110 protein-coding genes (2 of these 110 only partly in view) are annotated in these 113,698 nt (G+C 61.4%); 51 read left to right on the top strand and 59 right to left on the bottom strand.

What is annotated here, in order from left to right; translation table 11 throughout:
* The 5 genes from B8991_RS06805 to B8991_RS06785 form a co-directional block, all read right to left on the bottom strand.
* Positions 1-1,951 carry the 5' portion of a M3 family metallopeptidase gene (locus B8991_RS06805; RefSeq protein ID WP_084351707.1) on the bottom strand. The gene continues 62 nt to the left of window position 1, outside the view, so 1,951 of the gene's 2,013 nt are visible here — the first part of the coding sequence; the start codon lies at positions 1,949-1,951; its stop codon lies off the left edge, out of view.
* A gap of 64 nt (positions 1,952-2,015) precedes the next feature.
* Positions 2,016-3,059, bottom strand: coding sequence for a HesA/MoeB/ThiF family protein (locus B8991_RS06800; protein WP_084351705.1), 1,044 nt, complete (start codon positions 3,057-3,059; stop codon positions 2,016-2,018).
* A complete protein-coding gene (gene dut / locus B8991_RS06795) occupies positions 3,059-3,538 on the bottom strand; it encodes a dUTP diphosphatase (protein WP_235866567.1) in 480 nt (159 codons plus the stop codon). Before dut ends, B8991_RS06800 begins: the two co-directional genes overlap by 1 nt.
* A 19-nt stretch (positions 3,539-3,557) precedes the next feature.
* Positions 3,558-4,757, bottom strand: coding sequence for a bifunctional phosphopantothenoylcysteine decarboxylase/phosphopantothenate--cysteine ligase CoaBC (coaBC, locus tag B8991_RS06790; protein ID WP_084351703.1), 1,200 nt, complete (start codon positions 4,755-4,757; stop codon positions 3,558-3,560).
* A 213-nt stretch (positions 4,758-4,970) separates the two neighbouring features.
* Positions 4,971-5,849, bottom strand: coding sequence for an RNA polymerase factor sigma-32 (locus B8991_RS06785; protein ID WP_084352213.1), 879 nt, complete (start codon positions 5,847-5,849; stop codon positions 4,971-4,973).
* Positions 5,850-6,265: 416 nt separating this feature from the next.
* On the opposite strand from B8991_RS06785, the gene B8991_RS06780 reads away from it, so the two are divergent.
* Positions 6,266-7,780 (top strand): YifB family Mg chelatase-like AAA ATPase, encoded by a 1,515-nt coding sequence (locus B8991_RS06780; protein WP_084351701.1) that lies wholly within the window; start codon positions 6,266-6,268, stop codon positions 7,778-7,780.
* On the opposite strand, the gene B8991_RS06775 is transcribed toward B8991_RS06780, so the two are convergent.
* The 4 genes from B8991_RS06775 to rsmI form a co-directional block, all read right to left on the bottom strand.
* On the bottom strand, positions 7,746-8,660 hold the full coding sequence (locus B8991_RS06775) for an alpha/beta hydrolase (protein ID WP_084351699.1): 915 nt from the start codon (positions 8,658-8,660) through the stop codon (positions 7,746-7,748). The genes B8991_RS06780 and B8991_RS06775 overlap by 35 nt on opposite strands.
* Positions 8,657-9,592, bottom strand: a complete 936-nt coding sequence (gene gshB, locus B8991_RS06770) for a glutathione synthase (protein ID WP_084351697.1) — start codon at positions 9,590-9,592, stop codon at positions 8,657-8,659. Before gshB ends, B8991_RS06775 begins: the two co-directional genes overlap by 4 nt.
* Positions 9,593-9,668: 76 nt before the next feature.
* Entirely contained in the window at positions 9,669-10,022 is a 354-nt protein-coding gene (locus B8991_RS06765) for a YraN family protein (protein WP_235866566.1), read from the bottom strand.
* Positions 10,012-10,890 (bottom strand): 16S rRNA (cytidine(1402)-2'-O)-methyltransferase, encoded by an 879-nt coding sequence (gene rsmI, locus B8991_RS06760; RefSeq protein ID WP_084351693.1) that lies wholly within the window; start codon positions 10,888-10,890, stop codon positions 10,012-10,014. The genes B8991_RS06765 and rsmI overlap by 11 nt, the downstream gene beginning before the upstream one ends.
* A gap of 92 nt (positions 10,891-10,982) precedes the next feature.
* Here rsmI and B8991_RS06755 point away from each other — a divergent pair, with 92 nt between their 5' ends.
* From B8991_RS06755 to B8991_RS06740, 4 genes are all read left to right on the top strand, one after another.
* On the top strand, positions 10,983-12,164 hold the full coding sequence (locus B8991_RS06755; protein ID WP_084351691.1) for a penicillin-binding protein activator: 1,182 nt from the start codon (positions 10,983-10,985) through the stop codon (positions 12,162-12,164).
* Positions 12,124-14,937 carry a [protein-PII] uridylyltransferase gene (locus B8991_RS06750; protein WP_084351689.1) on the top strand — a complete coding sequence of 938 codons (2,814 nt, stop codon included), beginning with the start codon at positions 12,124-12,126 and terminating at the stop codon, positions 14,935-14,937. Before B8991_RS06755 ends, B8991_RS06750 begins: the two co-directional genes overlap by 41 nt.
* Positions 14,938-15,024: 87 nt before the next feature.
* Positions 15,025-16,569 (top strand): murein biosynthesis integral membrane protein MurJ, encoded by a 1,545-nt coding sequence (murJ, locus tag B8991_RS06745; RefSeq protein ID WP_084351687.1) that lies wholly within the window; start codon positions 15,025-15,027, stop codon positions 16,567-16,569.
* A 9-nt stretch (positions 16,570-16,578) separates the two neighbouring features.
* Positions 16,579-18,063, top strand: a complete 1,485-nt coding sequence (locus tag B8991_RS06740) for a phospholipase D family protein (RefSeq protein ID WP_084351685.1) — start codon at positions 16,579-16,581, stop codon at positions 18,061-18,063.
* Between the two features lie 22 nt (positions 18,064-18,085).
* Here B8991_RS06740 and B8991_RS06735 read toward each other — a convergent pair whose 3' ends face one another.
* Entirely contained in the window at positions 18,086-18,775 is a 690-nt protein-coding gene (locus B8991_RS06735) for a rhomboid family intramembrane serine protease (RefSeq protein ID WP_084351682.1), read from the bottom strand.
* A gap of 77 nt (positions 18,776-18,852) precedes the next feature.
* Between B8991_RS06735 and trpS the strand changes: the two genes are divergently transcribed.
* The 13 genes from trpS (at position 18,853) to B8991_RS06670 (ending at position 30,663) form a co-directional block, all read left to right on the top strand.
* Positions 18,853-19,899 (top strand): tryptophan--tRNA ligase, encoded by a 1,047-nt coding sequence (gene trpS / locus B8991_RS06730; protein ID WP_084351680.1) that lies wholly within the window; start codon positions 18,853-18,855, stop codon positions 19,897-19,899.
* Between the two features lie 299 nt (positions 19,900-20,198).
* Positions 20,199-21,065 (top strand): branched-chain amino acid aminotransferase, encoded by an 867-nt coding sequence (locus B8991_RS06725; protein ID WP_084351678.1) that lies wholly within the window; start codon positions 20,199-20,201, stop codon positions 21,063-21,065.
* Between the two features lie 108 nt (positions 21,066-21,173).
* Positions 21,174-21,629, top strand: coding sequence for a universal stress protein (locus tag B8991_RS06720; protein ID WP_084351676.1), 456 nt, complete (start codon positions 21,174-21,176; stop codon positions 21,627-21,629).
* Positions 21,630-21,814: 185 nt separating this feature from the next.
* On the top strand, positions 21,815-22,378 hold the full coding sequence (locus B8991_RS06715; RefSeq protein ID WP_084351674.1) for a NifU family protein: 564 nt from the start codon (positions 21,815-21,817) through the stop codon (positions 22,376-22,378).
* A 17-nt stretch (positions 22,379-22,395) separates the two neighbouring features.
* The gene (gene tsaB / locus B8991_RS06710) at positions 22,396-23,082 is read left to right on the top strand and encodes a tRNA (adenosine(37)-N6)-threonylcarbamoyltransferase complex dimerization subunit type 1 TsaB (RefSeq protein WP_143514519.1); all 687 of its coding nucleotides are present in this window, start codon (positions 22,396-22,398) and stop codon (positions 23,080-23,082) included.
* Positions 23,079-23,513, top strand: a complete 435-nt coding sequence (locus B8991_RS06705) for a GNAT family N-acetyltransferase (RefSeq protein WP_235866565.1) — start codon at positions 23,079-23,081, stop codon at positions 23,511-23,513. The genes tsaB and B8991_RS06705 overlap by 4 nt, the downstream gene beginning before the upstream one ends.
* 153 nt (positions 23,514-23,666) lie before the next feature.
* A complete protein-coding gene (locus B8991_RS06700) occupies positions 23,667-24,656 on the top strand; it encodes a BMP family lipoprotein (RefSeq protein ID WP_084352209.1) in 990 nt (329 codons plus the stop codon).
* A gap of 8 nt (positions 24,657-24,664) precedes the next feature.
* Complete coding sequence (locus B8991_RS06695; protein ID WP_235866564.1) at positions 24,665-26,362, top strand: ABC transporter ATP-binding protein; 1,698 nt, start codon at positions 24,665-24,667, stop codon at positions 26,360-26,362.
* A 38-nt stretch (positions 26,363-26,400) separates the two neighbouring features.
* Positions 26,401-27,495, top strand: coding sequence for an ABC transporter permease (locus B8991_RS06690; protein WP_084352206.1), 1,095 nt, complete (start codon positions 26,401-26,403; stop codon positions 27,493-27,495).
* A complete protein-coding gene (locus tag B8991_RS06685) occupies positions 27,495-28,460 on the top strand; it encodes an ABC transporter permease (protein WP_084351668.1) in 966 nt (321 codons plus the stop codon). Before B8991_RS06690 ends, B8991_RS06685 begins: the two co-directional genes overlap by 1 nt.
* A 99-nt stretch (positions 28,461-28,559) precedes the next feature.
* Positions 28,560-29,474: a sulfite exporter TauE/SafE family protein gene (locus tag B8991_RS06680; protein ID WP_084351666.1), complete on the top strand. Its 915-nt coding sequence runs from the start codon at positions 28,560-28,562 to the stop codon at positions 29,472-29,474.
* The gene (locus B8991_RS06675) at positions 29,471-30,232 is read left to right on the top strand and encodes a TIGR02186 family protein (RefSeq protein ID WP_143514506.1); all 762 of its coding nucleotides are present in this window, start codon (positions 29,471-29,473) and stop codon (positions 30,230-30,232) included. The genes B8991_RS06680 and B8991_RS06675 overlap by 4 nt, the downstream gene beginning before the upstream one ends.
* Positions 30,232-30,663, top strand: a complete 432-nt coding sequence (locus tag B8991_RS06670) for an acyl-CoA thioesterase (protein ID WP_084351664.1) — start codon at positions 30,232-30,234, stop codon at positions 30,661-30,663. The genes B8991_RS06675 and B8991_RS06670 overlap by 1 nt, the downstream gene beginning before the upstream one ends.
* 52 nt (positions 30,664-30,715) lie before the next feature.
* Here B8991_RS06670 and B8991_RS06665 read toward each other — a convergent pair whose 3' ends face one another.
* The 10 genes from B8991_RS06665 to B8991_RS06615 form a co-directional block, all read right to left on the bottom strand.
* On the bottom strand, positions 30,716-31,123 hold the full coding sequence (locus B8991_RS06665; protein ID WP_084351662.1) for a PaaI family thioesterase: 408 nt from the start codon (positions 31,121-31,123) through the stop codon (positions 30,716-30,718).
* A complete protein-coding gene (locus B8991_RS06660; RefSeq protein WP_084351660.1) occupies positions 31,120-32,136 on the bottom strand; it encodes a phosphotransferase family protein in 1,017 nt (338 codons plus the stop codon). The genes B8991_RS06665 and B8991_RS06660 overlap by 4 nt, the downstream gene beginning before the upstream one ends.
* A gap of 2 nt (positions 32,137-32,138) precedes the next feature.
* A complete protein-coding gene (locus tag B8991_RS06655) occupies positions 32,139-33,368 on the bottom strand; it encodes an acyl-CoA dehydrogenase family protein (protein ID WP_084351659.1) in 1,230 nt (409 codons plus the stop codon).
* 24 nt (positions 33,369-33,392) lie between these two features.
* Positions 33,393-33,860: a MaoC family dehydratase gene (locus B8991_RS06650; protein WP_084351657.1), complete on the bottom strand. Its 468-nt coding sequence runs from the start codon at positions 33,858-33,860 to the stop codon at positions 33,393-33,395.
* On the bottom strand, positions 33,850-35,481 hold the full coding sequence (locus B8991_RS06645; RefSeq protein WP_084351655.1) for a long-chain-fatty-acid--CoA ligase: 1,632 nt from the start codon (positions 35,479-35,481) through the stop codon (positions 33,850-33,852). The genes B8991_RS06650 and B8991_RS06645 overlap by 11 nt, the downstream gene beginning before the upstream one ends.
* 70 nt (positions 35,482-35,551) lie before the next feature.
* Positions 35,552-37,105 (bottom strand): ATP-dependent DNA helicase, encoded by a 1,554-nt coding sequence (locus B8991_RS06640; RefSeq protein ID WP_084351653.1) that lies wholly within the window; start codon positions 37,103-37,105, stop codon positions 35,552-35,554.
* Positions 37,106-37,144: 39 nt separating this feature from the next.
* Entirely contained in the window at positions 37,145-37,783 is a 639-nt protein-coding gene (locus tag B8991_RS06635; protein WP_084351651.1) for an acyl-homoserine-lactone synthase, read from the bottom strand.
* Between the two features lie 84 nt (positions 37,784-37,867).
* Complete coding sequence (locus B8991_RS06630; RefSeq protein ID WP_084351649.1) at positions 37,868-38,581, bottom strand: helix-turn-helix transcriptional regulator; 714 nt, start codon at positions 38,579-38,581, stop codon at positions 37,868-37,870.
* 374 nt (positions 38,582-38,955) lie between these two features.
* The gene (gene ccrA / locus B8991_RS06620) at positions 38,956-40,242 is read right to left on the bottom strand and encodes a crotonyl-CoA carboxylase/reductase (RefSeq protein ID WP_084352202.1); all 1,287 of its coding nucleotides are present in this window, start codon (positions 40,240-40,242) and stop codon (positions 38,956-38,958) included.
* Positions 40,243-40,377: 135 nt separating this feature from the next.
* Positions 40,378-41,751: a 1-acyl-sn-glycerol-3-phosphate acyltransferase gene (locus B8991_RS06615; RefSeq protein ID WP_084351645.1), complete on the bottom strand. Its 1,374-nt coding sequence runs from the start codon at positions 41,749-41,751 to the stop codon at positions 40,378-40,380.
* A 222-nt stretch (positions 41,752-41,973) separates the two neighbouring features.
* Here B8991_RS06615 and B8991_RS06610 point away from each other — a divergent pair, with 222 nt between their 5' ends.
* The 3 genes from B8991_RS06610 to deoD all read left to right on the top strand — a co-directional run bounded on the left by B8991_RS06610 (position 41,974) and on the right by deoD (position 45,170).
* Positions 41,974-43,950, top strand: a complete 1,977-nt coding sequence (locus B8991_RS06610) for a protein meaA (protein WP_084351643.1) — start codon at positions 41,974-41,976, stop codon at positions 43,948-43,950.
* A gap of 179 nt (positions 43,951-44,129) precedes the next feature.
* The gene (locus B8991_RS06605) at positions 44,130-44,444 is read left to right on the top strand and encodes an H-NS histone family protein (RefSeq protein ID WP_084351641.1); all 315 of its coding nucleotides are present in this window, start codon (positions 44,130-44,132) and stop codon (positions 44,442-44,444) included.
* Between the two features lie 21 nt (positions 44,445-44,465).
* Positions 44,466-45,170: a purine-nucleoside phosphorylase gene (gene deoD, locus B8991_RS06600; protein ID WP_084351639.1), complete on the top strand. Its 705-nt coding sequence runs from the start codon at positions 44,466-44,468 to the stop codon at positions 45,168-45,170.
* Positions 45,171-45,182: 12 nt separating this feature from the next.
* Here deoD and B8991_RS06595 read toward each other — a convergent pair whose 3' ends face one another.
* The 12 genes from B8991_RS06595 to B8991_RS06540 form a co-directional block, all read right to left on the bottom strand.
* On the bottom strand, positions 45,183-46,028 hold the full coding sequence (locus tag B8991_RS06595; protein WP_084352200.1) for an urea carboxylase-associated family protein: 846 nt from the start codon (positions 46,026-46,028) through the stop codon (positions 45,183-45,185).
* 167 nt (positions 46,029-46,195) lie between these two features.
* Positions 46,196-46,387, bottom strand: coding sequence for a hypothetical protein (locus B8991_RS06590; RefSeq protein ID WP_084351637.1), 192 nt, complete (start codon positions 46,385-46,387; stop codon positions 46,196-46,198).
* A 94-nt stretch (positions 46,388-46,481) separates the two neighbouring features.
* Positions 46,482-46,673: a hypothetical protein gene (locus tag B8991_RS06585; protein ID WP_084351635.1), complete on the bottom strand. Its 192-nt coding sequence runs from the start codon at positions 46,671-46,673 to the stop codon at positions 46,482-46,484.
* A gap of 261 nt (positions 46,674-46,934) precedes the next feature.
* Positions 46,935-47,714, bottom strand: coding sequence for a succinate dehydrogenase iron-sulfur subunit (locus tag B8991_RS06580; RefSeq protein WP_084351632.1), 780 nt, complete (start codon positions 47,712-47,714; stop codon positions 46,935-46,937).
* 108 nt (positions 47,715-47,822) lie between these two features.
* Positions 47,823-48,143: a succinate dehydrogenase gene (locus B8991_RS06575; protein WP_084351630.1), complete on the bottom strand. Its 321-nt coding sequence runs from the start codon at positions 48,141-48,143 to the stop codon at positions 47,823-47,825.
* Positions 48,143-49,951, bottom strand: coding sequence for a succinate dehydrogenase flavoprotein subunit (sdhA, locus tag B8991_RS06570; protein ID WP_084351628.1), 1,809 nt, complete (start codon positions 49,949-49,951; stop codon positions 48,143-48,145). The genes B8991_RS06575 and sdhA overlap by 1 nt, the downstream gene beginning before the upstream one ends.
* A 24-nt stretch (positions 49,952-49,975) precedes the next feature.
* The gene (sdhD, locus tag B8991_RS06565; protein WP_084351626.1) at positions 49,976-50,347 is read right to left on the bottom strand and encodes a succinate dehydrogenase, hydrophobic membrane anchor protein; all 372 of its coding nucleotides are present in this window, start codon (positions 50,345-50,347) and stop codon (positions 49,976-49,978) included.
* Positions 50,348-50,358: 11 nt separating this feature from the next.
* Entirely contained in the window at positions 50,359-50,748 is a 390-nt protein-coding gene (gene sdhC / locus B8991_RS06560) for a succinate dehydrogenase, cytochrome b556 subunit (RefSeq protein ID WP_084351624.1), read from the bottom strand.
* A 221-nt stretch (positions 50,749-50,969) separates the two neighbouring features.
* Entirely contained in the window at positions 50,970-52,001 is a 1,032-nt protein-coding gene (locus B8991_RS06555; protein ID WP_084351622.1) for a MaoC family dehydratase, read from the bottom strand.
* Positions 52,001-52,204, bottom strand: coding sequence for a DUF1737 domain-containing protein (locus tag B8991_RS06550; protein WP_084351620.1), 204 nt, complete (start codon positions 52,202-52,204; stop codon positions 52,001-52,003). The genes B8991_RS06555 and B8991_RS06550 overlap by 1 nt, the downstream gene beginning before the upstream one ends.
* Before the next feature lie 4 nt (positions 52,205-52,208).
* Complete coding sequence (locus B8991_RS06545; RefSeq protein WP_084351618.1) at positions 52,209-52,754, bottom strand: NnrU family protein; 546 nt, start codon at positions 52,752-52,754, stop codon at positions 52,209-52,211.
* 34 nt (positions 52,755-52,788) lie between these two features.
* On the bottom strand, positions 52,789-53,640 hold the full coding sequence (locus B8991_RS06540; protein WP_084351616.1) for an HpcH/HpaI aldolase/citrate lyase family protein: 852 nt from the start codon (positions 53,638-53,640) through the stop codon (positions 52,789-52,791).
* A gap of 373 nt (positions 53,641-54,013) precedes the next feature.
* Between B8991_RS06540 and mdh the strand changes: the two genes are divergently transcribed.
* The 9 genes from mdh (at position 54,014) to lpdA (ending at position 65,103) form a co-directional block, all read left to right on the top strand.
* Complete coding sequence (gene mdh, locus B8991_RS06535) at positions 54,014-54,976, top strand: malate dehydrogenase (RefSeq protein ID WP_084351614.1); 963 nt, start codon at positions 54,014-54,016, stop codon at positions 54,974-54,976.
* A gap of 683 nt (positions 54,977-55,659) precedes the next feature.
* Entirely contained in the window at positions 55,660-56,853 is a 1,194-nt protein-coding gene (gene sucC / locus B8991_RS06525) for an ADP-forming succinate--CoA ligase subunit beta (protein WP_084351610.1), read from the top strand.
* A 1-nt stretch (position 56,854) separates the two neighbouring features.
* Positions 56,855-57,133 (top strand): hypothetical protein, encoded by a 279-nt coding sequence (locus B8991_RS06520; protein ID WP_084351608.1) that lies wholly within the window; start codon positions 56,855-56,857, stop codon positions 57,131-57,133.
* 11 nt (positions 57,134-57,144) lie between these two features.
* Entirely contained in the window at positions 57,145-58,032 is an 888-nt protein-coding gene (sucD, locus tag B8991_RS06515) for a succinate--CoA ligase subunit alpha (protein WP_084351606.1), read from the top strand.
* A 174-nt stretch (positions 58,033-58,206) separates the two neighbouring features.
* Positions 58,207-61,170 (top strand): 2-oxoglutarate dehydrogenase E1 component, encoded by a 2,964-nt coding sequence (locus tag B8991_RS06510; RefSeq protein WP_084351604.1) that lies wholly within the window; start codon positions 58,207-58,209, stop codon positions 61,168-61,170.
* A gap of 3 nt (positions 61,171-61,173) precedes the next feature.
* On the top strand, positions 61,174-62,688 hold the full coding sequence (odhB, locus tag B8991_RS06505; protein ID WP_084351602.1) for a 2-oxoglutarate dehydrogenase complex dihydrolipoyllysine-residue succinyltransferase: 1,515 nt from the start codon (positions 61,174-61,176) through the stop codon (positions 62,686-62,688).
* Entirely contained in the window at positions 62,688-63,191 is a 504-nt protein-coding gene (locus B8991_RS06500) for a hypothetical protein (RefSeq protein ID WP_084351600.1), read from the top strand. The genes odhB and B8991_RS06500 overlap by 1 nt, the downstream gene beginning before the upstream one ends.
* A gap of 1 nt (position 63,192) precedes the next feature.
* Complete coding sequence (locus tag B8991_RS06495) at positions 63,193-63,582, top strand: MAPEG family protein (protein ID WP_084351598.1); 390 nt, start codon at positions 63,193-63,195, stop codon at positions 63,580-63,582.
* A 132-nt stretch (positions 63,583-63,714) separates the two neighbouring features.
* Positions 63,715-65,103 carry a dihydrolipoyl dehydrogenase gene (gene lpdA / locus B8991_RS06490; RefSeq protein ID WP_084351596.1) on the top strand — a complete coding sequence of 463 codons (1,389 nt, stop codon included), beginning with the start codon at positions 63,715-63,717 and terminating at the stop codon, positions 65,101-65,103.
* 148 nt (positions 65,104-65,251) lie between these two features.
* Here lpdA and B8991_RS06485 read toward each other — a convergent pair whose 3' ends face one another.
* Genes B8991_RS06485 through B8991_RS06475 form a run of 3 tightly spaced genes read right to left on the bottom strand, consistent with a single transcriptional unit; the run spans position 65,252 to position 67,585 of the window.
* Entirely contained in the window at positions 65,252-66,004 is a 753-nt protein-coding gene (locus B8991_RS06485) for a lysophospholipid acyltransferase family protein (protein ID WP_084351594.1), read from the bottom strand.
* A 1-nt stretch (position 66,005) separates the two neighbouring features.
* Entirely contained in the window at positions 66,006-66,893 is an 888-nt protein-coding gene (locus tag B8991_RS06480; RefSeq protein WP_235866563.1) for a cell division protein FtsX, read from the bottom strand.
* A gap of 14 nt (positions 66,894-66,907) precedes the next feature.
* The gene (locus B8991_RS06475) at positions 66,908-67,585 is read right to left on the bottom strand and encodes a cell division ATP-binding protein FtsE (protein WP_084351590.1); all 678 of its coding nucleotides are present in this window, start codon (positions 67,583-67,585) and stop codon (positions 66,908-66,910) included.
* A gap of 167 nt (positions 67,586-67,752) precedes the next feature.
* Between B8991_RS06475 and B8991_RS06470 the strand changes: the two genes are divergently transcribed.
* Complete coding sequence (locus B8991_RS06470) at positions 67,753-68,646, top strand: zinc-ribbon domain-containing protein (RefSeq protein WP_084352198.1); 894 nt, start codon at positions 67,753-67,755, stop codon at positions 68,644-68,646.
* A 44-nt stretch (positions 68,647-68,690) separates the two neighbouring features.
* Here B8991_RS06470 and B8991_RS06465 read toward each other — a convergent pair whose 3' ends face one another.
* Positions 68,691-69,962, bottom strand: a complete 1,272-nt coding sequence (locus tag B8991_RS06465; RefSeq protein ID WP_084351588.1) for a glycerate kinase type-2 family protein — start codon at positions 69,960-69,962, stop codon at positions 68,691-68,693.
* Positions 69,963-69,981: 19 nt separating this feature from the next.
* The gene (locus B8991_RS22230; protein WP_143514505.1) at positions 69,982-70,272 is read right to left on the bottom strand and encodes a hypothetical protein; all 291 of its coding nucleotides are present in this window, start codon (positions 70,270-70,272) and stop codon (positions 69,982-69,984) included.
* A gap of 154 nt (positions 70,273-70,426) precedes the next feature.
* Here B8991_RS22230 and B8991_RS06460 point away from each other — a divergent pair, with 154 nt between their 5' ends.
* Both B8991_RS06460 and pdxR read left to right on the top strand, forming a co-directional pair.
* Positions 70,427-71,806 (top strand): aminotransferase family protein, encoded by a 1,380-nt coding sequence (locus B8991_RS06460; RefSeq protein WP_084352197.1) that lies wholly within the window; start codon positions 70,427-70,429, stop codon positions 71,804-71,806.
* 99 nt (positions 71,807-71,905) lie between these two features.
* On the top strand, positions 71,906-73,360 hold the full coding sequence (gene pdxR, locus B8991_RS06455) for a MocR-like pyridoxine biosynthesis transcription factor PdxR (protein ID WP_084351586.1): 1,455 nt from the start codon (positions 71,906-71,908) through the stop codon (positions 73,358-73,360).
* Positions 73,361-73,453: 93 nt separating this feature from the next.
* Here the strand turns inward: pdxR and B8991_RS06450 are convergent, their stop codons facing one another.
* Positions 73,454-74,488 (bottom strand): NAD(P)/FAD-dependent oxidoreductase, encoded by a 1,035-nt coding sequence (locus B8991_RS06450; protein ID WP_143514504.1) that lies wholly within the window; start codon positions 74,486-74,488, stop codon positions 73,454-73,456.
* A gap of 53 nt (positions 74,489-74,541) precedes the next feature.
* Here B8991_RS06450 and mnmC2 point away from each other — a divergent pair, with 53 nt between their 5' ends.
* Positions 74,542-75,240 (top strand): tRNA (5-methylaminomethyl-2-thiouridine)(34)-methyltransferase MnmC2, encoded by a 699-nt coding sequence (gene mnmC2 / locus B8991_RS06445; protein WP_084351582.1) that lies wholly within the window; start codon positions 74,542-74,544, stop codon positions 75,238-75,240.
* Positions 75,237-76,103, top strand: coding sequence for a DMT family transporter (locus B8991_RS06440; RefSeq protein ID WP_084351580.1), 867 nt, complete (start codon positions 75,237-75,239; stop codon positions 76,101-76,103). Before mnmC2 ends, B8991_RS06440 begins: the two co-directional genes overlap by 4 nt.
* On the opposite strand, the gene B8991_RS06435 is transcribed toward B8991_RS06440, so the two are convergent.
* Entirely contained in the window at positions 76,068-78,029 is a 1,962-nt protein-coding gene (locus B8991_RS06435; protein ID WP_084351578.1) for a lytic transglycosylase domain-containing protein, read from the bottom strand. The genes B8991_RS06440 and B8991_RS06435 overlap by 36 nt on opposite strands.
* 142 nt (positions 78,030-78,171) lie before the next feature.
* Between B8991_RS06435 and dapA the strand changes: the two genes are divergently transcribed.
* A complete protein-coding gene (dapA, locus tag B8991_RS06430) occupies positions 78,172-79,047 on the top strand; it encodes a 4-hydroxy-tetrahydrodipicolinate synthase (RefSeq protein ID WP_084352195.1) in 876 nt (291 codons plus the stop codon).
* A gap of 102 nt (positions 79,048-79,149) precedes the next feature.
* Here dapA and B8991_RS06425 read toward each other — a convergent pair whose 3' ends face one another.
* The 7 genes from B8991_RS06425 to B8991_RS06395 form a co-directional block, all read right to left on the bottom strand.
* On the bottom strand, positions 79,150-80,463 hold the full coding sequence (locus tag B8991_RS06425) for a M16 family metallopeptidase (RefSeq protein WP_084351575.1): 1,314 nt from the start codon (positions 80,461-80,463) through the stop codon (positions 79,150-79,152).
* Positions 80,460-81,815, bottom strand: a complete 1,356-nt coding sequence (locus tag B8991_RS06420) for a M16 family metallopeptidase (protein WP_084351572.1) — start codon at positions 81,813-81,815, stop codon at positions 80,460-80,462. The genes B8991_RS06425 and B8991_RS06420 overlap by 4 nt, the downstream gene beginning before the upstream one ends.
* Before the next feature lie 88 nt (positions 81,816-81,903).
* A complete protein-coding gene (locus B8991_RS06415; protein ID WP_084351570.1) occupies positions 81,904-82,431 on the bottom strand; it encodes a DUF3035 domain-containing protein in 528 nt (175 codons plus the stop codon).
* 53 nt (positions 82,432-82,484) lie between these two features.
* On the bottom strand, positions 82,485-83,003 hold the full coding sequence (gene lspA, locus B8991_RS06410; RefSeq protein WP_084351568.1) for a signal peptidase II: 519 nt from the start codon (positions 83,001-83,003) through the stop codon (positions 82,485-82,487).
* Positions 83,004-83,043: 40 nt separating this feature from the next.
* Entirely contained in the window at positions 83,044-84,657 is a 1,614-nt protein-coding gene (gene purH, locus B8991_RS06405; RefSeq protein ID WP_084351566.1) for a bifunctional phosphoribosylaminoimidazolecarboxamide formyltransferase/IMP cyclohydrolase, read from the bottom strand.
* A gap of 23 nt (positions 84,658-84,680) precedes the next feature.
* A complete protein-coding gene (locus B8991_RS06400) occupies positions 84,681-86,429 on the bottom strand; it encodes a heparinase II/III family protein (protein WP_084351563.1) in 1,749 nt (582 codons plus the stop codon).
* 112 nt (positions 86,430-86,541) lie between these two features.
* Positions 86,542-87,810, bottom strand: a complete 1,269-nt coding sequence (locus B8991_RS06395) for an RsmB/NOP family class I SAM-dependent RNA methyltransferase (protein ID WP_084351560.1) — start codon at positions 87,808-87,810, stop codon at positions 86,542-86,544.
* 83 nt (positions 87,811-87,893) lie between these two features.
* Here B8991_RS06395 and B8991_RS06390 point away from each other — a divergent pair, with 83 nt between their 5' ends.
* The gene (locus B8991_RS06390) at positions 87,894-88,079 is read left to right on the top strand and encodes a DUF1674 domain-containing protein (protein ID WP_084351558.1); all 186 of its coding nucleotides are present in this window, start codon (positions 87,894-87,896) and stop codon (positions 88,077-88,079) included.
* A 196-nt stretch (positions 88,080-88,275) separates the two neighbouring features.
* On the opposite strand, the gene dapB is transcribed toward B8991_RS06390, so the two are convergent.
* Positions 88,276-89,091 (bottom strand): 4-hydroxy-tetrahydrodipicolinate reductase, encoded by an 816-nt coding sequence (dapB, locus tag B8991_RS06385; protein WP_084352193.1) that lies wholly within the window; start codon positions 89,089-89,091, stop codon positions 88,276-88,278.
* An 83-nt stretch (positions 89,092-89,174) separates the two neighbouring features.
* Between dapB and rbfA the strand changes: the two genes are divergently transcribed.
* The 6 genes from rbfA to rpsO all read left to right on the top strand — a co-directional run bounded on the left by rbfA (position 89,175) and on the right by rpsO (position 93,895).
* A complete protein-coding gene (rbfA, locus tag B8991_RS06380; protein WP_084352191.1) occupies positions 89,175-89,570 on the top strand; it encodes a 30S ribosome-binding factor RbfA in 396 nt (131 codons plus the stop codon).
* Positions 89,557-90,303 carry a phosphodiester glycosidase family protein gene (locus tag B8991_RS06375; protein WP_084351555.1) on the top strand — a complete coding sequence of 249 codons (747 nt, stop codon included), beginning with the start codon at positions 89,557-89,559 and terminating at the stop codon, positions 90,301-90,303. Before rbfA ends, B8991_RS06375 begins: the two co-directional genes overlap by 14 nt.
* 57 nt (positions 90,304-90,360) lie before the next feature.
* Positions 90,361-91,266, top strand: a complete 906-nt coding sequence (gene truB / locus B8991_RS06370; RefSeq protein WP_084351552.1) for a tRNA pseudouridine(55) synthase TruB — start codon at positions 90,361-90,363, stop codon at positions 91,264-91,266.
* A gap of 304 nt (positions 91,267-91,570) precedes the next feature.
* Positions 91,571-92,158 (top strand): DUF1643 domain-containing protein, encoded by a 588-nt coding sequence (locus B8991_RS06365; RefSeq protein ID WP_235866562.1) that lies wholly within the window; start codon positions 91,571-91,573, stop codon positions 92,156-92,158.
* 264 nt (positions 92,159-92,422) lie between these two features.
* Complete coding sequence (locus B8991_RS06360) at positions 92,423-93,451, top strand: calcium-binding protein (RefSeq protein WP_084351549.1); 1,029 nt, start codon at positions 92,423-92,425, stop codon at positions 93,449-93,451.
* A 174-nt stretch (positions 93,452-93,625) separates the two neighbouring features.
* On the top strand, positions 93,626-93,895 hold the full coding sequence (gene rpsO, locus B8991_RS06355) for a 30S ribosomal protein S15 (RefSeq protein WP_084351546.1): 270 nt from the start codon (positions 93,626-93,628) through the stop codon (positions 93,893-93,895).
* 171 nt (positions 93,896-94,066) lie between these two features.
* On the opposite strand, the gene B8991_RS06350 is transcribed toward rpsO, so the two are convergent.
* Positions 94,067-94,501 (bottom strand): universal stress protein, encoded by a 435-nt coding sequence (locus tag B8991_RS06350; protein WP_084351544.1) that lies wholly within the window; start codon positions 94,499-94,501, stop codon positions 94,067-94,069.
* Positions 94,502-94,883: 382 nt separating this feature from the next.
* On the opposite strand from B8991_RS06350, the gene pnp reads away from it, so the two are divergent.
* Positions 94,884-97,028: a polyribonucleotide nucleotidyltransferase gene (gene pnp / locus B8991_RS06345; protein WP_084351541.1), complete on the top strand. Its 2,145-nt coding sequence runs from the start codon at positions 94,884-94,886 to the stop codon at positions 97,026-97,028.
* 289 nt (positions 97,029-97,317) lie between these two features.
* On the opposite strand, the gene B8991_RS06340 is transcribed toward pnp, so the two are convergent.
* Both B8991_RS06340 and B8991_RS06335 read right to left on the bottom strand, forming a co-directional pair.
* A complete protein-coding gene (locus B8991_RS06340) occupies positions 97,318-98,358 on the bottom strand; it encodes a succinylglutamate desuccinylase/aspartoacylase family protein (protein ID WP_084351539.1) in 1,041 nt (346 codons plus the stop codon).
* 123 nt (positions 98,359-98,481) lie between these two features.
* Positions 98,482-99,135 (bottom strand): peroxiredoxin, encoded by a 654-nt coding sequence (locus B8991_RS06335; RefSeq protein WP_084351536.1) that lies wholly within the window; start codon positions 99,133-99,135, stop codon positions 98,482-98,484.
* A gap of 135 nt (positions 99,136-99,270) precedes the next feature.
* Here B8991_RS06335 and B8991_RS06330 point away from each other — a divergent pair, with 135 nt between their 5' ends.
* Positions 99,271-100,719, top strand: coding sequence for an aldehyde dehydrogenase family protein (locus B8991_RS06330; RefSeq protein ID WP_084351533.1), 1,449 nt, complete (start codon positions 99,271-99,273; stop codon positions 100,717-100,719).
* A gap of 91 nt (positions 100,720-100,810) precedes the next feature.
* Here the strand turns inward: B8991_RS06330 and B8991_RS06325 are convergent, their stop codons facing one another.
* On the bottom strand, positions 100,811-101,458 hold the full coding sequence (locus B8991_RS06325; RefSeq protein ID WP_084351530.1) for an RluA family pseudouridine synthase: 648 nt from the start codon (positions 101,456-101,458) through the stop codon (positions 100,811-100,813).
* 153 nt (positions 101,459-101,611) lie between these two features.
* On the bottom strand, positions 101,612-102,511 hold the full coding sequence (locus B8991_RS06320) for a homocysteine S-methyltransferase family protein (protein ID WP_084351528.1): 900 nt from the start codon (positions 102,509-102,511) through the stop codon (positions 101,612-101,614).
* Between the two features lie 190 nt (positions 102,512-102,701).
* Here B8991_RS06320 and B8991_RS06315 point away from each other — a divergent pair, with 190 nt between their 5' ends.
* The gene (locus B8991_RS06315) at positions 102,702-103,361 is read left to right on the top strand and encodes a histidine phosphatase family protein (protein ID WP_084351525.1); all 660 of its coding nucleotides are present in this window, start codon (positions 102,702-102,704) and stop codon (positions 103,359-103,361) included.
* A 134-nt stretch (positions 103,362-103,495) separates the two neighbouring features.
* Here the strand turns inward: B8991_RS06315 and B8991_RS06310 are convergent, their stop codons facing one another.
* Genes B8991_RS06310 through B8991_RS06300 form a run of 3 tightly spaced genes read right to left on the bottom strand, consistent with a single transcriptional unit; the run spans position 103,496 to position 105,784 of the window.
* Positions 103,496-104,620: a CaiB/BaiF CoA transferase family protein gene (locus B8991_RS06310; RefSeq protein WP_084351523.1), complete on the bottom strand. Its 1,125-nt coding sequence runs from the start codon at positions 104,618-104,620 to the stop codon at positions 103,496-103,498.
* On the bottom strand, positions 104,617-105,255 hold the full coding sequence (locus tag B8991_RS06305) for a DsbA family protein (protein WP_084351520.1): 639 nt from the start codon (positions 105,253-105,255) through the stop codon (positions 104,617-104,619). The genes B8991_RS06310 and B8991_RS06305 overlap by 4 nt, the downstream gene beginning before the upstream one ends.
* 22 nt (positions 105,256-105,277) lie before the next feature.
* Positions 105,278-105,784, bottom strand: coding sequence for a DUF721 domain-containing protein (locus B8991_RS06300; RefSeq protein WP_084351517.1), 507 nt, complete (start codon positions 105,782-105,784; stop codon positions 105,278-105,280).
* A gap of 91 nt (positions 105,785-105,875) precedes the next feature.
* Here B8991_RS06300 and mutY point away from each other — a divergent pair, with 91 nt between their 5' ends.
* Together mutY and B8991_RS06290 are read left to right on the top strand one after the other, a co-directional pair.
* Positions 105,876-106,922, top strand: coding sequence for an A/G-specific adenine glycosylase (gene mutY, locus B8991_RS06295; protein WP_084351514.1), 1,047 nt, complete (start codon positions 105,876-105,878; stop codon positions 106,920-106,922).
* 58 nt (positions 106,923-106,980) lie between these two features.
* Positions 106,981-108,129, top strand: a complete 1,149-nt coding sequence (locus B8991_RS06290; RefSeq protein WP_084351512.1) for an alkane 1-monooxygenase — start codon at positions 106,981-106,983, stop codon at positions 108,127-108,129.
* A 189-nt stretch (positions 108,130-108,318) separates the two neighbouring features.
* Here the strand turns inward: B8991_RS06290 and B8991_RS06285 are convergent, their stop codons facing one another.
* Both B8991_RS06285 and B8991_RS06280 read right to left on the bottom strand, forming a co-directional pair.
* Positions 108,319-108,606 (bottom strand): HU family DNA-binding protein, encoded by a 288-nt coding sequence (locus tag B8991_RS06285; protein ID WP_084351508.1) that lies wholly within the window; start codon positions 108,604-108,606, stop codon positions 108,319-108,321.
* Between the two features lie 132 nt (positions 108,607-108,738).
* Positions 108,739-110,223, bottom strand: a complete 1,485-nt coding sequence (locus tag B8991_RS06280) for an AMP nucleosidase (protein ID WP_084351505.1) — start codon at positions 110,221-110,223, stop codon at positions 108,739-108,741.
* 144 nt (positions 110,224-110,367) lie between these two features.
* Between B8991_RS06280 and B8991_RS06275 the strand changes: the two genes are divergently transcribed.
* The gene (locus B8991_RS06275) at positions 110,368-111,123 is read left to right on the top strand and encodes a class II aldolase and adducin N-terminal domain-containing protein (protein WP_084352187.1); all 756 of its coding nucleotides are present in this window, start codon (positions 110,368-110,370) and stop codon (positions 111,121-111,123) included.
* Here B8991_RS06275 and B8991_RS06270 read toward each other — a convergent pair.
* Entirely contained in the window at positions 111,120-111,602 is a 483-nt protein-coding gene (locus B8991_RS06270; protein WP_084351502.1) for a lytic transglycosylase domain-containing protein, read from the bottom strand. The two genes, B8991_RS06275 and B8991_RS06270, sit on opposite strands and share 4 nt — an antisense overlap.
* Before the next feature lie 203 nt (positions 111,603-111,805).
* Between B8991_RS06270 and B8991_RS06265 the strand changes: the two genes are divergently transcribed.
* Positions 111,806-112,672: an SDR family oxidoreductase gene (locus B8991_RS06265; RefSeq protein ID WP_084352185.1), complete on the top strand. Its 867-nt coding sequence runs from the start codon at positions 111,806-111,808 to the stop codon at positions 112,670-112,672.
* Positions 112,673-112,700: 28 nt separating this feature from the next.
* Positions 112,701-113,309 carry an exopolysaccharide biosynthesis protein gene (locus B8991_RS06260; protein WP_084351498.1) on the top strand — a complete coding sequence of 203 codons (609 nt, stop codon included), beginning with the start codon at positions 112,701-112,703 and terminating at the stop codon, positions 113,307-113,309.
* Positions 113,310-113,312: 3 nt separating this feature from the next.
* Here the strand turns inward: B8991_RS06260 and dxs are convergent, their stop codons facing one another.
* Positions 113,313-113,698, bottom strand: the final stretch of a protein-coding gene (gene dxs / locus B8991_RS06255; RefSeq protein WP_084351495.1) for a 1-deoxy-D-xylulose-5-phosphate synthase. It continues 1,543 nt past the right edge of the window; the window shows 386 of its 1,929 coding nt (coding positions 1,544-1,929); its start codon lies beyond the right edge, outside the window — the gene reads right to left on this strand; it ends in the stop codon at positions 113,313-113,315.

Here is a 113,698-nt window from a genome sequence, read left to right as displayed (position 1 = left end):
CCTTGTACAGGTCCTCTGCCTCGGCCGACCCACCAGCGGACAGGATATGCTTTTCCAGCCGCTGCGCCGTGTCCGCGTCAAACGCTCCGCCCGCCTCTTCAAAGGCGGCAAAGGCATCGGCATCCATGACCTCGGACCACATATAGCTGTAGTAACCGCTCGAATAGCCGTCCCCCGCAAAGACATGCGCGAAATGCGGTGTGGCGTGGCGCATCGCGATGGCGTGGGGCAGCCCCAGCCGCTCCAACGTCTCTGCCTGCGCCTGCATCGGATCAGCAGGGGCCGCGCCATCGTGGAAATCCAGATCGACCATCGCCGAGGCGACATATTCGACGGTCTGAAAACCCATATCATAGGTGGCAGCGCCAAGCACCTTGTCCAGCATGTCGCGCGGCATCGGTTCGCCCGTCTCGACATGGGTGGCAAAGCGTTCCAGCACCTCCGGCACCTCCAGCCAGTGTTCGTAAAGCTGGCTGGGCAGTTCGACAAAATCGCGCGCCACGGATGTGCCCGCGACAGAGCCGAATTCCACATCCGACAGGATCTGGTGCAACGCATGGCCAAATTCGTGAAACAAGGTGCGCGCATCGTCATAAGACAGCAGCGCCGGATCGGATTTGGCAAAGTTGCACACGTTGATCACAATCGGGCTGCGCGTCTCGGGCCGTTTGGCCTGCATCCGCATCGCGGAACACCACGCACCGGACCGCTTTGACGCCCGCGCGAAGTAATCCCCGATGAAAACGGCCATGTGTTTGCCATCCCGCGTGACCTCCCACGCCCGGCAGTCCGGATGGTAGAGCGGCACATCAAGCGCACGGAATTCCAGCGCGAACAGGCGGTTCGCGCAGTCAAAGGCTGCTTCGATCATCCGGTCGAGTTGCAGATAGGGTTTCAGCGCCGCCTCATCCAGTTCATGCTCGACCCGGCGGCGTTTCTCGGAATAGTACCGCCAATCCCACGGTGCCAGATCGCCATTCGTACCGTCCGCATGCATCATGTCCGACAGCACCTGCGCGTCAGCCTCGGCCCGCGCGCGGGCAGGCTCCCACACGGCCATCAGCAGGTCGCGCACCCGGTCCGGGCTGCCCGCCATTTCCGTTTCCAGCTTGTAGGCAGCGAAACTGTCATAGCCCAATAGCTTGGCGCGCTCTTCGCGCAGGGCAAGCACTTCGGCGGCAATCTCCCGGTTGTCGGTCTCGCCGCCATTGGCACCACGCGAAACCCAGGCCTGCCAGGCCTTCTCGCGCAGCTCCCTGCGTGGCGAGAATTGCAGGAAAGGCACGATCAGCGACCGGCTGAGCGTGATCACCGGGCCATCCGCACCTTGTTCTTCACCCGCTGCCCGCGCCGTCGCGCGCACAAAATCAGGCAAGCCTTCAAGATCATCCTCGGCCAATGTCATCGACCAACCGGCCTCATCCGCCAGCAGATTTTGCATAAAACTGGTGCCAAGATCGGCAATCCGCGCCTTGATCGCCTTCATGCGGTCTGCCTCATCGCCCTGCAGCGCGGCACCCGCACGGACAAAGCCGCGATGGGTCAGCATCAGAACGCGGGATTCTTCCGAAGATAAACTCAGCGTCTCGCGTACGTCCCAAAGCTGACAGATCCGATCAAACAGCGCCCGGTTTGCATAGATCGCCGAACTATGCGCGGACAGTTTGGGTGTAAATTCGCGCTGCAATTCCCGACGGCGCGGCGTGCTGTCCGCACCGGCAAGTGCAAAGAAAGGCGACAGGACCTTGTCCAACTCCTTCCCCGCGCCTTCCAGAGCCTCGATCGTGTTGGCGAATGTCGGCGCGTCGACGCTATCGGCAATCGCATGAATTTCGTCCATATGGCGGGCCAACGCGACATCCAGCGCGGGCGCGAAATCCTCGTCGTCAATCTGATCGAAGGGTGGCAGACCAAAGGGCGTGGTCCAGTCCTGCAAAAGCGGGTTTGTCATCAGGGTCTCCTTTGAGCGTCAAGCTATGTGCTTCGGCACCTGTCTTCCAGACCTGATTGACCGATCACCCCTGCCCGCAGACCGGACAATCGGCGCGACGCTTCAACGCGATCTTGCGCGTTTCTCCCCACAGCGCGTCGTATATCAGCATCTCGCCGGTCAACGCCTTGCCAGCCCCGGTGATCAGCTTCACCGCCTCCACCGCCATCATCGCGCCCACGACACCCGGCAACGGCCCAAGAACGCCCGCCTCGGCGCAGGACGGTGCCAGCCCCGGTGCTGCGGCCCGCGGAAAGATGCATTGATAGCAGGGCGCGCCAGAGGCCGGGTGAAAGACACTCAACTGCCCCTCCCACTGGCTCAGCGCGCCGGAGACCAGCGGCTTTCCCGCCGCCACACAGGCGCGGTTCACCAGATAGCGCGTTTCGGCATTGTCGGTGCCGTCAAGGATCACATCGTGATCGGCGATCAACGCCCCGGCGATGTCGTCGTCCAATCGGCGATTGTAGGGGCGGACCTGTACGGCAGGGTTTTGCGTCTGCATTGCCTCTTGCGCCGAAAACACCTTGGCCCTGCCAATATCCTTGTCGCGGTGAATGACCTGCCGTTGCAGATTGGCATTCTCGACGACATCATCGTCAATGACGCCAATGCTGCCGACACCCGCCGCCGCCAGATATTGCATCACGGGCGCGCCCAATCCGCCCGCTCCGACCACCAGCACACGCGCATCTTTCAGCTTGCGCTGCCCCGGCCCGCCAAGCTCCCGCAGGACGATGTGCCTCGCATAGCGTTCAAGTTCGGTCTCGGTGAACGCCCCGGCTCGTTCGGTCGCGCTGGTTGGCGCTTCGTTGCGCGCCCGCGCCCGCAGCAGGCCCAGCGCCCAACGATAGATCATCACGATCACGATGAAACCCGCCAGGATCAGCCAGCCCGAGGCGTCCTCTCCGGTTGCCATCCGAACCAGGTTGCCTGCGGGCAGCACAAAATGCGCCAGAATCACGGAAAGATAAAGCAGCCCGATCATTCCCCAGCGCAAGCGATATGGCGCGCCCATCGCGGCACCGCCCCCCCAAAGAACACCTGCGATCAGCAGTACCGGCAACATCAAGCGACTCCGGTAGAGCCGAAGCCGCCCGCGCCGCGCGACGTATCGTCCAGCGTCGCGACCTCTTCAAAAACAGCCCGCACCACCGGTGCCACGACCATCTGCGCGATCCGCATCCCATGCTCGATCACGAAAGGCTTGGCACCCGCATTCATCACGATCACGCCGAGCGGTCCGCGATAATCACTGTCAATCGTGCCGGGACTGTTGGGCAGCGTGATCCCGTGCTTCAGCGCCAACCCGGACCGAGGCCGGATTTGCACCTCGTACCCGTCCGGCACCGCCAGCCGAAGCCCGGTGGCCACCAGAACCCGGGCGCCCGCCTGCACTTCAATCGCGCTCCGGCCCGGCAGATTCGCGCGCAGGTCCGCCCCGGCCGCGCCGTCAGTCTCATAGCGCGGCAATCCAAGCGCCTTGTCCGCTCCCTCAACCCAACTGATCCGTAACGCCACACCGCTTTGCGCTTCTTCTTGGCTCAAATACTCAACTCCTGCCGTCTCACCCTGCACCCAAAGCCTCCGTGATGCGCGCCGCCAAACGCTGTGCCACTTCGGCCTTGCCCATGCGGGGCCACGGCTCCGCCCCGGTTTCCGAGATCAACACAACTGCGTTTTCACTGCCGCCCATGATCCCGGTCTCCGGACTGACATCATTGGCCAGAATCCAGTCACATCCCTTGCGGATCCGCTTGGCAGTGGCATGGGCCACCACGTCATCCGTCTCGGCGGCGAAGCCTACAACCAGACCCGGACGCCCCTCGGTCATCTGGGACACCTCGGCCAGAATGTCGGGGTTCTCGGCAAATTCCAGCACCGGCAACCCGGACGCGCCTTTTTTGATCTTCGAGGCGCTCTGCGTTGCCATCCGCCAATCGGCCACAGCGGCGGCAAATACCCCTGCATCAACCGGCAGAGCCGCCTGAACCGCATCGCGCATCTGACGTGCGGTTTCGACCTGCACCAGCGTCACGCCTTCCGGCGGCGGCACCTCTGCGGGACCGGTGACAAAGATAACTTCTGCCCCCAGACCGACAAGCGCACGGGCAATCGCCGTGCCCTGCGCACCGGATGACCTGTTGGCAATGTAACGCACCGGATCAATCGGCTCATGCGTCGGCCCTGAGGTGACCAGCACCCGACGCCCTCTCAAAGGCCCGGCCGTCAAGGCAGCGGCGCAAGCGGCGGCAATCTCTTCCGGTTCGGCCATGCGACCGGGACCGAATTCACCGCAGGCCATGTCGCCTTCATCCGGGCCGACCACCTGCACACCGTCGCCTTTCAACAGCACCAGGTTGCGCTGCGTCGCGGGGTGCAGCCACATCCGCACATTCATCGCGGGCGCGATCATCACCGGGGTATCGGTCGCCAGCAGCAGGGTCGAGGCCAGATCCCCTGCCAACCCCTGCGCCATCTTCGCCATAAGGTCCGCCGTTGCAGGTGCCACAAGCACCAGATCCGCCACGCGCGATAGCTGGATATGGCCCATCTCGGCCTCGTCGGTGAGATCGAACAGATCCCCGTAAACCTTCTCTCCGGCCAGTGCCGAGACGGTCAACGGTGTCACGAATTGCTCGGACGCGGTCGTCATAACAGGCGTGACCGCAGCCCCCTGCTGCCGCAAAAGACGGATCAGCGCAGGTATCTTGAAGGCCGCTATACCACCCCCGATGATAAGCAGAATGCGTTTTCCCGCCAGCATGTCGTCCCCTCGCCTGATTGCGCAACAGTGTTACGCAGCCGCGCAGGGAAACTCAATCGGTGCTGTCAATGCTCTGCAATTTGCTGCACGCAACGCAGGCGTTACCGCGCTCGGTCAAACTACGTCGTCCTGCGCCTCATCAAAATGCCACATCATAGCTTTCCGCACCTGCAAGGCCCGAGACAAGCCAAGCCGAAGAAGACAACCGGCCCGTCATCCAAGAAATTCAAACACTTCCTCAGATTGCGATTCGAGGTTCTTGCGCATCTTCAGAAACGCCGCAGCCTCAAGCTGGCGAACACGTTCTTTTGACAGCCCCATCTCTGTCCCAAGGCTTTCAAGCGTTCGCGGGCTGTCGCGCATCTTTCGTTCGCGCACGATAAAGCGTTCGCGCTCGTTGAGGTTCTCCAGCGCATGCATCAGCCATTCACGCAGCTGCGCATTATCTAACGAGTTTTCGACGATCTCTGCCGCCTGTGCGCCGTCATCCTCCAGCGCATCAATCCATTCGCGGCCATCCTCATCGACAGACTGCGTTGCATTCAGCGAAAAATCCGACCCCGACAGGCGGCCTTCCATCATCTCCACATCATGCAACGGCACGCCGACCTCGGTCGAGATCATCTGACGCAGTTCATGGCGCGGCAATTTGCGCCCCTCGGCGGCCGCTTCCCGCTCCAGTCGTGCCTGCACCCGGCGCATGTTGAAAAACAGCGATTTCTGGCTGGACGTGGATCCGGTGCGCACCATCGACCAGTTGCGCATCACATAATCCTGAATGCTCGCCTTGATCCACCAGACCGCGTAGGTCGAAAACCGCACACCGCGATCCGGGTCGAATTTGTCAGCAGCTTTCATCAAGCCCAGCCCGGCCTCTTGGATCAGGTCGTTCATCGGCGCGCCATAGCGTTTGAACTTCGATGCCATCGAAATCGCCAAGCGCATATAGGCGGTGATCAAACGGTGTAAGGCACGCTCGTCCCTGTTGTCGCGCCAAGCATAGGCCAAAGCCAGCTCTGTCTCTGCGTCGAGCAACTCTGCCTTCATGGCGCGGCGGGTCAAGGTGCGGTCGTTGAATGCGTCTAGTGCCATCATGCGCTCCCCAGTGATGGGTTTCGGGATCAACCGAATAATAATATTGATACGGCTTCACATCGAAAACAGATCACTGTTCATAGACTGGGTGCGCGAGGCACCATCTCAGAGAGATAAACGCAAGAAAGTTGCGTACGGTTCCCTCGTTGAGGAAAAACTAACCGTGCCAGAAGAGTTTTATCCGGACCGATGATGAAATTGCGCACCTTTTGGTGGGCCCATCCGACCCAGCCGCAGCGCGGGGTAGCGGCACGATTATCGACCAGAACGCCGCGCCAGCCAGCCGTAAAACAGCTATTCAACGCAGGACACCAGCCAAAAATGCATCGTATTCTGACATGGCTGCCCGCCGTTAACCATTCTGAAACCCGCCCCGGCATAGCGTTAACCAAATCTTGCCGGAACAGGACGGAATGGTCTCACACGCCTACACAGTCGCCTTCGAAGGGGTGGAGGCGCGCACCGTCGAGGTGCAATGCGCGGTGACACCGGGCCTGCCCGCGTTTTCCATCGTTGGTCTGCCCGACAAGGCCGTATCAGAGGCGCGCGACCGGGTGCGCACGGCGCTGGCGTCTATGGCGATTGCCCTGCCCTCCAAGCGCATCACCATCAACCTGTCGCCCGCCGACCTGCCAAAGGAAGGCTCGCATTTCGATTTGCCCATCGCTTTGGGCCTTTTGGCCGCGCTGGAGATCATTCCGCATGATGCCGTGGCCGGTATCGTCTCGCTGGGGGAATTGTCGCTCGACGGTACGCTGGTGCCAGTGTTGGGCGCGCTGCCCGCCGCAATGGCCGCCGCAGAGGATGGCCGCGCGCTGCTGTGCCCGCGCGCGTCCGGGACAGAGGCCGCGTGGGTTGGCAGTTGTCAGGTCATTGGTGCCAACTCGCTGTCAGACGTGGTGCGGCATTTCACCGGGCAGTCGCCCTTGCCGCCATCCGAGCCCGGCGAGGTGCAGCCCGCCCCTTCGGGCCGTGACCTCAGGGATGTGCGCGGGCAGGAGCGTGCGAAACGGGCACTGGAAATCGCCGCCGCAGGGCGTCACCACCTGATGTTCGTGGGCTCACCGGGATCCGGAAAATCAATGCTGGCCAGCCGTCTGCCCGGCATCCTGCCGCCGCTGAGTGCATCCGAGGCGTTGGAAACCTCGATGATCCATTCGCTCGCGGGATTGCTCGACGAAGGCGGGATTTCGCGGCACCGACCGTTTCGGGAACCCCATCACACCGCCTCTATGGCGGCGATTGTCGGCGGCGGTCGCAGCGCCAAACCCGGCGAGATCAGCCTGGCGCATAACGGCGTGCTGTTCATGGACGAGTTCCCGGAATTTCCGCGCAACGTGCTGGAAACGCTGCGCCAGCCCATCGAATCGGGCGAGGTGATGATTTCGCGCGCCAACGCCCATTTCCGCTATCCCTGCCGGTTCATGCTGATTGCGGCGGCCAATCCCTGTCGCTGCGGCTATCTCAGCGAACCGGACCGGTCCTGTGCGCGCGCGCCATCCTGCGGCGAGGATTACATGGGCCGCATTTCCGGCCCGCTGATGGACAGGTTCGACCTGCGGATCGAAGTACCGCCCGTTGGCTTCACCGATCTGGACCTGCCACCGTCCGGCGACAGCTCTGCCGAGGTTGCGGCGCGGGTTTCTATGGCGCGCGACGTGCAATCGTCGCGGTTCGACGGCCATGACGGCATGCGCACCAATGCCGACGCTTCAGGCGAGGTTCTGGAAGACATCGCCCGCCCCGATGCGGAAGGTAAAGAGCTGCTGGGCCGCGCCGCCGACCGCATGGGGCTGTCCGCGCGTGGCTATCACCGGGTGATGCGCGTGGCCCGCACGATCGCCGATCTGGACGGCTCAACCGATGTGCGCCGCCCGCATGTCGCCGAGGCGATCAGTTACCGGCTGACGGTCGCGCGAGACGCGTGATCCATTTGGCCAGCGTCCGCAACGTGGCATCCGCTTCGGGGATCAACCCGCGAAACAGGGGCCAGACATGCGGCAGGTCGCGCTCGATCAACATCTCCACCTCCACGCCCTGTGCGCGCAAGACCTCGGCCATGCGCCGGGTATCATCCAGCAGAATCTCGGTATCGCTTGCGGTCAGCCAGACCGGACAAGCCCCCGTGAAGTCGCCATGCAGCGGCGAGGCGCGCGGATCGTCCGGATCAGCGCCTTGCAGATACATGTCGGCCATTTCGTCCACACGCTCGGCGGGCAGGACGACATCGCTATCGGCATTTTCGCGAACAGACGCGCCAGCGTAGCGCAGATCGGTCAGCGGTGAAAAGGCAAAGCATCCCGCTGGCCGTGGTAGATCCTGACGGCAAATCTCGGCCAGAAGCGCGAGCGCCAGACCGCCGCCGGCACTGTCACCCCCAAGGATGATACGGTCCGGCAGCGTGCCGCCGCCAAGCAGGTCGGTATAGATGGCGGCCGCATCCTCGACCGGGGCGGGGAACGTATGTTCCGGCGCCAACCGATACTCGGGCAAACAGGTCCAGGCGCTGCACATCGACGAGATCCAGGCCAGCATCGCGCGATGCGTGCGCGGCGAACCGAAGACATAGCCGCCGCCGTGGAAGTAAAGGATCAGTAGATCGTCATCCGCCTCCGGTGCCGAAACCCACAGCACCGGCACCTCGGCAACAGAGCCGCGCTGGAAGGCGCTGCCTTTTGGCGCACGGAAGAAGAGTCGCGCCTTACGCTCAAAGCTGACGCGCAGGGCCTCTGGTGTTTTCGCGCGGGCAAGATGCCGTTTTTCGGTCAAACGCAGCCAGTGATTGAGCAGGGCACTGCGCAGGCTCATGCGCGGCGCGCCTCGATGGCCTCCCAGATCTTGGCCGCGATGTTGACGCCATCGAACCTCTCAAGCTCCTGAATGCCAGTGGGCGAGGTCACGTTGATCTCGGTCAGCCACTCGCCGATCACGTCGATGCCGACAAAAATCTGTCCCTTTTCGCGAAGGGTCGGGCCGATCCGGGCGCAGATTTCCAGATCACGCTCTGTCAGGGACACTTTTTCAGGCCGCCCGCCGACATGCATATTGGAACGGGTCTCGCCTTTGGCAGGTACGCGGTTGATCGCACCGACGGGTTCGCCATCCACAAGGATCACGCGCTTGTCGCCCTTGGACACATCGGGCAGAAATTTCTGCACAATCAGAGGCTCGCGGCTGAACCCGGTGAACAGCTCGTGCAAGGAGGACAGATTGCGGTCATTGGCATCCAGCCGGAACACGCCAGCGCCCCCATTGCCGTAAAGCGGCTTGAGGATGACGTCGCCGTGCTTGGCCTTGAACGCCTTGATCGTGGCAAGGTCGCGGGCAACCGTCGTTGGCGGCGTCAGGTCCGGAAAATCCAGCACGAGCAGTTTTTCGGGATAGTTGCGCACCCAGAACGGATCATTGACCACCAAGGTGGCAGGGTGAATCCGGTCCAGCAGGTGCGTCAGGGTGATATAATGCATGTCGAACGGCGGGTCTTGCCGCAGCCAGACGACATCGAAATCCGACAGATCGACTTCCTGCATCTCGCCCAGCGTGGCATGGGCACCCTGTTTGCGCTGAACTTGCAGCGATTGCCCGCGGGCGGTGATGCGCCCCTCCTGATAGGCCAACTGGTCGGGCAGGTAGTAAAACAGCTCATGCCCGCGCGCCTGAGCCTCTTCGGCAAGCCGGAAGGTGCTGTCTGCCTCGATATTGACCTGCTCGATGGGATCCATCTGAAACGCGATCTTCATGCTTGCCCCTTCGCTTGCGGATTTGGGAACTACATGCCGCAAGGCGCGGGGTTAGGCAATGGTGCTGCGATTGACGTCAGCGGCCGAAGGCATTCTCGATCACCTCTATCCGGCCAAAGGCATCCACCAATGCCACGTCCACACGACAGTCGGTCATCGCGCCGTTCGGGCAGGAGCCAAGATATGTTTCGGCAGCATCAAAGATGCGCTGCTGCTGCGCCGCGCTGATCCGCATGGCCGCGCGCGTGAAACTGCGGCTTTTCTTGACCTCGACGAAAACGACCATCCCGTCACGCTCAAGGATCAGGTCAATTTCGCCACCAGCGCCGCGCCAGCGAGCCCGGGCAACACGGTAGCCGCGCCGTTCATAGTCGCGCGCAACCGATTTTTCTGCGGCTTCTCCGGCAAGGTATGAAACCTCACCCGTCATCCTCCGGTTCATCACCCTGCCCCAGCTTCAGCGCCATCTGATAGACTTGCCGCCGGGGGGCGCCCGTGCCCTCGGCAACGATATCGGCAGCATCGCGCACCGACATCCGCTTCAGCGCGTCTTCTAGCATCTCGGTCATTACCGATTCGCTAACGGCCTTGATCTCGCCACGTCCGATCACGATCACGACCTCGCCCTTGATCGGACCGGAGGCGATGTTGGCGGCCAGTTCCGCAAGCGTGCCGCGCCTGCACTCCTCAAACCGCTTGGTCAATTCGCGACACATCGCGGCGGGACGGTCAGCACCGAGCATCTCTGCCGCGTCGGCCAGCATCGCGGCGGTGCGCTTGGGCGATTCGTAAAACACCAGCGTCGCTTGCACCCCCGCCAGCGCCTTGAGTGCGGATTTCCGCTGCCCCCGCGCATTGGGCAAAAATCCTGCAAACAGGAACCGGTCTGTGGGCAACCCGGCCATCGTCAGCGCCGCCAGAACCGCCGACGCGCCCGGCAGGGAGTGCACCGGCAAGCCTTCCTCGGCCGCGGCGCGCGACAAATCGAAACCCGGATCTGAAATCAGTGGTGTTCCTGCCTCGGACGCGTAGGCCACGGATTTTCCTGCCGCTATTTCCGCCATGATTCGTGGCCGCATCTTGCCGCCGTTGTGGTCGTGATAGGCCAGCAAAGGCCGCTCCCCCAGGCTGACGCCGTGAATCTCCATCAATTTGCGCAGGCTGCGGGTGTCTTCTGCGGCCAGCACATCGGCTGTCGCCAGCACGTCAAGAGCGCGCAGGGTGATGTCGCGCGCATTGCCGATCGGCGTGGCGACGAAGTAAAGGCCACCCGCCAATTTCTGCTCACCGGGATTCATCGCTGGACCCTCTCTTCGGGACGTTTATGATCTGTTATGTACAAACGCGGGCCCGGATCGGAAACCCGCATCATCGAGGGAGTCACCATTTCATGTTTGCCGTTTTCACCCCTATCCGCAAGGCGCTGGCAAAAATTGCCGCACTGGCATCTGTCATCGCGCTTGCCGGCTGCCTTCCCGAAGGTGGCGTTTCCATGTCGGGCGGTGGCGGTCAGAAAATCGATCCCAAGGCACCGATCCCGGTCGCGCTGCTGGTCCCCAAAAGCCATTCCAGCGCGGGCGCAGTGGGGCGCAGCCTGGAAAACGCGGCGCGACTCGCCATCGCGGACCTGAACGGCGTTCGGATTGACCTGCGGGTCTATGACACGGCAGGCGATCAAGCACAAAGCGCAGCACTTGCGCAACGCGCCGCCGACGAGGGTGCGAAGATCATCCTCGGACCGCTTTTTGCCGACAATGCCGTGGCCGCAAGCAACGCAGTGTCGGATGAAGGCATCAACGTGCTGGCCTTCTCCAACAACAGCTCGATCGCCGGGGGCAACCTGTTCATTCTGGGGCCAACTTTCGACGACAATGCGAACCGGTTGATGGGGTTTGCAGCGCGGCAAGGCAAACGCAGTGTCGTCATCGTGCATCCTGACAATACCGAAGGCACATTCGGGCGCAATGCCATCCAAAGGGCCGCGTCTCGCAACGGGGTGAATGTTGCTGCGGTCGAGAGCTTTCCTTTCTCGCAACAAGCCGTGGCCGCCGCCGCGCCGCGCATCGCGGGAACAGTCAATTCGACAGGCGCCGATTCGGTCTTCCTGACCTCGACGCCCGCGGGCGCGCTGCCGCTGCTGTTGCAATTGCTGCCCGAGGCCGGAGTCGCGCCAGCCAGCACCCAGTATCTGGGGCTTTCTCGCTGGGATGTGCCTGCGCAAACGCTGCAACTGCGCGGGGCGCAGGGCGGCTGGTTCGCCTTGCCCAACCAACAGACCGTGTCGGCATTCGAAGGCCGTTATGCCAGCGCATTCGGATCTGCACCGCACCAGCTGGGCGGGCTGGCCTATGATGGTATCGCGGCCATCGGCGCGCTGGCGTCGCGTGGCAAGAACAATGCCCTGACCCGAGGCGCGCTGACGCAATCGGCTGGCTTCCAGGGCACGTCCGGTGTATTTCGGCTGAAGGCGGATGGCACCAACGAACGTGGGCTTGCCGTCGCAACGGTGCGCAACAATCAATTGGTGATCCTTGACCCTGCCCCAAGAAGCTTCGGCGGTGCCGGTTTCTGAACAGAAACCCGTTACAAGCAACGGGATGCCGGAAAACCTGATTTGTCCGGCATCCGAGATCTGTGATCCGGATGTGCTGCGCGCTGAGCTGAGCGCAGCTCTGGACGGGGTCGAGGCTGGCCAACCGGCGCGTCCCGCCCTGGTCAAGGTTCTGGCCGAGACCCAAAAGCGCGGTCGTGCCGTGATCGCCGAGGCGTTTCGGGCCGATCCGTTCAAGGGACGTCCCACCACCCGCTCGTACACTTGGCTGACCGATTGCCTGATCCGTGAAATCTGGACGGTCGCGACAGAACGGCTTTACCCCAACCCCAACCCGACCGAAGGCGAACGGATCGCCGTCATGGCGGTTGGCGGCTACGGTCGCGGAGAGATGGCACCGCATTCCGATGTCGATCTGCTGTTTCTGACGCCCTACAAGATCACCCCCTGGGCCGAAAGCGTCATCGAGGCGATGCTGTACATCCTGTGGGACCTGCGCATGAAGGTGGGGCATTCCAGCCGCACGGTCGAGGATTGCCTGCGTCTGGGGGCCGAAGATTTCACCATCCGCACCGCCATGCTGGAACACCGTTTTCTGTGTGGCAACGCGGCCCTCGCGGACGAGCTGGACGCGCGTCTTTGGGACGAGCTGTTCAAAGGCACCGCCCGCGAGTTCGTCGAAGCCAAACTTGCCGAACGCGACGCGCGCCACGAAAAACAGGGCGGCCAGCGTTACATGGTCGAACCCAATGTCAAAGAGGGCAAGGGCGGGCTGCGGGACATCCAGTCGCTGTATTGGATCGCCAAATACGTCCACCGGGTCGACACCACCGAAGAACTGATCGGCAAGGGCGTATTCCGCCCCGAGGAATACCATAGTTTCATCGTCGCCGAACGGTTCCTGTGGGGGGTGCGCTGTCACCTGCATCTGATTGCAGGTCGCCCGATGGAGCAACTGACCTTCGACATGCAGGTCGAGGTAGCCGAAGCGATGGGCTATACCGACAAGGGCGGGCGGCGCGCCGTGGAATGGTTCATGCAAACCTATTTTCGCCACGCCACCACTGTTGGCGACATGACGCGGATCTTCCTGACATCGCTGGAGGCGGACCACACCAAAAGCGCACCGCTGCTGATGCGGATCTTCAACCGCCCGCCGCGCGTCAAGAAAGCCTATACCGTCGTGAACAACCGGCTGGCGCTGGTCGATGACGCGGCGTTTCTGTCCGACAAGCTGAACATGCTGCGGCTGTTCGAAGAAGCGCTGCGCACAGGTCTGTTGATCCATCCGGATGCGATGCGGCTCGTCGCGGCCAACCTGCATCTGATCGACGACGAGATGCGCAACGACAAGGAAGCGCGCCGCATCTTTCTTGATCTGCTGCTTAAACACGGCAATCCCGACCGCGCGTTGCGCCGGATGAACGAGCTGGGTTTTCTTGGAGCGTTCATCCCGGAATTCGAAACGATCGTCGCGATGATGCAGTTCAACATGTACCACCATTACACGGTGGACGAACACACGATCCAGTGCATCTGGAACCTGTCCGAGATCGAGCATGAAAACCTGATTGAGGAACTGCCGGTGGCATCCTCGATCCTGAAGGAGGGCATCAACCGCAAAGTGCTGTATGTGGCGCTGCTGCTGCATGACATCGGCAAGGGCCGGGACGAGGATCACGCCGTTCTGGGTGCCAAGATCGCCCGCAAGGTCGCGCCACGGCTGGGGTTGAAAAAGGCCGAATGCGCCACGGTTGAATGGCTGGTGCGCTATCATCTGCTGATGTCGGACATGGCGCAGAAACGCGACATCGCCGATCCGCGCACCGTGCGCGATTTTGCCAAGGCCGTTCAGACACGCGAGCGGCTGGATCTGCTTTGCGTGCTGACCGTCTGCGACATTCGCGGGGTCGGTCCGAACACCTGGAACAACTGGAAAGCCGCATTGTTGCGCGCGCTCTACCGGCAGACCCGCCGGGCGCTGGAGGATGGGCTGGAGATCCTCAACCGCGAAAATCGCGGGGTCGAGGCCAAGAAGGCGCTGCGCGACGCGCTCCATGATTGGAACAGCAAGGATTTGCGCATCGAAACCACTCGGCATTATCCGCCCTATTGGCAAGGTCTGCACCTCACCGCCCATGTGATTTTTGCGAAGCTTCTGAAAGACATCGACGACGACGAGATCCGCATCGACCTGCATCCCGATATTGACCGCGACGCCACCCGCGTCTGTTTCGCGCTGGTCGATCATCCCGGCATTTTCAGCCGCCTTGCCGGCGCTCTGGCTCTGGTTGGTGCCAATGTCGTGGACGCACGCACCTACACGTCGAAGGATGGCTATGCCACGGCGGTGTTCTGGATACAGGATGCCGATGGCCATCCTTTCGAGGAAGCGCGCCTGCCCCGTCTGCTCAAGACCATTCACCAAACGTTGCTGGGCGAAGTGGTGCCGCAGGACGCGATCAAAGACCGTGACAAGATGAAAAAGCGCGAACGTGCTTTCCGGGTGCCGACCTCGATCACCTTCGACAATGATGGCTCGGAAATTTACACCATCATCGAGGTGGACACCCGCGACCGTCCGGGCCTTCTGTATGACCTGACGCGCACGCTGGCGAACCAGAATATCTATATCGCCTCGGCGGTGATCGCGACCTATGGCGAACAGGTGGTGGACAGTTTTTACGTCAAGGATATGTTCGGGCTGAAATTTCGGTCCACGTCCAAGCAGAAATCCTTGGAGAAAAAGCTGCGCGAGGCCATTGCTGCCGGATCGGCGCGGGCGCGGTCCTGATCCGGTCCCGCTGCGCCCTCTTCCGCCGCTCTTGCCGATGATATAAGCCACCGCCAAGCTGACCGGACGCAAAAAGGCACCGCAAACATGAAACCCATCCGCCTGATGTCCGGTGTCCTGACCGTTGGCTTCTGGACCTTGATGAGCCGCATTCTGGGCGTGGTGCGCGAGGTGCTGATCCTTGGCCTGATCGGCCCCGGCCCGGTAATGGATGCCTTCGTCGCCGCCTTCCGCCTGCCCAACATGTTCCGCCGTTTCTTCGCCGAGGGTGCCTTCAACGCGGCTTTCGTGCCGATGTTTTCGAAAAAATACGAGGCTGGCGAGGATCCGTTGGGCTTTGCCCGCGACGCGATGAACGGCCTTGCTCTGGTGCTGCTGGCGCTGACCGCACTGGCGATGATCTTCATGCCCGCGCTGGTCTGGGCCACAGCGGGCGGGTTCGAGGGCAGCGAGCGCTTCGATCTGACCGTGGGCTTCGGACGCGTGGTGTTTCCCTATATCCTGTTCATCTCGCTGGCGGCGCTGTTTTCCGGCGCGTTGAACGCCACCGGGCATTTTGCGGCCGCCGCTGCGGCGCCCGTCTTGCTGAATATCTTCGTTATCGCCGCAATGGGATGGGCCGCGTTTATGGGCGGCGATGTGGTCATGGCGCTGATCTGGACAGTGCCGCTGGCCGGTGTGGCGCAACTGGTGCTGGTCTGGATCGCGGCCGAGCGCGCGGGCGTGCGCCTGCGTGTCGCCCGCCCCCGTTTCACACCCGATATGCGGCGCCTCATCGTGGTAGCCGTGCCCGCCGCGCTTGCCAGTGGTGTGATGCAGATCAACCTTCTGGTCGGGCAGCAGGTCGCAAGCCATTTCGAAAAGGCCGTGGGCTGGCTTTATGCCGCTGACCGTCTGTATCAACTGCCGTTGGGCGTGGTCGGTATCGCGGTGGGTATCGTGCTGCTGCCGGACCTGTCCCGCCGCCTGAAAGCCGAAGATGACACCGGCGCGCGCGAGGCGTTCTCGCGCGCTGGTGAGATCAGCATGGCGCTGACCATCCCGGCCTCGGTGGCACTGGTGGTGATCCCCCTGCCGCTGGTCTCGGTGCTGTTTCAACGCGGAGCCACAAGTGCAGACGACGCCGCCGCCATGGCGATTGCCGTGGCGATCTACGGGCTGGGCCTGCCGGCTTTCGTATTGCAAAAGCTGCTGCAACCGCTGTTCTTCGCACGCGAAGATACGCGTTCGCCCTTTCGCTACGCGGTCTGGGCAATGGCCGTGAACGCAGTGCTGGCAATCGGCCTTGCACAAGTCATCGGTTGGATCGCTCCGGCGATTGCCACGACGGTTGCGGGCTGGGTCATCGTCTTCCTGCTGGCGCGCGGCGGGCGGCGCATGGGCGATGTCGCCCGGTTCGACGCGCGTTTCCGCCGCCGGATCTGGCGGATTTGTCTGGCCGCTGTCGTCATGGGTGTCATACTTTGGGCAGCAATGCTGGTCATCGGGCCGTTTCTGGGCATGCCTGGCCTGCGCTACATCGCCCTGATCGCGCTGATTTGTGTGGGCATCGTCAGCTATTTTGCAACCGGACAGGCACTTGGTGCGTTCCGTCTTTCGGAATTCAAACTCGCGCTGCGGCGCCGCAGATAAGGAGACATCATGGCAGAAATCACACCGCTGATCACCGCCGCCGAAGGATTTCCGGCGCTGGAGCGGTTGGCCCTGTCCGCAGAGCAGGAATATGTCATGTCGTTTCGGATCTTCGATCCCGAAACCCGCACCCGCAGCCCCGAGGCCAAAAAGCTGGGCCTGAACACTTGGGGCGATATTCTCGAACATCTAGCGAGCAACGGGGTCGCTCTGCGCATCGTGCTGTCGGATTTCGACCCGATATTCACCGACGATCTGCATGAACAGGCATGGCAGGCCGCCCGGTTGCTGGAAAAGCGCCTGAAAGGCGATGTGCATCTGACCTGTGCCCCACATGGCCAGATGGCAGGCAAGCTTTGGCACCTTTTGATGCGGCGCGGCATCGCTGCCAAGCTGCGCGAATGGCGCGAGCGCCCGGCCGAGGACCTCACCCCGGTGGAGCAGGCAATCCTGGCCGCCACACCGCATTTGCGGCCTGTCACGATCCACCAGAAATTCGCGGTCGCCGACAGCGCCCGCGCGGTGATCGGCGGGCTGGACGTCAATGAACGCCGGTGGGATGACAAATCGCACGATCTTCCGTCCGATGAGACTTGGCACGACGTCAGCATGCGCATCACAGGACCGTTCTGCACCATCCTGCGCGCGCACTTTACCGACACCTGGAACGAGGCGCTGGCCTGCGGCGCGCCGGTTCTTCTGGGCGAAGAAGCCCCCGAAGAGGCCAAGGAACCGGCCTCCAGCGACAATATCCGGCTGGTGCGCACCCTGTCGCGGCCCTGTCAGGGGCCGACAGTGCTGGGTCCGTTGCCCAATGTGACCGAACACGAAGAAACGCTGGTTCAGCTTTTCGAGGATGCGCGCGATTACGTTTATATCGAGACGCAATTTTTCCGCCATGCCCCGATCGCCAAGGCACTGGCATCTGCCGGGAGCGCCCGTGACGACCTGCAATTGATCATTGTCATGCCGACAGAGCCGGACCGCATCCTGTTTGACGGCGATAGAAGCTGGAACGCCCGCCATGCCCAATCGCTGCAAATCTCGGCACTGGATCAGTTGCGCAAGGCGTTTGGCGACCGGCTGATGATGTTGTCTCCCGCCAAAACGGAAACAGCCCCCAAGGGCGCGGATGGGCGCATCAACGGGGCCGGGCCGATCTATGTGCATTCCAAGGTGTTACTGATTGACGACGCGGTGGGCATGGTCGGTTCGGCAAACCTAAACGGGCGCTCACTGCGCTGGGACACCGAAGCCTCGGTGCTGTTCCGCGATCCGCAGGCCGTGCGCCACACGCGGGAGCGGCTGGCCAATAAGTGGTTGGGCGATGGCCACGGGCTCGACACGACCTGCGCCGCAGACTGGCGCAGCTATGCCGAAAAAAACGCCAAGATTTCCCCCGAGGACCGGCGCGGCTTCCTGCTGCCCTATCCTTATGAACGCAACAAGCGCTTCGCACGTCTGATGCCGCTGTTCCCGGACGACATGTTCTAGGCCCGGTCAGTTTTCAGGTCGGTCAGTCCTGCTGGCGCAATTTGCTCAGGATGCGTGCCCAGCCTCCCGGCACCAGAAACACGATCAGCACGAACCCGGTGACAAAGCCGCCCAGATCCGCCACCCAATCGTTGCTTGCGCCGAACAGCAGGCCAAAGATCAACTGGATGCCAAGCAACACGCCGATCAGGTTGAAGGCGCGGATCTGGCTTGCCCCCATCATGCCCAGCCGCAGCCAAAGCAGATAGGTGAAGGCCCCGATCATGCCGTAGACCGGTGGAAACGCCCCGATCAGCGGTGTGCCTGCATTCAGGAACAGCGCATAGCACAGCGCGCCACCAATCCCTGACACCACGAAAATCACCAAAGTCCGAACGCTGCCGATCACCTCGCCCACCATCTTGCCAAGCGCCAGCAGCATGACGGCCGCGAACAATCCATGTGTGAAGGAGGCATGCACAAACGGATAGGTCACAAAGCGGATCAGATGCTGCACCGGATATTGCCCGGTGCCGATCATCCAATCCACCACCTCGCCCGAGAAAGCGAAACGCTGCATCGCGGCCAGCCGCCACCCCACTGCATCCGCGCCGCCGATCAACCCGCGCGCACCCAGCGAAAAGACCACCTCGATGCCGATGATGACCAAGGCCAGCGCCGCCACGACAGGCGGCAACGGGTTCAGGGGGCTGGTATCGTCGGGATGTGCCATCGCTTTGACCTTTGCTTGACGGGACTTGGCCCCGTGGGTAAGCCAGCCGGACAAATTAATCCAGACGGAGAATTGCCATGACCGAGGGGGTCCAAACTCCTCCCGCCGCCAATGCGGGTTTCACGCCGCGTGTGTTTTCGGGCATCCAGCCTTCCGGGCAATTGCACCTAGGCAATTACCTTGGCGCGCTAAAGCGCTTTGCCGATGCGCAGGAGCGTGGTGTTCAATCGATCTACTGCATGGTGGACCTGCACGCGATCACCGTCTGGCAAGACCCTGCGGATCTGCGCAATGCCACGCGCGAACTGGCGGCGGGCTTTATCGCCAGCGGCATTGATCCGGAAAAATCCATCCTGTTCAACCAAAGCCAGGTGCCCGAGCATGCCCAACTGGCCTGGATCTTCAATTGCGTCGCACGACTTGGTTGGATGAACCGCATGACCCAGTTCAAGGACAAGGCCGGCAAGAATGCCGAAAAGGCCAGTCTGGGGCTGTATGCCTATCCGGCGCTGATGGCGGCCGACATTCTGGTCTACCACGCGACGCATGTGCCGGTGGGCGAGGACCAGAAACAGCATGTCGAGCTGACCCGCGACATCGCCGCCAAGTTCAACCACGACTACGGCACCGATTTCTTCCCGATGCCGGAACCGGTGATCGAGGGTGCCGCGACCCGCGTCATGTCTCTGCGCGACGGGTCCAAGAAAATGTCGAAATCTGATCCGTCCGATGCCAGCCGGATCAACATGACCGACGATGCCGACACGATCGCGGCGAAGATCCGCAAGGCCAAGACCGATCCCGACGCGCTCCCCTCAGACGCGAAGGGGCTGGAAGGGCGGCCAGAGGCGCGCAACCTCGTCAACATCTACGCAGCCCTGTCGGATTCGACGGTGGACGCCGTGCTGCACGAGTTTGGCGGGCAACAATTCTCGGCCTTCAAACCGAAGCTATCCGAACTCGCGGTAGATCGTCTGGCCCCGATCTCGACGGAGATGGCACACCTGATGCAGCACACCGACGAAATTGACGCCATTCTTGGCCGGGGCGCCGCCCGCGCCCGGGAAATCGCAACGCCTGTCATCAAGCAGACCTACGAGATCGTCGGTCTGGTCGGTAGCTAACGCGCCCCGCAGCCTCTCCTGCGGCACTGTCGTCCGCCCAGCGCCAAACATTGCGGTAAACGCACCCCGCCCCGGCCCCCGAGCCGGGGCCTCGACCCATCCGCCACACTTGTTCGCCTGTCATACCAACGTCACATCGCCGTGACAGTTTGCGCATGTCCCAACCTGCGGTCGCACCCCCTCGCGCCGCTGCCTGTCTCCGGATGCTCTTTGATCGCTGCCTGATCGAAGAGCATCCGCTCTGGACCTCTGCCGACGCACACCATACGTTCTGGTCAAGACAGCAAAGGGCATTCAAAATGGCAACCGGCACGGATATCCGCACCTATTTCAACGGGCAGTGGCATGACGGCGACACCATGATCATGCGTGCCGCTGATCACGGTGCATGGCTTGGCTCGGGCGTATTCGACGGTGCCCGCATGGTGAACGGCCGCACCCCCGATCTGCGCGCCCATTGTGCCCGTGTGAACCGCTCGGCCAAGGCGCTGATGCTGCAACCCACCGTGACCACCGATGAGATGCTCGAAATCATCGCCGACGGGCTCGCCGCCTACACGCTGGATCAAGCCGTCTATATCCGCCCGATGTATTGGGGCATCGACGGCGACGCCACGGCCATTGTTCCCACACCGGACAAGACCGGCTTTGCGATCTGCCTTGAAGCCATCCCCATGGCTCCAGAAACAGCCTCTGTCACCCTGACCCGCACGCGATTTCGACGCCCGGTGCTGGAAGATGCGGTGGTCGACGCCAAGGCCGGCTGCCTCTACCCCAACAATGCGCGCATGCTGGCCGAAGCCCGCACCAAGGGCTTCAACAACGCTCTGGTCGCAGACGCGATCGGCAATGTCGCCGAAACCGCCACATCCAACGTTTTCATGACCCGCGACGGCGAGGTTTTCACTCCCGTTGCCAATGGCACCTTCCTTGCGGGAATCACGCGCGCCCGCCACCTTGCCAATATGCGCGCCGATGGCATGAAGGTGCATGAATGCGTGCTGAGCTTCGATGATTTCAACGACGCCGACGAGATCTTCCTGTCCGGCAACATGAACAAGATCACGCCGGTCACCGCCTTCGACGCGCGTCAATATCAGGTCGGTCCCGTCACCCGACGTGTCCGCGAATTGTATTGGGACTGGGCCGCTTTGAACCAGGAATAGACCACCACAAACCTGCAACAGACCGCCACCCAGCGCCTAAAACACCGCAATCGAAGAATTGCACATGGCTCCAGAAACCGCCATGATCGGCACCACAGGAGTCCACAAATGCGCAAGTTCCTCGTCGTCCTTGATGACAGTCGCGAATGCCTGAATGCCCTGCGTTTCGCCGCGATGCGCGCCTCCAATTCCGGCGGCGGCGTCGCGGTGCTGTCGGTGATCCCGCCGGATGAATTCAATCACTGGATCGGCGTTGGCGACATCATGCGTGAAGAGGCCCGCGAACGCATCGAGGCGCATTTCGAGGTTTTTGCGAAATGGATGCGCGACAAGCAGAATGTCGACCCGGAACTGGTGATTCGCGAAGGCGAGCCCGTCACCGAAATCATGGCGCAGATCAGCGAAGATCCTGAAATCGGCGTCCTGGTGCTAGGGGCCGGCAGCGGAAACAAGGGCCCCGGTCCGCTCGTCACCCAACTGACCCGAAACTCCGGCACCCTGCCGATTCCAATCACCATCGTGCCGGGCGATTTGTCCAAGGAACGGCTCGAAGCGATCACCTGATCTCCCTTCCCATTCTCATTGGCCAAAATACTCCGGGGAGCGCGAGGGGCTGGCCCCTCGCTTCACCACCCGCGCAGTCTATCCCCGTTCAGAAACGCGGGAACAGGTTTAGAATCGTTCCAAACCTTGACTCCGGGCGACGCCGGGCGCATATCCATGACAAGCCATAAAAAGGTGCATGTCCCATGTTCATTCAAACCGAATCCACTCCGAACCCCGCAACGTTGAAATTTCTGCCCGGCCAGACCGTGCTTGAGGTCGGAACAGCTGATTTTCCGAACGCGGATGGTGCCTCTGCCTCGCCTCTGGCACAGCGGATCTTTGCGGTGAACGGCGTCACAGGCGTGTTCTTCGGCACCGATTTTATCACCGTGACAAAGGGTGACGACACCGAATGGGACCATGTGAAACCAGCCCTGCTGGGTGCGATCATGGAACATTTCCAATCCGGTCAGCCGGTGATGGCCGGTGATGTGCAGGCGTCCTCCGGCCATGCCGAACACAGCGGCGAAGATTCCGAAATCGTCGGTCAGATCAAAGAGTTGCTGGACAGCCGTGTACGGCCTGCCGTGGCCCAGGATGGTGGCGACATCACCTTCCACGGCTTTGATCGCGGCGTTGTCTACCTGCATATGCAAGGTGCCTGCGCGGGTTGCCCGTCGTCCACGCTGACGCTGAAGATGGGGATCGAGAACCTCCTGCGCCATTATATCCCCGAAGTCACAGAAGTGCGCCCCGTCGCGGTCTGACCGCCAACGGCACGCACATCATGAACGTCCCGCTGATCCTCGGCTTTGACACGTCGGTCGCGCATTGCGCGGCCGCGTTGCGACACGGCGACAATATCCTGCTCAGCCGAACCGAAGGCATGACCCGGGGACAGGCCGAACGGCTGATGCCGCTGCTGGAGTACATGCTGACCGCAGAAGGTTTGGGATGGTGCGACCTCGATGCCCTCGCGGTTGGCATTGGGCCCGGCAATTTTACCGGCATCCGCATTTCCGTCTCTGCCGCACGCGGCCTTGCGCTGGCACTAGGCATCCCGGCAGTTGGCATTTCGGCATTCGAACTGCTCGCGGCCGAGGCCGAACCGGCAGAGCACCAGCTTGTTTCCCTGCCCGCCCCGCGCGGGTCGGTCTATGTTCAACTCTTCACAGGCGGGCGCGCCTCAGAACCACCCCGCCAGATTGACCCCAGCAACCCGCCAGCCGATCTGCTGCTTCCTTCGGGTTGTCAGGTGATCGGCGCGCAGGCCACACAGATCGCCAATGCGCTTGCCGGTGCTGCTTTGCCCGCCACCGTTGCGACCATCACCACACTGCCCGAAACCTTGACCCGCGTCGCACAGGACCGCTTGGCAGCGCCCGGCACATTGCCGCAGCCCGCGCCGCTTTATGTCCGCAGCGCCGATGCCGCACCGCCGCGCGATGCGCCGCCGGTCATTCTGCCATGACCATCGCGGTGATGTCGCCGGACGACATGGCCGCCCTTCAGGCCCGCGCCTACCAACATATGCCGCCCTGGTCCGCACTGGCCCTGGCCGAGATGATTGCCTCGGCGCATGCGCTTTGCGTCACTGATCCGCAGGGTTTTGCCCTTGGTCGCGTCGTGCTGGACGAGGCTGAACTGTTGGCGCTTGCAGTGAATCCCGACCACCAGCGCCACGGTATCGCCCGCACACTGATGAACCGGTTCGAGACGACAGCCCGCACGCGCGGTGCGGTCACCTGCTTTCTGGAAGTGGCGGAAACAAACGCCCCGGCCCGCGCCTTCTACGCTGCGCTTGGCTACAAGGGGATCGGCAAGCGCGGCGGGTATTACCGCCAAGCGGACGGCCCCGCCATCGATGCGTTGGTTATGTCGAAGGCGCTTACCTTGGATTAATTCACCTACGGTGCCAACGTGACGGCATCTAAGCGAAAAATGAGTTGACCCTGTCGGCCTGCCCATCCTTAATTGCGGCTGATCGGACACGATCCGAGAATTGACGGTGCGGCCATGCGTGGCCCCCGCATGACCAACACCTGGGAGCGATCCATGACCCTTATGCACAAATTCCTTGCCACAGCCGCCGTGCTGTCCCTCAGCGCCGGTGCCGCCGCGGCAGAGCCCGCGCTGATCTTCGACCTTGGCGGGAAATTCGACAAATCCTTCAACGAAGCAGCCTTTAGCGGCGCGAAACGCTGGGCAGACGAAACCGGCGGAACCTTCCGCGAAATCGAGCTTCAGTCCGAAGCGCAGCGTGAACAAGCCCTGCGCCGCTTTGCCGAAAATGGCAATGATCCGATCATCATGACCGGCTTTGCCTTTGGCAACGTGCTGGGCGAGGTTGCGCCCGACTACCCCGACACCAAATTCGCGATCATCGACATGGTTGTGGATGCGCCCAACGTGCGCTCTGTCGTGTTCAACGAACATGAAGGCAGCTACCTTGTCGGCATGATGGCCGCGATGGCATCGGAATCGGACACTGTCGGCTTTATCGGCGGCATGGACATTCCGCTGATCCGCAAATTCGCCTGCGGCTATGTGCAGGGTGTAAAAGCCGTGAAGCCAGAGGCAACGGTTATCCAGAACATGACCGGCACCACCCCTGCGGCGTGGAACGACCCGGTCAAAGGGTCCGAACTGACCAAATCGCAGATCAGCCAGGGCGCGGATGTGATCTATGCGGCCGCAGGCGGCACCGGCGTTGGTGTGCTACAGACAGCGGCGGACGAAGGCATCCTGTCCATCGGCGTCGACAGCAACCAGAATTACATGCATCCCGGCAAGATCCTGACATCCATGACAAAACGTGTCGACAACGCGGTCTATGACGCGATGGAAGCGGGCACAGACATCGAAACCGGCATTTACGTCATGGGCGTCGGCAATGAAGGTGTCGGATATGCGATGGATGAATTCAACGCAGATCTGGTCAGCGCCGATATGCAGGCTGCCGTGGACGACGCCGCAGCCAAGATCGGCTCGGGCGAGTTGATGGTTCACGACTACATGTCGGACAACGCCTGCCCGGTCGAGTAAGCCCGGTGGTGGACGTGACAACAGGGGGGCGGCCGGATCAGGCCGCTTCCACCGCGCCGGCGATCGAGCTTAAAGGCATCTCCAAAGCCTTTGGTCCGGTGCAGGCCAACAAGGATATTGCGATCCGCGTGATGCCGGGCACCATCCACGGCATCATCGGCGAAAACGGCGCTGGCAAATCCACGCTGATGTCGATCCTCTACGGCTTTTACAAGGCCGATGCGGGCGAGGTATTCATCCACGGTCGCAAGACCGAGATCCCCGATAGCCAGGCCGCTATTTCGGCGGGCATCGGCATGGTCTTCCAGCATTTCAAACTGGTCGAGAATTTCAGCGTTCTTGAGAATGTCATCCTGGGTGCCGAGGACGGCCCCTTGCTGCGTCCCAGCCTTGCCAAAGCGCGCGGCGTGCTGAAACAACTGGCCGCAGAATATGAGTTGAACGTCGATCCGGACGCGCTGATCCAGAACCTGAGCGTCGGGCATCAACAGCGGGTCGAAATCCTCAAATCCCTGTACCGTCAGGCCGATATTCTCATTCTGGACGAGCCCACGGGCGTGCTGACCCCGGCCGAGGCCGACCACCTGTTTCGTATCCTCGACAACCTGCGCCGCGAGGGCAAGACGATCATCCTGATCACCCATAAACTGCGCGAGATCATGGAGATCACCGACACGGTCAGCGTCATGCGACGCGGCGAGATGACGGCCACGGTCAAAACCGCCGAGACCGATCCCGCCGAACTGGCAGAGCTGATGGTCGGCCGCAAGGTGCTGCTGCGGGTCGACAAGACAGCCGCCACACCCGGCAAGAACGTGCTGGAGGTCCGCGACCTGCGCGTGAAAGACGACAAGGGCATTGTCCGGTTGAAAGGCATCGACCTTGACGTCCATGCCGGAGAGATCGTCGGCATTGCCGGCGTGTCGGGCAATGGTCAGTCAGAGCTGCTCGAAGTGCTGGGCGGCTATGCTGACGGGACGGGTCAGATCACACTGAACGGCCAGCCGCTTGACCTGACAGGCAAGCATTCCGACGGCCAGTCGCGCCGCGCACGGGGTATCGCCCATGTGCCAGAGGACCGCCAGCGCGAAGGCCTTATCATGAACTACTTTGCCTGGGAAAACGCGGCCTTCGGCTATCACCGCGATCCGAAATACCAATCCGGCCTGCTGATGAACCACCGCGCGATGATCGAGGATACGGAGCGCAAGATCGAGAAATTCGATGTCCGCCCCCCCAACGCGCATCTGACCGCCAAGAATTTCTCGGGCGGGAACCAGCAAAAGATCGTCGTGGCCCGCGAGATCGAGCGTGACCCGGATCTGCTGCTGGTCGGGCAGCCAACGCGCGGTGTGGACATTGGCGCGATCGAGTTTATCCACCAACAGATCGTGGCACTGCGCGATCAGGGCAAGGCCGTGCTTCTGGTCTCGGTCGAGCTGGACGAAATCCTGTCCTTGTCGGACCGCATCGTTGTGATGTTCGACGGCGAGATCATGGGCTACGGCCCCGCGGAAACCGCCAATCAAGTCGGCCTGGGCTGTCTTATGGCCGGTCTGGGCGGCACCGATACAGAGGCCATGCAAGGCTGGACGATCTCCGATGCCGCAAGCGCAGAACCAGTCGATCCAAGCAAATCGTTGATCGAAGCGGTGGACGAAAAGTTACACGAAAAAGAGGCTCGGGAGGCCAGAAAGAATGGCTGAACGCACGACATTTGATGCCGGGCTGGACGGTGGCGCGCATGGATAGGATGCCAGGCTGGGCCGATGCGATCCTCGTGCCCCTGATTTCGCTGTTGCTGGCGGCCTTCCTGTCGGCGCTGGTCATCATCGGGATCGGCGAAAGCCCCGTGGCCGCGTTCAAACTGATGGTCGAGGGCGCGCTGATGCGGTCAGCGGGCTGGGGCTATACGCTCTATTACGCCACGAATTTCATCTTCACCGGGCTGGCGGTTGCCGTGGCCTTTCACGCGCGGATGTTCAACATCGGCGGCGAGGGTCAGGCGATGATCGGCGGGCTTGGGGTGGCGCTGGTCTGCCTTTATATCCCTTGGCCGCACTGGTCGCTGGCGCTGCTGGGATCGGCCGTGGGCGCCTCCCTGTTCGGGGCTGCATGGGCCTTGATCCCGGCCTATCTGCAAGCCAAACGCGGCAGCCATATCGTGATCACCACGATCATGTTCAACTTCATCGCCGCAGCATTGCTGAACTATGTGCTGGTCAATGTGCTGCGGCCCGTGGGCGCGATGGACCCGGCCACCGCAAAATTCCCCGACGCCACGCATCTGCCGACCTTTCAGGACATGTTTTCGACCGCAGCCGCGCCAATGTTTCGCGGCGCGCCTGCAAATGTGACCTTCTTTCTGGCGGTCATTGCCTGTGTGCTGGTCTGGTTGCTGATCTGGCGCACGCGACTAGGCTATGAGATCCGCGCCTTGGGCCATTCTGAACCCGCTGCGCGCTATGCCGGCATCAGCCCGGTACGCACCGTTGTCATCGCGATGCTGATTTCCGGCGGGCTGGCGGGGCTTATGTCTGTCAACACCACACAGGGAGAGGCGGAACGCCTGATCCTCAACTCCATCGAGGGTGCGGGCTTTATCGGGATTGCCGTGGCGCTGATGGGGCGCAACCACCCGCTTGGTGTCTTTCTGGCCGCAATCCTGTTCGGGTTTCTCTATCAGGGTGGGGCGGAACTGGCACTTTGGACCACTATCCCGCGCGAATTGATCGTCGTCATTCAGGCGCTCGTGATCCTGTTCACCGGCGCGCTGGACAATATGGTGCGCATGCCGCTTGAGCGGATATTCCTGTCCTTGCGCCGGAGGAAAAGCTGATGGATCTGATGACCGTCCTTCAGGTGCTCGACTCGACCGTCCGGCTGGCAACGCCATTGCTGCTGGCCTGTCTGGCGGGGCTGTTTTCCGAGCGCGCGGGCATTTTCGACATCGGGCTTGAGGGCAAGATGCTGGCTGCGGCCTTTTTCTCTGCCGCCGTCGCTTCGCTGACCGGATCGGTCTGGCTGGGTCTATCGGCGGGCATCGGCGCGTCGCTGGTGCTGTCGGGCATCCACGGGCTGGCCTCGATTACCTTCCGGGGCAATCAGCTGATTTCGGGCGTGGCGATCAACTTTCTTGCCGCGGGCATGACCGTCCTGATTGCCGAGGATTGGTTCAGCCAAGGCGGGCGCACGCCCTCGCTGATAGCCGGAGGTCGGTTTGACGGCATCACCCTGCCCTTCGCCGAGGCGCTACGCGACCTTCCGGTGATCGGGCCGATCTACTACGAGCTGATTTCGGGGCATTCAATCCTTGTCTATGTCGGATTTCTGACAGTCCCGCTGACCTGGTGGATCCTGTTTCGCACCCGGTTTGGGCTGCGGTTACGCGCGGTGGGCGAGAACCCGGCAGCGGTGGATACGGCAGGCGTGTCGGTTGTGGGGCTGCGTTTTGCGGCGGTCGCGATTTGCGGTGTGCTCTGCGGCATCGCGGGTGCCTATCTGGCGACGGGCTTGCAGGCGGGCTTTGTCAAGGACATGACGGCCGGGCGTGGCTTTATCGCGTTGGCGGCGCTGATCTTTGCGAAATGGCGGCCGTGGTACGCACTGTATTCCTGCCTGCTGTTCGGACTTCTGCAAGCCGTTGCGTTGCGATACCAGAGTATCGAGGTCGGCGGGCTGGTGATCCCCGTGCAGTTCATGGACGCGCTGCCCTATATCCTGACGGTGGTGATCCTTGCAGGCTTTGTCGGCAAGGCGATCCCGCCACGCGCGGGTGGCGAGCCCTATGTGAAAGAACGCTGAACAGATCCGCCCCGCGAAATATCCTGCGGGGCGGTTTGATATGCGGTTAAGGCGCGCTCGCATGTTGCATCGCCTGTTGCCCTGCCGCAAAGTCATCCCATGCAGATTTTCCTCCCCATCGCCGAGGTGTCGGTCAATTTGTTCCTGCTTCTCGGGGCGGGGACACTTGTCGGCGTGCTTTCGGGGATGTTCGGGGTTGGGGGCGGGTTCCTGATAACCCCGCTGCTGTTTTTCATGGGAATTTCGCCGGCAGTGGCCGTTGCCACGGGGGCGAACCAGATCGTCGCCTCGTCCTTTTCCGGGCTTTTGGCACATCTCCGGCGCAAGACCGTTGATTTGCAAATGGGCGTGGTGCTGCTGATTGGCGGGCTTGTGGGCGCGGCGCTTGGCGTGATGCTGTTCAATTACCTGCGCAGCCTTGGCCAGGTCGATCTGCTGGTGCGGCTGTGCTACGTTGTCTTTCTGGGCATCATCGGCACGCTGATGTTTGTCGAAAGCCTGAATGCCATTCGCAACACCCGCAAGGGCCGCAAGGCAAAGCGGCACAAGCACAACTGGATTCACGGCCTGCCGCTGAAAATGCGGTTTCGGACCTCGGGCCTGTATATCTCGGTGATCCCGCCGATCCTCGTCGGGCTGGCGGTCGGGGTATTGGCTGCGGTGATGGGTGTCGGTGGCGGGTTCATCATGGTCCCGGCGATGATCTACCTGCTGGGAATGCCCACCAAGGTGGTGATCGGCACGTCGCTGTTCCAGATCATCTTTGTCACCGCCTTCACCACGATGCTGCATGCCGTCACCAACCAGACCGTCGATATGCCGCTGGCGGTCCTGCTGCTTCTGGGCGGGGTCGTGGGCGCACAGATCGGCACGGTTATCGGATTGCGGATGAAGGCTGAACAGTTGCGCATCCTGCTGGCCCTGCTGGTCATGCTGGTCTGCGCCAAACTCGGGCTTGAACTGGTGCTGCAACCCAATGAGCTGTTCTCCATCGCCGGGATCGGGGGGGCATGATGCGCTGGCTGTTCCTGCTTGTCCTGATGGCCCTGCCCGCGTGGGCCGAAGAAGAAGTCGTGCTGGGGCTCAGCCATGATCGTGTGTCGATCACCGCCGATTTCAACGGATCCGAGATCCTGATCTTCGGCGCGATCAAACGCGAAACGAAAATTCCCGAAGGTCCGCCGCTTCAGGTCATCGTATCCTTGGCCGGCCCTTCCAGGGAAGAGACCGTCCGCCGTAAGGAACGGCGGTTCGGGATCTGGGTAAATACGGAGTCGGTGGTCGTTGATGCCGCCCCCAGCTTTTACGCCGTGGCCACCAGCGCGCCCTGGCGGGAAGCCATCACCCAGACCGAGGATTTGCGATACCGGGTCTCGATTCCCCGGGCGATCCGGTCAGTGGGCGCGCCGATGTCGGTGATGAATGCGCAGGCATTTTCAGACGCGATCATTCGCATCCGTAAAGAAAACGGACTGTATCAACTGTTGGAAAATACAGTCGCCGTCGATCAGCAAACACTGTTTCGGACTTCGATCAAGATGCCCGCCAATCTGACCGAAGGTGCCTATGAGGCCCGTATTTTCCTGACCCGCGAGGGCCGCGTGATCAACCAGTTCGACACGGTGATCGACGTGCAGAAAGTTGGCCTTGAACGCTGGCTCTACGGTCTGTCACGCAGCAATCCTATGGCTTACGGGTTGTTATCGCTGACCATCGCAATCCTTGCCGGTTGGGGTGCCTCAACCGCGTTTCGTATGTTGAGGAATGGCTGATGGCACGGATCGCCCCCGGCAAACGCGCGGAATATCGCGCTTTCGTCGAACTGCCGACGCGCTGGCATGACAATGATGCCTACGGCCATCTGAACAACGCAATTTACTATGCGCTTTTCGACACCGCCCTCAGCCAGTGGCAAAATGCCAACGGCTTGCCGATCGTGGGACCGGATGCCTATCGCTTCGTCGTGGTCGAAAACGGCTGCCGCTATCATTCCGAGGCTGCGTTTCCGGACCTTATTCATTGCGGGCTGCGACTGGCGCATATCGGCAACAGCTCTTTCCGGTATGAGGTCGGGTTGTTTCGCAACGATGAAACCATAGCCTGCGCCGAGGGCTTCTTTACCCAGGTTCATACCAGCGCGGACAATCGGCCAAGTCCCCTGCCCGATGCCGCTCGCAAGGCACTGGAAACCTTGCTGCCATAGCGTCTGCCCGCCCGCTTTGACGCCGAAACGATCGAGACTTTGGTAAGAACCCCTAGCGCTTGCGATAGCGGAAAACGCCTGTGCCTTTGGCGATCAACTCACCAGTGTCGTCCTTGATCTCGGCTTCTGCGAAGAATGTGCCCTTGCCGCCGCCGGTTCTGCGGCCTTCGGCAAACAGCACGGTGCCAAGCGGACGCGACAGATATTGCACATTGAGCGAGAGCGTCAGGCACATCTGCGGCTGATCCGCGTCTCCGGTCCAGCACCCGGCATAGCCCATCACCGTGTCCAGCATACTGGCATGCACGCCCCCATGTATCGCGCCATGACGGTTGCGCAAAAACGCCTCGACCGGCAGGCTCATCCGTGCGTAATCCTCGGACCAGCCCACAAGTTCCAGCCCGATGTAGCGCGAAAACGCGTAGGTGGCCTCGCCCAGAAGCGGATCATCTGTGCTCATGTCGCGGCGGCCTCCAGCCCCAGTTCGGCAAAACGCGGGACAAACCCGCCCAGTTTCAGCGCTTTGTCAGGGTTTGAGGCATTGCCGTCAAGCGCGCGCTTCTTCACGCCTTGCAGGATCGCGGCCATGCGGAAAAACGCAAAAGCGACGTAAAAGCCAAGGTTGTCGATCCGGTCGATCCCACGGCGCTGACAATAGTCGGCGACAAATTCGGCGTCCGTTGGCAGGCCGAGCGCTTCGCGATCCACCCCTGCCAGCCCACGCCCCTCTGGACCCGGCGGCAGTTGCCACTGCATGAGAACCCCGGCCAGATCGGCGAACGGATGGCCAATGGTCGACAGTTCCCAATCCAGCACAGCGCGGATGTCAGAGCCGTCCTTCGTAAACAGCAGATTGTCGATCCGGTAGTCGCCATGCACCAACGTGCGCTGGCCATCATCGGGCGGCAGATGCGTCTCCAGCCATGAAATAAGCCGGTCCATATCCGGCAGCGGCCCGGTTTCCGACGCGCGATACTGTTTTGTCCAACGTCCAAGCTGGCGCGCATAATAGCTGCCTTCGGGGCCGTAATCGGCCAATCCAGCCGCCACAATATCGACCGAATGGATCGCGGCCAGAACCCTGTTCATCTCGTTGATCACCGCGCCGCGTTGCGTGGGCGACACGTCCGGCAGGGTCGGATCAAGGAAACTGCGGCCTTCGACATGCTCCATCACATAGAACATCGCACCAAGGACGCTTTCGTCCTCGCAAAGGGCCAACATACGCGGCACAGGCACGTCACTGTCCGACAGGGCCCGTTGAACCCGAAATTCCCGGTCAACGGCATGGGCGGATTTCAACAACACGCCGGGTGGCTTGCGGCGCAGCACATAGGCACCGGACTCCGCACGCAGCAGATAGGTCGGGTTTGATTGTCCGACATCGAATTTCCGCACTGTCAGAGGCCCGCGAAAGCCATCTACGTTCTTCGCCATCCACTGCGCAACGGCATCGCGTTCGACCTTATCCATCGCTACTGATCCGCATATTTGCGCAGTTCCGCCCGCGCCACCTGTCGGCGGTGCACCGCATCCGGCCCGTCGGCAAAGCGCAACGTCCGCACATGCGTCCACATATGGGCCAGATTGAAATCCTGGCTGATCCCGGCCGCGCCATGCATCTGGATCGCCTCGTCAATCACCCGCCCGGCCATCAGCGGCGCCACGACCTTGATCTGCGAGATCCACGGCTGCGCTGCACGCACACCCGCTGTGTCCATCATCCACGCGGCCTTCAGGCACAACAATCGCGCCATCTCGATCTCCATCCGGGCGTCGGCGATGATGTCATAGTTGGCACCCAGTTCGACCAAGGGCTTTCCAAAGGCTTCGCGCTCCAGCCCGCGCGTGCACATCAATTCCAGCGCCTTTTCGGCCTGTCCGATGGCGCGCATGCAATGGTGGATCCGCCCCGGCCCCAGACGCCCCTGTGCCACCTCGAAACCGCGCCCCTCGCCCAGTACGATTGCATCCGCGCCGATCCGAACATCGGTGAACCGCAGATGCATATGCCCGTGCGGTGCGTCGTCCTGCCCGAAGACCTGCATCGGGCGCAGCACCTCGATTCCGGGCGTGTCGGGGTCCAGCACGAACATCGTGTGGCGCTGATGCTTTGGGGCGTCCGGGTCCGAACAAGCCATGACGATATACAAGCCGCAACGCGGATCGCCCGCGCCGCTGATCCACCATTTTTCGCCGTTCAGCACCCAGTCGTCGCCATCGCGTCGCGCTTCGAAGGACAGTTGCGCCGCATCCGATGATGCGATTCCAGGTTCGGTCATCACATAGGCCGATCGGATTTCGCCCTCCAGCAGCCGCCCCAGCCAGCGGTCCTTGTGGGCCTGCGTGCCGTAGCGTTCCAGCACTTCCATATTGCCCGTGTCGGGCGCGTTGCAGTTGAATACCTCGGCGGCGATGGACACCTTGCCCATTTCCTCGGCCAGATAGGCGTATTCAACGGTGCTGAGCCCATAGCCGCGATCACTGCCGGTCAGCCAGAAGTTCCACAAGCCGCGTTCCCGCGCCAGTGCCTTCAACTTGTTCAGGATTTCCAACTGGCGATCGGTATGTTTGAACCGGTCGCCCGAGGGATGCTTGCCGACCTCGGCGTGAAACTCTGCATCAAGTGGTGCGATATCCGTCTCGACCATCGCGCGGACCTGCGCGATCAGCGGACGGACCTTGTCTGAAACTCCGAGATCCATGTACTGTCTCCTTTGGCACCGTGGTCAGGCGCTCTTGCTTTGAATGAAACGGTTGAGCCAGATGGCCACCAGTGCGGGCCGGGTCTGGCCTTCGATCTCGACCGTGGCGGACAGCCGCAGCGCCAGCCCCCCGGTCGGCACCTCTTTCAGCCGATCCAGCGTAAAACGGCCCCGCACGCGCGACCCGACCGGCACCGGGCTGATGAAACGCACACGGTCCAGACCGGAGTTGAGGCCGGTGTAGCCTTCGACCCCCGGTAGGAATGCGTAGATCATTGACGGCAAAAGCGACAGCGTCAGAAAGCCATGCGCGATGGTGCTGCCAAGCTCTTGCGCAGCCGCGCTGTCGGGTCGAACGTGGATGTCGGCATGGTCGCCGGTGGCATCGGCAAAGGCGCTGATGCGGTCCTGATCCAGCAACTGCCAGTCAGAGCAGCCGATGTCTTTCCCGTCCATAGCGCGCAACTGCGCCAAAGAGATCCTAGTCTGCATCGGGCAGCTTATAGTCGTCAAAGCGGTCCCTCAGTGCCAGTTTGGACACTTTGCCCGTCGCCGTCAGCGGCAGGTCGTCGACAATGACCATGTCATCGGGCAACTGCCATTTCGCGACATGTTTCATCAAAAGGTCATGCAGTTCTGCCAGTTCCGGCGTCTCGCCTTCCTCTGGCACGACCACAAGCAATGGACGCTCTCCCCATTTTGGATGCGCCACGGCGATCACCGCGCAGCTTGCCACCTTCGGGCTGCCCATGACGATGTTTTCCAGATCAATAGAACTGATCCATTCGCCACCCGATTTTATAAGATCCTTGGCCCGGTCCTGCACCGATACAAAGCCAAGCTCGTCAATCGCGGCGACATCGCCCGTCCCGAACCAGCCATCCGCGTCGATCGCCGCAGCACTTGCCTTTTCATTGCGGAAATAGCCCGACACGACCGTGTTGCCGCGCACATACAACTCTCCCGAAGCCGCTCCGTCATGCGGCAGCGCATTGCCGTCATCATCAACAATCTTGAGATCCACACCAAAGAGACGCCGCCCCTGCTTGGCCTTCAGGCGCATCTGTTCGTCCCAGGGCAGATCCTTCATCGGCGCGGACAATAGGCCTTGCGTGCCAACCGGGCTCATTTCCGTCATTCCCCAGGCGTGGCACACTTCGGCACCGCTTTTCTCGAACGCTTCGATCATGCTGGCTGGCGCGGCAGAGCCACCCACCACGACCTGACGGAAACCCTTCGGGTTGCTGCCGCGTTTCTTGATCTCCGCCAACAGGCCTTGCCAGATGGTCGGCACGCCCCAAGCCGCGGTCACGCCTTCATTGTCCATCAGGTCATAAAGCGACGCGCCATCCAGTTTCGCCCCCGGCATGATCAGCGACGCGCCTACCAATGGCGCGGAATAGGGCAGCCCCCAGGCGTTGACATGGAACATCGGCACCACAGGCAGGATGCGCGCGCCTTCCTTCAACCCGTCCTTCAGGGCGATGGACACAGTCAGCGCGTGCAGCACCGTAGAGCGATGTGAAAACAGCGCGCCTTTCGGGTTGCCGGTGGTTCCCGATGTATAGCAAAGCGACGCGGCGGTGTCCTCGGGCAGATCCGGCCAGTCGTATGTTGTGGGCTGACCCTCCAGCAATTCCTCATAGCACAGCAAATCGAGGTCACTTTCCGGCATATGCGTGCGGGCTGTCAGCACCACCAGCTTCAACCCATCGGGCAGGGTCGGACGCAGCGCCTCAATGATCGGTAGAAAGGTCAGATCCACGCAAAGCACGCTGTCTTCAGCATGGTTGATGATATAGCTCATCTGTTCGGCCGACAGTCGCGGATTGATGGTGTGGCAAACGCCGCCCATCCCCGAAACAGCGTAGTAAAGCTCGAAATGGCGATATCCGTTCCAGGCCAGCGTGGCGATACGGTCGCCTTCCTGCACGCCCAGCTTTGCCAGCCCATGCGCCAGTTGTGCAGCACGCGCGTAGGCTTCGGCATAGGTTTCGCGGTGAACGTCCCCTTCGGTACGGACCGAAACGATCCCTCCCCCCGGATGACACTCGGCACCGTATCGCAGAATCTCGATGATCGATAGCGGACGCGTCATCATTTGGCCTAGCATTTCCGACCCTCCCTTGCCTGTCTTGCTATGATAAAGACAACATGCGGACTGGCAGGGTGATTGCCAACCTTTAACTTGCGCCGTCGACCTCCGCTCCGGGGTCCGTCTCGATTTGCAATTCAAGCGGCACGACCGGGGCCTTCAGATCCGCGACATTCAAAGGCCCGGTCGGGCGCGACAGCCGGTTGCGAACGACCCAGATCAGCCGCTCCTGCGCGCGGGTGATGGCGACATAGGCCAGACGTTTCCAAAGCGGCTGGCCCGCCTCGACCCGACCCATGCGGGCGGCGACGAACAGGTCGGGCGCAAAGACCTGCACGGTTTCCCATTGCGACCCCTGCGCCTTGTGGATCGTAACGGCAGCGCCATGCAGAAAGGTGGCGCCCATCCGGGCGGCAAAGGGGATGAACGGCTCTTCTTCATCCGGCTTCTCGATCTTGACGATGGACGCCGCACTGACCTGCGGGTCTTCGGCACCCATCACATGCAAACGGGAAAACCCCGGCTTGCGACCGGGGCCGAGATAGACCACTTGCGCGCCTTTGATCAGGCCGCGCGCTTCCAGATCCAGCCGTTTTTTGCGATGTTTGAGCGGAAGTTCGATCCCATCGCAGATCAGCGGTTCGCCCTCCAGAAGCTCGGTATCCGGGGCACCGTGAACGGCACGAAAGGCGCTTATCAGGCGAATACGGGTGGCATTGCGCCAAACCAGCACCGGACTGCGCGCCATCAGATCAACCTCTACCCGCTGACCCCAGACCACGCGGTCATCCTGCGCGGCCTTTTCCTGGATCATGCGTTCGAAATCTTGGAACTCCAGCGCCGGGTCGGACAGAGCATGGGCCAGATCAAGGATTGGGTTGCCGGCGTCCTGCCGGTGAATGCGGTGAAGCTCCATTTTCTGGGTGGTTTTCAGCTTGTCAAAGACCATCGTTCCGGACTGGTTGACCGGGGCAAGCTGTGCCGGATCGCCGAAAAGCACGAGGGTGGGGAAAATCTCTTTCAGATCGTCGAACTGACGGTCGTCCAGCATCGAGGATTCGTCGACAAACCCGACATCCAGCGGCTCTTCGCGCCGTTTCCAGCCGGTAATGAAATCCGATCCGCGCAGCCCCGCCGCCGCGAGCGCGGCAGGTACCGATTTGTGACCGGCAAAGGATGTCGCAGCCCGATCCAGCGCCGCGTCGGTCAGCGCTTCGATGTCGGGGCGTTCCCCATTGCCCATCAGCCATTCGGCGATGCGTTCGTATTCCGGGTCGTAAACCGGCGTATACAGGATGCGGTGAATCGTGGTCGCGGGCACACCGCGCATCCGCAACACGCTCGCCGCCTTGTTGGTGGGTGCCAGAATGGCCAGCGTCCGGCGATCCTTGCGACGGCGGCTTTCGTAATCGCCCGAGACAATCTCGACCCCCGCGGCCTCCAGCGCCTTGTAAAGTTCTGCCAGCAACAGGGTCTTGCCCGATCCGGCCTTGCCCATAAGCGCCATCAACCGGTCGCCCGCGTCACGGGCGGGCAGCACAAGGCCATCGGTCAGGTCGATCCCCGAGGCGCGGAGGATATCCGCCACTCGGTCATAGGCTTCTGCCTGATCGTCGGAAAATTGCAGGGCTGGAACGGTCATGCGGCGGACCCTACAGCTCTCGCCGGACAGGCACCAGAGTCAAGCTGCGCAGTGTTGCGCGATCGGAACAGCAGCACCAAACGCCGCTTCGAACCACTGACGCGAAACGCTAGGCGACAAACCTGCGCGCGCAGCGACGCGCGCCTGCGATTCCGGCGTGAACTCCCACAGGCCGACGCTGATTGCATCGCGACCTTCGCCCGTTGTGCCCAGCACATCCGGCTGTGCGCCGATCAGCCGATAGATGCGCACCATGCGCGCGTCGAACACACCGACATAGTGGCGCAGGCCAAAGCCGTTCATGACTTCGCCTCCGGCCAGCATCAACGCGGCAGCCGTGCCGGGTGCCGTATCGCGCGCCAGGCAGAACCGCGTGCATTCCCAGATCAGCGGGCTTTCTATGTGAACGCCGCCGGTGATGTCCTTGAAATGGTCGTTGACCATGGTGCGCCCGGTCGTCGGCAACAGTCGCATCGAACCCCCATGCGAACCGCAGGGTTTCTGCCAGATCACATATAGCGGGTTCAGGTCGTCATATTCGTCGCGTTCGTAGCCCTTGGCGTCGACGGCGACCTCCCACCCCAAGCGCGCCTTGAACTGGTCGGCACGGTCACGGAACATGCTGTCGCGCAGCTTCGGTTCCGTGTTCAGATCGTTGGCATAGATGTAACGGATCATTGCAGCTTCTCCTGTCTGAGCAGGATCAGCCTTGTCCGCAAATCGTTAACACGCGCTTTTCGCCCTGATCCGCACGTTAACCTTTCAGACCACGATAATGCCCCTTGCAAGGGCGCGTGCGACAGCATGAGTGGTGTTCAAAGCGCCCAGTTTGAAGCGCGCGCTTTCGATATAAACCCGCAATGTGTGTTCCGAAATCGTCAGCGTCTCGGCCACCTGAGCGCGGCTGTAACCCACCGCCAGAAGGGTCATCGCATCAATCTCTCTGGGAGACAGGGGCTGGGATGGTTCAGGGCTGCGCCCGGGCTCCAGATCCAGGGCTTTCTTGTTGAAGTAATGGGCGACAAGGATCAGGTCGCGACGGTTGGTTTCGGTGAATGCATCCCATTCATCATCGGTACAATTGTGGCTGAGGCTGAAGAGGGCAAACTGACCGTTCGGACCCCGGATGGGAATCGAGAAACCCTGGTTTCCCACCCCATGTTCGATCGCGTCTTTCTGGAACGCCCTCGCCGCCTTGCTTGACCAGTCCAGCCGCTTCCAGTCAACAGGGTGAAACCTTTGATAACAACCAGAAATTACAGGATCAACACGCAGGTATTTCTTTTCGATATAGCGTTCTACCCAAACGTCTTCGTAGGTTCCACAACCGTATTGTTCGCCGCTGCTGCTGACCCAGTGATAGACCATGTGGTCGACGCCGTAGAAGGCGCATAATGCCTCGATCGCGCGCTGTAGCGCGTCATGCTGATCGGCTTGCTCCAATCCGTGCAGGATGGTGTCCAGCCGCTGCGTCATTGCCGCATAGCCCAATCGGTTTCCCTTTCGCGCGTGACGCCAGTTCTGCCAACGCAAACTTCTGGGTATTGTCCAGTTGTTGGGCCAGTCCGTCCAGTCCGTTTGACTGAGCGAAGGTTGTCAGATCCGTGAGTACGTCGAGTATCCAGTCGTGGTTCATGGTTGACTCTCTTTCACGCCAGTTAATGAATGGTTAATACAACTATACCACGAGCAATTGACGTTAATAAATTCGCGAATTCCAACTCCCCAAAAATGGCGAGACGGCAAATTCTAACCCTCTGAACGACAAGCACCGGCCCCAAAAACGCGAATCGCCCGCGACGGCGACAGCCGATTCGCGGGCGATTGTTGGCTGGGCGAAGGCCGATTGTTCAGCCTTTGGCTTCAAGCGCTTCCTCGAAGGTCCGCAAACCGGTGCGGGGTGCCTGCACCAGAACGGCCATGTTGCCGGGCTTGTGCTCGTTGCGCAGCATCTTCATATGCGCTCCGGGGATCTCATCCCACGGGAACACTTCGGACATGCACGGATCAAGGCGGCGGTCGATCATCAGTCGGTTCGCTGACGCGGCCTGCTTGAGGTTGGCGAAATGCGAGCCCTGCAAACGCTTCTGGTGCATCCACATATAGCGGACGTCAAAAGTGCAGTTGAAACCCGACGTTCCGGCGCAGATCACCACAATGCCGCCCTTCTTGACCACAAGGGTCGAGACGGGGAAGGTCGCTTCGCCCGGATGTTCAAACACCATATCGACGCTGACGCCTTTGCCGGTGATCTCCCAGATTGCCTTGCCGAACTTACGGGCCTCTTTCAGCCATTCATTATACTCGGGGCTGTTCACCGTCGGCAACTGACCCCAGCAATTGAAGTCCTTGCGGTTGATGACGCCCTTGGCACCTTGATCCATCACGAACTGGCGCTTGCTTTCGTCCGAGATCACGCCGATCGCGTTGGCACCCGCCGTATTCGCCAATTGAATAGCGTAGGATCCAAGACCGCCGGACGCGCCCCAGACCAGCACGTTCTGACCGGGTTTCAGCTCGTGCGGATGGTGACCGAACAGCATCCGGTATGCGGTTGCCAGAGTCAGCGTGTAGCAGGCGCTTTCTTCCCAGGTCAGGTGCTTGGGGCGCGGCATCAACTGCTGTGCCTGCACGCGGGTAAACTGCGCGAAAGAGCCATCGCCGGTCTCATAACCCCAGATCCGCTGGGTGGGCGAGAACATCGGGTCGCCGCCGTTGCATTCCTCGTCGTCGCCGTCGTCCTGATTGCAATGGATCACGACCTCGTCGCCGACCTTCCAAGTGTTCACCTTGTCGCCCACCGCCCAGACGATGCCGGACGCGTCGGAACCCGCGATATGATAATCCTGCTTGTGAACGTCGAAGGGGCTGATCGGCTGGCCAAGACCGGCCCAGACGCCATTATAGTTGACGCCCGCGGCCATCACCAGAACCAGAACCTCCTGGCTGTCGATCTGCCATGTGTCCACAACTTCCTGCTTGAACGACACGTCGGGCTCACCATGGCGTTCGCGACGGATATTCCACGCGTACATCTGCTTTGGCACATAGCCCATCGGGGGCATTTCCCCGAGCTCATAAAGGTCTTTTTCCGGGGCATCGTAGGCCGCAATGCCGCTTTGTTTATCCAGAGCCATGTGAGCCTCCTTCGCTGCTGATAGCTGTGCCGCAATGCAGAATCGCGGCGTTTCTTCGGAAATATCGACCTTCGCGAAATTATGCAACAACATTAGCGTATATTTTGGAACTTTATGACCGAGCGAATGCAGAAACTACTGTGCAGCCGCAGCGTCAGCAGCCAATAGATGCGCGATGGAGTTGGCGTAGTACCGCAGGATGTCGATGCGGTCGGGGGTTGGAGTGAATTGGGTTCCCTGAAGAGTGATCAGGTTGCGACCGAGCAATTGTTCAAGTGCCAGATCCACCTCTTCGTGCAGGTTTTCTGAGGATAGCCCAATGTCGGCCTGCGGCTCTGTCTTCAACATGGTGGAAATCGCAACGATCAGCGCCTCTCGGCTGTGTGGATGCGCAAGAAGGCATGTCGAGATCGCGGGAATGGGAAGGATCGGGACGGCGCCGGCGATACGGCCCATCAATATATCGGCCAGATCGTCTGTACTCGGGGCGCTGACCTGCGCCAGATAATCGCGCATGGACAATGGTTTGCCGAAATTCACCACGGCATTCCCGAAAGGTTTCAGCCGGCCGCGCAGCTTGCGCCAGACCTGCCGCAGAAGGAAGCCGCCAATCTCCCACAGCTTCGCGCGGAACCGGCGTTCGCCGGACCGATTGGCCGCAACCAGGATCGTGTCTTCAAGCACACGGTCATAGTTCAGTGCCACCGGGACAAAGACGATATCGCGTCCCTCCGGATCATAAGCTTCTGAGATATAACGAAGAAGACCCAATTTCGGCTGAGCTGGCGCGCCGGTCAGGCTTAGGCCACCTTCGGGAAAGATCGCCTGCGCGACGCCTGCTTGTGTCGCCATCTGAACATAGCGGGCCATGACCTTGCGATAAAGCGCGTTGCGCGACCGGCGACGTATGAAATAGGCTCCCATGCTCTTGATAAGCCAGGATAAAGGCCAGATCCGCGCCCATTCTCCGACCGCGTAACTGAGCGCCGATTGCTGCGCGGCAAGATAGGTGACAAGCACATAATCCATGTTTGAGCGGTGATTGATGACGAAAATCAACGTCGACTCCCGGTCAATGCTGCGGAACGTGGCCTCATCGAACTGTCCGATCCGGACATTGTAAATGGCGTTGGAAAGCCATCGCGCGGCCCGAATCCCGATACTGAAATAGGCAAATGCCGAAAAAGACGGAACGATTTCATGGGCATAACGGGTTGCCCTCTGAAAGGAGACATCCTCTCTCTCGCCCGTGTCGCGGGCGTGCTCCACTATCGCCTTGGTGACTTCGGGATCATAGACCAGTCGTTTTATCGCATCTGTGCGGCGCAGCAGTTTGAACGGCTCAATCGGACGCGCAAGCCTTTGATTTAATTTGGCAACGACACGTTCCATCCGCCGCCTCAGGAACCAGCGCACAGAGGGAAACAACAAATGGCTCGCCGCGGTGACGGCGGCAAACAGAAGGATCAGCAGAAAAAGCCATAGCGGCAGCTCGACAATGCGCGTCATACGGGCAAAATCGCAGCCCCGACGTCATTGGGCAAGTCCGTAGATTGCGCCTGCGTTTGGGGCCATTTGTGCTTTTTGTACCTGTAAAATGTACAAAAGCCCATAATTTGGCTGATGCCGCGGCGCGGCGAATTGACATTGCTATAAAGTTTCGCATATCCACACTCTGACGAAATAATGTTACGCGCAGAGTGTGCGACGCCCGAAACGCGAGGACTGACCATGACCGACACATCGACCGATCGCCCGAAGGACAAACCCTGGCTGATCCGCACCTATGCCGGCCACTCCACTGCCAAGGCGTCGAACGAGCTGTATCGCGCGAACCTGTCACGCGGACAGACCGGCCTTTCGGTGGCCTTCGATCTGCCGACGCAGACAGGCTATGACAGCGATCATGTGCTGGCGCGCGGCGAGGTTGGCAAGGTTGGCGTGCCGGTCAGTCATCTGGGCGATATGGCCGCGCTGTTCGACCAGATCCCGCTGGACCAGATGAACACCTCGATGACGATCAACGCGACGGCACCCTGGCTGCTGGCGCTGTATATCGCGGTGGCCGAACAGCAGGGCGCGGATGTGTCGAAGCTGCAAGGCACCGTGCAGAACGATCTGATCAAGGAATACCTGTCACGCGGCACATATATATGTCCGCCGAAACCCTCGCTGAAGATGATCGGCGATGTCGCGGAATACTGCTACCGGCACGTGCCGAAATGGAACCCGATGAACGTGTGTTCCTACCACCTGCAAGAGGCGGGTGCGACGCCGGAACAGGAATTGTCTTTCGCCCTGGCCACGGCCGTTGCGGTATTGGATGAGTTGAAAACACGGGTCCCGGCGGCGGATTTCCCGGCACTTTGCGGGCGGATTTCGTTTTTCGTGAATGCCGGCATTCGCTTCGTGACCGAGATGTGCAAGATGCGCGCCTTTGTCGATCTGTGGGACGAGATCCTGCGCGAGCGATATGGCGTGGAGAACCCGAAATTCCGCCGGTTCCGCTACGGCGTTCAGGTCAACTCGCTTGGCCTGACCGAGCAGCAGCCGGAAAACAACGTCTACCGTATCCTGATCGAGATGCTGGCCGTCACCCTGTCCAAAGACGCGCGCGCCCGTGCGGTGCAATTGCCCGCCTGGAACGAGGCGCTTGGCCTGCCCCGCCCCTGGGATCAGCAGTGGTCGATGCGGATGCAGCAGATCATGGCCTATGAAACCGACCTTCTGGAATATGACGATCTGTTCGAGGGCAACCCGGCAGTTGAACGCAAAGTCGAGGCACTGAAAGAGGGCGCGCGGGCAGAGCTGGCCAATATCGACAGTATGGGCGGCGCGATCGGGGCCATCGACTATATGAAATCGCGGCTGGTTGAGTCGAACGCCGAACGTGTGAACCGGATCGAACGGAATGAAACCGTCGTTGTGGGTGTGAACCGCTGGACACAAACCGAGCCCAGCCCGCTGATGGACGAGGACGGCGGCATCATGGTTGTCGATCCGGCGGTGGAGCAGGAACAGATTGACCGGCTGACCGAATGGCGTGCCGAACGGGATGCCGGAGCGGTGGAAAAGGCGCTGGCCGACCTGCGCAGCGCCGCGCGCGAGGGCCGCAACATCATGGAACCGTCGATTGCGGCCGCCAAGGCAGGCGTCACCACCGGCGAATGGGCGCAACAGATGCGCGCCGTGCATGGCGAATATCGCGGACCAACCGGCGTGTCGCGGTCGGTCAGCAACCGCATCGAAGGGCTGGACGAGTTGCGCGCCGCCGTGGATGCGGTAAGCGACCGGCTGGGCAAGCGGCTGCGTTTTCTCGTCGGCAAGCCGGGACTGGACGGGCATTCCAACGGTGCCGAACAGATCGCCTTCCGGGCGCGCGATTGCGGCATGGAGATCGACTATGAGGGCATCCGCCTGACGCCCGAACAGATTGTCGAGGCGGCACAGGACGGCGCGCATGTCGTGGGCCTGTCTATCCTGTCGGGCAGCCATATCCCGCTGGTCGAGGATCTGATCGCGCGCATGCGCGACGCAGGCCTTGGCCATATTCCGGTTATTGTCGGCGGCATCATTCCCAGCGATGATGCACGCCGTCTTTTGGAAATGGGCGTGACCCGTGTCTATACGCCAAAAGATTTCGAATTGAATACGATCATGCAGGATATCGTGACCTTGGTAGATCCTGAAGCTGTTGCCGCCGAATAGGCGTACCGGCGAAACTCAGCCTATAATTGTGATTTCTTTGGCCGACATCTCCTTTTGGATGTGTCGGCCATTTTTTTTCGGGCTAGACTCATAGTTGTAGATGGGAGGTGACACAAAATGTGCTCTTGTGTTCTGCTAAATCAATCTTTTTATTCACCACAAAAAAGACGGAGAGAAGAATGTCTATTGATTTGTCTGCACTGTCCCGCCAAGAACTGACAGCCTTGAGAAAGAATGTCGATAAAGCCCTCGATACGCTGGAAACCCGCCGCAGAGCCGAAGCGCTGAAAGCGGCTGAAGACGCGGCCAAGGAATTCGGGTTTTCACTGAGCGAACTGAATTCCTCCACTGCAAGCAGCAAGAAAACAAAAGGTGCCCCGAAATTCGTGAACCCCGAAGATCCAAGCCAGACATGGACCGGACGCGGGCGCAAGCCGAATTGGGTTGTCGTTCATCTGGATGCGGGCAAGCCTCTGGAAGACCTCGCACTCTGACCCGGCAAGGACGCAAGACAGATGACAATCCATATCGGTGCCAAACCCGGTGACATAGCGGAAACAGTGCTTATGCCGGGCGATCCATACCGGGCAAAATGGGCAGCCGAGACATTTCTGGACTCTCCGCGACTGGTCAATGAAGTTCGCGGGATGCTGGGCTTTACCGGCACATGGCGCGGCAATGACGTGACGATTCACGGCTCCGGTATGGGAATGCCCTCGCTGTCGATCTATGCCAATGAGCTGATCCGCGATTACAATGCAAAAACGCTGATCCGTATCGGTTCCTGCGGGGGAATGCAGGATAGCGTCGGCATCCGCGATGTTATCGTGGCCATGACTGCAAGCTCCGTATCAACACCGTCGCGCGGGATCTTTCGCGAATTGAATTTCGCGCCCTGTGCGGATTGGTCATTGCTACGCGCGGCTGTTGCGGCGGCCGAAGCGAGGGGCGTCACGACCCATGTCGGCGGGATATATTCGGCCGATATCTTCTATGACGAACGCCCCGATCTGAATGAACAGATGACCCGCCACGGTATTCTGGGTGTCGAAATGGAAGCGGCGGAACTTTACAATGTTGCCGCCCGGCACGGCGCGCGCGCATTGGCGGTGCTGACGGTCAGCGATCACCTTCTGACCGGCGAGGCGCTGCCTTCGGAGGATCGCGAGAAGTCCTTTGGCGATATGGTCGAAATCGCGCTGGAATCCGCCTTCGCCTGACGGCTCCTCAATCTACCGCCCGTGACTGCGATCATATCCGTTGCGCGCGGGCGGCACCCAGCCCTGCAATGCCCCGTCTTCCGGCGCAAAGACCTCGACCAGAAGCGCGTGGCAGGCGGCAGCGTCGCTGGAATGCCTGTCGCCGCAATCACCGCCGGGACAGGCGCTGAGCGCGCCCAGAAGATCGATCTCGGCGAAGAATTCCAGATGATCGCCAGGCCGCACCGGGCTTGCCTTCATGAAATACTGTCCGGTGTCGCGCGTGAAGCCGGTGCACATGAACACGTTGAGCACATCGTGAACGTGGGGCTCGGCATCCTCCAATGTCATACCACGCGCATCCGCCACGGCGCGCGTCAGATTGGAATGGCAGCAGTGATGATACTGCGTCCCCGATAAAAGATTGCCGGTATAAGGATCGCAGCGCGTGCCAATCACATCATGCACCCGGCCCCCAAACGCATCCACACCGTACCAGGCCAGACTGTCCGTCACCACGGTCGCCATCGGGCGCAGTGCCGGAAAAGACGACCACAGCCGATGGCCTTCGGTCAGATGGGTCCCATGCAGCGCCCGAGTCTTGCCAGAATAAAACCGCTCGGTCATATCATCCGCGTTCCACAGGTTCAGATCACCAACCTGCGGCCCCTCGATACTGCTGATCCGAAAGAACTGCCCGGCGGGAACGCTGAAATCCGATGCCTCTCTTGGCGGCACGCGCCACTCGGCCACTTTGCGTGCCCCGGCCCGCGCCGCGCGGTACAGTCCCAGATCGGGCGCAGGCAGCGTCTCGACCGGATAGCAGATGACCGGCGCAATGGCGCGGCGCTCTGCGGCATCTTCAGGTATTTTCGACATTTCGGCCTCCGGAACAAGACTCACCATCCTTGCCAGGCAATCTATAACAGACAGACCCCGCACACTATCGCGCCGTCCCGTTCCAACTTCTTCTTGGCAAAAATACTCCGGGGAGCGCGAGGGGCTGGCCCCTCGCTCCGACATCGGCCACATCCGGCAAGCGCTGCTCAGCCACGCGGGCGCAAACAGATTTTCGGCGGTTTGCCACGCGCGCCGGTGGTCTGCTCTCCGCAGAATGCGCAGCGCCAGACGCTGTGGTCCTCTCCGGGATATTCCCGCCACCGGCAGCCCCGTGTCGCGCGATTGGAAAACAGCGCCACGAGGATGAATGCGACGATCAGGCCGAGTACGATCACCATGCCTGTCGTCGCCTTCCGTGTGTTTTGTATGCGCCCGCCACAACCTGACCTCCTGGTACAGGACTTAGGCGGCGCGCCGGATCAAGGCAACGGGTCAGGCAGCCTTGTAGTCCGAAAACCATGACGCCAGCCGCGCCGCGAAAGCGTCATGGGCAGGCTTTGGTTGGGCCCGTGCCGCAGGCTGGGTCTCGGTCTGCGGTTCAGGGGAATAATAGGCCAGCGATTGCTCAAGATGCTTTAGCGCGTCTTGTGCGCTGCGTGTCGGGGTGTTTGCTGTTTGTGACATGTGTGCCTCTATGCCTTACTCATTCTCTCCCATGCCATGGTATATGCGCATTCGGCTATCGAAGCGCATCGGCCAAAAAGACAGCCCCGCCATGCCTTGGCTGCAAGGCGGCCCCCGTTTTTTGATAAAATTTCGGACTTTAAGCGCATAGCGCGTCTTTGCGGCGCCCAGGCACAAGGGAAACCGCGTGCCCCACGCAAGGCAGGCTGCCTCAATCCGTCAGCGCCACAGCCCGCGTTGCGGCGGGCTGTCGCTTTCGGGTCAAACGGCGCGTTCGACCATCATTTTCTTGATTTCGGCAATCGCCTTTGCGGGGTTCAGGCCCTTGGGGCAGGTCTTGGTGCAATTCATGATGGTGTGGCAGCGATACAGCTTGAACGGGTCTTCCAACTCGTCCAGACGCTCTCCCGTGGCCTCGTCGCGGCTGTCGATGATCCAGCGGTAGGCGTGCAAAAGTGCCGCCGGGCCGAGGTAACGATCAGAATTCCACCAGTAGGACGGGCAGGCCGTCGAGCAGGACGCGCACATCACGCATTCATACAGGCCATCCAGCTTCTTGCGGTCGTCGATCGACTGGCGCCATTCTTTCTGGGGCCGGTTTGTCTTGGTCTCCAGCCACGGCATGATGCTGGCATGCTGGGCATAGAAATGCGTGAGGTCGGGGATCAGATCCTTGACCACTTCCATATGCGGCAGCGGGTAGATCTTGATGTCGCCCTTGATCTCGTCCAGCCCGTAGATGCAGGCCAAGGTGTTGATCCCGTCGATATTCATCGCGCAGGAGCCACAGATGCCTTCGCGGCAGGACCGGCGGAAGGTCAGCGTGGGGTCGATCTCGTTCTTGATCTTGATCAAAACGTCCAGAACCATTGGCCCGCAATCGTCGAGATCGACGAAATAGGTGTCCAGCCGGGGATTGTCGCCGTCTTCCGGGCTCCAGCGGTAGATCTGCACCTTGCGGGCATTGGCGGCACCGGAAGGTTTGGGCCATGTCTTGCCCGTCTTGATGCGGCTGTTCTTGGGAAGTGTCAGTTGTACCATGTCTCTACCCCGTGCAATGAACAAGGGCCCCGGTGGGCCGTTCGTGGATGAAGCGGCGGGCGGTCAGCGCCCGCGCGGAATGTGTCTGTGCCCCGGTCAACCCGCAACTCATCGCAGCAGGCCGCTTATGGCGACCGAGGCGATGCATTCGACCGCTTGCGGGCGTTGCGCGATGTCCAGCACCTTGGAGGCGGTGGTTTCGGTGACACCGGTGACGGAATCGCCCGCGATGGAGATGATTTCAGACGCCGAGGCCGCATCAATGACACAGTCCGTCACCGGCGCGGCATCGACGCCCGGAAGGTTGCGCGCGACGACAGAGTTGACGACCGATTTAGCCCGGTCCCGAGCGAGTTGATCCGCCACGTCATTCGCAACGGCGCAGCCGGAAAGCGCAACGGCCATGCCAAGGAGACCGGCCAGGCGCATCAGAACGTCCGGGCCTTGGGCGCGATCCGCTTAAGTGCGATGCCCCCTTCGTCCTCGGTGGTCAGCGGGTCGGTCACAACAGGGCGGTGGCTGAGGTCGACCTTGTTGCCATCCACCCGGCTGATCGTGTGCACGCGCCAGTTTTCGTCATCACGCTTGCTGAAATCTTCATGCGCATGGGCACCGCGGGATTCCTTGCGCGCCTCGGCGCCGACGATGGTGGCCAGCGCGTTGGGCATCAGGTTGGTCAGTTCCAGCGTCTCCATCAGGTCGGAGTTCCACACAAGGCTGCGGTCGGTGACTTTCAGATCGTCCAGCTTTGCGGCGATGGCGGTCATCTTCTCGACGCCCTCGGCCATGGTCTTGGCGGTGCGGAAGACGGCGGCATCGGCCTGCATCGTCTTCTGCATCTCCAGCCGCAGCTCTGCCGTGGGTGTGCCGCCATCCGCGTTGCGCAGCCCGTCAAAGCGGTCAAACGCCTTGTCGATATTGGCTTTGTTCAGGACCGGATTGGCGGACTCGTGGTCCACCACCTTGCCCGCGCGGATCGCGGCGGCGCGGCCAAAGACCACGAGGTCGATCAGCGAGTTCGAGCCCAGACGGTTGGCACCATGCACAGAGGCGCAGCCCGCCTCGCCCACGGCCATCAGGCCCGGCACGACGGCGTTCGCGTCCTCGGCGGTGGGGTTCAGCACCTCGCCCCAGTAGTTCGTGGGAATGCCGCCCATGTTGTAATGCACGGTCGGAATGACCGGGATCGGTTCCTTGGTGACATCGACGCCCGCAAAAATACGCGCGCTTTCCGAAATCCCCGGCAGGCGCTCGGCCAGCGCTTCCTTGGGAAGGTGCGACAGGTTGAGGTGGATGTGATCGCTGTCCTTGCCGACGCCGCGCCCTTCGCGAATTTCCATGGTCATCGAGCGGCTGACATAATCGCGGGGCGCGAGGTCCTTGTACTGGGGCGCGTAACGCTCCATGAACCGTTCGCCTTCGGAGTTGGTGAGGTAGCCGCCCTCGCCGCGCGCGCCTTCGGTGATCAGGCAGCCCGATCCGTAGATGCCGGTGGGGTGGAACTGCACAAACTCCATGTCCTGAAGCGGCAGGCCCGCCCGCGCCACCATGCCGCCGCCGTCGCCGGTGCAGGTATGCGCAGAGGTTGCAGAGAAATAGGCGCGGCCATAACCGCCGGTGGCCAGCACAACCATCTTGGCGTTGAAAACATGCATCGTGCCGTCATCAAGCTTCCAGCAGACGACGCCCTGGCACTGCCCGTCCTCGGACATGATCAGGTCGATCGCGAAATACTCGATGTAGAATTCAGCGTTGTTTTTCAGCGACTGACCATAGAGCGTGTGCAGGATGGCGTGGCCGGTGCGGTCGGCGGCGGCGCAGGTGCGCTGAACGGCGGGGCCTTCGCCAAATTCGGTGGTGTGGCCGCCAAAAGGGCGCTGGTAGATCTTGCCCTCTTCGGTGCGGCTGAAGGGCACGCCGTAATGTTCAAGCTCGTACACGGCCTTGGGCGCTTCACGGGCGAGGTATTCCATCGCATCCGTATCGCCCAGCCAGTCCGACCCCTTAACGGTGTCATACATGTGCCACTGCCAGTGATCCGGCCCCATGTTGGACAGCGAGGCGGCGATGCCGCCCTGTGCCGCAACGGTGTGCGAGCGGGTCGGGAAAACCTTGGTCACACAGGCGGTGCGCAACCCCTGTTCGGCCATGCCAAGCGTCGCGCGAAGGCCAGCACCGCCCGCCCCCACGACCACGACGTCATATTCATGCGTCTCGTATTCGTATGCTGCTGTCATTTTTTCTTGTCCTTGGGGGCGCGGTTACAGGGCGAGTTTCACGAGGGCGAACAGCCCTGCCGCAATCAATGTGTAGCCGAAGGCGGAGACGGCAACCGTTGCCAGCCGCTCTGCGACGCCGTGCATGTAATCCTCGATCGCTTCGCGGGTCTCGTTCATGAAGTGGTTGATGCCGACGATCAGCATCAACCCGGTGACGATTGCAGGAAAGGGGCGCGAGAAGAATGCCAGCACATCTGCGTAGTCACGGCCCAGACCCGATCCGAAAGTGAACACGAAAAGCGGCACGAGGATGACCAGACAAATGGAGCTGACCAGCATGTGCCAGTGATGATGCGTGCCGCTGCGTCCGGAGCCAAGGCCCTGCGCGCGTTTGCGATCGGTGATATAACGCATGCGATGTCTCCTTAGACGATGATGGCGGTCAGAAGCGTAAGGAAAGTGGCACCGATGAACATGGCCATGCCCATTTTCTCGGCGATGCCGATCTCAAGGCCGTAGCCCAGATCCCAGATCACATGACGCAGGCGGCCCAGCACATGATACCAGATGGCCCATGTTGCCAGCAGCAGGATCACATCGCCGATGAAGCTGGTCAAAAACCAGTCCACTTTGGCAAAGGCTGTTTCGGATGTGGCCGCTGTCAGCAGCCAAAGTACCAGCAGAAACGCGGTGCCCAGCGACGCGATCCCTGTGATACGGACCATGATCGAGGACATCGATGTCATTTGCGGGCGATAATACGCCCCGAACATAAATGGCGAAAGTGGGCGATCACCCTGTTTAAACTCGGCCATGGTGCAAGTCCTTTCGGTTCCCTTGCACCGTTGATACCTTTTTTTGCGCCAGTGTCACCCGTCAAGCGCCATGCGAGACGCGGTTTTTTGGCGCATCCGGCATATTGTGAAGGCTTTGTGATCACACTATCGACGGGTGTGATCACAGTTTTGGCGCTAACAGGGGCGGTCCGATACGCTACGCGCCCCGGATGATTCTGCACCTGCACGGTTCGCTTGTCTCAGACCGGCATCAGCGCCCAATAATCGAGATCAAGCAGGACATGCGGCAGGTATTTTCCGTCCTCACCCTTCAACACGAAAGGCGCACCGCCGCGCGTTGCGACCAGTCGCAAACGGATCGCCCCAACACCCGGAGCCACGGTTTGTGCCTTGTCCAGCACCTCGGACCAGGCTCGGACGGTATCGCCTGCAAAACAGGGATTGGCATGCGCCCCGCCGTTCAGCCCGGCGATCATCTGCGCATTGGCCAGCCCGTTGAAGCTGAGCGTGCGGGCCATCGAGATCACATGCCCGCCATAGATCAACCGCTTGCCGTCCTCGCGATTGGTGGCATCGAAATGCACCTTGGCGGTGTTCTGCCACAGGCGCGTGGCCATCATGTGTTCGGCCTCTTCTATCGTCACGCCATCGACATGGTCGATCTGTTCGCCAATCTCGTAATCGGCCATCCGATGCGGTTCGCCTGCCAGGGTCAGATCATAGTCGCTGAAATCCAGCCCGTCCGGAATTGTCAGATCGGCCGGGGCAAGCGCCGGCTTGAGATCCGGCACGACGGTTTCGGGTGCGGGCGCATCCACGTCGCGCTTGCGCACCATGACCCAACGAACGAAGGATATGACCGTTTCGTCATTCTGGTTCAGCCCGCGCGTGCGCACCCACACCACCCCGGTCTTGCAGTTGGAGTTCTGCTTCAGCCCGATCACTTCGGAGGTAGAGCGCAAGGTATCGCCGGGATAAACCGGTTTCAGCCAGCGCCCTTCGGCATAGCCCAGATTGGCAACGGCATTCAGCGACACATCCGGCACGGTTTTGCCGAACACCACATGAAAAGCCGCCAGATCGTCCAACGGGCTTTGCGGCAGACCGCTGGCGCGCGCGAATTGATCCGAGGAATAAAGCGCGTGGCGGGCCGGATACAGCGCATGATACAGCGCGCGTTCGCCCGGACCGACAGTGCGCGGCACCGCATGATTGATCACCTGCCCCAGCGTGTAATCCTCGAAAAACCATCCTGGATTGGTCTTGACCATCAATGCTCTCCCAGCTTGGTGTCGAGGCTGTAGGTGCCGTCCGCGTCCTTCACCACGGCCTGTCCGCAGCGCATGACGCCATTGGCCGCGTCGAAGGCGTAGGTGGGATCGCCGTGCAGCGCCCAGCCCTTGTTCAGGGCGGCGGTGACCTTGTGGCAGAAGGCGGACGTGTCGTCAGCGGTCAGAAAGCGATAGAGTTTCATGGCGTTATCCAAATACGGGGTAGCCCAGAAGGCCGTGAATGTAGCCGATCACCACCAGCAGCACGATGCTGGCCCCAAGGAAGATGAGGTCCTTCGAGATCGGGCCGGGGGTGCGCGGGGTCCATGCGGGCTCTGCCCGGTTGATGACGATCATCTCGGCCAAGGCCCAGACCAGCAGACCGCCGAACAGGATGAAGGACGGCACGTCGCCATTGACCAGCAGATGCGCCGCCGCCCAAAGGGCAAAGCCGGTCAGCATCGGGTGGCGCATCCCGGCGAGGAGTTTGCCCTTTTTGGGCGCGGGACTCAGCATGAAGATGGCGACCAGCACCAGCAGGTTGTTGATGCCCACCGTGGCCGGGTGACGGCCCCAGAAGACCGCGCCATCGGCCATGCGATACCCCACCACCATCAGAACAACCGACAGGGCGAGAGCAAGGGCAACCATCCCCTTGCCCTTGTCACCAAGGCTGGCGCGCAGATCGGGTGCGGCGCGTTTGAAGAAATGCGCGGCGGCCCAAAGCAGGACGCCAAGAATAAGAAGTGCCATGCGTAGCCCTTTCGTCAGCTGCGTTGGCCTATTGCTAGCCGTTCAGCGCGCCGATTGCATCCGCTTTCGCAAGGATCTCGCGGGCGGTGACGATGTGCAGGTTCTCGACGATCCTGCCATCCACCACCGCCACGCCCTGCCCTTCGGCATGCGCCTCTTCAAAAGCGGCGATCTGGCGGCGGGCGAGGTCTGTTTCCGCGTCCGTCGGGGCAAACGCGGCATTGGCGATGTCTATCTGTGCCGGATGAATCAGCGTCTTGCCGTCAAAGCCCATGTCGCGGCCCTGTTCGCATTCGGCGCGCAAGCCCTCCTCGTCCTTGAAGGCATTATAGACGCCATCGACGATGATTGCGCCATGAGCCTTGGCCGCCAGCAGGCACAGGCCAAGCGAGGTGGCCATCGGCAAACGGTCGGGACGGAAGCGGCATTGCAACTCTTTCGCCAAGTCATTGGTGCCCATCACCATGCCCGCAAGTTTCGGATGGGCGGCGATTGCAGCGGCGTTCAGCATGCCTTTGGGCGTTTCCATCATCGCCCAAAGCGGCTTGTCAGTCAGGGCGGCCAGCGCGTCGAGCTGTTCGGTGGTTTCGACCTTGGGCAGCAGAACCGCGTCGCACTCCATCTCATTGGCGGCGCGCGCATCGTCCTGCCCCCATTCAGTGTCCAGGCCGTTGATCCGGACAATCCGCATGCGCGCGCCATAGCCGCCTTCGGCGAGGGCAGTCGCCAGCGTGACACGGGCATTGGATTTTTCGCCAGCGGCCACGGCGTCTTCGAGATCCATGATGATCGCGTCGACCGGCAAGCTGCGCGCCTTGTCCAGCGCCCGGCCCTTTGAGCCGGGGATATAGAGTACCGAACGGTAGGGGCGGGCACGCATGTCCATCTGAGTCTCCTGGCGAAAGAATGTTGCGCAGAATGGGGCATTTTTTGCCGATAAGTGCAAGGCTATTTTCGCCGCGTCGCAGAAAAACCGGGATTACGCAGCATCGTGTACGCATCGATAAGGCATAATTCAGCAGTTTGGAGGCATGTTTGAGCGGTTTGTACCGGTCGAAACAAGTCGGCCAGCAGATTAATCATGGTCCGAAAGCCGTCCGTCTTGTGGGCATAACTCTCAATTGTGATTGGCTTAATTGGCATCATTCACGCGAACACGGCATTTCAGCTAAATCATGCGCCATTGCCGCACTCTTGCCAGCCCGGTCCGAAAGTTCTAGGCCAAGCGGCAGAATTTCAACGGACCGGAGAGACCTTCCATGGCCAGACCCAAGATCGCGCTGATCGGCGCGGGACAGATCGGTGGCACGCTTGCTCACCTCGCTGCACTCAAGGAACTGGGCGACGTCGTTATGTTCGACATCGCCGAAGGCACGCCCGAGGGCAAAGCGCTCGACATCGCCGAATCCGGCCCTTCCGAGGGTTTTGACGCGGCAATGTCGGGCACGCAGTCCTACGAGGACATCGCCGGCGCAGACGTCTGCATCGTCACCGCCGGTGTCGCGCGCAAACCCGGCATGAGCCGCGACGACCTGCTGGGCATCAACCTCAAAGTGATGAAATCCGTCGGTGAAGGCATCGCCGCCAATGCACCCGACGCGTTCGTGATCTGCATCACCAATCCGCTGGATGCGATGGTCTGGGCGCTGCGCGAATTTTCGGGCATGCCGCATAACAAGGTCGTCGGCATGGCTGGCGTTCTGGATTCGGCACGCTTCCGCCATTTCCTCAGCCTCGAATTCGGTGTGTCGATGCGCGACGTGTCGGCCTTTGTTCTGGGCGGGCATGGCGATACGATGGTGCCGCTGGCGCGCTATTCCACCGTTGCAGGCATTCCGCTGCCCGATCTGGTCAGCATGGGCTGGACCACGCAGGAAAAGCTGGACGCGATCATCCAGCGCACCCGCGATGGCGGTGCCGAGATCGTCGGCCTGCTGAAGACCGGTTCGGCCTTCTACGCGCCGGCCACCAGCGCCATCGAAATGGCCGAAGCCTATCTGAAAGACCAGAAGCGCGTCCTGCCCTGTGCGGCCTATTGTGACGGCGAATTTGGCCTGAACGGGTTCTACGTCGGCGTGCCAACCGTGATTGGTGCGGACGGGATCGAAAAAATCATCGACATCAAGCTGACGAAGGACGAACAGGCAATGTTCGACAACTCCGTCAACGCGGTGAAGGGGCTTGTCAAAGCCTGCAAGGAAATCGACCCCTCGCTCGCCTGAGCCGATTTGAATAGACCGTCGGCGAACATGCTTCGCCGACGGTTCAGTTTCTGGCAGGTTCGCACCATTTGGCTGCGATATGCTGCATCAAAAACCCCATATCCCGACATGAGAACCAACAAATCCCGCAGTTCTGCGCGCCGCATGGTATGCGGGTTGTCAAAGCGATTGGCTGGTTGAAAAACCTGCGAGATTCCGCGCCGTTCCGTGGCGTTGACAACGGCTCGCAGATCAATGCGCTTTGGCACGGAAACGGCAACACAAAGACCAGCATCGCAGGCGGCGTAGGTCTGTCGCCGGACCATGCAGGACGGCCTATGGCGCGGGCTGATTTGCGATCATGGCTATGCTCCACTGCCGGGAATAAACGCTGTCGCCCAAAGCTCCGATCCGCGTGTTGCAACGTTTGACACCGGACTGGTGCTGCGCCACGCTGAGATCGCATCAAATCCTGACGGGAAGCGGCATTCAACAAATGACGGAGGCCATGCGGATGATTCTGATCTGGTGTTCTCGCTACCATATTAGCCTTGATCGACGCTTTGTGATCACACCATTCGAGACTGTGATCACAAACGCATCAAATCAGTAGCAAATGCTCACTTTCCAGCAAAAAGCACTTAATAGCTGTGAAAGCTTGTGCCACTAACAGGGTAATCGCAGCAAGACGGGACAGTTTATCAATGAACATCCACGAGTATCAGGCGAAGGCGCTTTTGCGCAGCTACGGGGCTCCGGTTTCGGACGGTCGCGTTGTATTGCGCGCTGAAGAGGCAAAATCAGCGGCAGGTGAAATGGACGGCCCGCTTTGGGTGGTCAAGGCGCAGATCCACGCGGGTGGGCGCGGCAAGGGCTCTTTCAAAGAGGCTGACGCCGGTGAAAAAGGTGGCGTCCGCCTTACCAAGTCGGTCGAAGAGGCCGCCGACGAAGCCAAACGTATGCTGGGCCGCACTCTGGTCACACATCAGACCGGCCCGGCGGGCAAGCAGGTCAACCGCATCTATATCGAAGATGGCTCCGGCATCGAGACGGAACTGTACCTTGCCCTGCTGGTGGACCGCCAGACCAGCCGCGTATCGTTCGTCTGCTCGACCGAGGGCGGCATGGACATTGAAGAGGTCGCAGCCTCGACCCCCGAAAAGATCCTGTCCTTCAGCGTTGATCCGGCCGCCGGCTATCAGGCGTTTCACGGACGCCGCATCGCATTTGCGCTGGGTCTGTCCGGCAAGCAGGTCAAGCAATGTGTCGGCCTGATGGGACTGCTGTACAAGGCGTTCATCGAAAAAGACATGGAAATGCTGGAGATCAACCCGCTGATCGTCACCGATAGCGGCGATCTGAAGGTTCTGGACGCCAAGGTCAGCTTTGACGGCAACGCGGTTTACCGCCACGCCGATATTGCCGAACTGCGCGACACGACCGAGGAAGATTCCAAGGAACTCGAAGCCTCGAAATATGACCTCAACTACATCGCGCTGGATGGCGAGATCGGCTGCATGGTCAACGGTGCAGGGCTGGCGATGGCGACGATGGACATCATCAAGCTGTACGGTGCCGAGCCTGCCAACTTCCTGGACGTTGGTGGCGGTGCCACGAAGGAAAAGGTGACCGAGGCGTTCAAGATCATCACCTCTGACCCGCAGGTCAAAGGCATTCTGGTGAACATCTTCGGCGGCATCATGCGCTGTGACGTCATCGCCGAGGGCGTGGTGGCAGCCGTGAAAGAAGTGGGCCTTCAGGTTCCGCTGGTCGTGCGCCTTGAAGGCACCAATGTCGAAAAGGGCAAGGAAATCATCAACACCTCCGGCCTGAACGTCATCGCCGCTGATAACCTGAGCGACGGTGCCGAGAAGATCGTGAAGGCGGTGAAGGGATAAGATGGTCAATTACGTCGCACTCGCGGCTGTAAGTTTCGCGCTGTTCATCTTCTTGGTTTTGCTCCTGCTTGGAGCCGAAACCAAGAAAAGAACAAGCCATGAAAGCAGCTTGTTGCAATGGCGACGTGAAATTGCTGACCGTTTTGGCTGGGGTAGCCAGGAGAAAATTCAGCAGCACCCTTATGCGCTTGAAATTCAGGTATGGGTTTTGCGTGCAGCTACACTAGCCGCCTTTTGCTTCACTTGTTGGCATACCGCCAATGCAGAATTTCAAGGATAGGAGCCAAAAACATGGCAGTCCTCGTAGACGAAAATACCAAGGTAATCTGTCAGGGCCTCACCGGCTCGCAGGGTACATTCCACACTGAACAGGCAATTGCCTATGGCACCAAGATGGTCGGCGGCGTGACCCCCGGCAAAGGGGGGCAGACGCATCTGGACCTGCCGGTGTTCAACTCGGTCCATGAGGCCAGGCAGGTGACAGAGGCGAACGCGTCCGTCATCTATGTGCCGCCGCCCTTCGCTGCGGACTCGATCCTCGAGGCGATCGACGCCGAGATGGAGCTGATCGTCTGCATCACCGAAGGTATCCCGGTGCTGGACATGATGCGTGTCAAGCGCGCGTTGGAAGGGTCCAAGAGCCGCTTGATCGGGCCGAACTGCCCCGGTGTCATCACACCCGATGCCTGCAAGATCGGCATCATGCCGGGCCATATCCACAAGCGCGGCAGCGTCGGGGTTGTGTCACGCTCTGGCACGCTGACCTATGAGGCCGTCAAGCAGACCGCCGATGCGGGTCTGGGCCAGTCCACCGCCGTGGGTATCGGCGGCGACCCCATTAAGGGGACAGAGCATATCGACGTGCTAGAAATGTTCCTGGCAGATGACGAAACCCAGTCGATCATCATGATCGGTGAAATTGGCGGGTCGGCCGAAGAGGATGCCGCGCAGTTCCTCGCCGATGAACGCAAGAAAGGCCGCTGGAAGCCAACGGCTGGCTTCATTGCCGGCCGCACAGCACCTCCGGGCCGCCGCATGGGCCACGCAGGTGCCATTGTCGCCGGTGGCAAGGGTGGTGCCGAGGACAAGATCGAGGCGATGAAAGCCGCTGGTATCGTCGTCGCCGACAGCCCCGCCACGCTGGGCGAAGCCGTGCTGGAAGCGATCAGCAAGGGGTAGGGATACCGGTCCCGGGCTTGACCCGGGACCTCGCCCTTCATGGGCACCAAGACAACCACGAGGCCCCGGGTCAAGCCCGGGGCGCGTGACCGCCAAAAGCCAAAGCCGCTAGACAGCGGATCGCAGGCGATCCTCTTTCTGGCTGCTTTCAATAACAAGGTTGGAGGACCTCCAGTGACCGACCAAAGCCCGAACGACCTTTTCCACGCTTCCAGCTTCATGCAGGGGCACAATGCGGAATACCTCGAACAGATGTATGCCCGCTATGCCAACGATCCCTCCGCGGTCGACGAGGCATGGCAGGCGTTCTTCCGACAGTTGGGGGACGATGACCTGAGCATCAAGGCCGATGCGGCCGGTCCGTCCTGGGCGCGTGCTGACTGGCCGCCACTACCGGGCGACGACCTGACATCGGCACTGACCGGTGAATGGCCCGAAACGACCGAGCTGAAAGGCGCGGGCGACAAGATCAAATCCAAGGCCGAAGAGACCGGCGTTGCGGTTTCGGATGATGCGATCAAGCGCGCTGTGCTCGACAGCATTCGGGCGCTGATGATCATTCGCGCCTATCGGATTCGCGGACATCTGGCCGCCGACCTTGATCCTCTGGACATCCGGGACGAGACCCCGCATCCCGAGCTTGATGCAAAGACCTATGGCTTCACCGAGGCGGACATGGACCGCCCGATCTTTATCGATAACGTGCTGGGACTTCAGATCGCGTCGCTCCGGCAGATTCTGGAGATCGTGAAGCGCACTTACTGTGGCACGTTCGCGTTGCAATACATGCATATTTCCGATCCCGAGCAATCCGCCTGGCTGAAGGAACGCATCGAGGGATTCGGCAAGGAGACCGAGTTCACCCGTGAAGGCCGCAAGGCGATCCTGAACAAGATGGTCGAGGCCGAGGGGTTTGAGAAATTCCTGCATGTCAAATACATGGGAACCAAGCGCTTCGGTCTGGACGGCGGCGAGTCTCTGATCCCGGCGATGGAACAGATCATCAAGCGCGGCGGTGCGCTTGGGGTACAGGACATCGTTATCGGGATGCCTCACCGCGGGCGTCTGTCGGTTCTGGCGAACGTGATGGGCAAGCCCTACCGTGCAATCTTCAACGAATTCCAGGGCGGCAGCTTCAAGCCCGAGGATGTCGACGGGTCGGGCGACGTGAAATATCACCTCGGTGCCAGTTCCGACCGCGAATTTGACGGCAACAATGTACACCTGTCGCTGACCGCCAACCCCAGCCACCTGGAGGCGGTGAACCCGGTCGTTCTGGGCAAGGCCCGCGCCAAGCAGGACCAGTTGAAAGACACTGACCGCAAAACGGTTCTGCCGGTGTTGCTGCACGGCGATGCGGCCTTTGCCGGGCAAGGCGTGGTGGCGGAATGTTTCGCGTTGTCCGGCCTGCGCGGACACCGCACCGGCGGCACGATGCATATCGTGGTGAACAACCAGATCGGTTTCACCACCGCGCCGCATTTCAGCCGCTCCAGTCCCTACCCCACCGACAACGCGCTGGTGGTCGAGGCACCGATCTTTCACGTCAACGGTGACGACCCGGAGGCCGTGGTTCACGCCGCCAAGGTGGCCACGGAGTTCCGCCAGAAATTCCACAAGGATGTGGTGCTCGACATCATCTGTTATCGCCGCTTCGGACATAACGAAGGCGACGAGCCGATGTTCACCAACCCCTTGATGTACAAGAAGATCAAGGGTCACAAGACCACGCTCAGCCTGTATACGGAACGGCTGGTCAAGGATGGACTGATCCCCGAGGGAGAGATCGAGGATATGAAGGCCGCCTTCCAGGCCAAGCTGAACGAAGAGTTCGAGGCAGGCAAGGAATACCGCCCCAACAAGGCCGACTGGCTGGACGGGCGCTGGTCGCATCTCGACAAGCATAAAGAGGGCAAATACCAGCGCGGGAAAACGGCGATCAAGGAAGAGACCTTTGACGACGTCGGCAAGGCTCTGACCTCCGCGCCCGAGGGGTTTCCGCTGCACAAGACCGTGGGACGCTTGCTGGACTCCAAGGCCGAGATGTTCAAGACCGGCAAAGGGTTCGACTGGGCAACCGGCGAGGCGCTGGCCTTTGGCTCGTTGCTGACCGAGGGCTACCCGGTGCGCCTGTCGGGTCAGGACAGCACGCGCGGCACGTTCAGCCAGCGCCATTCCGGGCTGGTGAACCAGGAAACCGAAGAGCGTTACTATCCGCTGAACCATGTCCGCGAAGGGCAGGCACATTTCGACGCCATCGATTCGATGTTGTCGGAATATGCGGTGCTGGGTTTCGAATACGGTTATTCATTGTCCGAACCCAACGCGCTGACCCTGTGGGAGGCACAGTTCGGCGACTTTGCCAATGGCGCGCAGATCATGTTCGACCAGTTCATCAGTTCGGGCGAAAGCAAATGGCTGCGCATGTCGGGCCTCGTTTGCCTGTTGCCGCATGGCTATGAAGGTCAGGGGCCGGAACACTCTTCCGCCCGGCTGGAACGGTTTCTGACGATGTGCGGACAGGACAACTGGATCGTGGCCAACTGCACGACACCGGCGAACTATTTCCACATCCTGCGCCGCCAGTTGCATCGCAGTTTCCGCAAGCCTCTGATCCTGATGACGCCCAAATCGCTGCTGCGCCACAAGTTGGCAGTCTCGACCAGAGAAGATTTCATCACCGGGTCGAGCTTTCACCGGGTGCTGTGGGACGATGCCGAGAAGGGCAATTCGGACACCCAGCTGGTGGCCGACGACAAGATCAAGCGCGTGGTGATGTGTTCCGGCAAGGTCTACTTCGACCTTCTGGAAGAGCGCGACGCCCGCGGCATCGACGACATCTACCTGTTGCGGATCGAACAGTTCTATCCCTTCCCGGCGATCAGCCTTGTGAAGGAGCTTGAACGCTTCAAGGGGGCCGAGATGGTCTGGTGCCAGGAAGAGCCCAAGAACCAGGGCGGCTGGAACTTCATCGAACCCAATATCGAATGGGTGCTGGGCCGGATCAAGGCCAAGCATCTGCGCCCGGTCTATGCAGGCCGTTCGGCCACGGCCTCGCCCGCGACCGGTCTCGCAAGCCAGCACAAAGCACAACAAGAAGCGCTCGTCGATCAGGCGCTGACCATTGAAGGGAAATAACCGATGACGACCGAAGTACGCGTCCCTACCTTGGGCGAATCCGTGACAGAGGCCACCGTCGCAACCTGGTTCAAGAAACCCGGCGACACAGTGAGCGTTGACGAAATGCTGTGCGAGCTGGAAACCGACAAGGTGACCGTCGAAGTGCCCTCGCCCGTTGCTGGCAAGCTGGCCGATATTGTCGCACAAGAGGGCGAGACCGTTGGCGTTGACGCGCTATTGGCCAATATCGCCGAGGCTGGTGAAGCTGGCCCCGAGACCCCTGAGGAACGCCCTTCCGAAAAAGCGGAAAAGGCCGCCGAGGCCCCCAAAAGCGGCGGCAAGTCTGTTGACGTCATGGTTCCCACGCTGGGCGAGTCCGTGTCCGAGGCGACGGTTTCGACCTGGTTCAAGAAGGTCGGAGACAGTGTCGCGCAGGACGAAATGCTCTGCGAGTTGGAAACAGACAAGGTCTCCGTCGAGGTGCCTTCTCCAGCCGCCGGCGTGTTGTCGGAAATCGTGGCACCAGAAGGCACCACCGTCGATGCCTCTGCCAAGCTGGCCGTGATCGGCGACAGCGCAGGCGCGGCGGCATCCTCTGAAGAAGCCCCCGCAAAAGAGGAAACTGCCAGCAAAGGTGGCAAGGATGTCGAGGACGCGCCCTCTGCCAAGAAGGCCATGGCCGAAGCGGGCATCAGCCGCGACCAGGTCAGCGGCTCTGGCCGGGACGGCCGGGTGATGAAGGAGGACGTGGCAAAGGCTGTGGCTGCTGCGGCATCGGCCCCGGCGCCTGCGGCGACCGCGCCCGCCCCGCGTGCCCCCGTTTCCGCCGATGATGCGTCGCGCGAAGAACGCGTGAAGATGACGCGCCTGCGCCAGACCATTGCCCGCCGCCTCAAGGACGCGCAGAACGCCGCCGCCATCCTGACCACCTATAACGAGGTGGACATGACCGAAACCATGGCGTTGCGGAAGGAATACAAGGAGTTGTTCGAGAAAAAGCACGGCGTCAAGCTGGGCTTCATGTCCTTCTTCACCAAGGCCTGCTGTCACGCGCTAAAAGAGGTTCCCGAAGTCAACGCAGAGATCGACGGCACCGACATCGTCTACAAGAACTTCGTGCATATGGGCATTGCGGCCGGCACCCCGCAGGGTCTGGTGGTCCCGGTGATCCGGGATGCCGACCAGATGTCCTTTGCCGAGATCGAGAAGGCCATCGGCGAAAAGGGCAAGCGCGCCCGTGACGGCAAGCTGTCCATGGCAGAGATGCAGGGCGGTACGTTCACAATCTCCAACGGCGGTGTCTACGGATCGCTCATGTCCTCGCCGATCCTGAACCCGCCGCAATCGGGTATCCTCGGCATGCACAAGATCCAGGACCGCCCGATGGTCGTCAACGGCGAGATCAAGATCCGCCCGATGATGTATCTGGCGCTCAGCTACGATCACCGCATCGTTGACGGCAAAGGCGCCGTGACCTTCCTTGTGCGCGTCAAGGAAGCGCTGGAGGATCCGCGGCGGTTGTTGATGGATTTGTAATGCTGCTAACCATCGACATAGATGGAGAATGGTCTGTGCGAGAGCTTGCTGAGGTTTTGGACAGCCTCGAAGCTCTCGCAGGTTATTTCATCGACGGGAGTATTGTACGTTTTGGACTATATCCACCGAAAGTTGATCCTTTCGATGGAAGTGCTACCCTCGCTCCAAACACTACATTCCGCTACCACCTGTATCTTTCTCGTTTTTCCTATGCGTCGCCTGGATCATTCGACGTGCTTGGAGCAGCGAAGATCATCGAACAAATCAGACTATTTTTGGAGTTTTTGATTAACCTTTGGATCGCTCGGAATGACAGGCGTCTTAATAGAGACGAACGGCATTTAGAACTCGCACAGCGAAAGTTGGAATTGATTCAGAAGATCCAAGCGATGCAACCTGAGACGATAGATTTCATTAAAAATGGCGCATCAAACTCGATACTTGGCGCTGTCCTTCAGGGCAAGATCACGGGTGTTTCCGCCACTAGCAACAAAGACGAGTGACATGACCCCAGAACTCACCGCCCTCACCCTCGCCGCCCTGCTTCAGGTCGTGCACTTCCTGATCTACTCGATCAGCGCCCAAAAGCAGGTCGGCCGCAAATACGCGGCCTCGCCGCGCGACGAGCCACGCGAACTCACCGGCTTCGCGGGCCGCGCGCAGCGGGCGATGAACAACCATTTCGAAGGGCTGATCCTCTTCTCCATCGCCTGCCTGGTCGTCACCTATGCCGACAAGGGTGGCAAGCTCACCGCCCTCTGCGCGCTGACCTACCTCTGCGCCCGCCTTCTCTATATCCCTGCCTATCTGTTCGGGTGGTCCCCTTGGCGTTCGCTGATCTGGTTCATCGGCTTTGTGGCCACAACCCTCATGCTTGTATTGACCCTGCTATGAAACAATACCGCCACCCCGCCGAACACAACACCCGGCCCCACCCTTCTTCTTGGCGAAAATACTCCGGGGGGAGGCGCCGCAAGGCGACGGGGGGCAGCGCCCCCTTCCCCCCTCATAAGAAAGGAACTTCCCATGGCGAATTATGATGTCATCATCATCGGCTCCGGCCCCGGTGGCTATGTCGCGGCAATCCGCGCGGCACAGCTGGGCCTGAAAACCGCCTGCGTCGAAGGGCGTGAAACCCTGGGCGGCACCTGCCTGAACGTCGGCTGCATCCCGTCCAAGGCGCTCTTGCACGCCACACATCAGTTGCACGAGGCAGAGCATAATTTTGCCAAGATGGGCCTGAAGGGAAAATCCCCCTCCGTCGACTGGAAGCAGATGATCGCCTACAAGGACGAGGTGATCGGCCAGAATACCAAAGGCATCGAATTCCTGTTCAAGAAGAACAAGGTCGATTGGCTGAAGGGGTGGGGCTCCATCCCCGAGGCGGGCAAGGTCAAGGTCGGCGATGAGGTCCATGACGCCAAGAACATCATCATCGCCACCGGGTCCGAGGCCAGCAGCCTGCCGGGTGTCGAGGTGGACGAAAAAATCGTCGTGACCTCCACCGGCGCGCTCGAACTGGCAAAAATCCCCAAGAAGATGGTCGTGATCGGCGCGGGTGTCATCGGGCTGGAGATGGGCTCTGTCTATGCGCGTCTCGGCACCGAAGTGACAGTGGTTGAATATCTCGATGCGATCACCCCCGGCATGGACCGCGAGGTGCAGAAGCAATTCCAGAAGATCCTTGCCAAGCAGGGGCTGAACTTCATCCTTGGTGCCGCCGTGCAGGGCGTCGAGACGACCAAGACCAAGGCCAAAGTCACCTACAAGCTGAAGAAAGACGACAGCGAAGAGGTTCTGGACGCCGATGTCGTACTGGTGGCAACCGGACGCAAGCCTTACACGGACGGCCTTGGACTGGATGCGCTCGGCGTCGAAATGACGGATCGTGGTCAGATCAAGACCGACGATCACTGGCAGACCAACGTCAAGGGCATCTACGCCATCGGCGATGCCATCGCAGGCCCGATGCTGGCGCATAAGGCCGAGGATGAGGGCATGGCGGCCGCGGAAACCATCGCGGGCAAGCATGGTCATGTGAATTACGGCGTGATCCCCGGCGTGGTCTACACCCACCCCGAGGTCGCCACCGTCGGCCAGACCGAAGAACAGGTCAAGGAAAGTGGCCGCGCCTACAAGATCGGCAAATTCTCTTTCATGGGCAATGGTCGGGCGAAAGCGATGTTCGCGGCTGACGGTTTCGTCAAGCTGATCGCCGACAAGGAAACGGACCGTATCCTTGGCGCGCATATCATCGGCCCGGCGGCCGGCGATCTGATCCATGAGGTCTGCGTCTCGATGGAATTCGGTGCCAGCGCCGAGGATCTGGCGATGACCTGCCACGCCCACCCGACCTTCTCCGAAGCCGTGCGCGAGGCCGCGCTCGCCTGCGGTGACGGTGCGATCCATATGTGATCTTTCGCCGGGGCGTCATTTCCTGCGTCCCGGCAAATTTCAGAGGCATTGCCGGTCACGCAACCCCGTGCCCCAAACGCGGCACGAGTGCCCTCAATTGGGCGCGCGCTTGCGCAACGATGCAGCCCCCAACCTGGCTTAGAGGGTCTCAGTCGGCTCTTTTTTCAACAGGACGCGCATCAAACCCAGCCTCCGCCATCAGCGCGATCGATCGGCTTTCAACCACATCTTCAAGCTGCGCCATGAAGCTGCTATTGTTCAATCCTGCGCGTATCGGCTCCAGAAACTCGACCACGGCCAGACCTGGTTTGCGGTAAATTCCGGTGCGCGGCCAGAACACGCCGACATTGGTTGCGGCGGGCACGCAATCCTGCCCGGTTTCGCGGTACAGGACGGCGGTGCCGATCTTATAGGGCTTGGTGGCGTCCGGCGCGACACGCGTTCCTTGTGGATAGATGATAAGCTGGCCAGCGGGGGCGTCGCCACGCGTCACGTCGCGGATCATCTGGCGCATCGCCTCGGCACGTTTGCCACGATCAACGGCGATGCAGCCGATGCGCTTGGCATACCAGCCAAGGATCGGTGCGCGGCGCAACGACGCTTTCATGATGAACTTGGGCTTCGGTAGCACGCTGACGATGATGATGATGTCGAAGAAGCTTTGATGTTTCGAGGCGACCAAAACCTCGTCTGTAGGCACGATGCCGCGCACTTCGCTGCGCAAGCCGCACATCCAGCCAGCTGTCCAGCGCACCCAGCGGCAATAGGTCCGTACACCCGCATAGGCACCGCTGCGGTCGAAAATGGCCCAAGGGGTGAAGAACACCGCCAGCACCGCCATCATCAGGTACATCTGCGCCACGAAGAACAGCGAGCGCAGCCATTGGATTGCGTAGGACATGTCAGGCAAGCTCCGTCAGGGCGCGGCGGGCGGCGATCTGAGTGGCCAGAAACGCCACAGCGGCGGCAAGCGGCGGCACAAGAAGCGGCAGGATCCAATGCCAGCCCTGAAAGCCCAGCCCGGTCAGAATGCCGCCGGTCTCTCCCACACCCGGCAGTGCCATAATCGCCAGCAGACCTGCAAGCGTGCCAAGGCCCGCGCCCAATAAGGCGCGCAGGGTAAAACGCCGCACGAAGGCATCAGCGATATAGTCATCCGTCGCGCCGACCAGCCGCAGAACCGAAATCACGCGCGCATTCGCCGCCAGCGCCGCATTCGCGGCCAGCGTGATCATCGCCGCCACCGCGCCGACCAGCAGAAGAATGCAGACCCAGCCCATCAACCGCAGTCGCGATGCGGCGGCGATCATCGGACGCCGCCACCTTGTATGATCGTCCAGCACGGCACCGGGGACCTCTGCCGACAGGCGCAGGCGCAATCCTTCGGCATCAAGGCCGACATCGGCCTCTACCACCTCGATCAGTTGCGGGATGGGCAGCGTCTCGACCGGCAGATCGGGGCCGAACCAAGGCTCCAGCAGGGCGCGCTGTTCCTCGGCATCAAGCGCGCGGACACTGGCAATGCCCGGCGTTTCCTCCAGCACCCGCAACGCGGCGGCGGTCTGGGCGGACAATTGATCTGCCGGGGCGGAAATGCGGATGGTGGACGAGCGCGCAAGGTCTTCGCCCCACCGATCGGCCAACCGGCCAGCGGCCAATGACAGTGCCAGCGCAAACACCGCAAGGAACGCCATCGCCCCGGCAGAGAACAGGGTCAGCCTTGCGGTGATCCCGGTGGGCGGAACCACCCGGTCGGCGGCGGCGTCGCGGGTGAAAACCCGCTTCAGCACGGAAAGATATTGTTTCAAAGATCCGCCCCCGCCAATTGCATCCGCCGATCAGTGATCCTTAGAACCCGGCTTTGGACATGCGCTTTTGTGGCGCGGATCAAGCCAAGGTCATGGGTGGCGATCACCACGGTCTTGCCCATGCGGTTCAGCTCTATCAGCAGGCGCATCAGCCGCTGGGACATCTCCCAATCAACATTGCCCGTCGGTTCGTCCGCCAGAATCACGTCAGGCGACATGATCAGCGCCCGCGCCAGCGCCACGCGTTGCCGCTCTCCGCCCGACAGTTCGGGTGGCAACGCACCTGCACGCGACGTGATCCCGACCCAGGACATCAATTCCTTGAGGTTGACCAGTTCGGTCGGCTTGTCCTGCCCGGACACGGTCAGTGGCAGGGCAACGTTTTCCGCCACAGGCAGATGATCCAGAAACTGACAATCCTGATGCACGACACCGATACGGCGACGGCAATGGGCAACGTCATCGCGGCTCATGTCATGCAGATCAGCACCGAACAGGCCGACACGCCCCGCGGTCGGGACCAGTGCGCCGTAGCACAGTTTCAGAAAGGTGGTCTTGCCCGCGCCCGACGGCCCCGTCAGGAAATGGAACGATCCACGCGACAGCTTCAGCGAGATATCCGAAAACAACTCGCCCCCGCCATAGCTGTAGGCCACGTTCTCCAGCTCGATCAAAATATACTCTCTTTCACGGCTCGCCCCGAAACGCCTTGTTGTGCCCGAGCATCGAAACGGTTTCAATGCGTCTCGCGGCCAATTCGGCCTTTTCCAAGGGCATTGGCGGCCTTATGATGCAAGTTCAAGGGTCCGTAAAGGAACGAGCAGGCAAGACTGGGGGGACGATGCGGCTTATATGCCCAAATTGCGGCGCGCAATACGAAGTACCGGCCGAGGTGATCCCGGAGGGCGGGCGCGATGTGCAATGCTCGGACTGCGGACACACATGGTTTCAGGCCGATTCACCGGATGACCCGGTCCTGTCTGACGAAGCGCAGCCCGCGCCGAAACCGGCTGACGCCGAGGTGGAGACGGACGCCCCATCAGGTGACGCGGCTGGTACGCCAGAGGCCGTAGACCCGGCAACGCTAAGCCCGGACACATGGGCCGATGAGTTCGAGGATGAGGCCGAAGAGGTCGACAAGGCCGCCCCGCCACAGCCGCCCCGCCGCAGCCTTGATCCAGGTATCGCGGACCTGCTGCGCGAAGAAGCCGAACGCGAAGCGCGCGTCCGCTCTGCCGAAGGTCTGGAAAGCCAGCAGGAACTGGGGCTTGAAGCTGCCCAGCATGATGATGCCGCCAGCAGGCGGGCGCGCATCGCGCGTGAACGCATGGCGCGGATTCGCAATCAGGATGCCGGTGTGGAAATCGCCGCCGGAACCACGGCTGCCGGTGTAGGCGCTGCCGGAACGCGCAACGCCGCGCTGCCGGATATTGAAGAGATCAACTCTACCCTGCGCGCGGGGTCCGACGCCCACGCGCTGGAAACCCCGCAAGGCACGCTGAAAGACGGCGGATCGGGCTTTGCACGCGGCTTCTTTTCCATGCTGCTGCTGATGGTCGTCCTGATCGGGATTTATGTGATGGCACCGCAGATCAAGGACGCCGTGCCGGGCCTGAGCGACGCCGTGAATGCCTATGTCGGCCAGATCGACGCCTTGCGTGTCTGGCTTGCCAGCGTGACACAGAACCTGCTGGCATGGCTGGACGGAATGTCCTCTGAGGCGAACCCGCAATAGGGTTCGCCGCGCCGGTGCTGTCGTGATCGGAAGGGGCTGATGCGCTAAGGCAGCGCGCCGATCAGGATTGCGCGGAAATCATTGACATTGGTGCCTGTCGGGCCGGGCACGAAAAGCGTGCCTGCCGCGTCGAACGCCCCCCATGCGTCATTTTTCGACAGCATCTCTGCCGGATCGGCACCTGCCTTGCGAATGGACGCCGCCGTATCGCCATCGGCAAAGGCACCTGCATTGTCCTCTGACCCGTCAATGCCATCGGTATCCGCTGCCAGCGCCGATATGCCGGTCTGCCCGTCAATGCACAGCGCAAAGGACAGCAGGAATTCGGTGTTGCGCCCGCCACGTCCCTTGGCGCGCAGGGTCACGGTCGTCTCACCGCCCGACAGCAGCACGACAGGGGGCGGAAAGGGCCGGGCCTTGGCCACGCATTCCCGCGCCATCGCGGCATGCATCCGGGCAATCTCGCGCGCTTCGCCTTCGATGGCGTCGGACAGGATCACCGCCTCGACGCCGGCTGCGCGGGCCGCCTTCTCAGCGGCCTCCAGTGACAGCGCCGCCGACGCGACCACGCGCACATCATTGCCATCAAATCCGGGATCGTCCGGCAATGGCGGCAGGTTCGTATCCCCGTCCAGAAAGGCCGCGATTTTCGGTGGCAGCTCAATCCCGTAGGTGCGCGCCGCGGCCTTTGCGGCCTCTCGCGTGGTGCGGTCCGGGACGGTGGGGCCAGAGGCCACCTGCGCCGGATCGTCCCCCGGCACATCCGACACGACCAGCGTCACCACCCGAGCGGGATGCGCGGCCAAAGCCAACCGCCCGCCCTTGATGCCGCTGATCTGCTTGCGGATCATGTTCATCACACCGATCGGCGCGCCGGAGGCGAGCAAACATTCGTTCAGCGCAATCTCGTCTTCGAAGGTCAGCCCCTCTGCCGGACAGGGCAACAAGGACGACCCGCCGCCGCACACCAGCGCAACCACCAGATCGTCTGGCCCCAACCCCTCGACCGCATCGAAAAGGGCTTTGGTCGCCGCCAGCCCTGCCTCGTCGGGAACCGGATGCGCGGCCTCCATGACGCGGATATGCTTACAGGGCGCGCTATACCCGTAACGCGTGACGACGACGCCTTCCAGCGGCCCCTCCCAAAGCTGCTCAAACGCCTGCGCAAGTTGCGCGGCCCCCTTGCCAGCGCCGATCACCACAGTCTTTCCCGATGGCCGCTCTGGCAAAGCCCGACCAAGTGCCCGCATCGGATCAGCGGCATCTACAGCCGCCTCGAACAGGTCGGTCAGAAAGCTCTCTATGTTTTGATCCACTGGCTCAGCCCTTTCCTCTCTACGGCACGAGGATACGTTCCGCCTTGCGCATCAAAATGCCAATCCAAAATCCAATCACACCGATAGGAATAATCCTCGTCGGCGCAATATCAGTCAGCAGACCTCCGGAGGCAACCTTGATCCTCATCACCGCCCCTTTTTCTGCATCAGCAGTCCTGTCGCGACGACGGCCTCTGGGCAGATGTCCGAAAATACGGCGGCACTTTTCGGCAATTTGGTGGTCTGCATACTTGGCCCAATTTCGGCTGTCGCAACCCGAGGCCGTGCAAAACGCCGTGGATACATTCATTTCACCCAGCTTCCACGCCCTCTGGCATTATATACATGCTTATTCTGGACCTAGCGCTGATGTGTTTTGAGGCATTTGATATACTCAGAACATGATGCTTCAGTCTGACGTCAGCGCCCCAACCGCGCGCGGTCAGGAAAGGATGAAAATCGCTATGGACGGAACGTATAAAGACAATGATCTCAGCCATGTCGTGGCTGCCGACAAGGCGCATGTCTGGCATCATCTGATTCAGCACAAAGGCTTCGAGACAACCGATCCGCGGATCATTGTCGAAGGCAAGGGCATGCGGGTCTGGGACCAGCACGGCAAGGAACATCTCGACGCGGTGTCCGGCGGGGTCTGGACCGTCAACGTAGGGTATGGCCGCGAGAGCATCGCCAACGCTGTGCGCGACCAGTTGATCAAGCTCAACTTTTTCTCCGGTGCCGCAGGATCCATCCCAAGTGCGATCTTCGCCGAAAAGCTGATGGAAAAGATGCCGGGGATGAGCCGGATCTACTACGCCAACTCTGGCTCCGAGGCGAATGAGAAGGCCTTCAAGATGATCCGCCAGATCGCGCATAAGCGCTATGGCGGCAAAAAGACCAAGATCCTGTATCGCGACCGCGACTATCACGGCGGCACCATCGGCACGATGTCGGCGGGCGGCCAGGATCAGCGCGTGGAACACTACGGGCCACTCGCCCCCGATTTCATCCGCGTCCCGCATTGTCTGGAATACCGCGCGCAATGGGATGTCGAGAATTACGGGGAACGCGCCGCCGAGGCCATCGAAGAGGTGATCCTGCGCGAAGGCCCCGACACGGTCGGCGGGCTCTGCCTTGAACCGGTGACTGCGGGCGGCGGCGTGATCGTCCCGCCCGATGGCTACTGGCAGAAGGTGCAGGAGATCTGCCGCAAATATGACATCCTGCTGCATATCGACGAGGTCGTCTGCGGTCTCGGCCGGACCGGCACATGGTTTGGCTACCAGCATTACGGGATCGAGCCGGATTTCGTGACCATGGCCAAGGGCGTCGCCTCGGGCTATGCCGCAATCGGGTGCTGCGTGACCACGGAACGCGTGTTCGAGATGTTCAAGGATGACGTTGACGATCCGCTGAACTATTTCCGCGACATCTCGACCTTCGGCGGCTGCACCGCCGGGCCTGCCGCCGCGCTGGAGAACATGCGCATCATCGAGGACGAGAGCCTGCTCGACAACACCGTGGCCATGGGGGATCGGATGCTGGGCAACCTTCAGGCGCTGATGGAAAAGCACCGGGTGATTGGCGATGTCCGCGGCAAGGGGCTGTTTCTTGGAGCCGAGCTGGTCGCGGATCGCAGCAGCAAGGAACCGGTGACCGAAAAGCAGGTTGGCGCGGTGGTCGCAGCCAGCAATGCCCAAGGCGTCATCATCGGGGCGATGAACCGTTCGGTGCCAGGGTTCAACAACGTGCTGTGCTTCTCGCCCGCGCTGATCGCCACGCCCGATGATATCGACCAGATCACCGATGCCGTGGACAACGCGCTGACCAAAGTCTTCGGCTGAAACCTCTGCCTGCGGCCATCCACCCGGCCGCAGGCACGACCAATCCATTGCGATAAGTCCAGATTGCAACCACCATAGCGCCAGCCTATCCTGACGCCCATGGCCATCCCCGTTGAAACCTTTTTCCTGACGCCTGACGCACAAGGCACCTTGCAGGCGCAGATCCAGCAGATGGTGGCCGAGGGCATCCTGTCGGGCCGGTTTCAGCGCGGCGAACGCTTGCCCTCGACCCGCGCGCTTGCCCGCCATCTGGGTGTCAGCCGCATCACAGTGACCCTTTCCTACACCGAACTTCAGGCCAACGACTATCTCACCTCGCGCGGGCGATCGGGTTATTACGTCTCCGACAGCGCACCAGAGCCGCCGGCGTTTTCCACGCCGCAAAAGCGGCATGAAACTGTCGACTGGTCGCGCGCCATCGGGCAGCGCTTCTCGGGCGGGGTGACGCCGCGCAGACCGTCGGATTGGGCGCGCTACCGCTACCCGTTCATCTACGGGCAGACCGATCCCACGCTGTTTGACCACGCCAACTGGCGCCTCTGCGCCATTCAGGCGCTTGGGGTGCCAAATTTCCGGGCCTTGACCACGGATTATTACGATCAGGACGACCCCGAACTGATCGAGTTCATTGCCCGCCACACCCTTCCTCGGCGCGGCATCATCGCCAATCCGGACGAAATCCTCGTGACGATGGGCGCGCAGAACGCTCTATGGCTGACCACGCAGGTGCTGTTGAACCCTCGCCGGACCGCGGTGATAGAGACCCCCTGCTATCCCGCCCTGCGCGATATCCTGACCCTGTCGCGCTGCCGTTTGGCACCTGTCCCCGTCGACGGGCAAGGCCTGCCCCCCGACGCGATCCCACAGGGTGCGGATGTGATCTTTACCACACCCAGCCACCATTGCCCGACCTCCGTCACCATGCCGCTGGACCGACGCCGCGCGCTTCTTGCCCGCGCCCGCGATCTTGATGCACTGATCGTCGAGGACGATTATGAATTCGAGACCGCCTACCTCGCGCCGGCAAGCCCCGCGCTGAAATCGCTCGATACCGACGGGCGGGTGATCTACGCAGGCAGCTTCTCCAAATCGCTGTTTCCGGGGCTGCGCCTGGGCTATCTCGTCGGATCCGCGGAATTCATCCAGGAGGCACGCGCCCTGCGGGCCTCCGTGTTGCGCCATCCGCCGGGACACATGCAGCGCACCGCAGCCTATTTCCTGCGGCTGGGCCATTACGACGCCCTGATCAAGCGCACCGCCAAGGCGCTCCACACAAGACGCCTGGTGATCGAGGCCGAACTCGCCCACCACGGGCTGACCGTCGCGGGGCAAAGCACACATGGCGGCTCAAGCGTCTGGGTCAAGCTCGCCGCTGGTCTTGATACCGCGCAACTCGCTGAAACCCTGCGCCTCCGCGACGTGCTGATCGAACCCGGCCAGCCCTTCTTTGTCGGCGCGGATGCGCCCACTAATTTCTGCCGGTTGGGCTATTCCTCCATCCAGGCAGATCTCATCCCGGAAGGTATCAGCCGCCTCGCCGCCGCCCTGACCTGAGCTTGCCCATTCTCATTGGCAAAAATACTCCGGGGAGCGCGAGGGGCTGGCCCCTCGCTCCCACCGCCTCCACACGCATGGACTTGCATGATCCTAAATGGACGCCTCCACCCGAAACCCCTCTGGAATGCCGTCGCGCTCCTCCAGCATCAAATCGGCCATCACTTCCGCCACCTTGGGCGTCATGCCAAAACCGATCTTGAAGCCGCCATTTGCAATAAACGCGCCTTCCGCCAGCGGATGCCGCCCCAGCATCGGCGCGCGTGACCGCGCGCGGGGCCGCACCCCGGCCCAGCGTTCCAAAACCTCGGCATCCCGCAGGATCGGCAATGCCTCACGCGCACGCTCCAATAACGCCTCGCATTGCGCATCCACACCGGTCGGATCTGAAAATTCGCGCTCTGACGTCGACCCCACGGCCACCGTTCCGTCGGCATGCGGCACGATATGCAGCCCGTCCGCGAACAGTTGCGGCGCGTCCCGCGCATCATGTCGCAACAGCGCGGCCTGCCCTTTGACACCATTGCCCACCCTGCGGCCCAACGTCTCTGACAGCGCCTCCAGCCCCTGCCAGCCGGTGGCCCAGAGGACCACACCCTCATCGGCGGCGTCCCTGACGATATCCGCACCCTTCGCGGTCAGGGCACGGGCCAGCGCATCGCAGGCACGGCGCGGATGCAGACGGGCGCTCAGCGTATCGCGGATCACCCAGCCACTGGCAGAGGCCGGTGCCCAGTCGTCCGCAGAGCGCTCGACAGACCAATCGGCAAAGCCCTGCCACAGATCCGCAGCCCCCGCCGCCCGTCCCCGCGCCAGAACCAGCGCCGCCGCGTCCGCGACGGGTTGCAGGCGGCCGGTGCGCGCATAGCCGGGATCGCCGCCGCCGACCTCCGCGACATCGGCCCAGAACGGCCCCGACATGCGCAGGCTCTCGAACTGGAACGCTTTCTTCTCGTTCCAGTTTTCCGGCACATGCGGCGCCAATGCGCCGACGATGCCACCACTGGCCCCTGCCCCCACGCCGTGCGGATCTACCACGCGAACCCGCGCGCCGCGTTTCGCGCAGGCCCAGGCGCAGGCCAACCCGAAAATTCCCGCACCGCGCACGGTGACATCCACCATTGTCAATTCACATCCCTTCTGGTTGGTGTCGCCATAGCGATGTCTTAGGGCAGGAAACCATGCAGAGCCAGAGCGACGATCCGCTGAACAGCCAAAGCGACTTTCTGGACTGGCGCGAGGGCGACATTCCCGTGTCCTTGCGCTTTGACGATCCCTATTACTCTCTGGATGACGGGCTGGCCGAGACCCGGCACGTCTTTCTGGCCGGCAACCGCCTGCCGGAACGCTATCAGGACGGGTTCCACATCATGGAGCTTGGCTTTGGCACCGGGCTGAACCTTCTGGCGGCGCTGGCGCTCTGGCGGTCGTCGGAGATGCAGGGAAAGCTGCATTTCACCACATTCGAGGCATTTCCCTTAAGCGGTGCCGATATGACACGCGCGCAGGCGGGCTTTCCCGAACTTCACAGCAGCGCGGCCGAACTGGCACCGTTCTGGCAGGCGAATGCACGCACGATCGACCTGCCGGATCTGGCCTTTCGCATGGTCGAGGGAGATGCCCGCGAGACCCTGTGCAAGCATGACGGGCTGGCCGATGCCTGGTTTCTGGACGGTTTTTCCCCCGCGAAAAACCCCGAACTCTGGGAGCCTGCGCTATTGGCAGAGGTTGCCGCGCATACCAAGCCGGGCGGAACGGTGGCGACCTATTCGGCGGCGGGGGCCGTGCGGCGCGCGCTGGACGCGGCGGGGCTTGTGACGACGCGCGTGCCGGGATACGGCCGCAAGAGACATATGACCACCGCACGGAAAGCACCATGACCCGCAACGACACAACCCTTGGCATCTGGTTCATGGTTGCCACCACGCTTGTCTTCGCGGTGCAGGACGGGATCTCGCAGCATCTGGCGAGCGAATATAACGTCATCATGGTGGTGATGATCCGCTACTGGTTCTTCGCGGCCTTCGTGATGACCATCGCCGCCCGTCAGGCAGGTGGGCTGCGCGCGGCGGCGGCCACGACGCAACCGCTGGTGCAGGGGTTTCGCGGGTTCCTGCTGGCCGCAGAGATCTGCGTCATGGTCGCGGCCTTCACCTATCTCGGCCTTGTTGAAAGCCATGCGGTTTTTGCCTGCTATCCGTTGCTGGTGGCGGCGCTGTCCGGGCCGGTATTGGGCGAATCCGTTGGCTGGCGGCGCTGGACGGCGATCGGCATCGGCTTTGTCGGGGTGATGATCATTCTCGAACCGGGCTTTGGGGTCTTTTCCCCCCTCGCGCTGATCCCGCTGGCCGCCGCCGCCATGTTCGCATTGTACGGGTTGCTGACGCGCTATGTGGCGCGGGCCGACACGGCGGCGACCAGCTTTTTCTGGACCGGCACGACCGGCGCGGTCGCCATGACCGCTGCGGGCCTGTGGTTCTGGGAACCGATGACCGGGCCGGACTGGATCTGGATGGGCGCGCTTTGCCTGACGGGCGCGGGTGGGCATTGGTTGCTGATCAAGACCTACGAGGTCGCGGAGGCCAGCGCGGTCCAGCCCTTTGCCTATCTGCAACTGGTCTTTGCCTCGATCATCGGCGTTCTGCTCTTTGCCGAGACCATCCGCCCGAACGTGGCCATCGGCACGGCGATCATCGTGGCGGCGGGGCTATTCACCCTCTGGCGGGCGCGCCGGAAGGGTTGAGCCGACGAGTTCCTTGCTGAACGGCACCGGATGCGGGTCCTTGCCCAAGCGCGCGCGGTAGACAGGCAGGCTTTCGGTCACACGCATCACATAGTTGCGGGTCTCGTCGAAGGGGATCATCTCGATCCAGTCGATCACGTCGATATCGCCTTTGCGCGGATCGCCATATTCGGCCATCCAGCGCGTCGGACGCCCCGGCCCCGCGTTGTAGCTTGCCGCCATCATCACCGGGTTGGCGTCAAACCGGCGCGACATCCATGCAAGATATTCCGCCCCGAGCTTGGCGTTGTGTTTCCAGTTCCGGGTCAGCATTTCCGTCTGATGCGCAATCCCGAGCCGCGAGGCTACGGCCTGCGCCGTAGCGGGCATCACCTGCATCAACCCCTGCGCACCGGCGCTGCTGACCACCTTCGGGTCGAACTCGCTTTCCCGACGCGCAATGGCCAGCACAATCTCTTTCGGCACAGGATAGTCGCCCTTCACCAGATCGTGCAGCGCGTAATAAGGGCGCGGAACCTCGATCCCGTATTGCGCGGCGCGTTTGCCCAGCATGACCTGAATATGAGGGCGGTTCAGCTCTTCCATCATTGCGCCCATCTGCGCGATAGCCTCGGGCGGTTGGGTTTCGGCAAGATGGGTCAGGAAACGCTCGCCCAGATCATCCTCGCCTGCCGCGAGCAGCAACACCGCTGCCTTGAACACAGAGCTTTGGGTGAATTCCGCCCCCCGCCATTCCGGCAGATCGCCGCCAGTCAGGGCGGCATTGAACGGCACGTTACCGCGTTCCGCCGCAAGCAATCCGTAAAAGCTGGTCTGATACTTCGCGCCCTCGGCATAGGCGCTTTGCGCGGCGGCGGCGTCGCCGGCCGCCTCGAAGGCACGGCCCAGCCAATAGCCTGCGCGCCCCAGCGAGATCGGCGTATCGACACCCGATTGCAAATGTTGGAAATGCTGCACGGCCACGCTTGGCCGTTCGCGTTTCAACGCGGTGTAGCCCGCAATCCACTCCAGCTCTGCATAAGCGCTGCCCTCGGTCAGATGATGGCTGGAGGCCACCTCGTAAGCCGTTTCCCAGTCCCCCTTGCGCATCAATCCGCGTGCCAGAAGGCGACGGCGATTCGCCCAGGCCCAAGGCTCGCCCAGCGAAGCGGCACTGACAGAGCGTTGCAACAGCAACTCTATCGCGGCATCGTCACGCCCCTTGCGGGCCCGCCAGTCAAACCGCGCATGTGCAAGACCCGGATCATTCTGCAATGCCTGCGGCACGCGCTCGATCAGCGTATCGACGGCCGGCCCCAGCGCATAAAGCGCCATACGCGCATCGGCAAGCGCGCGGCGATCCTCGCTGACCAGGCCGCGCATCATTTTTGCCGTTCCGTCCCAACCTTTCCACAGGGCCATATCCATGCGGGCGACGTGGTGCGGTTTCAGGATGTCGCCATACTGCGCCAGAAAGGTCAAATGCTCGCTTTGCGAGAGCGCCAGCGTGCGCCACGCCATGACGATATCCGCCTCTGCGGCCCCCTGCTCTGCGTTCGCTTCAAGCGCGCGCGCCAGAGTAAGCGCGCCAGAGCCGGTTTGCGGCAGATCATCGGCGAAGAATGCCAGCACCTCGGCATCGCTCGCGTCGGCCATCGCCTCTTCGCTTTTCATGCGCAGATAGGGCAGGCCCGGCCAATCGGCGTTGCGTTTCAGGAAGTCCTGCACTTCGGAGGCGCTGCCATTGCCAGCCCGCAGATTCATCCAGTTGATGACATCCACGGCCTGCTGACCCTCGCCCCGCGCGGTGATGCGCGCCTGCGCCCAGTTGCCAGCGCGCATCGCGTCCAGCGCCCCTTGCAAAGGCCGCGCAGCGCCCGGCGTTTGCGCCAAGGCTGGCAAGGACACACACATACAAGCCACGACTGTCAGGAGAATGCGCCACATGATCTTGCAATTTCCCTGCCGAAAATAGATAGACCTGCATCAGGATAGCGTGGCTCGCCGGACCTGCAACTCACATTCCCGGCAGAACGCCATCCCGAACCCGTCAATGATGACGACAGTGAAACAGAAAAAGGAGCGTGTCATGTTCAAGGGGTCTATGCCTGCCCTGGTCACGCCGTTCAAGGACGGCGCAGTGGATATGGTGACGCTCAAGAAACTTGTGGATTGGCATGTGGATGAGGGCAGCCACGGGCTTGTCCCCGTGGGCACGACAGGCGAAAGCCCGACGCTGAGCCATGCCGAACATATGGCCGTGGTCGAAGCCGTGGTCGAAGCCTCTGCCGGACGCATTCCGGTGATCGCCGGGGCCGGATCGAACAACACGTCCGAATCGCTGCGCTTCATGCAGCATGCCGAATCGGTTGGTGCCAACGCGGCGCTTGTGGTGACGCCCTATTATAACAGACCGACCCAAGAAGGGCTGATCGCGCATTTCACCGCGCTGCATGACGCCTGCGAGCTGCCGATCATCATCTACAACATCCCCGGCCGGTCCGCCGTGGACATGAGCCCGGTGACGATGGGTCTGCTGGCAAAGCTGCCGCGCATTGTCGGGGTGAAAGACGCCACTGGCGATCTGGCGCGGGTCTGCGCCCAGCGGATCACCTGCGGAACGGACTTCATCCAGATCTCGGGCGAGGACGGCACCGCGCACGGGTTCAATGCCCAGGGCGGCGTTGGTTGCATTACCGTCACCGGCAATGTGGCACCACGTCTTTGCGCCGAACTGCAAGAGGCAACCCTGGCCGGCGACTATGCCAAAGCGCTGACCATCCAGGACCGGTTGATGCCGCTGCACAGTGCCATCTTCACCGAACCCGGCGTCTGCGGTGTGAAATACGCCATGTCGCGTCTCGGCCTGTGCAGCGACGATGTCCGCTCGCCACTGGTGCCGCTGACAGACGGCACCAAGGAACTGGTCGATTACGGTCTGCGCCACGCGGGCTTGCTGAATTGATCTGAGCCGTAAGCAGGGCTGAAAACGAAAAGGCGCGCCGGGTTTCCGACGCGCCTTTTTCTTGCCAAGATTTGACGATTGTCCGGCGTCTCGATGCTGTTGCTACTGCCCCGGCAGGTCCAGACCTTCGGGCTGACCCACGACGGTAAAGTGCAGATCCTCGGGGCGCAGCAGGCGTTTGGCGACGCGTTGCACGTCCTCCAGCGTCACGGCCTCGACCTTTGCGTTGCGATTGACCACATATTCCGTGGGCAGTCCGTCCATCTGCATGCCAACCAGAATATCCGCGATCGGGCCGTTGCCGTCAAAGCGCAGGGGATAGGCGCCGGTCAGATAGGTCTTGGCCTGATCCAGCTCTTCCTGCGTGGCACCGTCTTCCGCCAGCTTTGCCCATTCGTCGCGGATCACCGAAATCGCCTCGGCGATACGGTTGTTGGCGCTGGCAACGCGGCCCAGATACAGCGCGGCGTAATCCTTGGGCACGAGGTAGGAATAGACGCCGTAGGTCAGGCCGCGTTTCTCGCGCACCTCGTCCATCAGGCGGCTTTCGAAACCGCCGCCGCCCAGGATCACGTTCATCACATAGGCAGCGAAGAAATCCGGGTCATCGCGCTCGATGCCTTCGTGGCCGAACAAGGCAACCGACTGAGGCGTCTCGAAGGGCACGACATTGATACCGCCCTCAAGCGCATAATCCGCGCGGGCGGGCATGTCCCAACCTGTCTCAGGCAAATCGCCCAGAAGATCGTCGATCAGCGTCGACAACTCTTCGGCCGAGATGTCGCCTGCCGCCCCGATAAAGACGTTATCGCGGCGTATCACGCCTTTGTGGGCGGCGGTCAGATCGTCACGCGTCAGGCCGGCCACGCTGTCCAGCGTGCCGTCAGCCGATGAGCCATATGGATGATCGCCAAACGCCGCTGCGTCAAAGGCGGCGCTGACAATGCTGTTGGGATCCTTCAGGTCGGACCGGATGCTCGATTCGACCTGCGCGCGCACGCGTTCGATGGCATCGTCGTCAAACCGCGGGTTGACCAGCGTTTCGCGCAGCAGAGCCACGGCCTCGTCACGGTTCTCGGTCAGGAACTTGGCCGAAACCGACACCGCGTCGTCATAGGCGTTATAGCTGAACCGCGCGGCAAGCTCTTCGGTGCGTTCGGTGAAGGCGCGCGCGTCCATCTCGCCCGCGCCTTCCTCCAGCAGTGCCATCATCAGATTGGTAGCACCGCGCTTGCCGTCGCGATCCAGCGACGCGCCGCCTTTGAAGCGCAATTCCAGCGCAACAAACGGAATGTCCTGTTCCTCGACCAGCCAGGCGTCAAATCCGCCGGGGGTGGCGATTTCCTGAATATCGATCTCTGCCCATGCCGGAAAGGCCAGCAAAAGCGATGTCAGCAGGGTTGCTACAAACTTCATTGCGTGACCTCCTCGGGTGTGGTCAGCCAGCCGGTAACGGCCTGATTACGGTCGAACACGTCACGGGCTGCCGCAACGATCTCTTCCCCGGTGACGGCTTGCAGAATGTCCGGCCAGGCCTGCACATCCTCGACCGTCAGCCCGGTTGCCAGGGCTTGTCCGTAGCGGTTGGCCAGACGTTCGACATTGTCACGCGAATAGATCGCCTGCGAACGCAACTGCATCTTGATGCGATCAAGCTGAGCCGCGTCGACGCCTTCGGCGAGGAACTCCGCGATCACGCGATCCATCGCGTCTTCTGCCTCTTGCAACGAGACGCCCTCGCTGGGCACGACAGCAATGCCGAAGCTGCTTTCGTCAAGACGCGTCGCATCGTAGAACGCACCCGCCCAGACGGCGGTCTGGCTGTCAAAGGTCAACGCGCGCACCAGTTTCGACGTCTGTCCGCCGCCAAGGATTTCCGACAGCAGCACCAGTGCTGCGGCGGTTTTCTGATCGTCATGATTACGCGACGGTGCCAGATATACTCGGCTGACATAGGGCTGGGCAACGCGGGCATCCCGGTAGGTCAGACGCCGCTCTGCCCTTTGCGGCGGCTCGTCGGGCCGGGCGCGATCCGTCAGTTCGGGATTGGGAGGCAGAACGCCGAAATGCTGCTCAGCCATGCTGCGCACATCTTCGGGCTTCACATCTCCGGCCACCACCAGAATGGCATTGTTGGGCGCATAGTTTTTTCGGTAATAGCTTAGCGCATCATCAAGATCGAGCGTCACCATCTCGTGCCGCCAGCCGATAATCGGCACGCCGTAGCGATGGTTCATATACAGTGCCGCGTTGCGTTGTTCGCCGAACAGCGCGCCGGGATCGTTCTCGGTGCGCTGGTTGCGTTCTTCGATGATGACCTCGCGCTCGGTCAGGATGTCCTCTTCGTCCAGCTGAAGGTTGACCATCCGATCCGCCTCCATCCGCATCATCAAATCCAGACGGTCGGCTGCGACGCGCTGAAAATACGCGGTGTAGTCATAGCTGGTGAAGGCGTTGTCGGACCCTCCATTGCGCGCGACGGTGCGCGAAAACTCTCCGGGGTCCAGCGTGTCGGTGCCCTTGAACAACAAGTGTTCAAGAAAATGCGCCACGCCGGACGCACCCTCGGGCTCATCCGCTGATCCGGCCTTGTACCACACCATGTTGACGACAACCGGCGCGCGGTGATCTTCGATCACCACAACCTCCATGCCGTTGTCCAGCGCGAACGTGGTTACATCGTCCTGCGGCGTGGGCAAGGTATCAGCCTGGGCAAGCCCCGTGGCCAGCATCAGGGCCAGGGTGGCCCCCTTGACGGCAATGCGCATGCAATTCCTCCATCGGTTTGACTGGAAGCTACGCGTATTGCGCCCGGATTCAAGCCGGGCCACGTCATTGTGACAGGCGGGATTTGCCTCAGCGGCCCGCTGGCGGCGCCGTGGGTGTGCGTGCACCGGCCCGGCGAGACGCGTTCAGCGTGCCGTAAGGGTCCAACGACTCGCGACGATAGGCGCGATCATATTCGTCTTCCTTGAAAAGCCGCCAGGAAAACAGCGATTTGCGCTTGCGGAATTCGAGATCCTCGGTCGCAAGGTCGGCGCGGACATTCCCATCGCGGCCCATGCGGCTGGCATGGTTGACCAGCGCACCGTCACCCGCAGGAACGCCTGCGGTCGGGGTCAGTCGCGACGGGTTGCCGCCCAGTGCCGCCACCGCATCCTGTTTGGGTGTCTGATCGGTACGATTTGCACCGCCGGGTGTAGGGGTGGGCAGCGCCGCAACGCTTTCAGGCGCGAGCAAAGGCTTTTTCGGCTCGATCGCGAATTCCTCGGGGGTGCCCCGATTGGTCCGCAGATCGTGCAGGGTTATGTCGCGTTCATAGCCGCCACAGGCGGTCAGCGCCGCCATCGTTCCCAGCATCACCCAAATGCGCGGCCCTGTCATCGCCACCCTCCTGATCGTCATTATGCCAGCCATATCCGATTGCTTGCCCAAGGTCACGGGGCGTTTTTTCGTCTTGTGTTGCCTGTGTTGTTTCCAGACTTGCCCGAGGGCTTGCGTGTTCCCGGAAACAGCACCAGCCCCAAAGCCCCCGCAAAGATCGCGATATCCGCCACGTTGAAGGCAAACGGATTTTCGATCCCGCAACAGCTCATGTTCAGGAAATCCGCAACGGCACCATACAGCACCCTGTCGACGACATTGCCAAGCGCGCCGCCGATCAGCATGCCGGCCGCGATTTTGCCCCATTTTGCCGGCGGGTCGCGCCAGATCCAGACCAGCACGAACAGGACGATCGCCACGGCCACGCCGATCAAAAGCCACCGGCCTGCATCGCTGTCGCCCTGAAAGAGGCCAAAGTTGACGCCCCGATTCCACGCCATGCGAAAATTGAGCAACGGCGGAAGCACGTCGATCTCGCCCAGCGTACGCAGGTTCAGCACATGCACGACCAGCCACTTGGTTGCCTGATCCAGCAGGAATGTCCAGAACCCCGCCCAGAACACCAGTTTCATGCCATCGCCTTTCGTTTGGCCAGATATGCGCGGCACCCCGTCAATGTCGGAAATGCCGCATGCCGGTGAACACCATCGCGAGGCCCGCCTCATCCGCAGCTTTGATCACGTCGTCATCGCGCATCGACCCGCCGGGCTGAATGACCGCCACGGCACCCGCCTCTGCCGCGGTCAGCAGACCGTCGGGGAAGGGGAAAAACGCGTCCGACGCCACGACAGAGCCTCGCGTCAGCGGCGCGGACAGCCCCAAAACCTCGGCCATATCCAGCGATTTACGCGCCGCGATGCGCGTACTGTCAACGCGGCTCATCTGGCCTGCACCGACGCCGACCGTCGCGCCGTCCTTGACATAGACAATGGCGTTGGATTTGACGTGTTTGGCGACTTTCCAAGCGAACAGAAGGTCGGCAAGCTGGGCATCTGTCGGGGCCTTTTGTGTCACCACTTTCAGGTCATCCAGCGCAATCGCACCGTTGTCGCGATCCTGTACCAGCATCCCACCGGAGACCTGCCGGTATGTCAGGCCGCCAAGCGCCGGGTTCGACAGCCCGTCGGTGGTCAACAGACGCAGGTTCTTCTTCTTGGCAAAAATGTCGCGCGCGGCCTGATCGGCACCGGGGGCGATCACCACTTCGGTAAAGATCTCTGAAATCACCTCGGCCGTGTCACCATCCAACGCACCGTTGAGCGCGATGATCCCACCAAAAGCCGATGTGCGGTCACAATCGAAAGCGCGCTGATACGCATCCTTCAGCGTGTCGCCGCGCGCCACACCGCAAGGGTTGGCATGTTTGATGATCGCGCAGGCCGGGCCATCACCCGGCAGAAACTCGGACACCAGCTCGAACGCAGCATCGGTATCGTTGATGTTGTTATAGGACAGTTCCTTGCCCTGATGCTGCGTGGCCGTGGACACACCGGGCCGGTTCGCGCCATCCTTGTAGAACGCTGCCGACTGGTGCGGGTTTTCGCCGTAGCGCAGCGTCTGCGCGAGCGTTCCGGCAAAGACCCTGCGGCGCGGTGCTGCCTCGCCCAGCGCATCGGCCATCCAGGTGGACACGGCCGCGTCATAGGCACCCGTGCGGGCATAGGCGATCTGGGCCATCTTCTGGCGGAACGCATAGGTGGTCTGGCCGTCATTGGCATCGAGTTCGGCCAGAAGCGCGTCGTAATCCTCGACATCCACGACCGTGGTGACAAAACCGTGATTCTTCGCCGCTGCACGGATCATTGCAGGGCCGCCAATGTCGATATTCTCGATGCAGGTGTCATAATCGGCACCCTTGGCCACGGTTTCCTCGAACGGATAGAGGTTCACCACCAGCAGGTCGATCGCGCCGATGCCGTGTTCATCCATCGCGGACACATGATTCGCGTTGTCGCGTAGCGCCAGAAGGCCACCATGCACCATCGGGTGCAACGTCTTGACCCGGCCATCCATCATCTCGGGGAAGCCCGTCACATCAGCCACGTCGCGGACGGCAATTCCCGCATCACGGATCGCCTTGGCGCTGCCGCCGGTGGATAGCAGTTCCACGCCGCGTGTCGCCAACGCACGGGCCAGATCCACAAGGCCGGTCTTGTCGGAAACGGAGATCAATGCGCGTTGCACAGGGGCAGTATCGGGGGCAAGGGTGGTGGCGTGTTCGGTCATATGTCAGCGGTCCCAGGTCAGCTTCAGGTCGATACCTCGATGTCGTCGCGGGCAAGATCGCGAATCGCGACTTTGGTGTCCTGCGGTTTGGCCAGCGACCATCGGATGCGCGTCGCATACCCCATGCTTCGGCCAGTTAAAACGATCTGTTTCGTCGCGCGGGGCCTCAGGCGACCTTTTTCCAGATAAACCGACGCCTCAAGCGCCAATTCAGCGCTTCCTTCATGCCGAAACACCCAGACTTCGCCCGATCGTAACGCCAGCGACACGGCAGATCCCCCCAGATCAACGGCGCTGTCGACCTCGGGATGCAGGTGGAAGCGCAGCTTGAACGGGATGCCTCTGGTCTTCGCCGCACTCAATCGCCTGTCAAATTGCCGTTCGTCTGTCTCGTCCAAGGCGATCAACAGGTCTTCGCCGACAAGTCCGCTTCCATCAAAGGTCAGCTCCAGCGTGCGGGCATGGGTCAGCCCGTGGGTCCGGCGATAGCCATCATGCCCGCCCTCGAACCGGATGCCATCGGGGGCGTGCGTGATCTGGATCGGCACGTCGCGCGGGATGTCCGCCAACGCCTCAAGCCGCGCCGCGCCGATCTTCCCCGCCTTGCCCAACCGCGCGCTGGAATAGCCGTCCAGCGTCAGCGTGCTATGCGACGGGGTGGCGCGTCCGGCCCGCCGCCAATCCTCGCCAAAGACTGCACCAGACCCGCAATTGACGATCAGCGGACGGCGTCCCGAGGTCAGCTCGAACGCGAGGGTGGATGCATGCGCCTTGAGCGAAGCGGTCCCCGAAGGTGGCGCTGCGGCATCAACAATCACGCTGGTGCGTCCGGCTGACAGTCGTGCATAGCCCATTGCCAGCCCGTCCGCGTGCCGGTTTTTGGCACCCGACATCGCCAGCGCCTGATCCAGCCGCCCGTCAAGGCCGCGCCCACCGCCATGAAACCGCGCAAGCCCGCCATCTGCGTGGCGCAAGGTGCGCAGCGTCGGCGCAATGCGATCAATCGCATCCAGATGCGGCGCTTCCGGCAGCTTGCCGCACTCGTCCAATGCGGCACTTGCCCAGGTCAGCAAGGTGAAAACTTCTAGCAACTCTTCAGGGTTGCGGGTCGGAATCCCGCCCTGCGCATCAACCTGACTGCGGCATTCGGTTCCAAGCGCAGATCGGGCCGGCAGCACGTAGCGCCCCATGCCGTCCAGCGTCAGACCGGCATAAAGCAGCCCGGTCAGCGCCTCGAACCGCGCCACGCCGGGGGATGCGGCCTGCCAGCGGCGGCCCAGAAAGTTGCTTTGATGCGCTAGGCTTTGGTAAAACTGTTGCGATTGTAGGCCCTCGGCGCCGCGTAGCAGGAACAGCGCGTGATGGGTCCAGCGAATCAACCTTCGGCCCGTCAGCTCCGGCACCCAGCCCGGCCCTTTTCCGCGCCCGAAGCGCACAATCCAGCCCCAAAGCCAACGCTGCGCAAGCTCTCGTGCTGCCGGATCGCCCACCGCCGCCAGATCATCCAGCCAGACGAAGCCGTGGATCTCTTCCTCGAAGGCGGCATCGGGCGGGTCGAGATCCCAAAGCATTGCGCCCTTGGCCTCTAGCAGATGACCACCGAATTGCAGGTTCCCCGCGATCAACTGACGTCCCTTGGCATAGCTTCCGATGGTTCGAGGCTCTGGCTTTTGGGAAAATGCCGTGGCTGCTGCGGCGCGCGCGCTCAGACGCGCGTGCAATCGGTTCATCCAACGCGTTCGCCGCGCTGACCAGCTTTCGGGGTCGGCCATTGATCGCCCTGCGCTCAATTTCGTGGCGGCCTCTACCGTGCCGCTGTCCGGGCGAAGTCTAGCCGTGAACCGACGCGAAGTCACCTTGGAATGCAGGGCAAATTTGCGCGATTCAGACGCGTGTCAGAAGCGCCATGTAGAACCCGTCCATACCGCCCTGTTCGGACCAATAATCGGGCCGCAGCCGCAGCCCGCCTTCTTCTGTTATCCAATCGGGGTCGATACCGGACAATTCCGGTTTGATGGTTTTCAGACCGGAATGGCGGGAAAGCGCCTCTTCGATCTGGCATTCGCCCTCATCGGGAATCAGCGAACATGTGCAGAATACCAGCCGTCCGTTGGGTTTCAGTAGTCCGATGGCATGGTCCAGAAGCGCCGATTGCAGCGCGATCAACGCACCAATATCGTCGCCTTCGCGGGCATATGGCAGATCAGGATGCCTCCGAATGGTGCCGGTCGCAGAACAAGGCGCGTCCAGCAGGATGGCATCGTAGCTGCCCGCGTGTTCCAGCCCGTCCCCGACAACAATCGTGGCGTCCAGCCCGGTGCGCGCAAGGTTCTGGTGCACCCGGCCCATCCGGGTTTCCGACGCATCCAATGCCGTCACGGACGCCTCGGTCGCGGCCAGTTGCATGGTCTTGCCGCCGGGTGCCGCGCACATGTCCAGAACCGCCTCGCCGGGCTGCGCGCTCAGCAAGCGCGCGGGCAAGGCAGCTGCGGCATCCTGCACCCAGAAATCGCCTGCATCATAGCCCGGCAAGGCCGAGACCTGCCCGCCCGCCTTCAACCGGACCGATCCGGTGGGCAGGACAGTGCCACCGGTCGCCTCGGCCAGTGTCTGCGGGTCGCCCTTTGCTGTCAGATCCAGAGGTGCCCCGGCAAAATGCGCGGCCTCCATGGCCAGCACCGCTTCGCCGCCCCAGGCCGCAACCAGCGGCCCGCGCAGCCATTTCGGCAGACGCGGCACGCGCAGGATGGCCCATTCTTCCGGTGCCTTGTCGACCAGTTTGCGCAGGACCGCGTTGACCAGCCCTTTCATGTGCCGCGTTTTGGGATTGCTTCCCACCAGCGTCACCGCCTCGTTGACGACGCCATGCGCAGCACCGCCCATACACAATTCCACCACGGCAAGCCGCAGGACGTTCTGCACGAAAACCGGAGGGGCCTTGCGCAAATGAGGTTTCAACAGGCGGTCGGCACGTTCGAGCCCGCGCAACACTTCTAGCGCCAGTCGCTGCGCGGTAGCGCGGTCCTGCGGCGTCATCGCCTGCCAGCCCGGGCCTTGGGTCGCTTCGGATAAAAGGTTGCGGTGTTCCAACACCTGTTCGATCAGACGCAAGGCCATACGACGCGCGCTCATCGGCTTTGGGGGCTGGGTCATGGCTTTTCTCCGGGCAAGGGCCGGGGTTGCTCCCGGACGAAGCGGGCGTATATCAGGGGGCAGACCACAAGGGAACATATGCAATGACCGAGTCCCAAGAACCCAACCTGCCACCCGCTGCGCTGCGCGCATTGGCAGAGGCCGAAGAACGTCGCAAGGCGGCGGAAGCAAGCGGCAACTCATGTCCCAAGGAACTTGGCGGCAGAGACGGGCCTGAACCCGTGCGCTACGGCGACTGGGAGAACAAGGGGCTGGCGGTCGATTTCTGAGCGCGGCGGTTTGCGGCAATAACAAAAACATCCCGCCCGACGACACCTGGTCCCTTGCCTGAAATGGAGCTTAACGGCTCGACAGCATCGGGCATTTGGTTTGGACCACAGGCTCATACGCGCAACGTCGCCCCACACGCAGCACGCAGCGGAACCGTCCGCCACCCCGGCGACGCAAATACATCACGTTCACCCGTCAGTCGTTCAGGCCCAGCACGTCGATCATGTCATATTCACCGGGCGTCTTGTCCTGTCCCCACAGCGCCGCACGCAGCGCGCCACGGGCAAAAAGCGACCGGTCTGACGCAAGGTGACGCAACACCAGCCGTTCGCCTGGGCCGGCAAAGATCACGTCATGTTCGCCCACGACATCGCCACCCCGGATCGCCGAAAACCCGATATCGCCTTTTTTGCGCGCCCCGGTGATGCCGTCGCGACCGCGATCCGAGACATCCTCCAGCGACACGCCGCGCCCCTCGGCCGCGGCCTCGCCCAGCATCAGGGCCGTGCCGGAAGGGGCATCGACCTTGCGGTTGTGATGCGCCTCCACCACTTCGATGTCGAACTCTTCGTCCAGCGCGGCGGCGACTCGTTTCGTCAACTGCACCAGAAGGTTGACGCCAAGGCTCATATTGCCTGCCCGCACGATCACCGCGTGGTGGGCGGCGTGTTTGATCGCTTCCAGATCCTCGGGGGCCAACCCGGTTGTGCCGATCACATGCACAGCGCGTGCTTGCGCGGCAAGGCCCGCGAATTCCACGGTCGCGGCGGGCGAGGTGAAGTCCACAACCGCCTGAGCGCGCGCGAACGCCTCCAGCGGATCATCCTCGACCAACACGCCAGCCGCCGCGCCACCCATTGCTTCGCCCACGTCACGACCAATCCAGTCGTGGCCGGGTCGCTCCAACGCGCCCGTCAGTTGCATCTTGTCGCTGTCGCCGATCATCCGGATCAGCATCTGCCCCATGCGGCCAGAGGCCCCCGTCACCACAATCCCCGGCAGGTCCGTCATCATCCGCTCTCCTTCGCTTTGCGCCTGCATATCGAAGCTGCGACCGCTTGGCAAAGCCCCGTGAAAGGCCTATGTGGCCAGTCATGGCAAAGAACCGTTTCTCCGAGGGCGCTGGCCCGTCCCAAAGGCAACTTCGCGTCGGCGAGTTGATCCGGCGCACCCTGTCGGATGTCCTCGCCCGTGGCGATATACACGATCCCGACCTCAATCGCATGTCGATCACGGTGGGCGAGGTCCGCACCTCGCCGGATCTGAAGGTGGCCACGGCGTATGTGCTGCCGCTTGGCGGCAAGGGGCAGGACGTGGTGCTGGACCTGCTGAAACGCAATCAGGGCGAGCTGCGACGCGCCGTTTCCAAGAAGTTGACGTTGAAATACGCGCCCGAGCTTCGGTTCCGTCTGGACGAGACATTCGACCGGATGGATGACACGCGCAGGCTGTTCTCGCAGGACGACGTGCGTCGCGATGTCGAAGACTAAGCGCGGAATCCTTGCAGCACTGATTACCTGGCTGATCGCCGGTCCGGCGCTGGCCCTTGATTGTCGCGACCTGTCTCACGAAGGCAATGACTATACGATCTGCGAGGCGGACGCATCGCGTGACGAGATCCGCCTGTTTCTCAATGCAGACGATGGGTCGCTCTACGGGCATTTCTCCGCCATCTCCGACGCTTTGGCCAAAGAGGGCGCGACGCTTGGCTTTGCAATGAATGGCGGCATGTACCATGACGACCGTTCGCCCGTCGGCCATTATGTCGAAAACGGGCAAGAACAGATGCGCGTGGTTCCCAATGCAGGCCCCGGCAATTTTGGCCTTCTGCCCAACGGCGTGTTCTGCATCCGCGACGGTCGTGCCAACGTGTTCGAAACGCTGGACTATGTGGACAGCGCCCCGGAGTGCCGATTTGCCACGCAATCCGGCCCGATGCTGGTGATCGACGGCGAGTTGCACCCGCGCTTTCTGCCCGACAGCACCTCGCGCTATATCCGCAACGGTGTCGGCACCGGGCCTGACGGCAAGCGCGTCGTGTTTGCAATCTCCAACAACGCCGTGACCTTTCACGAATTCGGCCTGCTGTTCCGGGATGTGCTGGATGTGCCCAACGCGCTGTTTCTGGATGGCAACATTTCGCGGATGTATTCACGGCAACTGAACCGCAGCGATTTTGGCTGGCGGTTGGGGCCCATCATCGGCGTGGTTGAACGGAATTGACGCCGCAGCGGGCATCCGCTAGGCCCGCGTTTTCTGTCCACACAGCTTGAGGATCCTATGGCACGCAAACGCAAGGGACGCGATATTTCCGGCTGGCTGGTGATCGACAAACCCGCCGGGCTGACCTCGACCGCCGTGGTCAACAAGGTTCGCTGGGCGATGCAGGCCAAGAAAGCCGGACATGCCGGCACGCTGGATCCCGAAGCGACCGGGCTGCTGGCAGTGGCGCTTGGCGAGGCAACCAAAACGGTGCCGTATATCACCGACGCGCTCAAGGCCTATGAGTTCACTGTCCGGCTGGGCCAATCCACCAACACCGATGACGCCGAGGGCGAAGTGATCGCGCAAAGCGATGCCCGCCCCACGGACGACGACATCAAGGACGCGTTGAGCGGTTTTGTCGGCGATATCATGCAGGTGCCGCCGCAATTCTCCGCCGTCAAGATCGACGGTGAACGCGCTTACAAGCGCGCCCGCGACGGCGAAGAGATGGAGATCGAGGCCCGTCCGCTTTGGGTCGAGGAACTGCTCCTGACCGACCGTCCGGATGCCGATACTGCGGTGCTTGAAATGACCTGCGGCAAGGGCGGTTATGTGCGTTCGATCGCGCGCGATCTGGGGGCGGCCCTTGGATGCCACGGCCATGTCGTCAGCCTGCGCAGGCTGTGGTCCGGCCCCTTTGATCTGGACGGCGCGCTGACAATGGACGAGGTCGAAAAGCTGGCGCAAGATCCCGCGCTTGACGCGCATTTGCGCCCATTGGAGGTGGGTCTGGCCGATCTGCCCTGTGTGACCTGCCCCGCCGAATCCGCCGTGCGTCTGCGCAACGGCAACCCGGCTTTGGTGTTGGCCAGCGGCGTGGAATATGGCGACGAATGCTGGGCGGCGATGGACGGTGAAGCCGTTGCCGTGGGCCGCTACAAATCAGGCGAGCTGCACCCGAGCCGCGTTTTTGTCCGCTGAGCATCACACCGCGTTCCGGCTTGTGTTTATCAGCCCGGCACGTCAGGTTTTGACCCATGTTGCGCCGTGAACACGATATTGCGGGCGGCCGGTCAGTGGCGCTTTATTCTGACGGCGTGCCCTATCGCGACGCCCTCTCGCGGACGTGGAGTGCCGATGACGGCCAACTTGTCTTTGTGATATCCCCCCCCCGCCGGCGAAGGGCGAAGTATTTCACGCACCAAAATGTGGTTTCTTCCATGAATTTCATGGGCATAAAAAGAAACCCCTGTGCTACTGACTGTTTCCTTCATTGGAGGAAAGAATGACAAAATTGAAGAAAAAATACCTCGGGGACGATGCGCACATGCTGCACGACCCCGGCGGCAAGGTTCGAATCAATCTTCCGGACGGTGTGATCGGTGGCGCGACCTACTCCTCATGTGGCCGATACCGACAGGTCTTGACCCGCGACTGGACGCCAGAGGGCACAGAACCGCGAACCATCATGTTCGTCGGCCAAAACCCCTCTGTCGCCACGGCCGAGGTTTCGGACCCGACCTGTGACAGGGAGGTTGGCTTTGCCAGACGGTGGGGCTTCACCCGATATGTGAAGACCAACATGTTGGACTGGCGCGCCACCGAGCCCAAGAACGTTCCACACGACCCTGAACTGGCGTGCAGCCAAGAAAATCTCGCGGCCATTCTTCGGGAAGTGGAGGATGCCGAGGAAATTCTGCTGGCCTACGGAAAACTACATAAGCGCTTCGTGCCAATCGTCGGGAAGACGCTGGACGCGCTCAAAAAAACCGGAAAGCCGCTCAACTGTTTGAAACTGAACAAGGACGGGTCAGCTGGCCATCCTCTTTATATCAGCAGCGCGACCGAGCGCTTTCCATTTCCCGAGGCCTGACAAGCCGATCCCCAAGAAATCCGGCCAGTCCCATCCACGCCTTCCACCATGACCACCAATGAAACGCGCGCGCATGTTGCTATTCTCCAACGGGCCTGAAGTGTCTTCGACATGGACGAACCATCTCTCACCCCCCAAAACGGTTCACCCGTAAATCTGGCAGATGACCAATACCTAAACGCGCTATTTACCTGCTTATAGAGTGGGCGTTGAAATTTTCGACACTCAGCGAAATCATGTCAGCGGGTATTTACGGGGTGTGTCATGCTTATGTTGGCGGGTTTGATGGGGATGATGGTGCTTGGTTCCGTCGTTCTGGTTTCGGATGACGGTTTGACCGACCGGGAGCCTCCTGAAGGCAAAGATGATGAGGAAGAGGCTACCAGACCCGACGGCGCGGATGCGCTTTCTGTCATTGTCAACAAGGACGGCACGGACGCTATCGAACCTTCGACTGATGGTACTTCAATCCTCGATCAGTTCATTCGCACGGAACCCGCAGCTTATGCCAACGAAGGTTCCGCCGACGCCAACGTTATCGACGGCAATGACGCAGACCGAATGATGAACGGTTTCGCTGGGCACCACATGATAGACGGCACCGATGGCGAGGATCAGATACGCGGGAAAGGCGGCGATGATACGCTGAACGGCGGTGACGGCGACGATACGCTTTATGGCGGCGACGAGAACGACGTGCTGCATGGCGGCACCGGGGCGGACGATCTTTACGGAAATGACGGTGCCGACATCATATTCGGCGAACAGGGTGCCGATTCGGTAAATGGCGGCCTTGGCAATGATACGCTTGACGGCGGCAGCGGCAACGACGCGCTGCACGGACGACATGACGACGATCGAATCACCGGCGGCGAAGGCGAAGATACCCTGTTTGGCGGATGGGGCGACGATACGCTCGACGGACGGGACGACCAGCGTGATTATCTGAACGGCGGGGATGGCGACGATCATATACGCGCTGGGGCTGATGACATCGCAAGCGGCGGCGAAGGCGCGGACAGCTTCTACTTCTCTCAGATAGAAACCGGTCAGGATGCTGCCCAACTGATGGATTTTGACCCGGCCGAGGACATGCTGGTCGTGCTTTACGGTGACGACGCGGCGGATGTCGATCCGGACATACAGATCGAACCGGATGAAAAGGATGCCTCGCAGGTCAATCTGACCGTCAACGGCGTGGTGGTGGCACGGATGAACAGTGACGACGCCCCTTCGGTCACTCAAGTCGTCCTTATGTCAGAGGCAAGCGCCAACAGCTTGTTCGGCACCTAGATCAGCCGCCTGTCACGGTACTGGAAAAGCCACGCGTTTTCTCTTTCCATCCTTTTCGATCTGCCCTATACGCGCGCATTCGCCCCGGCATCTGTCTGGGCGAAACTGCTCCACGGGCCTTGCTGGACGACATCCCGGCTCGCGCCATTCACACAAACCCTAAAGGAGACCCCGATGTCGATCACTGCTGAAGAAAAAACACGCCTGATGAAAGAATACGCGACCAAGGAAGGCGATACCGGTTCGCCCGAAGTACAGGTTGCCATTCTGACCTCGCGCATCACTACGCTGACCGAGCACTTCAAGACCCACAAGAAGGATAACCACTCGCGTCGTGGCCTTCTGATGATGGTTGCACAGCGCCGCAAGTTGCTGGACTACCTCAAGGCCAACGACGAGGCTCGCTATCAGGATCTTATCAAGCGTCTGGGCATCCGCCGCTAAGCCACGCCCTCGTCGGCACCTCGCCGAGCGGACGTAATCTGGATTTGCTATTGGAAACGCCCGCCGCTGCGCGGGCGTTTGCCTGAGAACGACCGCCGAAAATCAGGCGTGACATCAAAATGGCGACCGAGACCTCATTCGACCGCCGTTCCGAAATCTGCACAAGATCGTTTATCTGACCGTCAGAACGGGACAGGACGAATGCGCAGTTAGCTTCTGCGAGATACTGCCCTGTAGAAGGCCGCGGAGGTTTCCTAGACCACGGCTTCCCGAAACGATCAGGTCCACGCCGTTCTGCTCGGCGTAACCGAGGATTGACTCGGTCGTGTCTCCGGTCAGGATACTGGTCGCCTCCGCTTCGTGCCCGGCGTCTTTGGCCCAAGCCAGCGCCTTTTCCATAACCGGCCTGCCAAGCGCTTCAATACGCTCATGCGTTGGCAGGACCCCCAGCGACCCGCTGCCGAGAGACAGGGTCTCGATCTCAATCTGGGGCGCATGCACGATGTGCAATGATGCCTTGTATTTTTCGGCAACGTCACTTGCGTAGCGGACCGCGCGTCGGGAATGTTCCGAACCATCCACGGCGACCAGAATGTTGGTGAACATGGAATCGCTCTCCTTTTTTGTTTACCAATCACATGCCTTGGCAAAGCACGACAGAAGCTTGCGCTGGATCAAACGAGTACAGGACCTTCTGACTGCGAGTTTTACAGACGCTCATATCACGACCGCATGAAACCAGCCAGCGGACAAGTATCGTTGGCAATGCCGCCCCGATCCTTGACACGCTATGCCTGACACACGGTCCTTTGAAGCCTCTCTTTCGATGAACTCTTCCCATCAAGCCCCGCTTGATGTATGGCCCGCGCATCTGAGACGTGACGCCCTGACCCTGGCGCATGCGATGATGATGGGGTCGGCGGCAATGGGGCCGCTATGCAATCGGGAGACCCGGAGGGCCGGGAGTGCTCCCTACAGGAAACGATATATGTTTAATGTAACGACGAAATCAATGCAGTGGGGCGAGGAAACGCTGACACTGGAAACGGGCAAGGTTGCCCGTCAGGCAGATGGCTCGGTCATCGCCACTTTGGGCGAAACAAGCGTGATGGCCAACGTCACCTTCGCGAAGGCGCCCAAGCCCGGTCAGGACTTCTTTCCGCTGACCGTGCATTACCAGGAAAAATACTACGCTGCGGGTAAAGTGCCCGGCGGCTTCTTCAAGCGCGAAGCGCGTCCGACCGAAAAGGAAACGCTGACCGCGCGCCTGATCGACCGTCCGATCCGTCCGCTTTTCGTTCCGGGCTTCAAGCATGAAGTTCTGGTGATGTGCACCGTGCTCAGCCACGATCTGGTCAACGACCCCGATGTGGTTGCCATGATCGCGGCCTCTGCTGCGCTGACCATTTCCGGCGCGCCCTTCATGGGCCCGATTGCCGGCTGCCGCGTGGGTTATGTGGATGGCGATTATATCCTCAACCCCGAAGTCGAGGACATGCAGAACCTGCGCAACAACCCAGAGCAGCGGCTCGACCTGATTGTTGCCGGCACCAAAGACGCGGTGATGATGGTGGAATCGGAAGCCTACGAGCTGTCCGAAGAGGAAATGCTGGGCGCCGTCACTTTCGCACATGAGCAGATCCAGCCGGTGGTCGACCTGATCGTCAGCCTGGCCGAAGAAGCCGCAAAAGAGCCGTTCGACTTCCAGGCACCCGATTACTCGGACCTTTATGCTGCGATCAAGGCCGCGGGCGAAGACAAGATCCGCGCGGCTTATGCGATCACCGACAAGCAGGAACGCACCACAGCGGTTGCCGATGCCAAGGACGCGATCAAGGCGGCCCTGACCGAAGAACAGCTTGAGGATGCGAACCTCGGTTCCGCGCTGAAAAAGCTGGAAGCGTCGGTTCTGCGCGGCGATGTCGTCAAAACGGGCAAGCGCATCGACGGTCGCGCACTGGACACCGTCCGCCCGATTGTCAGCGAAACCGGTTTCTTGCCGCGGACGCATGGCTCTGCCCTGTTCACCCGTGGTGAGACGCAGGGTCTGGTTGTGACCACTCTGGGCACCGGCGACGACGAACAGATGATCGACGCGCTGCATGGCACCTACAAATCCAACTTCATGCTGCATTACAACTTCCCCCCCTATTCGGTGGGCGAAGTGGGCCGCGTATCCGGACCGGGCCGCCGTGAGATTGGCCATGGTAAGCTGGCATGGCGCGCCCTTCAGGCGGTTCTGCCTGCGGCGACGGATTTCCCCTACACGATCCGTATCGTGTCGGAGATCACCGAATCCAACGGCTCCAGCTCCATGGCATCGGTCTGCGGCGGTTCGCTGTCGATGATGGATGCAGGTGTTCCGCTGAAATCGGCGGTTGCCGGCGTTGCGATGGGTCTGATCCTTGAGGATGACGGCTCTTACGCGATCCTGACCGACATCCTTGGCGACGAGGATCACCTCGGTGACATGGACTTCAAGGTTGCGGGTACGGAAAACGGCATCACGTCGCTGCAGATGGACATCAAGGTTGCGGGCATCACGCCCGAGATCATGCAGAAAGCCCTGGCGCAAGCCAAGGACGGCCGGATGCACATCCTTGGCGAGATGTCCAAGGCGCTGACCGGTGCTGCGGAATTCTCTGTCCACGCGCCGCGCATCGAGACCATGCAGATCCCCACCGACAAGATCCGTGAAGTGATCGGCTCGGGCGGCAAGGTGATCCGCGAGATCGTCGAACTGTCGGGTGCCAAGGTCGATATCAACGACGACGGCATCATCAAGATCGCATCTCCCAACGGCGAGGCCATCCAGAAGGCCTATGACATGATCCATTCGATCGTGGCAGAGCCGGAAGAGGGCAAGGTGTACAAGGGCAAGGTCGTGAAGATCGTTGATTTCGGCGCCTTCGTGAACTTCTTCGGCAAGCGTGACGGCCTTGTGCATGTCAGCCAGATCGAGAACCGCCGCCTGAACCATCCTTCGGACGTTCTGAAAGAAGGCCAGGAAGTGTTCGTCAAGCTGTTGGGCTTTGACGATCGCGGCAAGGTACGTCTGGCGATGAAGATGGTCGATCAGGAAACCGGCGAAGAAGTCGCCGAAGAGAAAAAGAGCGAAAACGCCGACGGCTGAAGCCGCTCCGTTTAAGTGACACGAAAGGCCCCGGTCAAAAAACCGGGGCCTTTTTTTGCGTCGAGGGACGCGGCTTGCTAACCCTTTGCTAACCAAATCATCGCAACGTTGGGGCAGAACTCGTGTTCGAAAATGCTGCCATGTTGTCTCCCAACACTCAGCAAGATTCCGGCGCAATCTTCCACCCAAGGGAAGGGCGCGCCATTGGTCCCGGAAGGCACGCCGGGGCCAAACACTTCCACAAAAATGAATGTCGGCTGCCGGTCGTCTTAAATCCACCTCCGCGCGTTCAGATGATTTCGTCCTCATCAAACAGCGGTGCTGCGTCCATCGTCTCGGCAATGCCTTGCGACGCGGCTTCGGCATGGGCGATCTTCTTCGCCAATCCGATGTGAAACAGCGCATCACCCTCGTTGACAATCGGCAGGTTGGTTCGGCCGATCACGATGCCCGGCGCGTCGGCGATCACTTCGGTCTCGGCCTCGCCGAACGGGTCAGAGATCAGACCCAGAACCGCGCCCTCTTCTACATAGTCTCCACTGGCTTTCAAAGTCCGCAGCAAACCGCCCATAGGTGCCCGTGACCAGCTTGACCGCTCGCAATAGACGGGCTGGCGTCGTGCACGGGGCACACCTTTTGCCCCGACCATGCCAAGCTTGTGCATGACCCGCAGGATCCCCGACACCCCTGCCCGCGCGGCATATTCGTCAAAACGCAGCCCCTCGCCCGCCTCGTATAGCAACACGTCAACGCCAAGCGCCTTGGCCTCTTGCCGCAGCGAGCCGTCTCGCAGTTTCGATGTCATGGTGACCGGGGCGGCAAACGCCTCGCCCAATTCGCGCAGCCGGTCATTGCCGGGCGTCAGGCGGATCTGTGGCAGATTGGTGCGCCCCACAGCGGCAGAATGCAGATCTATCCCGACATCGCAGCGCTGAACGATTTCCGTCAGGAACAGATGCGCCAATCGCGCGGCCAGCGATCCTTCGGAATGGCCGGGAAAGGACCGGTTCAGGTCGCGACGGTCAGGCAGATAGCGCGATTGCGAAATGAACCCGAATGCGTTCACGATCGGCACAGCGATCAGCGTACCGGACAGCCGTTGCACCGGGGCCGCGCGCAACAGGCGGCGCACGATCTCGGCACCGATCACCTCGTCCCCATGTACCAGCGCCGACACGAACATCACCGGACCATCCTTTCGGCCGTGAATGACATGCGCTGACATATTGACCGGCGTGTGATCCGACAACACGCTGACCGGCAGATCCACCGTCTGGCGCGTTCCCGGTGCGATCGTCGCATCGCCAAGCTGCATGCTGTCGCGTGTCATTCCGTTCCTCCGTCTATGCCCGATGGGTCGGAGGATAGAATCAGGGCAATGTCATAATCACAACACAAAAAAGCCCGGAGCGGACATCAGTGCCCGCTCCGGACCGATCAGGTCACATTTGGGTCAGCCGGGTGTCTTGGCCATGCGCAGATAGGGAAGGACGGTCTTGAACTCTCCGAACTTCTCTTTCGCGGCAGCCTCGTCAAAGCTGGTGGGGATGACGACGTCATCACCGACATTCCAGTTGGCCGGGGTCGCGATCGTATGCTTGGCCGCCGTCTGCAACCCGTCCAGTGCGCGCAGCACTTCAGCAAAGTTGCGCCCCACATTCATCGGGTAGGTCATCGACAGTTTCAGCTTCTTGTCCGGCCCGATGATAAAGACGGCGCGCACGGTGGCGCTGTCATTCGGGGTGCGGCCATCGGGCATATAGGCCTCGGCGGGCAGCATGTCGAAGGCTTTGGACACTTCCAGCCCGTCATCGGCGATGATCGGAAAACCGGCGCTGGTACCCGCGACCTTCTCGATATCCTTTTTCCAGCCCTTATGCTCTTCGACGCTATCGACAGACACGCCGATCACCTTGGTGCCGCGCTTTTCCCATTCGTCGGAAAGCTGGGCAACCGCACCGAACTCGGTCGTGCAGACCGGGGTGAAATCCTTGGGGTGACTGAACAGGATTGCCCAGTTGTCACCGATCCAGTCATGGAACTGAATCGTTCCGTGATCGGTTTCTGCTGTGAAATCAGGCACTGTATCGTTGATGCGCAAGCCCATGAGGAAACTCCTTTGCGAGTATGAAGGCGAAACGTTGTAACAATGATATATTTATCCGCAGCCGGGTTAAAACCGGTCGCTTGCGGGTTATGTCTTGCAGTGACAGAGTGCCGCGGAAACTCAGGAGGTCAAGCAATGATCGAGAAAAGACAATTCTACATCAACGGTGAATGGGTGGATCCGAAAGAGGGTCGCGATCATCAGGTCATCAACCCCACGACCGAGGAACCCTGCGCGGTGATCTCGCTGGGCGGACAGGCTGACACCGATGCCGCTGTCGCCGCTGCCAAAGCCGCGTTTCCTGCTTGGATGGCAACCGACCCCGCGCAGCGCATCGCGCTGGTCGAGAAGCTGCTGGAGATATACAACGACCGTGCGGAAGAAATGGCACAGGCCATGAGCGTCGAGATGGGCGCACCAATTGACATGGCGCGCAGCCAACAGGTCGGTGCCGGAACCTTCCACACCCAGAATTTCATCCGGGCCGCGAAGGAATTCGATTTCGTCCGCAAGCTCAACGACCAATCGCCGAACGATCGTATCATCTATGAACCGGTGGGTGTGGCGGCGCTGATCACCCCGTGGAACTGGCCGATGAATCAGGTCACGCTGAAGGTGATCGCAGCGGCTGTTGCGGGCTGCACGATGGTGCTGAAACCGTCCGAGGAAAGCCCGCTGAACGCGCTGCTGTTTGCCGAGATGGTGGATGCAGCCGGTTTCCCGGCAGGCGTGTTCAACCTTGTGAATGGCGATGGCGCGGGCGTTGGTTCTCAGCTTTCGGCGCATGAGGATGTGGACATGGTCAGCTTCACCGGCTCGACCCGTGCGGGCAAGCTGATTTCCAAATCCGCTGCCGATACGCTCAAACGCGTGCATCTGGAACTGGGGGGCAAGGGCGCCAACCTGATTTTCGCCGACGCTGATGAAACCGCCGTGAAGCGCGGCGTGTTGCACATGATGAACAATACCGGGCAAAGCTGTAACGCACCCAGCCGGATGATGGTCGAGGCGTCCGCCTATGATCGCGCTGTCGAAACCGCAACAGAGGTTGCCAACAACGTCACCGTGGGGCCTGCATCGGAAGAGGGTCGCCATATCGGGCCTGTCGTGAACGAGACCCAGTTCGGCAAGATCCAGGATCTGATCCAGAAGGGCATTGACGAAGGTGCGCGGCTGGTTGCAGGTGGGCCGGGGCGGCCCGATGGCATGAACCGCGGCTTTTTCGTGCGCCCCACGGTCTTTGCCGACGTAACGCCGGACATGACCATCGCCCGTGAAGAGATCTTCGGGCCGGTCCTGTCGATGATGAAATTCGATACGGAAGAGGACGCGGTTCGTCTTGCGAATGATACGCCTTACGGGCTGACCAACTATGTCCAGACGCAGAATGGCGCACGCGCCAACCGTCTGGCGCGACAGCTTCGGTCCGGCATGGTCGAGATGAACGGTCAGAGCCGGGGTGCCGGCGCGCCCTTTGGCGGCATGAAGCAATCCGGCAACGGCCGCGAAGGCGGCGTCTGGGGGATCGAGGATTTCCTGGAGGTCAAAGCCGTCGGTGGCTGGTCCAACGACGCCGCCGAATAATCGACTGGCGTGCCGGGGTGGGGCTATGCCCCACTCCGGCTCGGCGACGTCCTGAGGGCATTTCAACAGCGGAAACGCACTACGGCTGTCCCTAAAATGGTGCCGGGCTGCGGAATTTCATGCCGATGCCGCCCTCGGGATGACGCAGGCGCAATTCTTCAGAATGCAGCATCATCCGGGGATGCTCTGCAACGCTGTCAGCGGCATAAAGCGGATCGCCGAGAATCGCGTGGCCGAGTGACAGCATATGCACCCGCAACTGGTGACTTCGCCCCGTCTTGGGCATCAGGTGGACGCGGCTTTCGCTATCATCCGCCCGTATCACACGCCAATCGGTCAGCGCATTGCGCCCGTTTTCATGGTCGATCATCTGGCGCGGACGGTTTGGCCAGTCAACGCCGATGGGCAGGTCGACCGTACCGGTTTTCGGCTCCAGCCGCCCGGCGACGCGGGCAAGATAGGTCTTTTTCGTCTGACGCTTCTCGAATTGCAGCCCAAGATGGCGTTGCGCATGCGGGGTCAGCGCAAATACCATGACGCCCGAGGTGTCACGATCCAGCCGATGCACCAACAGCGTCTGGGGAAAGGCCTCTTGCAACCGGGTGAGCAGGCAGTCAGCAAGATGTTCGCCCTTGCCCGGCACAGACAGCAGGCCCGCTGGCTTGTCGGCCACTACGATCTGGTGGTCTTCATGCAGGATATTTAGCGGATCGGTCGGGGGGGTGTAATCGCTGGCCATGACAGCGTGCTTACTGCGCATGTTGCGCAGCGTCCAGCGGCACCATCAACAGCCCACGGCATAACGCCGCTGTTCGCCTGCGTCCTCACAACCTGTGTCCTGCCTCCAATGCGTCGACGTATCAAAAATGCATGGGGCATTATAATTTTTCAGTCAAACGATGCGGTGACCTGCGGTACGCAGCCGCATGGCCAGCTCTGCGATATGGGCAGGGCCAACCTCGCAACAGCCGCCGACAATACTGGCGCCCTGATCGACCCAGCCCATGGCAAAATCGGCATAGGCGGCGGGAGTCAGATCCACGCGGTCCTGAAGCACGTCCACTGTCGGACGGTCTTGCAGAAACGCCTCCGCGATCCGCACAAACCCGTTGGCAAAGGCGCCGAACGGCATGCCGAACCCGCGCAGAACTTCCAGCGCGGGGGCCACGGATTCGGGCCGTGTGCAGTTGATCAACACGGCCTGCGGGGCGTGACGGGCGACAATCGATGCCACCTCTTCCAATTGCTCGCCAGAGCGCAGGCGGGTGCCGTCCTCATCCATCACGCTCAGCGCAAGCCAAGCGGGCTTGCCGCTGCGGGCAATCGCGCGCAGCGCGCCATCGGCCTGATCGACCGAGGACATGGTCTCGGCGATGAACAGATCCACGAAAGGCGCAAGTCCCGCGACGGTGGGGCGGTATGCCTTCGCTGCCTCTGACGCAGGCGGGCACAGATCCGGACGGTAGGACGCGGCCAGCGGCCCCAGGGCACCCGCCACGCGCCCTGCCCCATGCGCATCGCGCGCCGAAACAGCCGCCCCCGCCGCAAGATGCAGCAGGGCGTCCAACTGATCCTCAATCCCCGCCGCGCGCAGACGGTCGGCCACGACCGGGTAGCTATTGGTGGTCGCTACCGTGGCACCGGCATTAAAATACGCATCGTGCAATTCTCGCAGAAGCTGCGGATGCTCGACCATGACAGAGGTCGACCATAATGGTGTTGGCGGCTCTGCCGAACGGATGACCAGCTCTTGCCCGATAGAGCCATCCAGAAGCGTTACATCCTGTTTCATGGCACTTTCCTTATGGACGCGTTCCGACACCGGACTGACAGCGCAACCCACAGCCGACATGTCGGATTGCTGAGTGTGACATAACACCGGCGGACCGCAGGGACGCAAATGGAAACTGGAATCCTTTGCCACCCTTCCCTTCCGCGCGACGCTCCCCTATTGCGTCAGCCCAAGGAAACGGAGCACTCACATGTCGCATGTCATTCTGATCCGGCACGGTCAGGCCAACACCGCCGCCCGCGACGAACGCAACTATGATCGGCTAAGCGATCTTGGCTGGCAGCAGGCCCGGTGGCTGGGAGCGCATCTGCGTGGAACGGGCGAGCGATTTGCGCGCAGCTATACCGGGACGCTGACGCGGCATGTCGAGACCAACAAGGGCATCGACCCTGATTGTGTCGCGGAAACGGTCCGCGATCCGCGCCTGAACGAGCTGGAATATTTCACCATGGCGCAGCTATTCGCCGAACAGCACGGTCAAACGGTGCCAGAGGACCGCGAAGGGTTCATCGACCACCTGCCACAGCTTTTCGGGGCGTGGAAAGATGGCATGCTGAAGGGCGCGCCGGAGAGCTTTGACAATTTCGAAAACCGCGTCGGTGAAGCGCTGCACGAGATCTCCGCAGGAGACGGCCGGGCCATTGTCGTGACCTCGGGCGGACTGATCGGCATGGCGATGCGGGTGACGATGCGGCTGGATATGGCGGCGTTTTCGCATGCCTGCCTGGCGATCAAGAACACATCGCTGCATGCGTGGCAGCCGCTGTCCACCGGTCTGGCGCTGACCCAGTTCAACGCGACGCCGCATCTGGAAACGCCGGACCGGCAATTCGCGCAGACGCATCTTTAGACGCTGACTTCGGCCATCGTTCTTGTGGCGAAATGTCTTGCGTCATCGCCGCCACGAATGTGACGCCACGGTCTTGCGCAGCCCCACCAGACTGTCCGCTTGAGAGGGTGCAGTGCGAACCGACAGTGCGCCCCTCAGGACTGGCCCAGCTTAGGCGAGGCGCGATCCAGCGCCAGATTGGCGTCCGAGAAGCGAAAGGGCGAGCGGATGCCGGGTATGCCATCGGGTGCGATCTGCATGCCGCGGGACTGGATCTGGGGGTCGGCCATGACCTCGGCCATGTCGTTGATCGGGCCCGCCGGTATGCCCTGTGCTTCGCAGGCCGCCAGCAGGGACAGCTTGTCGAAACGGCGCGTCGCCTCGGTCAGGTGCCGGGTCAGTTCCTCGCGGTTTTGCACGCGGTCCGCGTTGGTCAGGTAGGCAGGGTCTTCGGCCAACGCGTCCAGCCCCAAGGCCGCACAAAGCCTGCGGTACTGTCCGTCATTTCCGGTAGCGATGATGATATGGCCATCCGAGCAGTCAAACACCTGATAGGGCGTCAGATTGGGATGAAGATTGCCGATGCGTCCCGGCGACGTACCTGTCGCAAGATAATTCATCGCCTGATTCGCCGTGGCAGCCACCGCGCAATCCAGCAGCGCCATGTCGATATGCTGTCCCTTGCCGGTCTGGCCGCGCTGGTGCAGCGCCGCCAGAATACCGGTGACCGAATACAGCCCGGTGAACAGATCGGTGATCGCCACGCCCGCGCGCTGCGGCTGGCCATCGGGATCGCCGGTGATCGACATCAGACCGGACATGCCCTGAATGATGTAGTCGTAGCCCGCCCGATGCGCATAGGGACCGTCCTGCCCGAAACCGGTGATCGAACAATAGATAAGGCCAGGATTGACCTGCGAAAGACTGGCATAATCCAGCCCGTATTTCGCCAACCCGCCGACCTTGAAATTCTCGATCAGGATGTCGGCATCCTTGACCAAAGCGCGCAGTTCCGCCTGACCATCGGCGCTTGCAATATCAATCACGACAGAGGATTTGCCGCGATTGCAGGCATGGAAATAGGCCGCCGTCCGCTCGCCTTCGCGGTCGATGAAGGGCGGGCCCCAGGCGCGCGTGTCATCGCCAGCCGCAGCCTCGACCTTGGTGACGTCGGCACCCAGATCCGCAAGGGTCTGACCGGCCCAGGGGCCGGCCAGAATACGGGCGAGTTCGATGACCTTCAGACCGGCCAGCGGCCCGTTCGGGGCCGAAACGCTCATTCCGCCAGTGCTTCGTCCAGCAGGGCCGACAGCTCTGCGTAGTTCATATTGGGGTGCTTTTCACCATTGATGAACAGCGTGGGCGTCGAGCTCACATCATCGGCGGTTGCGTTTTCCTGATACCATGCGACCAGCGCACGCAACTTGCCTGCATCGTTCAGGCAGGCGTCAAGTGCATCATTTTCAATGCCAGCCAGCAAACCAATCTTGCGCAGCTCTCCGGCGATGGCCCCATCGCCGCCCGCACGGGCCCATTCGCTCTGGCCCTTGAACATCAGTTCGGTGATGCCGAAGAATTTCTCTGGCCCCGCGCAACGCGCGATCATCGACGCCCAGACGCCGTATTTGTCGAAATAGACCTCGCGGAAGACGAACTTGACCTTGCCGGTATCAATATAATCCGCCTTAAGCTGCTTATACGGCCCCTCGTGAAAGTTGGCGCAATGCGGGCAGGTGAAAGACGCGTATTCCATCACGGTCACCGGCGCGTTCTCGGCGCCCTGCACCATTTCGACAATCTCGATCTGGGGGTCTTCGGCCGCTGTCTGCGCGCGTGCCGTTGCGGGCAGAACGGCGACAAGCCCGGCGGTTGCAAGAAACAGCGCAGCGGCTGCGGTGGAAAGAATGCGGGTCATACGTGACCTCCAGTTTGGTGTTTTAGCGTTTAGGCCGGGACAGAACGTTCTGTCCTAGCCGTTCGAGAGCGGCGCGCAGCCCCTCGTCAGCAACACCGTCCGCGGTCTCTGCGGCGGCGCGGGTGATGGTCGGATCGGGCACCTTGGGAGTGGCTTTGGGCGCATGGGTAAATTGCACCTGCCCTTCGGCAAAGCCTGTGGCGGCCGTTTGCGTAACCCGGATCCGCGCGATGGCATTGAAGCCGTAGACCGCGTTGACCCGTCCCCGAATGGTTTCCTTCTGCATTTCCAGCATCGGTGCCTGGGCACCGGTGGTCAACAGCGTCAAGGTGGCCCCCATGCCGGCACGGCCATAGCTGATCTCGACCGGACGGGACATCGCCGCGACGTCTTCGCCGGCGATCTCGGCCCAATGGGTCAGCACACGCGATTGCGCAAAACCGCGGCTTTCGCTGGCCTTGCTGATCCGGCTGCGCAACAAGGACGATGTGCGCGCGAATCCGTAAGTGCTGGTGTTGCGTTGGCTCATGCCTTGAATCCCTTGCCTCGTCGCTATTGTAGTGGGCCGTGCGGCGCATACCAGCCCCGATCTGTCCTGCCCGCCTGAAGGAGACTAAAGTTTGCGTGATCCCGCCCCGGTGCAAGACCTGCTTGATTGGTACGACCGCAACGCGCGGCGGATGCCTTGGCGCATCAGCCCGTCTGATCGGAGTGCAGGCATTCGCCCCGCCCCCTACCGCATCTGGCTGTCCGAAGTAATGTTGCAACAAACCACTGTCGCCGCAGTGAAATCCTACTACGAGGCGTTTACCTCGCGCTGGCCCACGGTCACAGATCTGGCGGCTGCCGAGGATGCAGATGTCATGGCCGCGTGGGCGGGGCTTGGCTATTACGCGCGCGCGCGAAACCTGCTGAAATGCGCGCGCGCCGTCGCGGAAGATCACGCAGGCGTGTTTCCCGAAACCCGCGAAGGGCTGCTGTCCTTGCCCGGCATCGGGCCTTACACGGCGGCGGCCGTCTCGGCGATTGCATTTGACCTGCCCGAAACCGTGGTGGACGGGAATGTCGAACGTGTCATGGCGCGGCTGCACGATGAACACACGCCGCTGCCGACGGCCAAACCGATCCTGACCCAGATGGCCACGGCACTGACACCGCAGGACCGGCCCGGCGATTATGCGCAGGCGGTGATGGATCTGGGGGCCACGATCTGTACCCCGCGCAAACCTGCCTGCGGGATTTGCCCCTGGCGAACGGCCTGCGCCGCGTGGGAGGCAGGCACCGCAGCGGAACTGCCCAAAAAGCTGCCCAAAAAGCGCAAGCCGACCCGACTGGGCATCGCTTACCTTGCCCGCCGCGTCGATGGCGCGTGGCTGCTGGAACGGCGGCCGGACAAGGGGCTGCTGGGCGGAATGCTGGGCTGGCCCGGTTCGGATTGGGGCGAGACCCCGCAAGAGGACCCGCCGATTCGCGCCGAATGGCGTGAGGTGCCAGCCGAGGCGCGCCACACTTTCACGCATTTTCACCTTCGCCTAACGGTCAAGACGGCGCTTGTGCCGATGGATCGGGCACCCTTACGCGGCACATTTGTTGAATCGCCCGACTTCAGCCCAACGGATCTGCCAACTGTCATGCGCAAGGCGTATGACCTTGCGAAAGATGCTTGATCCGGCTCTTTGCCCGGCCGCGCCCGGACGTTAGACTTGGCGCGACAAGGGGCATGGCATGACCGATCAGACAACACTCCCAGCATCCGAGGTGGCCCGACTAAGCCGGGCGCTGCCGTTCTGGCTATCGCTTGGACTGATTCCCTTGGTCTGGCTGGCCGCCACGCAGGGTGGCTGGTGGCTGATCCTGCCGCCCGTGTCTTCATGGTTCCTGTTTTCAGCGCTGGATGTGGCCTTTGGGTTGAACACCCAGAACGCGGATCCGGAGACCTCCGACGCCGACCTGTTCTGGTATCGTCTCGTCACGCTGATCTGGGTGCCGTTGCAGTTCACCTCGCTGTTTGCGCTGATCTGGTACGCTACAAGCACAGACCACCTGTCGGGCGGCGAGAAGGTTGCGTTGTTTTTCGGGGTAGGCGTGATGACCGGCACGGTCGGCATCAACTACAGCCACGAGCTTATGCATCAAAAGGTCCGGTGGGAACGTTGGCTGGGCGATCTGTTGCTGGCGATGGTGCTGTACTCGCATTTCCGATCAGAGCATCTGCTGGTGCATCATCGCTATATCGGCACGCCGCGTGATCCGGTGACGGCGCGCTACAATGAAGGCTTTCACCGGTTTTATCCGCGTGTCCTGCGTCAATGCTGGCGCTCGGCCTTCGGCGCGGAAAAGGCGATGCTGGCCCGCAAGGGCAAACCCTGGACTGACCGCAGCAACCCGTTCTGGCGCTATTGGGCATTGCAGGGCGCGATGCTGGTGCTCGCGGCGTTGCTGGGCGGCTGGCTGGGTTTGGGTCTGTTCCTGGTGCAGGCCGGGGTGGCGATCTGGCAGCTGGAACTGGTCAATTATATCGAACATTACGGCCTGACCCGCAAACATCTGGGCGACGGCAAATACGAGCATGTCAAACCGCGTCATTCGTGGAACGCAGCGCACAAGGCCTCGAACTGGCTGCTGATCAACCTGCAACGCCATTCGGACCATCACTACAAGCCCGACCGACGCTTTCCACTTTTGCAGAACCATTCTAAGGTCGATGCGCCGCAACTGCCCTTTGGCTATCCGATCATGACCATGGCCGCGATGATACCGCCACTCTGGCGGCGGATCATGAATCCGCGCGTTCGGGAATGGCGCGCGCGCTACTATCCCGAAATCACCGACTGGGAACCCTACAACGAGGCGCGCAATCCGATGCCACGCTGAAAGGCTACCTGATTGCCGCACGACCGGCTAAAGGTCGACAAGATAACGTCGCCGACGGCACGCGCAAACTTGGCCAGTCTTCAACAGAACCATCCATCCGCGCCATAAGTCGTCCAGCACAGCAAGCCACGAAAAAGGGGGCTGCAAATGCGCCCCCTTGGTCTTGCTTGCGAAAACAGGTCCGGCAGATCAGCCGTTGACGCTGTCCTTCAGAGCCTTTGCGATGGTCATCTTGACCACCTTGTCGGCCTCTTTCTTGAATTGTTCGCCTGTCGCAGGGTTGCGCACCATACGCTCGGGGCGTTCGCGGCAATAGATCTTGCCAACGCCCGGCAGGGTCACGGCACCGCCGCCTGCAACTTCGCGGGTGATCAATGCACACACCGCATCCAGAGCTGCGCCCGCAGCTTTCTTGTCAGTATCCATTTCATCGGCCAAGGCGGCGACGAGTTGGGTCTTTGTCATGGGTTTCGCCATTTCATGGTCTCCTTTATCCGCCCGACGTCTTGGGCCTCGTGGCGCATATCTAACTTCATCTTGCGGGGCAACACAACGAATAGTGGCATAAAACTGTCGAAAATAGTGCGGTTTTAAGAGATTTACCCTAGGTTAAAGGAAGGCAGTCTCGTCAAACGCCCGCAATTTCCGGCTGTGAATACGTTCCAGCGGCATTTCGCGCAATGTTTCCATCGCCCGGATTCCGATCATCAGGTGCCGTGCGACTTGCGTCTTGTAGAAATCCGAGGCCATTCCGGGAAGCTTCAACTCGCCGTGCAGCGGTTTGTCGCTGACGCATAGCAAGGTTCCGTAGGGCACCCGGAAGCGAAAGCCGTTGGCCGCGATCGTGGCGCTTTCCATATCCAGCGCGATGGCCCGCGACTGGCTGAGCCGCTGCACCGGACCGGTATGATCCCGCAATTCCCAATTGCGATTGTCGACGCTGGCCACCGTGCCCGTCCGCATCACGCGCTTCAGGTCATAGCCATCCATCTCGGTTTCCTTGGCCACGGCGCTTTCCAGCGCGATCTGTATCTCGGCCAGCGCCGGGATCGGCACCCAGACCGGCAGATCGTCGTCCAGCACACGGTCTTCGCGCAGATAGGCATGGGCCAGAACAAAGTCACCAAGCGACTGCGAATTGCGCAGCCCGGCACAGTGACCGACCATGATCCAGGCATGCGGGCGCAGCACGGCGATGTGGTCTGTCGCAGTCTTGGCATTGGACGGGCCAACCCCGATATTGACCAGGGTAATCCCCTGACCATGCGCCCGCTTCAGGTGATATGTCGGCATCTGCGGCATTTTCAGAACCGCGGGCAGCGGCTCGTCAGGCTTTGTGATGACGGTGTTGTCGGTGCTGACAAACGCTGTGTATCCGCTGGCGGGGTCGGCAAGCTGCGCGCGGGCATAGGCCTCGAACTCGCTGACATAGAACTGGTAATTGGTGAACAGAACATGGTTCTGGAAATGCTCCGGGTCCGTCGCGGTGTAATGCGCCAGCCGCGCAAGGCTGTAATCCACCCGCTGCGCCGTGAAATTCGCCAATGGCTCTGTTCCGTCGGGCTTGGGTAGGAAGGTGCCGTTGACGATGTCGTCATTGGTCGTGCTCAGGTCTGGTACGTCGAACACATCCCGCAAGGTGAAATCCGCCGCCCCATCCTGAGGCACCGTGATGCCTTGATCGCCGGCGACCGCGAAATGCACTGGCATGGGCGTGTCGGACACGCCGATCTGAACCTGCACCTTGTGGTTCTGGGTCAACAATTCGATCTGCTGCTCCAGATAGTGACGAAACAGATCCGGGCGGGTGATGGTTGCGGCATGCGTCCCGGGCGAGGCGACATGGCCAAAGCTAAGTCGGCTGTCGACCTTGGCAAAGGTGGTGGTGGTGATGCGGATCTCGGGATAAAAGGCCCGATACCGACAGCCGGGGTGGCCGGTCTCCATCGCTTCGCGAAAACGCGTACACAGAAAATCCGCCGCACCGGTATACAGTTCGACCAGCCGATCCACCGCCGCCTGCGCGTTGTTGAACAGCTCTGCCTTAGGCAGATCCGGCGTCACCAAATCGATTCCGTTGCCCTGATCCTGCATCACTTCTGCGCCCCCTGGCCGTTGTCGCCGCAACCTGACACCAACCGGCAAGGGGATCAAGCGGCAGCATCACGGCAAGCTCTGGCCAATTCAGTCGCGCTGACGCAGACTATGGCCGCAAACACATCCCCCAAGGAGTCCGCCATGCACGCGTCCGACCTGCGCCCCAACCTTGACCATTGGCAAGAACGTGTCGATCTTGCCGCCGCTTTTCGCTGGACCGCCCGGCTGAACATGCACGAGGCCGTGTCCAACCATTTCAGCCTGGCCGTGTCCGACGATGGCAAGCGGTTCCTGATGAACCCTAATCAGGTGCATTTCTCGCGTATCAAGGCCAGCGATCTGATCATGGTGGATGCGGATGACCCCGACACGCTGAGCGGGCCGAACGCGCCCGACCCAACCGCTTGGGGGCTGCATGGCGGGTTGCACCGGCATTGTCCGCATGCGCGCTGCGCCATGCATGTGCATTCCATCCATGCCACCGTGCTTGCCTGCCTGAAAGATCCGCTTCTGCCGCCGATCGACCAGAACTGCGCCACTTTTTTCAACCGCCACGCAATCGACCGTGATTATGGCGGGCTGGCGTTTGAGGATGAGGGCGCACGCTGTGCCGAATTGCTGTGCGATCCAAAGCACAAGGTGCTGGTCATGGGCAACCACGGCGTGATGGTGATCGGCGACACCGTGGCCGATACGTTCAACCGGCTGTTCTATTTTGAGCGCGCGGCAGAAACCTATATCCGCGCGCTGCAAACCGGCCAGCCGCTCAGCGTGCTATCCGACGAGATCGCCGAAAAAACGGCACGCGAGATCGAAGAATATCCAGAACAGGATCTGCGCCACCTGGCAGAACTGAAGGCAATTCTGGACGATGAAGGGTCAAACTACGCGCATTAGCGCAGCCCGGTTTCTTCCAGCATGCCTTGGCGCTTTGCCTCGTAGTAATATCCGCGCGAGTACCATTTTACAGCCGTGTCATAGCTGCCATCCGACAGCATCCACGCGCCGCGCAGGTATTTCACCGCGTATTTCAGATTGGTCTCGGCATCCAGCAGGTCCTTGTTCTGACCCCGGAACCCCATGCCGCGCGCCGTGGCGGGCAGGATCTGCATCAGCCCGTAATAGGGACCGTTGCGCGCGCCGGGACGGTGTGTGCTTTCGCGGATGACCACCCGGTGCACCAATGGGCGCGGTACGTCGTATTGGTCCGCATATTCGTTGATAAGTTGCCGCAGTTCCGGTGTTTCGTTGGGATAGAGCGGCGGTGCCTTGGACGCGGCGGCAAAAGACATCTGGTCGGAGGGGCCGGTAAGATCGGCGCAGGCAGGCAAGGCGAGGCATATCATTAGAAGCAAAAGGCTGTGGATGCGGGACATAGTCAGCTCATGGCTTGTTGATCCCGCTCCGGTTAGCGTGAAATTCCGGCCCGGCAAAGCGCGCCGTTCCCGCAGCGGCAGATTTGCGCCGAAAGCGTCCCGGCATAAGCGCCTTTTGGCCAAGCTGGCGAATGGCAAAACGACGCATCGAAGCGCGGGGGCGGCCCTTGCCATTTTGCCATCAGCGGCCCACCTTGCGCGGCATGACACGCACACTTCTTTCCATCGGTCACGGCTATAGTGCGCAGGCGCTGGCGAAGGTTCTGCTTGCGCAGGGGGGATGGCGCATCATCGGCACCACCCGCAGCGCTGAAAAGGCCGCGCGGCTGAAGGCCGATGGGATCGAGGCATTGGTCTGGCCGGGCGAGGATCTGACAGGGGCGTTGCCTCAGGCCACGCATGTCCTGTCATCCGTGTCGCCCGATGCAGATGGCGATGCGGTGCTGCGCGCGCTGTCCCCCGCACTCGCGGCCGAGGCGTCGCGGCTGGACTGGGTGGCTTACCTGTCCACAACGGGTGTTTACGGTGATCATGCAGGGGGCTGGGTGGACGAGGACACACCGCTCGCCCCGTCAACCCGGCGCGGCCGCTGGCGTAAACAGGCCGAGGCGGGCTGGAAGGGCATCCCCGACCTGCCCTTGCACATATTCAGGCTTGCCGGCATCTACGGCCCCGGACGTGGCCCGTTCTCCAAGGTGCGCGCGGGCACGGCCCGGCGCATCATCAAGCCCGGACAGGTGTTCAGCCGCATTCATGTCGAGGACATCGCGCAAACCCTTGCCGCGTCCATCGCGAAGCCGCGTCCGGGTCGCATCTATAACCTGTGCGACGACGACCCGGCCCCGCCGCAGGACGTGATCGCCCATGCGGCAGGCCTGTTGGGCATGGAGGTGCCGAAACCCATTCCTTTTGAGGACGCGGAACTAAGCCCCATGGCGCGGAGTTTCTATGCTGAATCAAAGCGGGTCCGAAACGACCGCATCAAGACCGAACTGGGCGTTCGCCTGCGATACCCGGATTATCGCAGTGGCTTGGCGGCACTTTTGAAAGCAGAGGTGCAAGGCCGTTGACCGCGTCTTTCACCTGCGGAGACATTGCATGACGGAAACGCCCTCTCGCCAGACGCTCAGCGCATTGTTGAACGCGTTAAAACCCGATGGCGACGATGACAACGTGTCGGTCCGTGAGCTGATCCACAAGATCGGGGAACGCGCCTTTGCCCCGCTCATGCTGGTGCCCGCATTGATCCTTGTATCGCCGATCTCGGGCATCCCGACCCTGCCCACCCTGGGTGGTCTGCTTATCATGCTGATCGCCGTGCAGGACCTTTTCGGCCGCGATCATCTTTGGCTTCCGGATTTCCTGATGCGGCGGCGCCTGTCCGCCGATCGGTTGCAAAGCGCGCTGGACTGGTTGGAAAAGCCCGCCCGCTGGGTTGATCGACACACCGGCGACAGGCTGCGGATGCTGACAAGATCGCCGTTTCGTCAGGTCGCATTGGTGATCATCGTCCTGATCACCGCCGCCTGGCCGCCGCTTGAATTGCTCCCGATGGTCACCAGCATCGGCGCCTTCGCGGTGTCGCTTCTGTGCATCGGCATGGTCACACGAGACGGCATCTATGTGGCGGCTGGCTATGTCTTTACCGCCGCTGTCGTCGCTGTTGCCGTCACCCTCGTCAATGCCGGCGTGGCCGCCACGCAGTAACGCTCAGGCGCTGTCCGACCGGATCGCCCCGACGCCCAGAACCGACAGCACCTTGGCTTCGATGTCTGCCGCACTCAGTTTGGCCGTGGCATACATATCGGCAGGCGAAGACTGGTCGATGAACACATCCGGCAGCACCATGGAGCGATATTTCAAGCCGCTGTCAAACACGCCTTCTTCGGCCAAAAGCTGTGCGACATGGCTGCCGAAACCGCCCACCGCACCCTCTTCGATGGTGATAAGTGCCTCATGTTCGGCGGCCAGACGCAGGATCAGTGCGCGGTCCAGCGGCTTGGCAAAGCGCGCATCGGCCACCGTGGGCGTGATCCCACGCGCACCAAGCGCCTCGCAGGCGGACATGACCTCGGACAGCCGCGTGCCGAAAGACA

The organism is Primorskyibacter flagellatus, from assembly GCF_900176485.1.
Lineage (GTDB): Bacteria > Pseudomonadota > Alphaproteobacteria > Rhodobacterales > Rhodobacteraceae > Primorskyibacter > Primorskyibacter flagellatus.
The sequence above is the reverse complement of the archived record's forward strand: the minus strand, read 5'-3'. Positions and strand labels throughout refer to the sequence as shown.

Excerpts from the sequence above, each read along its gene's own strand:
- B8991_RS06540 (WP_084351616.1), bottom strand. The coding sequence starts at position 53,640 with ATGGACATGCGTGCCCGCCCCTACCGTTCGGTACTCTATATCCCCGGC.
- B8991_RS06350 (WP_084351544.1), bottom strand. The coding sequence starts at position 94,501 with ATGTTCACCAACATTCTGGTCGCCGTGGATGGTTCGGAACATTCCCGA.
- B8991_RS06610 (WP_084351643.1), top strand. The coding sequence starts at position 41,974 with ATGACCGACACATCGACCGATCGCCCGAAGGACAAACCCTGGCTGATC.
- B8991_RS06305 (WP_084351520.1), bottom strand. The coding sequence starts at position 105,255 with ATGACCCGCATTCTTTCCACCGCAGCCGCTGCGCTGTTTCTTGCAACC.
- coaBC (WP_084351703.1), bottom strand. The coding sequence starts at position 4,757 with ATGCTGGCGGGAAAACGCATTCTGCTTATCATCGGGGGTGGTATAGCG.
- purH (WP_084351566.1), bottom strand. The coding sequence starts at position 84,657 with ATGACCGAACACGCCACCACCCTTGCCCCCGATACTGCCCCTGTGCAA.
- lpdA (WP_084351596.1), top strand. The coding sequence starts at position 63,715 with ATGGCGAATTATGATGTCATCATCATCGGCTCCGGCCCCGGTGGCTAT.
- B8991_RS06660 (WP_084351660.1), bottom strand. The coding sequence starts at position 32,136 with ATGGATAAGGTCGAACGCGATGCCGTTGCGCAGTGGATGGCGAAGAAC.
- odhB (WP_084351602.1), top strand. The coding sequence starts at position 61,174 with ATGACGACCGAAGTACGCGTCCCTACCTTGGGCGAATCCGTGACAGAG.
- B8991_RS06590 (WP_084351637.1), bottom strand. The coding sequence starts at position 46,387 with ATGGTGATCGTACTCGGCCTGATCGTCGCATTCATCCTCGTGGCGCTG.
- B8991_RS06670 (WP_084351664.1), top strand. The coding sequence starts at position 30,232 with ATGGCACGGATCGCCCCCGGCAAACGCGCGGAATATCGCGCTTTCGTC.
- B8991_RS06265 (WP_084352185.1), top strand. The coding sequence starts at position 111,806 with ATGACACGCACACTTCTTTCCATCGGTCACGGCTATAGTGCGCAGGCG.
- B8991_RS22230 (WP_143514505.1), bottom strand. The coding sequence starts at position 70,272 with ATGAATGTATCCACGGCGTTTTGCACGGCCTCGGGTTGCGACAGCCGA.
- B8991_RS06715 (WP_084351674.1), top strand. The coding sequence starts at position 21,815 with ATGTTCATTCAAACCGAATCCACTCCGAACCCCGCAACGTTGAAATTT.
- dapA (WP_084352195.1), top strand. The coding sequence starts at position 78,172 with ATGTTCAAGGGGTCTATGCCTGCCCTGGTCACGCCGTTCAAGGACGGC.
- B8991_RS06270 (WP_084351502.1), bottom strand. The coding sequence starts at position 111,602 with ATGTCCCGCATCCACAGCCTTTTGCTTCTAATGATATGCCTCGCCTTG.
- B8991_RS06580 (WP_084351632.1), bottom strand. The coding sequence starts at position 47,714 with ATGGTACAACTGACACTTCCCAAGAACAGCCGCATCAAGACGGGCAAG.
- B8991_RS06375 (WP_084351555.1), top strand. The coding sequence starts at position 89,557 with ATGTCGAAGACTAAGCGCGGAATCCTTGCAGCACTGATTACCTGGCTG.
- B8991_RS06470 (WP_084352198.1), top strand. The coding sequence starts at position 67,753 with ATGCGGCTTATATGCCCAAATTGCGGCGCGCAATACGAAGTACCGGCC.
- pnp (WP_084351541.1), top strand. The coding sequence starts at position 94,884 with ATGTTTAATGTAACGACGAAATCAATGCAGTGGGGCGAGGAAACGCTG.
- B8991_RS06615 (WP_084351645.1), bottom strand. The coding sequence starts at position 41,751 with ATGACGCGCATTGTCGAGCTGCCGCTATGGCTTTTTCTGCTGATCCTT.
- lspA (WP_084351568.1), bottom strand. The coding sequence starts at position 83,003 with ATGAAACTGGTGTTCTGGGCGGGGTTCTGGACATTCCTGCTGGATCAG.
- B8991_RS06725 (WP_084351678.1), top strand. The coding sequence starts at position 20,199 with ATGGCAACCGGCACGGATATCCGCACCTATTTCAACGGGCAGTGGCAT.
- B8991_RS06420 (WP_084351572.1), bottom strand. The coding sequence starts at position 81,815 with ATGCGCATTGCCGTCAAGGGGGCCACCCTGGCCCTGATGCTGGCCACG.
- B8991_RS06740 (WP_084351685.1), top strand. The coding sequence starts at position 16,579 with ATGGCAGAAATCACACCGCTGATCACCGCCGCCGAAGGATTTCCGGCG.
- B8991_RS06685 (WP_084351668.1), top strand. The coding sequence starts at position 27,495 with ATGGATCTGATGACCGTCCTTCAGGTGCTCGACTCGACCGTCCGGCTG.
- B8991_RS06585 (WP_084351635.1), bottom strand. The coding sequence starts at position 46,673 with ATGTCACAAACAGCAAACACCCCGACACGCAGCGCACAAGACGCGCTA.
- mnmC2 (WP_084351582.1), top strand. The coding sequence starts at position 74,542 with ATGCAGAGCCAGAGCGACGATCCGCTGAACAGCCAAAGCGACTTTCTG.
- B8991_RS06290 (WP_084351512.1), top strand. The coding sequence starts at position 106,981 with ATGACCGATCAGACAACACTCCCAGCATCCGAGGTGGCCCGACTAAGC.
- B8991_RS06260 (WP_084351498.1), top strand. The coding sequence starts at position 112,701 with ATGACGGAAACGCCCTCTCGCCAGACGCTCAGCGCATTGTTGAACGCG.
- B8991_RS06665 (WP_084351662.1), bottom strand. The coding sequence starts at position 31,123 with ATGAGCACAGATGATCCGCTTCTGGGCGAGGCCACCTACGCGTTTTCG.
- B8991_RS06280 (WP_084351505.1), bottom strand. The coding sequence starts at position 110,223 with ATGCAGGATCAGGGCAACGGAATCGATTTGGTGACGCCGGATCTGCCT.
- B8991_RS06500 (WP_084351600.1), top strand. The coding sequence starts at position 62,688 with ATGCTGCTAACCATCGACATAGATGGAGAATGGTCTGTGCGAGAGCTT.
- B8991_RS06675 (WP_143514506.1), top strand. The coding sequence starts at position 29,471 with ATGATGCGCTGGCTGTTCCTGCTTGTCCTGATGGCCCTGCCCGCGTGG.
- B8991_RS06800 (WP_084351705.1), bottom strand. The coding sequence starts at position 3,059 with ATGTTGCCGGTACTGCTGATCGCAGGTGTTCTTTGGGGGGGCGGTGCC.
- B8991_RS06765 (WP_235866566.1), bottom strand. The coding sequence starts at position 10,022 with ATGACGGGTGAGGTTTCATACCTTGCCGGAGAAGCCGCAGAAAAATCG.
- B8991_RS06555 (WP_084351622.1), bottom strand. The coding sequence starts at position 52,001 with ATGGTCAAGACCAATCCAGGATGGTTTTTCGAGGATTACACGCTGGGG.
- B8991_RS06495 (WP_084351598.1), top strand. The coding sequence starts at position 63,193 with ATGACCCCAGAACTCACCGCCCTCACCCTCGCCGCCCTGCTTCAGGTC.
- B8991_RS06640 (WP_084351653.1), bottom strand. The coding sequence starts at position 37,105 with ATGACCGTTCCAGCCCTGCAATTTTCCGACGATCAGGCAGAAGCCTAT.
- B8991_RS06650 (WP_084351657.1), bottom strand. The coding sequence starts at position 33,860 with ATGCAGACTAGGATCTCTTTGGCGCAGTTGCGCGCTATGGACGGGAAA.
- mdh (WP_084351614.1), top strand. The coding sequence starts at position 54,014 with ATGGCCAGACCCAAGATCGCGCTGATCGGCGCGGGACAGATCGGTGGC.
- B8991_RS06315 (WP_084351525.1), top strand. The coding sequence starts at position 102,702 with ATGTCGCATGTCATTCTGATCCGGCACGGTCAGGCCAACACCGCCGCC.
- B8991_RS06325 (WP_084351530.1), bottom strand. The coding sequence starts at position 101,458 with ATGGCCAGCGATTACACCCCCCCGACCGATCCGCTAAATATCCTGCAT.
- B8991_RS06735 (WP_084351682.1), bottom strand. The coding sequence starts at position 18,775 with ATGGCACATCCCGACGATACCAGCCCCCTGAACCCGTTGCCGCCTGTC.
- B8991_RS06550 (WP_084351620.1), bottom strand. The coding sequence starts at position 52,204 with ATGAAACTCTATCGCTTTCTGACCGCTGACGACACGTCCGCCTTCTGC.
- B8991_RS06775 (WP_084351699.1), bottom strand. The coding sequence starts at position 8,660 with ATGAGCCTGCGCAGTGCCCTGCTCAATCACTGGCTGCGTTTGACCGAA.
- B8991_RS06330 (WP_084351533.1), top strand. The coding sequence starts at position 99,271 with ATGATCGAGAAAAGACAATTCTACATCAACGGTGAATGGGTGGATCCG.
- B8991_RS06485 (WP_084351594.1), bottom strand. The coding sequence starts at position 66,004 with ATGTCCTACGCAATCCAATGGCTGCGCTCGCTGTTCTTCGTGGCGCAG.
- B8991_RS06575 (WP_084351630.1), bottom strand. The coding sequence starts at position 48,143 with ATGCGCCTGGCCGGTCTCCTTGGCATGGCCGTTGCGCTTTCCGGCTGC.
- pdxR (WP_084351586.1), top strand. The coding sequence starts at position 71,906 with ATGGCCATCCCCGTTGAAACCTTTTTCCTGACGCCTGACGCACAAGGC.
- trpS (WP_084351680.1), top strand. The coding sequence starts at position 18,853 with ATGACCGAGGGGGTCCAAACTCCTCCCGCCGCCAATGCGGGTTTCACG.
- B8991_RS06630 (WP_084351649.1), bottom strand. The coding sequence starts at position 38,581 with ATGACGCAGCGGCTGGACACCATCCTGCACGGATTGGAGCAAGCCGAT.
- B8991_RS06310 (WP_084351523.1), bottom strand. The coding sequence starts at position 104,620 with ATGAGCGTTTCGGCCCCGAACGGGCCGCTGGCCGGTCTGAAGGTCATC.
- B8991_RS06415 (WP_084351570.1), bottom strand. The coding sequence starts at position 82,431 with ATGACAGGGCCGCGCATTTGGGTGATGCTGGGAACGATGGCGGCGCTG.
- sdhC (WP_084351624.1), bottom strand. The coding sequence starts at position 50,748 with ATGGCCGAGTTTAAACAGGGTGATCGCCCACTTTCGCCATTTATGTTC.
- sucC (WP_084351610.1), top strand. The coding sequence starts at position 55,660 with ATGAACATCCACGAGTATCAGGCGAAGGCGCTTTTGCGCAGCTACGGG.
- B8991_RS06320 (WP_084351528.1), bottom strand. The coding sequence starts at position 102,511 with ATGAAACAGGATGTAACGCTTCTGGATGGCTCTATCGGGCAAGAGCTG.
- B8991_RS06435 (WP_084351578.1), bottom strand. The coding sequence starts at position 78,029 with ATGTGGCGCATTCTCCTGACAGTCGTGGCTTGTATGTGTGTGTCCTTG.
- B8991_RS06365 (WP_235866562.1), top strand. The coding sequence starts at position 91,571 with ATGACAAAATTGAAGAAAAAATACCTCGGGGACGATGCGCACATGCTG.
- rpsO (WP_084351546.1), top strand. The coding sequence starts at position 93,626 with ATGTCGATCACTGCTGAAGAAAAAACACGCCTGATGAAAGAATACGCG.
- B8991_RS06785 (WP_084352213.1), bottom strand. The coding sequence starts at position 5,849 with ATGGCACTAGACGCATTCAACGACCGCACCTTGACCCGCCGCGCCATG.
- B8991_RS06400 (WP_084351563.1), bottom strand. The coding sequence starts at position 86,429 with ATGGCCGACCCCGAAAGCTGGTCAGCGCGGCGAACGCGTTGGATGAAC.
- B8991_RS06720 (WP_084351676.1), top strand. The coding sequence starts at position 21,174 with ATGCGCAAGTTCCTCGTCGTCCTTGATGACAGTCGCGAATGCCTGAAT.
- gshB (WP_084351697.1), bottom strand. The coding sequence starts at position 9,592 with ATGAAGATCGCGTTTCAGATGGATCCCATCGAGCAGGTCAATATCGAG.
- sucD (WP_084351606.1), top strand. The coding sequence starts at position 57,145 with ATGGCAGTCCTCGTAGACGAAAATACCAAGGTAATCTGTCAGGGCCTC.
- B8991_RS06705 (WP_235866565.1), top strand. The coding sequence starts at position 23,079 with ATGACCATCGCGGTGATGTCGCCGGACGACATGGCCGCCCTTCAGGCC.
- B8991_RS06285 (WP_084351508.1), bottom strand. The coding sequence starts at position 108,606 with ATGGCGAAACCCATGACAAAGACCCAACTCGTCGCCGCCTTGGCCGAT.
- B8991_RS06390 (WP_084351558.1), top strand. The coding sequence starts at position 87,894 with ATGACCGAGTCCCAAGAACCCAACCTGCCACCCGCTGCGCTGCGCGCA.
- B8991_RS06645 (WP_084351655.1), bottom strand. The coding sequence starts at position 35,481 with ATGCTAGGCCAAATGATGACGCGTCCGCTATCGATCATCGAGATTCTG.
- B8991_RS06635 (WP_084351651.1), bottom strand. The coding sequence starts at position 37,783 with ATGATCCGTTACATCTATGCCAACGATCTGAACACGGAACCGAAGCTG.
- B8991_RS06655 (WP_084351659.1), bottom strand. The coding sequence starts at position 33,368 with ATGGATCTCGGAGTTTCAGACAAGGTCCGTCCGCTGATCGCGCAGGTC.
- B8991_RS06440 (WP_084351580.1), top strand. The coding sequence starts at position 75,237 with ATGACCCGCAACGACACAACCCTTGGCATCTGGTTCATGGTTGCCACC.
- truB (WP_084351552.1), top strand. The coding sequence starts at position 90,361 with ATGGCACGCAAACGCAAGGGACGCGATATTTCCGGCTGGCTGGTGATC.
- deoD (WP_084351639.1), top strand. The coding sequence starts at position 44,466 with ATGACAATCCATATCGGTGCCAAACCCGGTGACATAGCGGAAACAGTG.
- B8991_RS06275 (WP_084352187.1), top strand. The coding sequence starts at position 110,368 with ATGCACGCGTCCGACCTGCGCCCCAACCTTGACCATTGGCAAGAACGT.
- B8991_RS06690 (WP_084352206.1), top strand. The coding sequence starts at position 26,401 with ATGGATAGGATGCCAGGCTGGGCCGATGCGATCCTCGTGCCCCTGATT.
- rbfA (WP_084352191.1), top strand. The coding sequence starts at position 89,175 with ATGGCAAAGAACCGTTTCTCCGAGGGCGCTGGCCCGTCCCAAAGGCAA.
- B8991_RS06520 (WP_084351608.1), top strand. The coding sequence starts at position 56,855 with ATGGTCAATTACGTCGCACTCGCGGCTGTAAGTTTCGCGCTGTTCATC.
- dapB (WP_084352193.1), bottom strand. The coding sequence starts at position 89,091 with ATGACGGACCTGCCGGGGATTGTGGTGACGGGGGCCTCTGGCCGCATG.
- B8991_RS06605 (WP_084351641.1), top strand. The coding sequence starts at position 44,130 with ATGTCTATTGATTTGTCTGCACTGTCCCGCCAAGAACTGACAGCCTTG.
- B8991_RS06395 (WP_084351560.1), bottom strand. The coding sequence starts at position 87,810 with ATGACCCAGCCCCCAAAGCCGATGAGCGCGCGTCGTATGGCCTTGCGT.
- B8991_RS06780 (WP_084351701.1), top strand. The coding sequence starts at position 6,266 with ATGGTCTCACACGCCTACACAGTCGCCTTCGAAGGGGTGGAGGCGCGC.
- B8991_RS06425 (WP_084351575.1), bottom strand. The coding sequence starts at position 80,463 with ATGAAGTTTGTAGCAACCCTGCTGACATCGCTTTTGCTGGCCTTTCCG.
- murJ (WP_084351687.1), top strand. The coding sequence starts at position 15,025 with ATGAAACCCATCCGCCTGATGTCCGGTGTCCTGACCGTTGGCTTCTGG.
- ccrA (WP_084352202.1), bottom strand. The coding sequence starts at position 40,242 with ATGGCTCTGGATAAACAAAGCGGCATTGCGGCCTACGATGCCCCGGAA.
- B8991_RS06360 (WP_084351549.1), top strand. The coding sequence starts at position 92,423 with ATGCTTATGTTGGCGGGTTTGATGGGGATGATGGTGCTTGGTTCCGTC.
- B8991_RS06700 (WP_084352209.1), top strand. The coding sequence starts at position 23,667 with ATGACCCTTATGCACAAATTCCTTGCCACAGCCGCCGTGCTGTCCCTC.
- B8991_RS06460 (WP_084352197.1), top strand. The coding sequence starts at position 70,427 with ATGGACGGAACGTATAAAGACAATGATCTCAGCCATGTCGTGGCTGCC.
- B8991_RS06335 (WP_084351536.1), bottom strand. The coding sequence starts at position 99,135 with ATGGGCTTGCGCATCAACGATACAGTGCCTGATTTCACAGCAGAAACC.
- B8991_RS06755 (WP_084351691.1), top strand. The coding sequence starts at position 10,983 with ATGTTTGCCGTTTTCACCCCTATCCGCAAGGCGCTGGCAAAAATTGCC.
- sdhA (WP_084351628.1), bottom strand. The coding sequence starts at position 49,951 with ATGACAGCAGCATACGAATACGAGACGCATGAATATGACGTCGTGGTC.
- rsmI (WP_084351693.1), bottom strand. The coding sequence starts at position 10,890 with ATGAATCCCGGTGAGCAGAAATTGGCGGGTGGCCTTTACTTCGTCGCC.
- B8991_RS06680 (WP_084351666.1), top strand. The coding sequence starts at position 28,560 with ATGCAGATTTTCCTCCCCATCGCCGAGGTGTCGGTCAATTTGTTCCTG.
- B8991_RS06545 (WP_084351618.1), bottom strand. The coding sequence starts at position 52,754 with ATGGCACTTCTTATTCTTGGCGTCCTGCTTTGGGCCGCCGCGCATTTC.
- sdhD (WP_084351626.1), bottom strand. The coding sequence starts at position 50,347 with ATGCGTTATATCACCGATCGCAAACGCGCGCAGGGCCTTGGCTCCGGA.
- B8991_RS06595 (WP_084352200.1), bottom strand. The coding sequence starts at position 46,028 with ATGTCGAAAATACCTGAAGATGCCGCAGAGCGCCGCGCCATTGCGCCG.
- B8991_RS06300 (WP_084351517.1), bottom strand. The coding sequence starts at position 105,784 with ATGAGCCAACGCAACACCAGCACTTACGGATTCGCGCGCACATCGTCC.
- B8991_RS06340 (WP_084351539.1), bottom strand. The coding sequence starts at position 98,358 with ATGACACGCGACAGCATGCAGCTTGGCGATGCGACGATCGCACCGGGA.